Origin of the sequence: Bradyrhizobium sp. HKCCYLS3070 (assembly GCF_051167575.1) — a bacterium.
Lineage (GTDB): Bacteria > Pseudomonadota > Alphaproteobacteria > Rhizobiales > Xanthobacteraceae > Bradyrhizobium.
The window spans coordinates 56,776-169,366 of sequence record NZ_JBNPTI010000007.1; the positions used below are offsets into that span (position 1 = coordinate 56,776).

The following is a 112,591-nucleotide window of genomic DNA, read 5'->3' on the forward strand; positions in this document are numbered from 1 at the left end:
TCTACTGGGATCGCGACGACAAGTCCCGCGCCTTCAGCGAGCGCTTCATGAAGCGCACCGGCCGGATGCCGAGCATGATCCACGCCGGCACCTATTCCGCGACATTGTCCTATCTGAAGGCGGTGAAGGCCGCCGGAACCAAGGACGCCGACGCGGTGGCGGCGAAGCTGAAGGAGCTGCCGGTCGACGACGCCTTCGCGCAGGGCAAGGTGCTCGCCAACGGTCGCATGGTCCACGACATGTACCTGTTCGAGGTCAAGAAGCCGTCGGAATCGAAGAAGCCGTGGGACTACTACAAGCAGCTCGCCACGGTGCCCGGCGACAAGGCGTTCTTCACCGCCAAGGAGAGCGGCTGCCCGCTGACGAAGTGATCGTCACACCATCGCTGTCGTCGCGGCGAAAGCCGGGACGACGGGCGATGGGTGCAGCAATCAGCCGTGCAGCATCCGCCACAGGATGGCGATCAGCGCGCCGGCGAGGAGTACGGATGCGGCGAGCGCCTGCACGCCGAAACCGGGGCCGCGCTTCTCCGCGGCCTTCGCATAGGACACCATGTACATCGCGCGGCCCGCGATCCAGACGAGGCCGATCAGGGCCGCGATCGGGTCGCTGATATAGATCGCGAACAGCCACAGCGCCGGCAGGAAGATCGGCATCCATTCAAGCGTGTTCACTTGCACGCGATAGGTGCGCTCGAAATCGAGATTGCCGGTGACGGCCGGCGCCTTGACGCCGAACCTGGCGCGCGCTTGCGCGACGCGGACCCCCATGTAGAAATACAGCATGAGCGCGAGCACGGTGACGAGTGCGGTGAAGTGATACATGCGCGGTTCCCCCCTGATGACGGCTTTTCAATATCCCGTCAGCTCGAGATAGCCCACCCCGGTGTGGCTGCCCTTGAAGCTGATCGGTCCCTCCCAATACGGCACGCGGGTGCCCATCCAGGCCTTGGAGTTGAGCGGCGCGGTATCGATGGCGATGCCGAGCGCTGATATCTCGACGCGCCAGCCGACCGGCAGCCTGCGCTCACCGATCGCAACGATATCCTTTGGCGTCATCACGATGCCCCCGGGGCCGAGCGCGCGCGAGACGCCGTCGGCCGTGATCCAGGTGCCGGACGTGTAGTCGCCATTGCCCTGCCGCATCCGGTACAGCATCAGCTTCTCGCCGCCGGAGAAATGCAGCGCGAACCAGTCCCAGCCGCTCTGGTCGGCGGCCAGCGGCTGGCTGCTCCATTCGCGGTCGAGCCAGGCCACGCCTGTCACCTCGACCGGCGTGTCGTCGAAATTGATCTGGCCGCGGGCGCGGTAGAACGGCTGGCTGTAATAGTAAGACGCCTGGCCGCGCTCGGATTTGCGGCTGTAGCCGCCGATGCCCTGCAGCACCACCGGACGGTGCGCCTCCAGATGCAGCGCGTAGGAGAAGTCCGGCCCGGCGGCGGTCATGTCGAGCGGCGCCAGCGATCGATCGTCGGTCGCGGCGGTGCCGCGCAGCTGCCAGTCATCGATCCAGGCCTGGAACGGCTTGGCCTCGACGCCGGCCTGGCCGACGCCGCCGCGCGCGAATTTCTCGGCGGAGCGATGGCTGTCCGCGCGCGTCACCGCGGCATGCGCCATCCAGAGCTGCTGATTGTCGAACCCCTCGGCTTGCAGTCCGGGCCGCGCCGCCGAGCGGAACAGCGTCCATTGCAGGCCATAGGCCTTGCCGCTGCTATCGTTGAGGTTTGCGGTGACGTACCACCACTCGATGCGGAAATCGTCGTGCGGCCCGTGATCCGCAGGGAAGCCGAACTCTCGTCCGGGCGTCACCGGTGCAAAGCCGTCGGCGCTGTCGCTCAGGCCCGCAAAGCCCTGTGCATGTGCGAGGCGCGGCAGTGCCAGCAGGCCGAGCCCGCCGATCAGGCCGCGCCGCGTGATCGTCGTTCTAGCGCTCAATGGTGAACGTCCTGACCAGATCGGCCGGCTGCATCCGGGCCAGCCGCAGCACCGGTAGCAACGAGGCGATCACCGCCGCGACCAGCGTGACGACCAGCAGCCGGATGAGCTGCAGCGGGAACACGTCGAACGGCAGCCGCCAGCCGAACGCTTTGACATTGACGATCGCGATCAGGCACCACGCCACGACGAGCCCGAGCGGCAGCGCGAGCAGCGCGGTCAGGCCGGCGAGCGACAGCGTCTTCAACAGCTCGACTTCGGCGAGCCGCCGCCGCGTCAGCCCGATGGCCCATAAGGGTGCGAGCTGCGGCAGCCGCGAGTTCGCCAAGGTCAGCAGGCTGGTCAGCAGCGCGATCGCGGCGACGCCCAGCGTGAAGGTGTTGAGCGCGCCGGTGACCGCGAAAGTGCGGTTGAAGATCTGCTTCGACTCCTGCTTCACGGTGGCTTGGTCGATGACGTTGCGGCCGTCCAGGCCGAATTTGTCGGTCAGCGCGCTGATCAGTCCCGGCACGTCGGCCGGCGCCGCGCGCACGGCCATGCGCGTGATGGGCGTCGCCGGGAAGCGGCGCGTCAGCGCGGCGACGTTGACCGTGATCTGGCCCTTGGGATTGCCGTAGTCGGCATAGATCCCGGCGATCGTGATGCGCCAGTCGCCGCCGGATGCGGGGAGGTCGATGCTGTCACCGACGGACAGATGGAGCCGGCGCGCCAACTGCTCGCTGACGAAGCCGGCGTCGCCGCGCACCAGCTGCTTCCAGGCGCTGTCGCCGGCCTGCAGCAGCGGCCAATGGTCGCGATAGGTGTCGTGATCGGGCAGGCCGAGAATGTCGATCGGCGCGCCCGCCAACTGCGTTTCGGCGCGTCCGCCCGGCAGCACGGCCTGGACATCGGGCCGCGCGCGCAGCCAGGTCTGGATGTCGCGCGCCTGCGCTTCATCCGCGGCGCTGACGTAGACGTCGGCGGCGAGCCGGCCATCGAGCCAGACCAGGAAGGTGCGGCTGAAGGTCTCGACCATCGTGGCGACGCCGACATTGACGGCGAGCGCGAGCAGCAGCGCCATCAGCGCCAGCGACAGGCCCGAGATCTGCTGGCGGCTGTCGGCCCAGAACCATTGCGCCAGCGCCGCGCGCGCGCCGCGCTCGCCGAGCCGCAGCACCAGCTCCAGGATCGCGGGCAGCAGCAGCGCCGCGCCGAGCATCATCGCCGCGAGCACGCCGAAGCCGGCCAGCAGCGACTGCCCGAGCCACAGCAGCAGGCCGGCGGCGACGAAGAAGGCGAGCGCGACCGCGCTCTGCAAGCGCAGCCAGCGCCGCTGTGCCTCCTGCCACGCATAGGGCTGCGCGGTGGAGAGGATCGGCAGCCGCATCGATTTGACCAGGCTGGTCGTCGCGGCTGCGAGCGCGCCGGCGATGCTGATGAGGAGGCCCGCAAACCACCATTCCGGCTGCAGGCTGAGCTCGCCCGGCACCTGCGCTCCATACAGGCCGCGCAGCGATGCCGCCACGTTCGGCAGCAGCGCGGCGGCGATGACGTAGCCGCACACCAGCCCGACGAGCCCTGCCACCAAGGCAAAGGCGATGAGCTCGCCGATCAGCACGCCGTTGAGCTGGCGCGCCGACACGCCGCAGGCGCGCAAGGTGCGCAGCACCGGCAGGCGCTGCTCGAAGGCGAGGCCGATGGCGGAATTGACGATGAACAGGCCGACGACGAAGGACAGCAGGCCGAAGGCGGTGAGGTTGAGGTGGAAGCTGTCGGTCAGTCGCTCCAGGTCGGTCTCGGCCTCCGGCTGCACGAGCTGTAGCCGGCCACCCGCGAACGACTGCAACGGCGGTCGTTGGACCGACGTCTTGCCGACCAGCAGCCGCGAAATCTGGCCGGGCCTGTCGAGCAGCCGCTGCGCGTCGCTGATATCGACCACGAGCACGCCGGGCGCGAGCTGCTGCTGCGCCATCAAGGGTGGCAGCAGGGCGTCGTTGCTGAGCCGCGGCGCCGTGCCGTCTTTCAGTCCGAGATCGGCCAGCGTCTCCGGCGAGATCAGCGTGCGATGTGGCGGTGTGAGAAAGGCCTCGAGCTCGCTGCGCCCGACCATCGGCGCATTGCCGACCTCCCGGGGGATGCTGAACGGCTCGATGCCGAGCAGCCGCACCGAGTGGCCGTCGATCTGCACGCGGCCTTCGAGCACCGGCGACACCGGCCAGCCGGCGCGGCGCAATTCCGCGAACACGCTCTGCGGCAGCATCTTGCCGTCGGTCGCGACCAGCATCGGCGTGCGCGCGCCGCCGAAGATCGCCGCGGCGCGATCATAGGAGCTGCGCGCCTGCTGGTTCAGCGCCTGCACGCCGCTCCACAGCGCGGTCGCCGAGATCAGCCCGATCAGCAAGGTCGCGAGCTGCATCGGATGCCGGCGCCAGTGGCTGAGCAGCACGGCGAGAATCCACAGCGCGCGCCTCATGCGATGCGCCCGCCATGCAGGTGGACGCGGCGGTCGAGCATCGCCGCGAGCCGCGCGCTGTGCGTCACCATCAGGAAGCCGCAGCCGGTGCGCGCGACGAGGTCGCGCGTCAGCGCCATCACCTCGTCGGCGGTGTCCTCGTCGAGATTGCCGGTCGGCTCGTCCGCGAGCAGCAGGGCCGGCTTGACCGCCAGCGCGCGGCCGATCGCGACGCGCTGCTGCTGTCCCCCCGACAGTTGCTCCGGATAGCGCTTGAGCAGCGACTTCAGCCCGAGCCGCTCGACAAGCTCGGTGTGCCACGCCGGATCATGCCGACCGGCCAGCCGCGCCTGGAAACTGAGATTGTCCTGAACCGACAGGCTCGGCACCAGATTGAACTGCTGGAACACGAGGCCGAGCCGCTCGCGCCGGACCGCCGCGCGTGCCGAATCGTCGAGCGCCCCGACCGAAACGCCGTCGAGCAGGATGTCGCCGCCGTCGGCGGCATCGAGCCCGGCGATGAGATGCAGCAGCGTGCTCTTGCCGGAGCCGGATTCACCGGTCAGCGCGACGCGCTCGCCGGAGGAGACGTCGAGGTCGACGCCACGCAGGACGTGGATCGGCTCGCCGCCGGATCGATAGGACTTGGTGAGATGACGGACGCTGAGCACGAGCATGATCGGGGTTGTTGCGTCACAACATAACAAGGGCCAACGCGAACATCACGCGCTCGTTCTTCGTGACGCCCCCGATGTGATGCCGGCCGCGCGCAATCAGGTTGCGAGGGTATCGCGATGCAGCCCAAGAGGGCGGATTCCCGCGTTGCAGCAATAACTTAGCGCGCCAGCCGGTTGCCTGCGAAGCCGCTTCGTGGGTAGCATCGTCAAAACGCCCGGACGACAGGGGCGGATCATGACAGAATGGGGAAGGACCATGGCCGCGCCAACGACGCTGAAGGGCACATCCCGCGCAAGCGCGACGCCGAAAGGCGCCTGGAAGATCACCTTCCTGCTGTTCCTGTTCATGCTGGTGAACTTCGCCGACAAGATCGTGGTCGGGCTCGCCGGCGTGCCGATCATGACCGAGCTCAATCTGAACGCCGAGCAGTTCGGCCTGCTTGGATCATCCTTCTTCTTCCTGTTCTCGATCTCGGCGATCGTCGTCGGCTTCGTCGTCAACAAGGTGCCGACGCGCTGGGTGCTGCTGGTGTTGGCGCTGATCTGGGCGCTCGCGCAATTCCCGATGGTGGGCACCGTCGGCTTCACCACGCTGCTGATCTGCCGCATCATTCTCGGCGCCGGCGAAGGCCCCGCGGCGTCCGTCGCCGTTCACGCGGTCTACAAATGGTTCCCCGATGAGAAGCGGGCGATGCCGACCGCGATCCTGTCACAGGGATCCGCCTTCGGCGTCATCCTCGCCGTGCCCGCGCTGAACTGGATCATCGTGAATCACGGCTGGCACTATGCCTTCGGCGCACTCGGCGTGGTCGGGCTGATGTGGAGCGTGGCGTGGCTGTGGCTGGGCAAGGAAGGGCCGCTGGCGGAGGTCGAGCTCGCCGGCTTGCGCGAGCGGCGCGTTCCCTATCTGCAACTGCTGACGTCGCGGACCTTCGTCGGCTGCGTCGCCGCGACCTTCGGCGCCTATTGGGCGCTGTCGCTCGGGCTGACCTGGTTCACGCCGTTCCTGGTGAAGGGCCTCGGCTTCTCGCAGCAGCAGGCCGGCTTCATCTCGATCCTGCCCTGGATCTTCGGCGCGTGCGTGGTGCTGACCACGGGCTTTGTGTCGCAGACGCTGATGGCGCGTGGCGTCTCCACGCGCATGGCCCGTGGCGTGGTCGGCGCGACGCCGCTCGTGATCGGCGGCGGGCTGATGGCGATGATGCCGCATGTCGACGTCGCTTCGGCAAAGATCGCACTGCTCGTGGTCGGATCGGGATTGTGCGGCTCGATCTACGTCGTCTGCCCGCCGATGATCGGCGAGTTCACCCCGGTCACGCAGCGCGGCGCCGCCATGGCGATCTACGGCGCGCTCTATACGCTCGCCGGCATCGTTGCGCCCCTCGTGATGGGCAAGATGATCCAGGCCTCTGGCAGCCTGCTCGAAGGCTACATGTCCGGCTTCACCATCAATGCTGTCATCATGGTGATCTCCGGCCTGCTGGGTCTGGCGCTGCTCTGGCCCAACAGCGAGCGTGCCCGCCTGCAGGCGCAGCAGGGTGTGGCGCCGGAATTTGCGTGATACAACCCCCGCCCGGGGTCATCAGGAGGCGGCCTCGCATTCACCCGCGTGAGGTCCCGCATGATGCGCCTGTTCTCTCATATGCTGCAGTACTGGCGCGGCGTGCGATGCCTGACGATCGAGGACTTCTCGGGCGCCATCTTCCACTTCAGCAAGGTGGTCCAGCTCAACCCGCGCAACCATTACGCTTACCACAATCGCGGCGTGGCGCTCCAGGGCATGGGCAGCTACGCCAGCTCGATCGAGGATTTTGGTCTCGCGCTCAAGCTCAAGCCCAACGCGCAGACCTACGGCGCCCGCGGCGTGTCACGCAAATTCCTCGGCGACTTCGACGGCGCCATTGACGATCAGACGCGTGCTCTCGCGCTCGAGCCCAGGCTCGCGGCGGCTCATGGCGAGCTCGCGTACCTTCATCATGTGAAGGGCGATCTGGATCGCGCGATCGCCCAGAGCACGACAGCAGTCGGCCTCGCGCCCAAAGACCCGGTCATGCATCGGGGACGTGGCTATATTCAGTTCTGCTGCGGCAGGTTCGAAGCCGCGGCAGCTGACATGGAACGATCGCTCGCGCTCCAGTTCGAGCCCTATGCGGCCCTGTTTCGTTACCTGTCGCTGGCTCGGTTGCCGGGGCGCGCCAAGCCAGATCTCGCTTCTTTCGCGGCGTACTGGGCGGCGGGGCAGTGGCCCTGGCCCGTGTTCGATCTTCTCATGGAGCGTTCGACGGCGCAGCAGCTGTTGAACGCGGCGGCAACGGCTCCAGAACAGGCTGAAGCCTATTTCTACATCGGTGAGTGGCATCTCCTGCACGGCCGCAAAGACGAGGCCGGCAGGGCACTCGAGATCGCGCTGCGCTCGTTGCCACCCTGGTTCAACGAGCATCCCGCCGCGCAAGCCGAGCTTGCAAGGCTTGCCGAGACAGTCGCCGCGGCCAGTTGACGTCTCAGCTCAGCTGGCGCGCACCCCTCACCAGCCGCCCGGGCCGTGCGCCGGTGGCTTCGCCATGCCGGCGTGTCACCACGCCCGATACGATCGTCGCCTCATAGCCGTCGACCTCCTGCATCAGGCGGCGGCCGCCGACCGGCAGGTCGTAGTGCACCTTCGGCGGATGCAGATGCAGCCGGTCGTAGTCGATGACGTTCACGTCGGCCTTGTAGCCTGGCGCGAGCAGGCCGCGATCGTCGAGGCCGACGGAGAGCGCGGTCTTGCGCGACTGCGCGGCGACGACGAACGGAATGGAGAGCTTGTCACCGCGCCTGCGGTCGCGGGTCCAGTGCGTCAGCAGATAGGTCGGGAAGCTGGCGTCGCAGATGATGCCGCAATGCGCGCCGCCGTCGCTGAGGCCGGGCACGCTGCGCGGGTCGCGCAGCATCTCGTAGGTGGCATCGAGATTGCCGTCGGAATAGTTGAGGAACGGCACGTAGAGCATGCCGCGCCCGCCATCCGTGAGCATCGCGTCATAGGCCAGTTCCTCGGGACGACAGCCGCGCGCGCGGGCCTGGGCGCCGAGTGACCGCGCCGGCGGCTGCTCATAGTCCGGCGGATCGCCGAGCAGATACATCTTGTCGTAGTTCGGCTTGAAGAACAGCGGGTCGTCGGTCGCGCTGGCCTGCTCGCCTAGGATGGCCGCGCGCAGCGCCGGATCGCGCATCCGCGCGACGCGCTCATCCAGCGGCAGATGCGCGATCGCCTGGTAGCTCGGATGCGTCTGCAGCGGGTTGCGCGACAACTCCAGCCCAAGCAGCAGCCCAACCGGGCGCGCCGCGATCTGCGCCGTCACCGACAGGCCGCGCGCGGCGGCGGCGTTGATTTCGGCCAGCGTCTGCCGCCAGCGTTGCGGCGCGCGGTCGTTCTGCGTCACCGAGAACGAGATCGGGCATTTCGTCGTGTCGGCGATGCGCAGCATCATCGGCAGGTCTTCGTGGATGGTGGAGATGTCGAGCACGAATTGCAGCACGCTGCGGCCGGCGCCGTGCATGGCCTGCGCGATCGTCGTCAACTCGTCCTCGCCCGCCTTGAGCGTCGGCGTGTAGTCACCGGTCGATGTCCGATGGTTGAGCGTGCGCGAGGTCGAGAAGCCGAGCGCGCCGGCCTTGACCGCATCGCGTGCCAGCGCCGCCATGGCGCGGTTGTCGTCGGCGGTGGCCGGATCGTGGCGCGCGCCGCGCTCGCCCATGACATAGACGCGCAGCGCTGCATGCGGCAGCTGCGCGCCGATGTCGAGATCGAATTCACGCTTGCCGAGCCACTCCATGTAATCCGGAAAGCTCTCCCATTCCCAGGGAATGCCGGCTTCGAGCACCGGTTCGGGGATGTCCTCGACGCCCTCCATCAACTGGATCAGCCGCTGATGATCGGCCGGCCGGCACGGCGCGAAGCCGACGCCGCAATTGCCCATGATCGCGGTGGTGACGCCGTTCTGCGACGACGGCGAGATGTCATGGCTCCAGGTCACCTGGCCGTCGTAATGGGTGTGGACGTCGACGAAGCCTGGTGTCACGAGTTTGCCGCGTGCGTCGATCTCCTCGCGGCCGGATGCGTTGACCTTGCCGACCTCGACGATGCAGCCGTCCGCAATCGCCACATCAGCTTCGTAGAGTTCGCCGCCCGAGCCATCGGCAATGGTTCCGCCGCGGATCACGAGATCTGGCTGCGTCATGGCGTGTCTTCCCCGGGTGTTGTTGTTGGCCGCATCATCGGCCAGGGAACGGTGATGTCAACACGCCGGAAGTGGGGGCAGCGTTGCGAGAGAAGCCACCGCCGCAGTCATGGGGACTGCGCTCATCTCCTGTGTCCGGGCGCTTTGACGATAAGCTTGATAGTTGCGACTAACAGCTACGCCTTGGCCTTCTTCGGCTCGGTGAAGAACGCGAGCACGATCGTCAGCAGCATGAACACGACGGAGGTGCCGAACACCCAGCGCGGCGCGTTCATGTCCATGATCCAGCCGAACAGCAGCGGGCTGACCACGCCGGCGAAGTTGAAGCCGGTCGACACGATGCCGAAGGCGCGGCCGGCGGCACCCGGAGGGGCGGCGTTGCGCACCAGCATGTCGCGCGACGGCGCGATCACGCCGCTCATGAAGCCCGCGACCAGCATGATCGCCGTGAGCAGCACGGTCGGCAGGTTGATGAAAGTGATCATCAGCACCAGCACGGCGTTGATCGCATAGGCGACGGCCGCGACCAGGTTGTGATGGCGGATGCGGTCGGCGAGCTGGCCGCCGGCGAGCACGCCGACGGCGCTGGCGCCGAGGAACGCGGTCAGTGCGATGTTGGCGGTCGAGAACGAGATGCCGTAGCCGTTCATGAGCGCGACAACGCCGAAGCTGGCGATGCCGGCGTTGGACAGGCTGAGCAGCATGAAGAACACGGTCAGCAGCATCAGCATCGGCGTCAGCAGGCTGGGCTGTTTGACCTTGCTGCCGTCGGCGCTGGTGTGATGCGGATGCGGCGGCACCTCGGGCACGTTGCCGACGAGCAGCAGCAGCGCGGCGAGCGGTCCGACCAGGCCGGCTGCGATCAGCGCGCCGGAGCCGCCGACGGTCGTGACCAGCGCCGCCATCACGGCGGGCGCGACGGCGCCGCCGAGATAGCCGGCGAAGGTATGCACACCGAACGCGCGGCCCATGCGCTTCTCTTCCATGTGTGCGGCCAGCAGCGCGTAGTCGGAAGGATGGTAGACCGCGTTGGCGAGGCCGAGCAGCACCGCCGAGACGACAAGGCTGGCATAGCTCAGGTAGACGCCGAGCATCGCCAGCGACAGGCCACCGAGCGTCAGGCCGATCAGCAGGATGCGGCGGGCACCGGCGCGGTCGACCAGATAGCCGACGGGCGCCTGGGTCAGGGCCGAGACGACCGCGAACACGGTGAGCGGAAAGCCGAGCTCGATGTAGCCGACGCCGAGCTTCTCCTTCAGGTAGGGAAACAGCATCGGCAGCACCAGCATGTGCAGATGGCTGACCCAGTGCGCCAGCGAGATCAGCGCCAATGTGCGCAGCGGCGAGGCGGCCCGGACCGGAGCATGTTGCGGTGCGGCGAGAACGTCAGCCATGGTCGATCCGTTGGCCCCCGGCGTCAGCGATGGAAAGGAGGGCGCGTTGCCGGCAAACCGCCGATGCTCCCGAAATCAGGGGCGCGCGCGACACAACGCCACACTATCGTAATGCGGTTCATTGTCCATGAACGCCCGCGCATGGCACCTGCGCGGGATGGCCGGCGGCCGAGGGGCGGCTTCCCTCCGCGGATGACGTTCCAGATGACGTGGGGCGGAGATGTAGGGTGGCAGCTCCAACACCGGTGTCGTCCCTGCGAACGCAGGGACCCATAACCACCGGCGGACGTTTGTTGCGCGACTCGTGCAACGGGCAGCCTGCCTCAAGTGAGATCACGCGGTATGGCCGGGTCGGCGCCCGCTGACGCTTCGCGTCAACGGGCTTGCCCAGGACGACAGCGAGAGAGCGTGACCTCCTACGGCACCACCGGCCCGCCGGCCTTTTTCCACGCGTCCAACCCGCCTTCAATATGCGCCGTATTCGCCAGCCCCGCCGCCTGTGCCGTCTGCACGGCCATTGCCGAGCGCTCGCCATAGGCGCAGAAGAACACAATGCGGCGGCCGGTGGCGGCGGCGACCTCGCGCAACATGCCGCCCGGCTTGAGATTGTCCTCGATCGCAGGATAGGGCGCGTGCAGTGCGCCGGACAGCGTGCCATGCTTGGCGCGCTCCGCGGCCTCGCGCAAATCGACCAGCAGCACGTCGGGGCGTCCCAGGCACTCGATCGCCTCGCGTGCCGACAGCGACAGGCCCCGCTTCGCCAACTCCTCCTGATGCAGCCCGACGCGCATGTTGGCGGGCACCGCGACATCCATCATCTTCGGGTTCGGCAACTTCAGATTTGCCATCAGCGCAACGTAGTCGTCGACCGACTTGACCTGCAGGCGCGGATTGTAGCGGCGCTCCTCGCCGATCGTGGAGACGGTGTCGCCCTTGTAGTCGTGTGCGGGATAGACCAGCGTGTCGTCGGGCAGCCGCAGCAGCTTGTTGAAGATGGAGTCGTACTGCTGTCGCGCATCGCCGTTCTGGAAATCGGTGCGGCCGGTCCCTCGGATCAGCAGCGTGTCGCCGGTGAAGACGCGGTCGCCCAGCGAGAAACTATAGGAATCGTCGGTGTGCCCGGGCGTGTACATCACGTCCAGGCTGATGCCCTCGATGGCAATCCGGTCGCCCTCGCTGACGCGCATCGCCACCACGTCGGCCTTGGTCTGCTCGCCCATGATGGTGACGCAATGGGTGCGGTCGCGCAAAGCGCCGAGGCCGGTGACGTGATCCGCATGCAGGTGGGTGTCGACGGCCTTCACCAGGCGCAAATCGAGCTCGCGCAAAAGCTGGCAGTAGCGCTCGACCTTCTCCAGCACCGGATCGATGATGACGGCCTCGCCGCCGCTGCGGCTGGCGAGGATGTAGCTGTAGGTGCCGGAGACGCTGTCGAACAATTGGCGGAAGATCATCAGCGCCTCCTTCCGATCTGGATCATCGTGGCATTAGCACGACCGGCCCGATGTCACCAATGCGGCGAACGCTCGGCAGGTCGGATTGCATCGCGCAATCCGCGGTCACGATTGCGATGCAAATCCGGGATTGCCGTCGACACCCGAGAGCGTGACCTTGTTCGTTCCGACCAGCACCAGTTGGCCGTTGCGCAGGTGGTTGGCCACCACGTCCCACACCGGCTTGCCGTCCTGCGCGTTCATCGAGGCCCAGCCGGCGACCTTGTAGCTCTTGCGGGCGTCCAGCGGCCGGCCATCGTCGAGCGTGAGATCGGAGATGCGGCGGCCGATCGGCTCGGCGGGCGCGCAGCGGTAGGATAGCCCTCCGGTTCGCACCATGTCGCCGCCCTGCTGCAGATAGGGGTCGGCGTTGAACAGGTTGTCGCAGACGTCCTCGAGCACGTCCTTGATCTCTGCGCCGGACATCCGCTGCACATAGGTCTCGGGATAGGTGATGGCGGTCTGCGCCAGCACGTCCTCGAGCAGGATGGACTGGTTCGCGAGCAAGGTCGGGCCCCAGCGGAATCCGGGCGACAGCGCGATCTCGGCATCGAGCTCGCGGCGCAGCGCCGCGCAGATCAGGTCGTCGGTCGCGCCTTCGAAATTGCCGCGCCGGTAAAGCAGCCGGTCGGACGTCGCGAGCTTCTCGCTCCAGGCCGCGACCTGCGGCTGCTGCGTCTGATCGATCAGCGCCTGCATCGCCGGGTCCGGCTTCAGCAGCTCCGAGTAGACGGGCAGCAGCCGGTAGCGCGCATCGGCGACGCGGCCCTTGCCGACGTCGAGATCGAGCACGGCGAGGAATTTGCCGTTGGAGCCGGCATTGGTGACGAGCGTTGCGCCCTTGGAATTGCTGACCGCGACCGGCTGCGGAACCGCGTCATGGGTATGGCCGCCGAGGATGACGTCGATGCCGGTGACGCGGCTCGCCAGCTTGAGGTCGACATCCATGCCGTTATGCGACAGCAGGATCACGGCATCGACCTTGTCGGCGCCGCGGAGGCCATCGACCAGCTTCTGCAGCTCCTCCTCGCGGATGCCGAACGTCCAGTCCGGCGTGAAGCGGCGCGGATGCGCGATCGGCACGTAGGGAAAGGCCTGGCCGATCACGGCAATGCGGGCGCCGCCGATCTCCTTGATGGTGGTCGGCTTGAACACGCGGCCGGAGCCGGGATCGAACGCCTTGGCGTCGTTGAACGCCGCCTCCTCCGTCAGGAACACGTTCTGCGCCAGGAATTCGCCCTTGAAGCGGGCGAGGTTGGTGCGCAGCGCCTCCTCGCCATAGGTGAACTCCCAATGCCCGGTCATGGCGTCGATGCCGAGCAGGTTGGCGGCGCTCACCATGTCGGCGCCGCGCATCGCATTGGCGAGCCCGGTGCCCTGCCAGAGGTCGCCGCCATCGAGCAGCACCGAGCGATGGTCGCCGGCATCGGCGCGCAGCTTGTCGACCAGGGTCTTCAGATGCGCGAATCCACCCATCCGGCCGAAGCGGACGGCGTACTTCTCGAACTCGAACGAGGTGAACGCATAGGCCTCGGCGCTGTCGGGCCGGATGCCGTAGCGGTCGAGGAAGGCGCGCTCGACCAGATGCGGCGGCCGTCCCCACATTTCGCCGATGCCGAGATTGACGCTGGGCTCGCGGAACAACAGCGGCCGCAACTGCGCGTGCGTGTCCGTGATGTGCAGGATGCGCGCGTTGCCGAACTTCTCGATGTCGTAAAGGCTGACGGTGTCAGCGGCGCGGGCGCTGCGCAGCAACGCCGGCGCGGCGAGCGTGGCGACAACTGATGCCTTCAGAAAGTCCCGGCGCCGAATCATGGCTCGCGTCCTAGATCATGATGCGATTCCACGGAATCGCATCATGATCCATCCCTTTGTTTGAGCATGATCTCCGCACAAACGCCTTCGGCGTTCGTCGCGAGGGAAAACCGGTTGCCACTTCTCCGGATCATGCTCTAGCGGATCTCCATGTCCTTCCAGCGCTGCTTCTCGCTGGTGGCCTGGACGACCGAGGCCTTAGCGAGCGCCTCGGCCTCCTGCGCCGACTTCAGCGCAGAATCGAAATTGCCGGAATCCGCTGCCTTCTTCGCAGCGGTGAGTGCGGCCTGGGTCACGGTCCATTGGTTGCGCAGACGTCCGGCTTCCTTGTTGGCGCTCTCGGCCGCCGCGACAGCCGCGAGATAGTCGGCCTCCGACGCGGCCCGCGCGGAGCCGGCGCCGACCGCTGATACCATCATGGCGAACACGATCTTTTTCATGACGCTTGCTGTCGTGACGTTTTTCATGGCCGTGCTCCAGGTCCTGAAACCGGCAGGCCGTTCGACACGTAGGACAGGTAATATTCGAGGTTGCGGTATTCGTCCGATTGCGGCTCCAGCGGCACGGCGCGTGTCTGGCTGTTGCAGGTGACGAAGCGCCGGCTGATCGTGCCCATGCCGCTCCATTCCGAGCGGTAGATCGGCATCGCGTTGAGGATGCCGAGCGCCGGCGCCAGGATCTCGGCGCGGATCCGCTCCCCCGGGCTCTGCACGTGGCAGCTCGCGCAGGAGAAGTTCAACTGGCCGCGGCGGGTGTAGAAATACTCCTTGCCCTTTTCGAAGGCCTCGAGCGCACGCGGGTCGTCGGGGATCTTGATGTCGAAGCGCTTGCCGCGCGACGTGTACGCCATGTAGGCGGTCAGCGATGCCATCTCGTCCTTGACGTAGGAGTAGGGCTGCTCGCCATTGGCCTCGCGGCAGCGGTTCAGCGCCAGCTCGAGGGTGATGACCTTGCCTTCCTTGTCGTCGAAAGTGGGATAGTTCTGGCGGATGCCGATGCCGCCGTTCGGGAAGCAGTCGGCATAGGTCTTGCCGTTCTTGAACGGCTTGGCGAACATCTCCTTGCCGGCATCGAGCGCGAACTCGTAGGGCGGAAACTGCTCCTTCTCCTCCCATTGCTTGCGCATGTCGGCGTTCATCGAATACGGCCCGTTGACGAAATCGTCGAACGCCACCTTCGGAAACTTCTTGACGAAGTAATCCTGGAACGCCTTGGCGTCGGCGGCCGGGTTCGGCTTGTCCGCGGCCGCAGCGCCGGAGGCGCCGAGAGCGAGCGCGGCCGCCACGGTCAGCGCGAGGCGCGGCACCCTCATTGGATCGTCGCCGTCAGGCTGTCGGTCGCGCCCTTGCTGTCGACCCAGCTCACCTTGAGCTCGTCGCCCTTGGCCGCGCCCTTGAAGGCGAACTTGACATAGGGGTCCTTCGACACCGCGGTGCCCCAATCGGCCAGGAACACCGTCTTGTCCTTGTGCACGAAGGTGACCTGCTGGATGTAGTGCGCCGGGATCACTTCGCCCTTGGCGTCCTTGACCAGGCCCGTATCCATCGGGTGCTGAATCAGTGTCTGGACCTCGGCGACGTCGCCATTCAGGACGGCGCGGACGCGGATGCTCGATGCCATGATGATCTCCTGACCTTAGCCGCCGCAGCCGCCGACGGTGACCTTGACCTCCTTGGTCGCGCTGTAGAGCTTGCCGCCGGATTCGACGAGCGCGATCACGTTGGAGGTCTTGGCCATCTTGAGCCGGTTCGCCACCGCGGGCACGGTGCCCTCGGGGATGTGGTACGACGCCGCCAGCGCGAACGGATTCTCGCTGACGATGAAGGCGATCGAGGTGACGTTCGGCAGCGACGTCGTCACCGCGATCGGCACCACGCCGCCGTTCTCGGCGATCTCCGGCGCGTCGAGCTTGATCTTGTCGGACGCTTCGTGGTCACGGCCGTACAGCGCCTTGACCGCATCGCCCGCATTCTTCTGCTTGAAGGCGTCTTCCGGATATTTGTTGTCATTGGTCGCGGCAAACACGGGGGTCGCGTGCAGCACGGCGTTGCCGAGGCCGATCAGCGCGACGAGGCCGGCGCCCTTCAGGAACAGGCGGCGGTGGGCCAACGGGCCGAACGAGGCAGTCATGGCGGTCTCCAAACGGAATCAGAGGGTCTGCAGGAAGTCGACGATGGCGCTGATTTCCTGCTCGGTCAGGATGCGGTTGCGGCCGAACGGCGGCATCACCGTCAGCGGATTGCGCCTGGTCTCGTCGTTGAGAATCGCGATCAGCTCGGCGCGGTCGTATCTCGCCTTGAGGTTCTCCAGCTTCGGGCCGATCGAGCCCGGCAGGTCGCCGCCCTTGATCTCGTGGCAGGTCAGGCAGTTGCCCTTGCCGCGGTCGAAGGCGAGCTTCTGGCCGTCGACGGCACCGGACTGGGCGTGAGCGGCCATGGACATGGCGAGCGAGAGCCCCATCGCCAGGGCGGTACGCAGGACAGGTGTGATCAAGGTGGAGTTCCGACGTCTCGGTGATCTCGGCAATATAGGCGCTGCAAAGCATAAAGACCATCGGCTGACAATGCAGCTATGGTGGCCGCCGCAACGCGGTTAACGAGGGCCGTCCATGGGGCGGCCGGGAGAATGGTCATGGCGGAATATGTCGTGGAGTTCGGCCGGGACGGTCGGCCGGTGGAACCGGACGGACGGCTGGACGCGGCCGCGTTCCACCGCAACCACCAGCCGATCTGGGCGGTGCTGGAACGGCTGCTGGCGGGCAAGACCGGCGACGTGCTGGAGGCCGGCAGCGGCACCGGCCAGCACGTCGTGCATTTCGCCTCGCAGCGCCCGGACCTGACGTGGTGGCCGAGCGATCTCAACGCCAACCACCTCGCCAGCATTGCGGCTTGGCGCAGCCATGCCGGGTTGTCCAACATCCGTGATGCCCAGCGCATCGACCTGTCAGATCCCGGCTGGCCGGCGGCGTTCCGCGCCGCGGGCGGGCCGTCGCAGCTCGCCGCGATCTTCTGCGCCAACGTGATTCACATCGCGCCGTGGTCGGTGGCGGAGGGATTGTTCGCCGGCGCCGGGCAGGCGCTGTCGGCGGACGGCGCACTGGTGCTCTACGGCCCGTTCAAGCGCGACGGCAAGCACACGGCGGTCAGCAACGCCGTGTTCGACACGTCGCTGCGCGAGCGCGATCCGGACTGGGGCGTGCGCGACATCGCCGACCTCGAGGCGCTCGCCGCGCGCCACGGGCTCGCCTTGCGCGAGACGATGGAAATGCCCGCCAACAACATGATCCTGGTGTTCGGTCGGACTTCGTAGGTTTGCGACGGCGCCTCGCCGATCTCCGTCATTGCGAGCGAAGCGAAGCAATCCAGGGTCGCGTTGGGACTCTGGATTGCTTCGTCGCTTCGCTCCTCGCAATGACGGAAGATGGGCCGCTCACTTCGCCTCCAGCCCGACATGCCGCGCCAGAAACCGCGTGCCCAGCGTGATGAAGCTGGCGCGCTCACGGTTGTCGGTGCCGTAGCCATGGCCGCCGGCGGCGGGTTCGTAGAACCAGGCGTCGTAGCCCATGGCCTGCAGCTTGGCGGTCATCTTGCGCGCGTGGCCGGGATGGACGCGATCGTCGCGCCGCGTGGTCGCGATCAGGATCGGCGGATAGGGCTGGCCGGGCGTTGCGGTGTGATAGGCCGAGTAGGTCGACATCCAGCTCCAATCCTGGTCGCTGTCGGGATCGCCATATTCGGCGATCCAGCTCGCGCCGGCGAGCAGCTTGGTGTAGCGGCGCATGTCGATCAGCGGGATGGTGCAGAACAAGGCGCCGAAGCGCTCGGGGTAGCGCACCAGCATGTTGGTGATCAGGATGCCGCCATTGGAGCCGCCTTGCGCCGCGATGCGCTTCGGCACCGTGACGCCGCGGCGGACGAGGTCGGCGGCGACCGCGGCGAAATCATCATGCGCGAGCCGCTTGCCCGCATAGCGGCCGGCATCGTGCCAGGCGGTGCCGAACTCGCCGCCGCCGCGGATGTTGGCCTCCACGAGCGTGCCGCCACGCTCGAGCCACAGCTTGCCCAGCGCCGCATTGTAGGCCGGACGGAGCGTGTGACCGAAGCCGCCATAGGCGCTCATGTGCACCGGCGCGTCGCCTGTCAGCTCGGCCGGCCCGGTCTGGGTGTAGGGAATACGCTCGCCATCCACCGAGATCGCCTCGTGTCGCGTGACGACGTGCCCCTCGGCGCTGAAGGTGCGAGGCGCCTGCTTCAGCACGATCGGCGCGGCCAAGCCCTCGATCAGTAGCAGCGACGGCGGCGTCAGCGGATCCTGGATGTTGGCGAGCAGGTCGCCGTTGCTTTCGGCCTCGTCGGTGTCGAGACGCCAGACGTCCACCGTCGCGATCTCCGGCAGGCCGGGAAGCCGCTCGCAGCGCCACTCCCCCGGTGACGGCGTCCACACCTCGAACCTTGCCCTGAGCTCGTCGAGGATCGACAGCACCAGCCGGTCGCCGGCCCAGGACAGACCCTGCAGCGCGCGTCGCGGCGCGGGCTCGAACACGCGGGTGAAATCGCGGCGCCCGGCAAGGAATGCCGAGAGCCGGAGACCGAGTACCACATCTGCGGGATGGGTGACCTCGCCGACGGTCCAGGGCTGGCGCAGCTTGATGGCCATCCAGTCGCCATGCGCTGACATCCAGCAGTCGGTCGGCAGGTCGAGCCTGGTCCGCGCCCCGCCGCCGTCACCGAGCCATAGATATTGGTTGAAGAAGTCGATGCCCTCGGCAAACCACACCCGCGCCGGCGCGACGCTGCGATCGACACCGACATGCACCCATGTCGACTGACTGCCTTCGGCGGCGAAGATCACCTCCGCCTGCTCGACCGGCTGGCCGCGCCGCCAGCGCCGCACCGTCCGCGCGTAGCCCGACGGCGTCGCCATGCCCGCGCCGAACGCGCTCGCCAGCAGCAGGGTGTCGGCATCGAGCCAGGCGGCGCCGCCCTTGGCCTCCGAGAGCGTGAAGCCGCCCGTCACGAAGCGCTTCGTCGCGAGGTCGAACTCGCGCAGCACCACGGCGTCGCTGCCGCCCCGCGACAGGCTCAGGATGGCGCGCTCATGCGCCGGCGGCAGGCTCGAGACCCCGTTCAGCGCCCAGTCCTCGCCTTCGTCGGCAGCGAGTCGGTCGATGTCGAGCAGGTCCTCCCATTGCGGTTGCGCCTTGCGGAACTCCGCCATCGTCGTGCGCCGCCACAAGCCGCGCGGATGCGCCGCGTCCTTCCATTGATTGTACAGCAGCCCGCCGCGGCGGCTGACGAACGGGATGTTGTCCGGCCGATCCAGGATGGCGGCCAGCGTGTCGCGGTCGCGTTCGAAGGCCGCATCGCCGAACGCGGCGAGCGTGCGCTGGTTCTGCGCCGCGACGAAGGCGAGCGCGCGCTCGCCGTCGATCTCCTCGAGCCACAGATACGGATCGTCATCAGGCGCCGCGATGGTCGGACGATCGTCGATTGACATGGCTCAAGCTCCGCGGGCGCCGTTGACGCGAGAATACAGCCGGCTTGATTAGCCGGGCAGGTCGGGAGTGTCGAATCACGCTCCGTGGCGCGTTCGCTGCCGCATGGCTTGTCTCCGTTCGCGCCCGTTGCCTCGGGCGCGCGCTTCCCGCAATAGTGCGGCTGAACCAGCAAGGCGGGAGCGTGCGTGCCACGCCTCCGGATACCTGAGATGATCGATCTGACCGTGAGCGAAGACACCTCCGATGATGCCCGCGCTCGCCGTAACGTGGCGCGGCTCGCGGCCGCCCAGGCGCTGACCGGCGCCAACTCGGCCGTGATCTTCGCCACCGGCGCGATCGTCGGTGTCACCATTGCCCCGAACATCGGGCTCGCGACGGTACCGATCTCGATGTACGTCGTTGGCCTCGCCGCCGGCACCTTGCCGACCGGCGCGATCTCGCGCCGCTATGGCCGCCGGGCGGCCTTCCTGATCGGTACCGGCTGCGGCGCCGTCACCGGCGTGCTCGGCTGCCTCGCCATCTTGCGCGGCTCGTTCGCACTGTTCTGCCTGGCGACGTTCCTCGGCGGCGTCTATGGCGCCGTCGCGCAATCCTATCGCTTCGCGGCGGCCGATGGCGCCAGCGCGACGTTCCGGCCCAAGGCGGTGTCGTGGGTGATGGCGGGCGGCATCTTCGCCGGTCTGCTCGGTCCACAGCTCGTGCAATGGACCATGGACGTCTGGCAACCCTATCTGTTCGCATTCAGCTATCTGGTCCAGGCGGCGGTCGCGCTGGTCGCGATGGGGATCGTCGCCGGCGTCGATCTGCCGAAGCCTGAAGCTGCCGATCTCCATGGCGGCCGGCCGCTGTCCGAGATCGTGCGCCAGCCGCGCTTCATCGCAGCTGCCCTGTGTGGCACCATCGCCTATCCGGTGATGAACCTGGTGATGACCTCGGCACCTTTGGCGATGCAGATGTGCGGGCTCACCGTGTCGGATTCCAATTTCGGCCTGCAATGGCACATCGTGGCGATGTACGGCCCGAGCTTCTTCACGGGATCGCTGATCGCGCGCTTTGGTGCGCCTGCCATCGTCGCGGTGGGCCTGGGGCTTGAAGCGGTCGCTGCCGTCATCGGCTTGTCGGGCCTGACCGCGATGCACTTCTGGGCCACCCTGGTCATGCTCGGCGTCGGCTGGAATTTCGGCTTCGTCGGCGCCTCCGCGCTGGTGCTGGAGACACATACATCCGCCGAGCGCAACAAGGTGCAGGCGTTCAACGATTTCCTGATCTTCGGCCTGATGGCGCTGGGCTCGTTCTCCTCGGGCCAACTGCTCGCCAATTTCGGCTGGTCGGCGGTGAACCTCGTGGTGTTCCCGCCGGTGCTGCTGGGATTGTGCGTGCTTGCACTGGTGTGGTCGTCGAAGCGGCGCGAGGCAGCGGCGGGCTGACTAAAACGGGCGTAGTAGTAACGAGGTCGCGCCGCACCCACGGTGCGCTCCCCTCCCCCTTGCGGGGAGGGGGCGGGGGTGGGGGTCCACGAACCGTGCTCTCTCAGATTACAAGGATCAAAGTCTCTCGCTCGGCCGAGCGGTGGATGCCCAGCCTTGAGAGCCGATAGCAGTGCAGATTGATAAGGTCGCACCTCACTTCGCGCAGCGCCCGGAGACCCCCACCCCCGACCCCTCCCCGCAAGGGGGAGGGGAGTGCACCGGCATCGTGGCGACAGCGGCGCATCGCAGCTCACGCGCTTCTCACTTCAACTCCGACACCTCGCCCTCCGGCAGGTCGAACTCGAACGCGTTCAGCGTCATCGACACCATCGTGTAGTAGCCGCACAGGCCGATGATCTCGACCAGGCCGCGTTCGCCGAGCAGCGCGATCGCTTCCTTGTAGAGCGCATCCGTCAGTCCATGGCCCTCATGCAGCGACTTGGCGACGTCGTAGATCATCTGTGCCTTGGGATCGGAGAATTCCGGCGTGCGACGGTCGCGGATGTCCTCGATGATCTCCAGGTCGAGCCCGCCGGCCAGCGCCAGACGCTTATGCGCGTACCATTCGTAATGCGCGGTCCAATGCCGCGCCGTCACCAGGATCGCGATCTCCGAGAGTGCTGCCGGAAACACCGTGTCGTAGCGCAGGAAGGCGCCGAGCCGCGTCGCGTGCCGCGCCATCTCCGGGCTGTTCAGCCAGGCCATCATCGGCGGCGGCGGCGAGCCGCGCTTGCTGGCGATCGACTCGTCATAGGTCTGGCGCTGGTCGGCGCTCATTTCGCCAGGCGAAAGAAGTTTCAGGCGCATGTTCGTTTCCTCGTATTTCACGCGGCGGCATCATGACCATAGAACGCCTGGCAAGGCGAGGGCGCCCGCGGCGACATCGATGTTGAATTCCCTGACGCGCTGAGGTTAGGTCGTTCCAAAGACAGCAATCATGGAAACGCGTGAGGACTTGGCATGGCCGATCTTGATACATTCCGCCGCGAAACCAGGGCCTGGCTGGAGGCCAATTGCCCGCCGGAGATGCGCCGGCCGATGACCTCCGAGGAGGACACGTTCTGGGGCGGCCGCAATGCGAAATTTTCCTCCGAGCCGCAGCGCGTCTGGTTCGAGCGCATGCGCGACAAGGGCTGGACCGTGCCGCATTGGCCCAAGGAATATGGCGGCGGCGGCCTCGACGGCGAGGAGGCCAAGATCGTGCGCCAGGAGATGGCGGCGATCGGCGCGCGCGCGCCGATCACCTCGTTCGGCATCTCGATGCTCGGGCCGGCGCTGCTGAAATACGGCACGGACGACCAGAAGCGCGAGCACCTGCCGAAGATCACCGCCGGCCTCATTCGCTGGTGCCAGGGCTATTCCGAGCCGAATGCCGGCTCCGATCTCGCCTCCTTGCAGACGCGGGCCGAAAGCGACGGCGACGACTACATCATCAACGGCCAGAAGATCTGGACCTCCTACGCCAACTACGCCGACTGGATCTTCTGCCTGGTGCGCACCGATCCGGCGGCGAAGAAGCATGACGGCATCAGCTTCATCCTGTTCGACATGACGTCGAAGGGCGTGTCGACCAAGCCGATTCTCCTGATCTCCGGCCGCTCGCCATTCTGCGAGACCTTCTTCGACAATGTCCGCGTGCCCAAGGCGAACGTGCTGGGCACCGTCAACCGTGGTTGGGACGTTGCGAAGTACCTTCTGCAACACGAGCGCGCGATGATTTCCGGCATGGGCGAGCGCGGCGGCAGCCGGCCGCTCGGCCAGGTCGCGGCAGATTCTGTCGGCAGCGATGCGCAGGGGCGGCTCGACGACGCGCTCTTACGTGCGGACATCGCGACCTTCGACGTCGACGAGGCCGCGCTTGCCGCCGCCGCCGAGCGCATGGTCGATCTCGCCAAGGCGGGACAGGGGCATCCGGCGTTCTCGTCGGCGATGAAGTACTACGGCACCGAGCTCAACAAGCGACGCCACGAGCTGCTGATGGCGGCCGGCGGCATCGACGCGCTCGAATGGGAGAGCGAGCGCTCCCATGAAGGCGCGCGTCCCCGCGCCTGGCTGCGCACCAAGGCCAACTCGATCGAAGGCGGCACCTCCGAGGTCATGCTCGGCATCGTCGCCAAGCGTATCCTCGATCTGCCGGGGGCGTAGTTCACCCCTCTCGCCGTCATTCCGGGGCGCCGCGAAGCGGCGAGCCCGGAATCCATAACCACGATCGTGAGTATGGATTCCGGGCCGGGCCCTTCGGGCCATCCGGAATGACGAGACCGAAATTGATTGCCATCGTTGCAACGGGATCTGCCATGCCTCTCCTCCTCACCGAAGAACAATCGATGCTGCGCGACAGCGCGCGCGGCCTGATCTCAGATCACGCGCCGGTGTCGCACCTGCGCAAGCTGCGCGACAGCCGCGACGAGACCGGCTTCTCCAAAGAGCTCTGGGCCACCTTCGCCGAGATGGGCTTTGCCGGACTGCTCGTGCCGGAAGAGCACGGCGGCTCCGGCCTCGGCGCGGTCGAAGCCGGCGTCGTGATGGAGGAAATCGGCCGCACCTTGATGCCGTCGCCGTTTCTGGCGACGTCGGTGCTGTCAGCCTCGGCGCTCGCCCGCGCCGGCTCGGCGGCGCAGAAGTCCGAGTATCTGCCGAAGATCGCCAGCGGCGCGCTGCTCGCCGCGCTGGCGCTCGACGAAGGCGCCAAGCATCGTCCTTTGCACACCGCCCTGCAGGCCGTGCGCTCCGGCAACGGCTTCAAACTGAACGGCGCCAAGGCGATGGTGGTCGACGGCCACGTCGCTGATCTCCTGCTCGTCGTCGCGCGCAGTGCGGGCTCGCCTGGCGATCGCGATGGCCTCACGCTGTTGCTGGTCGATCCCAAGGCCAAGGGCGTGGCGATCGAACGCACCATCATGGTCGACGCGCACAACGCCGCGCGGGTGACGCTCGACAACGTCGAGGTCACCGCGGATCACGTGCTCGGCGATGTCGATGGTGGCGCTGCCACGCTCAGCGCCGTACTCGATCTCGGCCGGGGCGCGGTGGCCTCCGAGATGGTGGGACTGAGCGAGGAGGTGTTCGGCCGCACCGTTGCCTATCTCAAGGAGCGCAAGCAGTTCGGCAAGGCCATCGGCGAATTCCAGGCGCTGCAGCACCGTGCCGCGCAGCTCTATATCGAGATCGAGATCACCCGCGCCGCGGTGCTGAAGGCGCTGCAGACGCTCGACGCCGATTCCGCCGGCGCGACGGCCGCCGTGGCCGTCGCCAAGGCCCGCGCGGGGGCGACCGCGACCCGCGCGGTGCAGGAGGGCGTGCAGATGCATGGCGGCATGGGCATGACCGACCAGTTCGACATCGGCTTCTTCATGAAGCGCGCCCGCGTCTGTGAGGAGCTGCTCGGCGATGCGAACTATCACGCAGCGCAGCTGGCTCAGCTCAGGGGGTACTAAGCAAGGCCGCTTGTCGGCACCCGCCGACTCCACACGCTCAGCTGTCATCGTCCGCGAAGGCGGACGATCCAGTACGCCGAGCGAGTTGTGATTGACCGACAAGCCCGCAGGGTACTGGGTACCCCGCCTTCGCGGCGTACCCAGTAACTATCGACGACAACAGCAGAGTTCGCAAAAAAAGAGCGCGCCATCACCGATGGCGCGCTCTCGTTCGATCAATGATGCATCGCGGTCTTGGCCGGTGGCAGCAGCACCTTGTCGATGACGTGGATGACGCCGTTCGAGGCCATGACGTCGGCCTGCACCACATGCGCGTCGTTGACCTGCACGCCGAAGAAGGTGCCGTCGACGGCCACCGGCTGGCCTTGCGCCGTTTTCACGCTCAGCTTCTTGCCGGCGACGTCGCCGGCCTTCACCGCGCCGGGGATCACGTGATACTTCAGGATCGCGGCGAGCTTGCCCTTGTTCTTCGGCTTAAGCAGATCCTCGACGGTGCCCGGCGGCAGCGCGGCGAACGCCGCGTCGGTCGGTGCGAATACGGTGAAGGGACCCTTGCTCTTCAGCACCGGCACGACACCTGCGGCCTTGGCGGCGGCGACGAGCGTCTTGAACTGACCGGCGCCGACGGCGGTGTCGACGATATCGGCGGCACGTGCCGCGGCTGCTGACATGGAGAGCGCGCCCAGCATCAACGCGCCGGCCACGAACGAACGGAATCCCAGCGTCATTCGAGTTTTTCCCTGTGAACTGAACTGATGAGTTGGCTGATGCGCAAAGGGATTTCGGTACCCCTTGTTCGCCCTGTTGTGCAGGGCCGCATCACCCGACCGGATTGGTCAGGCTCGTTACGATCGCTGCGATTGGCTGGATTTGAGGATGAGTTCACGAACTCGTGAGTGGCTCCCCGAACATCTAAGGCAGATCGCGCGAGAGCCATGGATCCGCGGGACTAATTGCTTTGCGGGAGCATCCGCAGTGCCCGTCGTGCCATTTTGTCGCAACCCGACGGGCGTTGTCTCGTCGGGCAAATCAGCCGCACATTCCCCGCCGTCACGGCCCGCAAGAGGGACGCTTCGCGATCGTTACGAAACGTGGGCCGGTGACGCGATGGACGCATCGGATCGCAGCGCGAGTGATCGCGCCGACGAACGATGGCGATGCGGACGTGAAAGCGCGTGGTCCTGGCGCCCCGATGCTGGCGTCAAGTCGACGGGTGATGATCCCGGGCGGCGACGGTGGCTAACAAGCCGGACACCGAGGAGAGCGCGCCATAAGCGTTAACACCGTCGCGCAGGGAAGGCCGGGTTGTCCCGGCTGAGCCTGTGGTTCTGCCGCCTGCATTTTTTTACGCAGGCGGGCCGCAGGTGCCAGTCGGCACCTGGCCTTCCCTGCGCCCTCGATTTTCGGAGGGTGGAGAATTTGGCAAAGCTCGGGCGCGGAAGACGTCGCGGGGATGATGATGTTTGTTCTGCTCTAAGCACCGGAAAATCAGCCCTCGCGGCGCATATGAATGCGCCCTCTCCCCTTGTGGGAGAGGGCTACACAGAAGCCAACTCCAAGCTTGCTTGGGTGAGGGGTTGGTGCGGAAAATGCAGGTCTGAGTTCGTGGCAACCCCTCACCCGGTTTCGATGCTGCGCATCGAAACGACCCTTTCCCACAAGGGGAGAGGGTGCACCGTTCGTGTCGCGAGAGGCGTGAGACCAGTCGAAGCGAAGCCGACAATTCCGACCGGCGTTCTACCTGATCGGCGGCGCGTACTGGACACCACCCGCGTTCCACAGCTGGTTCATGCCGCGCGGGATCTTCAGCTTCGACTCGCTGCCGACATTGCGCTCATAGACCTCGCCGTAATTGCCGACGTGACGGATCACGCGCGCGGCCCAGTCCTTGGTCAGGCCGAGGTCCTGGCCGTAGCTGCCCTCGTTGCCGACCAGCCGCATCACGTCCGGCTTCTTCGACTTCAGCGCCTCGTCGATGTTCTTGGAGGTGACGCCGAGTTCCTCGGCATTGATCATCGCGTACAGCGTCCACTTCACGATCATCATCCAGTCGTCGTCGCGCTGGCGCACCACGGGCGCGAGCGGCTCCTTGGAGATCAGGTCGGGCAGGATGTCGTGATCGCCGGGCTTCGACAGCGTCAGACGCAGCGCGTAGAGCTGCGAGACGTCGGCGGTGAAGGTGTCGCACTTGCCACTGTCATACGCCTTGATGACGTCGTCGAGCTTGGGATACTTCACCTCCTCGTACTTCATGTTGTTGGTGCGGAAATAGTCGCCGAGGTTGAGCGCGTTGGTGGTGGAATCCTGCACGCAGACCTTGCTGCCGTTGAGGTCGAGCGCCGTCTCCAGCTTGCGCGACCGCGGCACCATGAAGCCCTGGCCGTCGTAATAGGCGACCGCCGGGAAATACAGGTCGTAGTTCTGCTCGCGCGCCATCGACCAGGTGGTGTTGCGCGACAGGATGTCGACCTTGCGGCTCTGCAGCTCCTTGAAGCGCTCGTTGGCGTCGAGCGGCACGAACTTCGCCTTCTTCGGATCATCGAAGATCGCGGCCGCCACGGCGCGGCAGAAGTCGACGTCGAAGCCGCTCCAATTGCCCTTGTCGTCGGGAATCGAGAAGCCGGGCAGGCCGGCATTGACGCCGCACAACACCTCGCCGCGGCGGATGGTCCGCTTCAAGGTGCGGGTGTCGTACATCTCATAGGTGACGGCGAGCGCCGCGACGAGGACGGCGACGGCGAGCCCGATCAGCAGGCCGCCTCGGAAAGTGCGCATGGTGAATCTCTTTCAGAAAATGTCAGGACAAAGCGATGGCTGAATGTCCGGCGGCGGGCGCCGGCGTCACAGTTCCGGCTTCTGCCGCACCACGACCTTGGTGCCGACCGGGACGCGGTCGAACAGGTCGGCGACATCGGCATTCACCAGCCGGAAGCAGCCGGAGGAAATCTTGCTGCCGATCGTCCAGGGCTGGTTGGTGCCGTGGATGCGGTACACGGTGGTGCCCAGATACATCGCGCGCGCGCCCAAGGGATTGCCGGGGCCGCCGGCCATGAAGCGCGGCAGATAGGGCTGGCGCTGGATCATCTCCGGCGGCGGCGTCCAATCCGGCCACTCGGCCTTCTTGGTGATCGACAGCAGCCCCTGCCACTGGAAGCCGTCACGGCCGACGCCGATGCCGTAGCGGATGGCACGTCCGCCCGGCTGCACCAGATAGAGGTGGCGTTCGGCGGTGGACACGATGATGGTGCCCGGCGGCTCGGTGGTGCGGAAATAGACCACCTGCTTGCGCCATTCGGGATCGAGCTCGTAGCCGTCATCGGCGACGAGACCGGGCTGATCGCCGGGGTCCTCGGACTGGGCAAAACTATGCGATGTGGACAGCGCCAGCGCGATGATGGCGCTGGCCGCACAAAGCAGGCGACGGAAACTCGGCATTCAAAGCTCTCCTCAACGGACCCCTGCGAAGCTTGCCCGATCAAATCCACCCGTCAAATTTCAGGAGCATATTCGCAGCAAAGTCAAGGTGAGCGCAGGGCGCACCCGTTGTCATCCGAGCTTCATCCAGAGCCGCAGCAGGAAGGCCACCGCGCCGACGGTCGCCACGCCGGCGAGCCAGAGCGCAACGAACCAGGCGAGGCGCTTCGCGAGGGACGCGGGCTCGGGAGCGCGCATCAGTGATAGCCGCTGTCGTGCCCGACCTTGCCGCGAAACACCCAATAGGCCCAGCCGGTGTAGCCGAGGATCAGCGGCACCAGCACCAGCACGCCGGGCAGCATGATCAGTTGGCTGCGTTCGGGTGCTGCCGCCTGCCAGATCGTGATGCTCTGCGGCACGACGTAGGGATACATGCTGATGCCGAGGCCCGCGTAGGAGAGGAAGAACAGCGCGAGCGCGAGAAAGAACGGCCAGCTATCGTGCCTCTGGGCGAGGTTCTTCATCATCAGCACGGTGACGCCGACGACGGCGAGCGGCACCGGCGCGGTGAGAATGATCGCCGGCCACCTGAACCAGCGGTCCGAATATTGGATCGTGAGCAGCGGCGTCCACAGACTGACGGCGGCAATGGCGAGCAGCATCGCGAACAGCAGGACCCAGCTGATGCGATAGGCCTTGTCGCGCAGGTCCCCCTCTGTCTTCAGGATCAGCCAGGTTGCGCCGAGCAGCGCGTAGCCGACCACGAGCGAGACGCCGGTGAGGAGGCTGAACGGCGTCAGCCAGTCCCACCAGCCGCCAGCATAGTGCCGGCCCTCGACATGCACGCCCTGCAGGATGGCGCCGAGCGCGATGCCCTGCGCGAGCGCCGCGACCCATGACCCGCCGGCAAAGGCGATGTCCCACAGATTGCGTGTGGCGCGGGTGCGCCAGCGGAATTCGAAGGCGACGCCGCGGAAGATCAGGCCGACCAGCATCGCGATCAGCGGCGCATACAGCGCCGGCATCAGGATGGAATAAGCGAGCGGGAACGCGGCCATCAGGCCACCGCCGCCGAGCACCAGCCAGGTCTCGTTGCCGTCCCACACCGGCGCCACGGTGTTGGTGATGACGTCGCGGTCCTGCTTGCCTGGAAACAGCGGGAAGAGGATGCCGAGGCCGAGATCGAAGCCGTCCATCACGACGTAGATGAACACGGCGAGCGCGATGATGAAGGCCCAGAGGGTGGCGAGATCGATGGCGACGCTCATGATCCGACGGCTCCCTGCACGACGCCGGCGGCCGGCGTGATGCCGGCGGTGCGGACCGGCTGCTCGCTGCTCGGGCCCGGCTCGCCGGGATGCGGCGGCTCGGCCATCAGGCGCAGGATGTACAGCACGCCGGCAGCGAAGATGATGAAATACACGATGATGAAGGCGAGCAGCGAGGCACCCACGGCCGGGGCCGCGAGCGGCGAAACGGAATCGGTGGTGCGCAGCAGCCCGTATACGGTGAACGGCTGCCGGCCGGTCTCGGTGGTGATCCAGCCGGCCATGACGGCCATGAATCCCGCAGGTCCCATCGCAATCGCGAAGCGGTGCAGGCCGCGATTGATGTACAGCCGCCCGCGCCAGCGCTCCCACAGGCTGAACAGGCCGAGCGCCAGCATCAGCAGGCCCAGGCCGACCATGATGCGGAACGACCAGAAGGTGATCGGCACCGGCGGCCAGTCCTGCCGCGGCACGGTGTCGAGCCCGGCCATCGGCGCGTCGATCTGGTGCTTGAGGATCAGCGAGCCGAACTTGGGGATCCCGAGTGCCCATTTCAGTTCGCCCTTGGCCTGGTCGGGCCAGCCGAACAGGTATAGCGGCGCGCCGTCCTTGTGGCTCTGGAAATGGCCTTCCATGGCCATGATCTTCACCGGCTGGTGTTCGAGCGTGTTGAGGCCGTGCTGATCGCCGACCAGGATCTGCAGCGGCGCCACCAGCGCCGCCATCCACATCGCCATCGAGAACATCACGCGCGGGCCCGGCAGATGCGGATTGCGCAGCAGATGCCAGGCGCCGACCGCGCCGACCACGAGCGAGGTGGTGAGATAGGCCGCCAGCACCATGTGCACGAGGCGGTAGGGGAAGGACGGATTGAAGATGACTGCGAGCCAGTCGACCGAGACGAACTGGCCGTCGGCGTTGACGGCATAGCCCGCCGGCGTCTGCATCCAGGAATTGGCCGAGAGAATCCAGAATGCCGAGATCAGCGTGCCCACGGCGACCATCAGGGTGGCCAGGAAATGCAGCTTCGGGCCGACGCGCTTCAGGCCGAACAGCATGACGCCGAGAAAGCCGGCCTCGAGGAAGAACGCCGTCAGCACTTCATAGGCCATCAGCGGGCCGATCACCGGTCCGACCTTGTCGGAATAGACCGACCAGTTGGTGCCGAACTGGTAGGACATCACGATGCCGGAGACGACGCCCATGGCGAAGGTAATGGCGAAGATCTTGAGCCAGTAATTGAAGACGTTGAGATAGACGTCGCGGCCGGTCCACAGCCACAGCGCCTCGAGCACGGCGAGGTAGGACGCGAGCCCGATCGAGAAGGCGGGGAAGATGATGTGGAAGGTGACCGTGAAGGCGAACTGCGCGCGCGCCAGCTCAACCGCATCCAAACCGAACATCAGCACCGTCCGTCATTGCCGTGGGGCTTGTAGCACCGCCCCATGACGGAAGATTGCACCGGCAACGCGCGATATCAAATGGTCAAATCGCCCTATTGGCGGGGTGAGCGGTCCCAAACGACGAAGACCCGGCGGGGGCATCCGCCGGGTCTTCGGAGCAACCTTGGAAGGTGGAGGTATCCTTGAATTTGCTCGCTCCAAACCGAGATCAGCTGGGGGACTGAGGCTCGGCTGATGGATAACGTTCTAGCGGCGGAAATTTTCCAGGTGATTTCGCCGATTGTTTCAATTGTTTCGTTCGGCGATTTTGATGCGTCGTCGTCTTTGGAACCCGCCGGGACCGCAGCCCCGGCGAGAATGAAGCTTGGTCAGGCGGCGAGGCTGTGGACGCCGGCACAGCGCAGGAGCTCGGCCAGGTGCTTACGGGCATAGAACATGCGCGTCTTCACCGTGCTCTGCGGAATGCCGATGATCTGCCCGACCTCCTCCACCGACTTCTCATGGTAGTAGATCAGGGTGATGATCTCGCGATGCGCCGGCGACAGCTTGGCGACGCAGGCGCGCAGGATGGCGCTGGTGGTGGAGCGCTCGAGCGAGGTCTCCGGGGTGTCGGAGTCGTCGGCGATCTCGCGCACCTCGTCCTGGTCGATGTCCTCGAAGCGGCGCTGGCGCAGCGCGGTCAGCGCCTTGAAGCGGGCGATCGACAGCAGCCAGGTCGAGACCTGCGAGCGGCCCTCGAACTGCTTGGCGGTGCGCCAGACGTCCAGGAACACCTGGCTGACGAGGTCCTCGGCGATCGTGGTGTCGCGGACGATGCGCAGGATGAAGCGATAGACCCGCACATTGTGACGCGCATAAAGCGTGTGCATCGCGGTGCGATCGCCATCGGCAATGCTCTCCAGGAGCATGTCGTCCGTGGTCGCCTGGGCGGCGATGATGCCCTGGCTGGCTGCGGAATTGATGGCAACGACGTTCTGCATGGCACTCTCCCGTTCCGCCGCCCCCTTGCGGCGTTTCGACGGGATGGATTGTTAAGGAGTGCCCGTTTCGGGACGTCTGCACGAAAACAGGAAAATGGTTTCGTGCGCCTGCGGAAATGTTTCGTCGCGCCGCACATCGCGAAACACTCGTGGCGGAATTGTGCCCAATTCCAAGAAGCGGAACGGAATGCGGGTACAGGAGCTGCTTTCGCCGCCGCCGGCCGGCTGTCCTCAGGCCTTCTCGCCGGCCGGGGAGAACAGGTAGCCGCCGCCGCGAATGGTCCGGATCACGGCCGGTTTGGTCGGATCGGGCTCGATTTTGCGACGGATGCGCATGATTCTAAGATCCACGGCGCGATCGAACGCCTCCGCATCGCGGGCATTGGCGAGCTCCAGCAGCCGCTCGCGCGACAGCACCCGCTTCGGGTTGGCGGCGAACACTTTGAGCAGGCCGAACTCGGACGCCGTCAGCGGGTGCTCGTTGCCCTCGTCATCGCGCAACGCCTGGGCATCGAGATCCAGCCATTTGGTGCCGAACCGCACCAATTGCGGGTCCTTGGCCTGGGCCGGAGCGGTCTCCGTGACGGCCGCCGCAGCCTTGGCCGGTCCGCTGCGGCGCAACACGGAGCGGATCCGGGCCATCAATTCGCGCAATTCGCACGGCTTGGCGACGTAATCGTCGGCGCCAAGCTCAAGCCCGACCACGCGGTCGATCGGGCTGGCGGTGGCCGTCAGCATGATCACCGGGATGTTGGTGCGGCCCTTGAGATCGCGAATGATCGACAGGCCGTCTTCTTCGGGCATGTTGAGGTCGAGCACGACGAGATCTGCGGGGCCGGTCTCGATGGCGCTGCGCAGGCTCTTGCCGCCGTCGCACAGCGTCACGCTGAAGCCGTGCATCTTGAGGTAATCACCCACCATTTCGCGGGCAGGGGCCTCGTCGTCGACGATGATGATGTGCTGGCTCTGACTCATGACAATTCGGCCGCCGGCAGTGTGATGGTGAAGGTCGATCCGGATCCCGGCCCTTCGCTCCTGGCCGTCACCTCGCCACCATGCATGTCGACGATGCGTTTGACAATCGACAGGCCGAGCCCGGTCGAGCTCTCGCCCGCGGTCGGTTTGGCCGACAGCCGCTGGAACCGCCCGAACAGGCGGCCGAGATCCTCCGGCGACAGCCCGGCGCCCTGGTCGGTGACGGCGATGATGGTGTTGTCGCCGTCATCGGCGGCGTTCACGGTGATCCTGCCGCCGATCGGGCTGTACTTGATCGCGTTGCTCAAGAGATTGTCGATCGCCTCGCGGATCCGGTCGATGTCGCACATGGTCGACAGCAGCGTCGGCGCCGAGACCTCGATGACCTGCTGCTTGTTGAGGGCGAGCGGCTGGTTGGCCTCGACCACCTCGTGGATCAGGGCCGTGATGTCGACCGGCTCGCGGCGGATGGTGATGTCGAAGGCGTCGGCCATCGCATCCGAGATCAGATGGTCGACCATCGAGGTCAGCCGCTTGGCGGCATCGCGGATATGTCCGACCTGGCTGGTGATCCCCTCTGCGGAGGCGCCGGTCGCGATCAACTCGGTCAGCATTTCCGTGCGGCCGAGGATGACGCCCAGCGGATTCTTCAGGTCATGGGCAACGGTGCCGAGAATCTCGTTCTTGAAGCCGTTGGCGCGCTGCAGCCGCAGCCATTGCGCCGACAGCCGCCGGTTGGCCTGCATCAGCGCGCGGGTGCGCTGGGCGACGCGGTCCTCGAGCTGGGTGTTGGCCTCATGCAGCTGCTGATACAGGATCACGTTGTCGAAGGCGATCGACAGCCGGCTGGAGAAGATCTCGACCAGCGAACGGTCGGTCTCGGACAGCGGCCGCTCCGCCTGCAGCAGCACCACGACTTCGCGCCCCGAGCCGGTGCGGACATAGAGCACGGTGCGGTGGTCTGCGAATTCGTTGCTGCGCTGCCTGAAGGCGGCCTCGACCATGTCGCGCAGATCCGGATCGAGCGAGCGCGAGGTGACGGCGCCGGAGAAGCGGCTGTAGCAGCCGGAGCCGGCCAGCACCGAAAAATCGTCGGTCTGGCTGCCGTCGTCGCGCAGCACCAGGATCCCCGCGCAATCCACGTTCAGCAGCGACGCGATCTGGGTCAGCACGCCCTCGGCCAGCCGCTGCATCGACTTGAAATCATACAGCGTCGAGGCGGCGTCGATGATGATCTCGAGGCCGCGCCGGGTCTGCACCATGCGCTCGAGCTGCTGGTAGCTGCGCAGCGCCGCCGTCAGCGAGGTGAACAGCTTGTCGGCGGTGAGCTCGGTCTTGGCCTTGTAGTCGTTGATGTCGTACTGGACGATGACGCGCCGCTCCGGCGCCTGGCCCGGCTGCCCGGTCCGCAGGATGATGCGGACGGTCTCGTTCTTGATCTCGTTGCGGATGTATTCGACGAGCTCGAGCCCGGCGACGTCGGTCTCCATGATGACGTCGAGCAGCACGGCCGCGATGTCGGTGTGCTCCCGCATCAGCGCGCGGCCTTCGGCCGCCGAATAGGCGGACAGGATTTCGAGCCCCTGGCCGTTCAGGCTGTAATCCGACAGCGCAAAGCGGGTGCCCTCGTGCACGGCATGGTCGTCGTCGATGACGGCGATCTTCCATTTCCGGGCCGAACCGTCGTCCTCGTCGAAACCGGTATCCTCGATCAGTTGGAGGACATCGTCCTGTTCGGCCATTGCGTCGTTCCGTCACCCATTGCTGTCTCGGCGCCGCCCTTGGCGACCCGCGGCATGATAATCCGAAAGGTGGTGCCTTGTCCCTCGCGGGATTCCAGCATCATGCGGCCACCGAGCTGCTGCGTCACCAGATTGTAGACGATATGCAGCCCGAGCCCCGTTCCCCCTTCGTTGCGGCGTGTCGTGAAGAACGGATCGAAGGCCTGGCGCTGCACGTCGGGGGGCATGCCTGCCCCGTTATCGGCGAAAATGATCTCGATGTCATCCGTGCCGCGCGGCCGCGCCGTGATCGAGATGGTGCCCGCGCGGCCGTCGGCAAAGGCGTGGTTGACGGCGTTGAGGAACAGGTTGGTGAGAATCTGACCGTAGAACCCGGGATAGCCGTCGATGAAAAGCCCCTCGGGGACATCGACCGCCAGCGTGATCGGCGCGCGCTTGAGCACCGGCTTGAGGCTGGTGATGATCTGATCGGTCGCCTCGCTCAGGACGAAGGTCCGTCGCTCCGCATGGGAGCGGTCGACCGCGACCTGCTTGAACGACTGGATCAACTCGCCGGCGCGCTGCAGGTTGGCGACCAGTTGCTCGGACGCATCGCGCGACGAACGCACGAACTCCTCCAGTTGCGACCGGCGCAGGCCGCCTTCGGGCGACCGCAGCGCCGCCTCGAACATCTCGACGCGGCGCGCGAAGCTGGAGGCCACCGTCAGGCTGATGCCGATCGGATTGTTCACCTCATGGGCGACGCCGGCGACCAGCCCGCCCAGGGCCGCCAGCCGCTCGGCGTCGATCAGGTTGCGCTGCGCGGCGTTGAGCTCGAGCAGCGCGCTCTCGGCCTTTTCCTTCGCGGTGCGCAACTCGTCCTCGGTCTTGCGCTTGGCGATCGCGTTCTCGCGGAAGGTCTCGACGGCGCGGGCCATCGCGCCGACCTCGTCGCGCGCCTCGGTGCCCTGGACCTCGCGGTCGTAGTCGCCCAGCATGATTGCGCGCATCGAGGCCATGATCTGCTGCAGCGGCAGCCGGATCGACAAGGCGATCAGCACGCCCGCGGACAGGATGACTCCCAGGAAGATCACCGCGATCGAAAGGACGCGGCGGGAGATGTCCTTCAATGTCCGATCGAACGTCGCCTGCGCCTTCTGCTCGTGCTGGCGCATCTTCACCGACAGGCCGTCGATGGCGCCGATGGTTTCGGCCTGGCTGGCATCGATGGTGTTGCGCAGCAGTTCGGTGCGGTTGGTGAGCTGATCGGTGAGCTTGGAGAATCCCGCGCGCAGCGCCGCGGTCCGGGCCGACAGCCGCTGCAGCGCCAGCCGCTGCAGATCATTGTCCGCAAGGCTCGACATCACCGGAATGGTCTTCTCGATCGTCTCCGTGTTGCGGCGCGCGTCCTCGGCGGAGGCGGGCGCGAGCGACAGGTAGTAGGAATTGGCCGCGACCAGCATGGCGGTGAAGGCCTCGCGCGACTTGCCGAGCGAGGGCCAGATCTGCGCGTCGCGATGGCCGGTCGCGCCTTCGATCACCGAATAGAGCCCGGCGATGTCGCGGGCGGGGCCGAGAACCTCTTCCTCATAGGTCTTGGAGATCGTCGCCTGCAGACTTCGCAGCTCGCCGAAGCCGTCCAGGAAACGCACGGTGACGCGCTCCAGCTCCTCGACCGACCCCGACAGCATCGGGTCGGTCGAGGCGCGCGTCGTCAGCGTCCCGAGCACGGCCTCGCGCAGCAGCAGGATCTCGGCGAACAGCTCCGGGCTCGGCTGATTGATGTAGCGATGAATGAGGTTCTGCAGCCGGCTCGTCTCGCTTTCGAGCAGGGCCAGCACCTTGTCGGATTCCCGGACCTGGCGAACGTCGTCCCAGGCCGTGCCCAGCACCGTCGCGCCGTTCCAGATCAGCGCCGCCAGCACGATCACGACAGCCGAGTTGAGCGCGGCGATCGAGAGGATGCGCCAGCGGATCGGAACCGCCCGCAGCGCGCGAACGATCCGTGCCCGCCCCAGGACCGCCAGACCGAGCGGCCGCGCGACGGATTTCCGCTGCTCGGATCGCGCCACGATCGCTACCTCGGGCCGGGCGTGCGGAGCCTGCCTGCGTCCGCTCTGCCGCGCGCAGCCGGGCCTGTATGCTGCGGCGCAGCCAGTCGCGCCGCCGAGCATGATGGGCGTGAAAGGGACGAGCGGTACCGCGCGCCCGCCTCAGCGCGCATCAGCACCGGCGTGACGTCCACTCTCGAGATCGACGAAAGATGGGCGCGGTACACAGGCAACACTTTTCCCCCTGATGATGAGGTCGGCCCGGACATGAAAAGGTTCAATGCACTCCCGAACAGGTGCTATAAGGCCATTCTGACGTCAAAGCGATACACGTCAATGGTTTGCTGATAGTTTGTTGCAGCCTTGGGTTGCTGGACCTGATTTTTCGGTCCGATTGCGATCTCAGCCCGAGCCTATTCATTCATCGAATTGGAGTTGCCTCCTGGTGACGGTCCTTCTGCGTTCTGTTTCGTTTGCAATCCTGCTCTGGACGGTTGTTGGCGCAAGCACGGCCAAGGCCGCGACCGAGATCGTGTGGTGGCATGCGATGTCGGGCGAGCTCGGCAGGCAGGTCGACAGGCTGGCGGCCGACTTCAACGCGTCGCAGTCCGACTACCGCATCGTGCCGAGCTACAAGGGCAGCTATACGGAGACCGTGACGGCGGCCATCTTCGCGTTCCGCTCGCGCAGCCAGCCGGCGATCGTGCAGGTCAATGAGATCGCGACCGCGACGATGACGGCGGCCAAGGGCGCGATCTATCCCGTTTACGAATTGATGCGCGACGAGCAGGAGAGCTTTTCGCCGTCGGCCTATCTGCCCGCGATCGCCGGCACCTATGCCGACGCCGACGGCAACATGCTGTCGTTTCCGTTCAACGCCTCCACGCCCATCCTCTACTACAACAAGGATCAGTTTCGCGCGGCCGGGCTCGATCCGGGCATGGCGCCGAAGACCTGGTCCGAGCTCGGCAAGGCTGCCCGGCGGCTGCGCGACAACGGTGTCGCCTGCGGCTTCACGACGTCGTGGCCGGCCTGGATCAACGTGGAGAATTTCTCGGCCTTCCACAATCTGCCGATCGCCACGCGGGCCAACGGCTTTGCCGGACTGGACGCCGTGCTGACGTTCAACAATCCGCAGGTCACGCGGCACATCGCCCAGCTCGCGGAATGGCAGAAGAGCAAGGTCTTCGACTATGGCGGCCGCGGTCAGGCTGCCGAGCCGCGTTTCCAGAAGGGCGAGTGCGGCATCTTCATCGGCTCCTCGGCAACGCGCGCCGACATCAAGGCGAATTCGAAGTTCGAGGTCGGCTACGGCATGATGCCGTACTGGCCTGACGTTGCGGCCGCGCCGCAGAATTCGATCATCGGCGGCGCGACGTTGTGGGTGCTCCGCGACCGTCCCGCGGCCGAGTACAAGGGCGTGGCCAAGTTCTTCGCCTATCTGTCGCGGCCCGATGTTCAGGCCGCTTGGCACCAGAATACGGGCTATTTGCCGATCACCCAGGCGGCCTTCGATCTGACGCGCGCGCAGGGCTTCTACGACCGCAATCCAGGAGCCGCGATCTCGATCGAGCAGGTGACGCTCAACCCACCCACGGAGAATTCGCGCGGACTGCGGCTCGGCTCGTTCGTGCTGATCCGTGATGCCATCGAGGACGAGATGGAGCAGGCCTTCAGCGGCCGCAAACCGGCGCAGGCGGCGCTCGATGCCGCCGTCGACCGCGGCAATCGTCTGCTGCGCCAGTTCGAGCGCGCGAGCCCGGATCGCTGAAAATGACGTTGCCACCGGTCGCCGATGGCGCGCAGCTCCGGCGCCTCCGTGCCGACGTGACGCGCTGGCTGCCGGCTGCACGCGATATTGCGCGCGGCCATGGCTACGACGACGCGCGGCTGGTTCCGTTCGCGGCGGGCACCAATCTGGTCCTCGCGCTGAACGACGGACTGATCCTGAAGGTCTTCCCGCCGTTTCATCGCGGCAAGTTTCAGTCCGAGCGGGCGGCCTTGCGCGTGCTCGCCGGTGGCGTCGGCGACGTCCGTACCCCCGACCTGCGACACGAAGGGGAGCGCGACGGCTGGTGCTATCTGATCATGACCAGGCTCGGCGGCATGCCTGCTTCGGATGTGTGGCGGCAACTCCCGGAGCGGGACAAGCAGCTCTTGCTCAGGCAGGTCGGTCGTCTGATCGCCGCCGTGCAGCGGGTCCCGCCTGGCGAGCTGCTGGCGCTCGGTCCGCGCTGGTCGGATTTTTTGCGGATGCAGATGGCCGGATGTCATGCACGCCATCAGCGGCTCGGCTTGCCGCCGACGCTTCTCGCCGGGCTGGACGATCTCCTGCGCGAGGCCGCAGCACTGCTGCCGCAGGATCCGCCGCCGGTCATCCTGACCGGTGAATACATTCCGGAGAACTTACTCGTCACGCGCAGCGGTGATGGCTGGCAGCTGAGCGGGCTGTTCGACTTCGGCGACGTCATGACCGGTTTTGGCGAGTATGATCTGCTCGGGCCGAGCGCCTTCATGGCAGCGGGTCATCCCGGGCGCGTGCGTGCCTTGTTCGACGGCTACGGATTTGCGCTGGAGGACATCGACCGGCAGCTGAAGCGACGGCTGCTGGTCCTGCTGTTGCTGCACCAGTACAGCGATCCGCTCCGCCACATCTGCATTCCGGATTGGCCGGCCAAGGTCCGCGACTTCGACGAGCTGCAGGCGCTGATCTGGCCGGAGTGATCCCAACCGGGGCGGCGGTCCAACAGGTGTTGCGTAAATCTGTCGCAGGCTAGCTGAGGTGATTATAAACTCAGCAAATATGCAGCTTTGTATGCAATTGGGGGCGCTGAGCTGTGCCGCTCGGTGAAGACCCCTCGATATTTCAATAGCTTAGTTTTCAGCCGGGCTTGGCACAAAGCTTGCGACCACTGTTCCCGACAGTCGTTATCCTCGGGAGCATTTGATGAAGCGTCGCGATTTTCTGAAATCCGTGTCCGGTCTGGCTGCGGGGGCCGCGCTGCCAATGGCGCCGGCCATCATGTCTTCCGCCAAGGCCGACGCGCGGTCCGAGACGCTGCTGATCGTGTCCGAAGGCGGTCCCAACAACCTCGACATCCACGGCGTCGGCACCAACGTGCCGGGCTACGAGGTGTCCTGGAACTGCTATGACCGCCTGATCAGCCACGAGATGAAGAGCGGCCCGGGCGGGGTGCCGTACTACGACCGCGACAAGTTCAAGCCCGAACTCGCCGAGGACATGACCATCGGCGACATGTCCGCCACCTTCAAGCTGCGCAAGAACGCCAAATTCCACGACGGCACGCCGGTCACGGCCAAGGACGTGAAGTGGTCGCTCGATCGCGCCGTCAGCGTCGGGGGCTTCCCGACCTTCCAGATGAGCGCCGGCTCGCTGACCAAGACCGAGCAGTTCGTCATCGTCGATGACCACACCGTGCGCGTCGACTTTCTGAAGAAGGACCGGCTGACGATCCCCGATCTCGCCGTCATCGTCCCCTGCGTGGTCAACTCGGAGCTCGTGAAGAAGAACGCGACCGACAAAGACCCATGGGGGCTCGAATATACCAAGCAGCAGACCGCTGGTTCCGGCGCCTACAAGGTGACGAAGTGGACCGCCGGTACCGAAGTGATCATGGAGCGCAACGACGACTGGGCGTGCGGTCCGCTGCCGAAGATCAAGCGTGTGATCTGGCGCATGGTGCCGCAGGCCGGCAACCGGCGCGCGCTGCTCGAGCGCGGGGATGCCGACATCTCCTATGAGCTGCCGAACAAGGACTTCCAGGAGATGAAGTCGAACGGCAAGCATACCGTGATCTCGCTGCCGATCTCGAACGGCATCCAGTATATCGGCATGAACGTCACCAAGCCGCCGTTCGACAATCCCAAGGTCCGGCAGGCGCTCGCCTATGCAATGCCCTATCAGAAGATCATCGATGCCGTGATGTTCGGCCTTGCCAATCCGATGTTCGGCGCGCCGGCGGATAAGGCGACCGAGGTGGCGTGGCCGCAGCCGACCAAGTACTTCACCGACATGGAGAAGGCAAAAGCGCTGCTGGCGGAAGCCGGCTACCCCAACGGCTTCGAAACCACGATCTCCTTCGACCTCAATTTCGCACAGGTCAACGAGCCCTTGTGCGTGTTGGTGCAGGAGAGCCTCGCCCAGCTCGGCATCAAGACCACGATCAACAAGGTGCCCGGCGCCAACTGGCGCACCGAGCTGAACAAGAAGGAGATGCCGCTCTTCACCAACATCTTCTCGGGTTGGCTCGATTACCCCGAATACTTCTTCTACTGGTGCTATCACGGCAACAATTCCGTATTCAACACGATGAGCTACAAGTCGCCCGAGATGGACAAGCTCATCAACGGCGCGCGCGAGGCCGCCGCGACCGGGGACAAGGCGACGTATGATGCCGACGTGAAGGGCTTCGTCGATCTCGCCTTCGCCGAGGTGCCACGCATTCCGCTGTATCAGCCGTTCGTCAACGTCGCGATGCAGAAGAACATCTCCGGCTATCAGTACTGGTTCCACCGTAGGCTCGACTATCGGGCTCTGGTGAAGGGGTGAGACGGTGATGGGGGGATGTAATATGGGCCGAGCTCTCTCATTCCCTCCCCCCTTGTGGGGGAGGGGCAGGGAGGGGGGTAGCCACACCCACTGCCGTCTGGGTCCACCCCCCTCCCCAGCCCTCCCCCACAAAGGGGGAGGGAGCCGAGTGCGCAGCGCGGACAGATCTGGGCCAACTCGGGCAGGGGGCTGCTCATGCTGAGCCTCATCGCCAAGCGCCTCGCTTTCGCGATCCCGTCGCTGATCGGCGTCGTGATCGTCACCTTCCTGCTCACGCGCGCCTTGCCCGGCGATCCCGCGGCGTATTTTGCCGGCCCCGCCGCCACCAAGGAGGCGGTGGAGCAGATCCGCAAGAAGCTCGGCTTCGACAAGCCGCTGGTCGAGCAGTTCTTCCGCTACACCGTCGATCTCGCCCATGGCGATCTCGGCAGTTCGCTGACCACGGGCCAGCCGGTCGCCAGCGAGATTCGCAACCGACTGCCGGCCTCGGCCGAGCTGACCTTGCTCGGTCTGTTGGTATCCGTCGCGATCGCGCTGCCATTCGGCGTGCTCGCGGCGACGCGGCCGGGGTCGTGGATCGACCATACCTGCCGTATCGTCACGACCGCGGGCGTCTCGCTGCCGGTGTTCTTCACCGGGCTGGTGCTGGTGTATGTGTTCTACTTCCGGCTCGGCTGGTCACCGGCGCCGCTCGGCCGGCTCGACGTGTTTTATAGCGCGCCGGACCCCGTGACCGGCTTCTACCTCATCGATACGCTGATCGCGCGTGACGGCGAGGCGTTCCGCTCGGCGCTGAGCCAGTTGATCCTGCCCGCCGCGACGCTGGCGATCTTCTCGCTGGCTCCGATCGCGCGCATGACGCGGGCCTCGATGCTGTCGGTGCTGTCGTCGGAATTCGTCCGCACGGCGCGCGCCTCGGGCCTGTCGCCCGCGACGGTCACCGTGACCTATGCGTTCCGCAACGCCATGCTCCCGGTCATCACCACGCTATCGATGGTGTTCTCCTTCCTGCTCGGCGCCAACGTGCTGGTGGAGAAGGTGTTCGCCTGGCCCGGCATCGGCTCCTATGCGGTCGAGGCGCTGATCGCCTCCGACTTCGCGCCGGTGCAGGGCTTCGTGCTGACGATGGCCGTGATGTACGTCGTCCTGAACCTCGTCATCGACATTCTCTATGGCGTCATCGATCCCCGCGTGAGGCTGGAAGGATGAGCACTGTCGCGCCGACCATCGAGCCTGCCGCCGTTCCCTCGCGGACGTCGGGACTGACAGCCCTGATCGGCCACACGCGCTATGTCCTGGCCGAGAACAAGGTGACGGGCTTCGCCTTCGGCCTCCTGGTCGTGATCCTGTTTGCAGCCATCTTCGGCCCGTGGATCGTGCCCTATGATCCGCTGGCCAGCGACACCGCGTCCGCGCTGAAGCCGCCGTCGGCGGCGCATTGGTTCGGCACCGATCAGCTCGGCCGCGACATCTTCAGCCGCGTTGTGGTCGCGACCCGGCTCGACACCTTCATCGCGATCGCCTCGGTCGCGCTCGTGTTCTTCCTGGGCGGTCTCGCCGGCGTCGCCGCCGGCTTCTTCGGCGGCTGGATCGACCGCATCGTCGGCCGCATTGCCGACACGATCATGGCGTTCCCGCTGTTCGTGCTGGCGATGGGCATCGTCGCCGCGCTCGGCAACACCGTGCAGAACATCATCATCGCCACCGCGATCGTGAATTTCCCGCTCTATGCGCGCGTGGCACGCGCCGAGGCCAATGTCCGCCGCAACGCCGGCTTCGTGCAGGCGGCACGGCTGTCGGGCAACAGCGAGCTGCGCATCCTGCTCGGCCACATCCTGCCGAACATCATGCCGATCATGATCGTGCAGATGTCGCTGACCATGGGCTACGCCATCCTCAATGCCGCAGGCCTGTCGTTCATCGGCCTCGGCGTGCGGCCGCCGACGGCGGAATGGGGCATCATGGTTGCCGAGGGCGCCTCGTTCATGGTGTCGGGCGAATGGTGGATCGCGCTGTTCCCGGGTCTCGCGCTGATGATCGCGGTGTTCTGCTTCAACCTGCTCGGCGATGGCCTGCGCGACATCGTCGACCCGCAGCGCAGGACGTAAGGCGATGAGCGCACCACAAAACGACTCCGTCATTGCCGGGCTTGACCCGGCAATCCATCCCTTCAAGAACACCTTCGTCAGTGTGATGGATGCGCGGGCCTTCGCCGCGCCGAAGGGGCTTCGGCCCCGCAGGCGGGTCAAGCCCGCGCATGACGGTCGTAACAAGCGGAGCCACGGATGACCGCCCAGCCGCTGCTCGACGTTCGCGATCTCACGGTCGAATTCTCCACCCGCCGCGGTATCGTCAAGGCGGTGCAGCATGTCGACATCTCCGTCGCCAAGGGCGAGACGCTCGCGATCGTCGGCGAATCCGGCTCGGGCAAGTCGGTGACGTCCTATGCGGTGATGCGCATCCTCGACCGCGCCGGCCGCATCGCCGAGGGATCGGTGATGTTCTCCGGCGTGGACGTCAGGGCGGCCGAGGAAAGCGCGATGCGCGATCTGCGCGGCCGCGAGATCTCGATGATCTTCCAGAACCCGCGCGCGGCGCTCAATCCGATCCGGAAAGTGGGCCAGCAGATCGAGGATGTGCTGAAGCAGCACGTCCAGGCGGCCGCGACCGATCGCGCCGAGAAGGCGATCGCCGCGCTCGAGCAGGTCAAGATCGCGCGTCCGCGCGAGCGCTACCACGCCTATCCGTTCGAATTGTCCGGCGGCATGTGCCAGCGCGTCGTCATCGCGCTGGCGCTGGCCTGCAACCCGCAGCTCCTGATCGCCGACGAGCCGACCACCGGTCTCGACGTCACCACGCAGAAGGCGGTGATGGACCTCGTCGTCGAGCTGACCAAGAGCCGGGGCATGTCGACGATCCTGATCACGCATGATCTGGGTCTCGCCGCTGCCTATTGCGATCGCGTCGTGGTGATGGAGAAGGGCCGGGTGGTCGAGACCGCCAGGGCCGCCGACGTCTTCGCCAACCCGCAGCATCCCTATACACGCAAGCTGATGCGCGCGACGCCGCGCCTCGGCGTGTCCTTGCGCGATCTGCTGCCGGAGGAGGATGTGGCAGCCCCACCACACACAGCCTCCGTCATGGCCGGGCTTGACCCGGCCATCCATCCATCTTCGCAAGAGTCGCTCCAGGTGATGGACCCCCGGGTCAAGCCCGGGGGTGACGAGCGGAGTGCGGAGGGCGAGCGGAGTGCGAGCAGCGCCAAGCCGCTTCTCCTCGTCGACAAGCTGGTCAAGGAATATCCGCGCCAGGGCGCTTCGGCCACGTTGTCGAAACTGTTCGGACGGAGGCCGGCGGTCGAGCCGGAGATGTTCCGCGCCGTCGACGGCATCAGCTTCACGGTCGGTCATGGCGAGAGCGTTGGCCTAGTCGGCGAATCCGGCTGCGGCAAGTCGACGACGTCGATGATGGTGATGCGGCTGCTCGACCAGACCTCGGGGCGCATCAGCTTCGATGGCGAGGAGATCGGCAACATCCTGCCGCAGGCCTTTGCCCGGCTTCCGCTGCGCAGCCGCATCCAGATGGTGTTCCAGGATCCGACCGACAGCCTCAATCCGCGCTTCACCGCGGCGCGTGCCATCGCCGACCCGATCCTGCAGCTCGGCGACATCAAGGGCCGCGACGCGCTTCGTGCCCGCTGCGAGGAGCTCGCCACCATGGTCGGCCTGCCGCTCAATCTGCTCGATCGCTTTCCGCACCAATTGTCGGGCGGCCAGAAGGCGCGCGTCGGTATCGCGCGCGCCATCGCACTGCACCCGAAGCTCGTCATCCTCGACGAGCCCACCGCGGCGCTCGACGTCTCCGTGCAGGCGGTCGTGCTCAATCTGCTGCAGGACCTCAAGCGGCAGTTAGGTATGAGCTATCTGTTCGTCTCCCATGATTTGAATGTCGTGCGGCTGTTGTGCGATCGTGTGATCGTGATGCGGTCGGGTCGAATCGTCGAGGAAGGCACCTCCGAACGTGTGCTAGGTCATCCGCAGGATGACTATACGCGGGAGTTGCTGACGGCGATTCCGCACCCGCCATTGCCGGCGCATTGAGCGTGAAAGCTTGAGGAGAAAAGCTGATGGCGGAGCCATTGGACGATTACATCGACGCCGTCGGGCGTGCATTGGCTCTGCCGATCGAGGACACTTGGCGCCCGGCCATCCGCGCCAATCTCGAGGTCTCGCTGAAGATGGCGAAGCTGGTCGACGAATTCTCCCTGCCTGATGAAGCCGAGCCTGCCAGTGTCTTCACCGCTTAGTTCTCCCGAGATGACCGCGAGCGCCATCGCCGCCGCGGTCGCCGCCGGCAAGCTCTCGGCCGTCGACGCCACTGACGCCGCGCTGGCGCGGATTGCGGTCCGCGATGGTGTGCTCAACTCGTTCACGGACGTGACCGCCGAGCGGGCGCGTGCGAAGGCGCGTGCGGTGGATGCCGACATCGCGGCGGGCAAGCCCATCGGCCCGCTCGCCGGCGTGCCGTTGGCGGTGAAGAACCTGTTCGACGTCGCGGGGCTGCCGACCCGCGCCGGCTCCAAGATCAACCGTGATCGAGCGCCCGCGACGCGCGACGCGACGCTGATCGAGCGCATGGAGGCGGCCGGCGCCGTCCTCGTCGGTGCGCTCAACATGGGCGAATACGCCTACGACTTCACCGGCGAAAACGTGCACGACGGCCCGTCGCGCAATCCGCATGATCCGACGCGGATGAGCGGCGGCTCGTCGGGCGGCTCGGGCAGCGCCGTCGGCGGCGGCCTGGTGCCGATCGCGCTGGGCTCCGACACCAACGGCTCGATCCGTGTGCCGTCGTCGTTCTGCGGCATCTTCGGCCTCAAGCCGACCTATGGCCGGCTGTCGCGGGCGCGCTCGTTTCCGTTCGTCATGAGCCTGGATCATCTCGGTCCGTTCGCACGCTCGGTCGAGGATCTCGCGCTTGCCTACGACGTGATGCAGGGGCCCGATGCCGACGATGCCGCGTGCACCACGCGTGCGCCGGAGCCGGTCTCAGCTTCGCTGTCGCAAGGGCTCGATGGCCTGCGCATCGCCATTGCCGGCGGCCACTTTCAGAAGAACCTGTTTCCGGAGGCCGCCGAGGCGGTCAGCCGCGTGGCGACCGCGCTCAAGGCGACCGACGTCGTCGAGGTGCCCGAAGCCGCGCGTGCTCGCGCCGCGGCCTATGTCATCAGCACGACCGAAGGCGCCTCGCTGCATCTCGACCGCTTGCGCAAGCAGCCGCAGGATTTCGATCCGGCGGTGCGCGATCGGCTGATTGCGGGGGCGATGATTCCGGCACCGATGGTCGACCGCGCGCAGAAGTTTCGCCGCTGGTACCGCGCTCGGGTGCTCGAGCTGTTCAAGTCCGTCGACGTGCTGATCGCCCCCGCCACGCCCTGCGTTGCACCCAAGCTCGGGCAGGCGACCTTCGTGCTCGACGGCGTCGAGCTGCCGGTGCGTGCCAATATCGGCATTCATACCCAGCCGATCTCGTTCATTGGGCTTCCCGTCGTCGCCGTTCCGATTCCGCTCGCGCCGATGCCCATCGGCGTGCAGATCATCGCGGCGCCCTGGTGCGAACATGTCGCATTGCGTGTGGCCCACGCCTTGCAACAGCTTGGCGTCGCCGCTGCGCCGGCCCCGCGAGGAGTTCTGGAGAATGGAAGTCGATCTGCCTGACGTCGTCGCGGAAGTCACCGCGCAGTTCCAGCGCTACGAACAGGCGCTGGTCGGCAACGACGTTGCCGTGCTCGACGAGCTGTTCAAGCAGGACTCCCGTACGCTGCGCTACGGCATCGGCGAGAACCTCTATGGCTACGGCGAGATCGCTGCATTTCGCGCCGCGCGCTCGCCGGCTGGACTGATGCGGCGGACCGCGCGCACCGTGATCACCACTTACGGCCGTGACGCCGCGGTCGCCTCGACGCTGTTCTATCGCGACACCGCGCCCGGCAAGGTCGGACGCCAGATGCAGACCTGGGTCCGGTTTCCTGAAGGCTGGAGAATCGTTGCTGCCCATGTCAGCATCATCGATGAAGCAAAGGGCGGCTGAGGATGAGCCTGGACGATCTACCGCCGCGAACGCGCCAGCGGTCCGCCCGCGACTCGGAGATCAAGCGCATCGACCGCGCGCCGCCTGCCGTCGCGAAAATCACGCGCGCCGAGGAGCTGCGCCTGCAGCTGGCCGACGAGATCGTGCGCGGCGCGCTGGCGCCGGGCGCGCCGCTGGACGAGACCGAGATCGCCAAGCGCTTCAACGTCTCGCGCACGCCGGTGCGCGAAGCGCTGCGTCAATTGGCGACTTCCGGGCTGATCGAGGCGCGTGCACATCGCGGCGCCGTGGTGGCGCGACCGTCGGCCGACCGTCTCACCGGCATGTTCGAGGCGATGGCCGAGCTCGAGGGCCTGTGCGCCGGTCTCGCGGCGCAGCGCATGACGCCGGTCGAGCGGCAGCGGCTGGAAGCCATCCACGAGGAGCTGCGCAATCTCAGCCACGCCGGCAACCCCGAGCGCTTCCACGAGGTGAACGAGCGCTTCCACAACGCGATCTATGCCGGCGCGCACAATGCCTACATCGCCGAGATCACCTTGGCGACGCGGGTGCGCGTGCAGCCGTTCCGCCGCGCCCAGTTCCGCAATCTCGGCCGCCTCGCCAAGTCGCATGCCGAGCACGACCGCGTCGTCGTGGCCATCCTGCGCGGCGACAAGGCCGGCGCGGCGAGTGCCATGAAGGCGCACATCGAGCTGGTGCGCGGCGAATACGAGATCTACGCGGTGTCGGTATAGCTAAGCTCGCCGTCTGCCGGGTTGCCGTCATTGCCCGCGCAGCAATCCAGAGGCCTGACCGCAGCTCTGGGATTGCTTCGCTGCGCTCGCAGTGACGAAGTCGCGAGGCGATCAGCTTTTCTGCGCCATATACGCGCGCCAGCCGCCGAACTCCGAGATGTCGCGCGCGCCGTCGAGGGCGGCAGGCTCGACAAGGAAGCCCTTGGCGCTGCGGCCGTTGGCGAGCCGGATGGTGCCGATCGACAATGGCGGCGGGATGAGGTTGACGAATTTGCCGAAGCTCGCGGCCGACAGCGCCCAGAGCTCGACGGCCATTGCCGTGCCCTGGCCGTCGTCGATCCGCAGCATGCCGGGCTTGGGCGGCGTGGTCGACAGCGCGTAGAGCTTGTAGTCAGGCGCGGTGGTCGTCGCCTCGAGCAGACGTCCGCCGAGGCTCGTCAGCTCGTGATTCAATGCCATCCCTGAGAGATGCGCGCCGACGACGACGACGGCGATCTCGTCGCCATGCAGTGCCGGCGACACGGGAGCGAGCGGCGGCAGCGGGACCGGCTTGGCGCCGACCGGCAGCGCCGTGTCGGCATGGAAGGCGCGCCCGAGACTGGCGAGCGCCGCATCGCGTCCGGCCGGCGCGAGCAGCGTGATGCCGAACGGGACGCCGTCGCTGCGCATCGCAGCCGGCACCGCAAGCCCGCAGAGATCGAGCAGGTTGACGAAGTTGGTGTAGGTGCCGAGCCGGCTGTTGAGCTCGATCGGATTGGCAAGAACATCCGCGGTGGTGTAGGCGGTCGGCGCCGTCGGCAGCACCAGCGCGTCGATATCGGCGAAGGTACGCTCGGCCACCTTGCGCAGCGCCTGCAGACGATAAAGCGCGGCAAAGGTGTCGGCCGCGCTGCCGCGCGCGCCGCCGATGGTGATCTCGCGCGTCACGGGGTGGATCGCATCGGGATCGGAGGCGAGCAGATCGCGGATCACGAGATAGCGCTCGGCGACCCAGGGGCCTTCATAGAGCAGCCGCGCGGTCTCGTAGAACGGCTCGAGGTCGAACGCGACGAGCTCGGCGCCAAGCTTGACGAAGCGCGCGGCGGCAGCGCTATAGGCGGCGTCCGCCGCCTTGTCGCCGAAGAAGATCAACTGCCCGGGGCGGGGAATGCCGAGCTTCACGCCCTCGGGAAATGCCGTCACGGCCCCAAGCGGCCGGTCGCGCGAGAACGGATCGAGCGGATCCGGCGCCGCCAGCACCGAGAGCGCCGCGACGGCGTCGTCGACCGTCAGCGAGAACACCGAAATGCAGTCGAGCGTGCGGCAGGCCGGCACCAGGCCGGAGGTCGAGATCATGCCGAGGCTCGGCTTCAGGCCGACGATGTTGTTGAGCATTGCCGGCACGCGGCCGGAGCCCGCAGTATCCGTCCCGAGTGCGAGCGGCACGAGACCCGCGGAGACGGCGACCGCCGAGCCCGAGCTCGATCCGCCCGGAACGAGATCGGCGCGCACCGGATTTTTCGGAATGCCATAGGGCGAGCGCACGCCAACGAGGCCGGTGGCGAACTGGTCGAGATTGGTCTTGCCGATGATGATCGCGCCGGCCGCGCGCAGCCGCGCCACCGCGGTGGAATCGCGAGATGGCGTGTAGGCGAAGGCGGGGCAGGCGGCGGTGGTCGGCAGGCCCGCCACGTCGATATTGTCTTTCACCGCGACGGGCACGCCGTAGAGCGGCAGCGATCTGTCCCGGTCGGCGAGGGTTTCGGCCTCCGCGAGCGCGTCCTTCTCGCCGCGCAGGCTGATGAAGATGGCGGGGTCGTTGTGCGCGCGGATCCGGGCGTAGCAGCGCGCGATCGTGTCGCTTGGCGTTGTCAGGCCGGCGCGATGGGCGGCGACGATCTCGGCAATGGTCTCGGTCACGCGGCGCTCCGCGTCTCGTCCGAGCCCAAACTCTGGCCTGCCATTTCCTTGCGCTCCGCTTCGCCAATCCGGCTGCGAACGTAGCAAGCCATGTGCCATTGTGTACACGGCGAGGATGCGAGCCTGATAGAGAAAAATCTTGAGAGTCAGTGGGTTGCCGTGCCGTCCGAGAGGCCGTCGGGCGGTCGGATGTGGTTGCCGAAGGCGATTCGCCTAATTTGTGAGCAGGTCGGGCGCCGCAGCCGCCTAGTACCCGCGCCGATCGGCATCCCCGCCCGTGATGCGCGCAAGTCGTGCCTCGGTGGCCGAGCCGGCGCCACGGGCTGTCCGGAACGACGCAGACGTCGGGCGGCTCACCGTGGCTCCCGACGACGGCGCGTCGTCAGCCCCGCTGGGGAAGAACAGCAGCGCAACGCTGAGGCCGAGATTGACCAGGGCGCCCACCCACGTGCCGTGGTGCGATGATGTCGCCGCGTATTCGGGAAATCGGCCGGCGATCACGTAGTCCAGCACCATGACGGCGATCCAGGCCGGGATCACACAGACCGGGTCCCAGCCGATGTCGCGAAAGCGCATCGCCTGCAGCATCAGGTTCGCCACCAGGCACAGGCCGATCAGCACCACGATCGGCAGGCTCACCGTCAGCTCCGACGTCTGCGGGGCGAGGGCGGCAAGACCGACGGCCACAACCACGATCAGGACCACCGAAACCAGCGCAAGACCGAGCGAGGCGAGAAAATATTGCAGACGGCCGAGACGCGCATTGAAACCGAAAATGAACCCCAACATCCGCCTCTCCCCGCAGGCCGCGCCGCAATCGGGAGCGCAGCCGACACGGCATATCAGGGCGAAATTGCCGCGCGCCTTCGCCGATAGTTAGAATTTGAAGGATCGAGTGCGACGGCGCTTTCGCGCTGCGGGACCTCATGCGGTCGAAAATATATCGTTGCTAAAGCAACTAATCTGTGGAACGATCGACCCGATCAGCAATGGAGGCGCGGGATGATCCGCGTCTCGAAGAAGGGACGGGAACGTCATGCGCAGCCTGCTCGCCGCAGGCGCGGCCGCTTGCGCGCGCGCCAACAGATTGCCGCAGCGGACGGGTCAGCCGTTCGGCGGCTCCTGCCGGAGCGGCTCAGCTCGCGCCCGTGACGGCGTCGAGATTGTCGTGGATTCGGCGCAGCAGGGTGATCAGGACTTCCCGCTCATCCTTGTCGAGACAGGCAAGCAGGCGCCGCTCGCGTTCCAGCGCGGCGACGATGACCTTGTCGTGCGTCGCGCGGCCCTTGGCCGTCAGCGAAATCGAATGGCTGCGGCCGTCCTCCGGGTCGTTGCGGATCGCGATCAGGCCGCGACTCTTCATCAGCGCCAGGGTGCGGCTGACCGGCCCCTTGTCGAAGCCGATCACGCTGCAGATGCGCGAGGCCGGGATGCCCGGCTCGATCGCCAGCAGCGACATGATCCGCCATTCGGTGACGTTGACGCCGAAATTGCGCTGATAGAACGCGGTGGCGCTGTTCGACAGCTTGTTGGCGATGAAGGTGATGAAGGCCGGCACATAGCGGTCGAGATCGAGCGTGAGGCCGTGCCCCTCAGCTTCGCGCGGCTGCGCCTTGCGCGGCGTCCCGGATTTCTCGCTCATGATCCCCAGCGTCCATGCATCGCCACTCATACGGATACGAAAAGCCGCATGACAAGGCCAAACTTCGGGAGCTCCGCATGAACCCAACAGGTCTTTCCCCCGCTGCCGGCGTGGCGCCGGTCATCCCGCACCTCGCCATCGACCCGTTCTCGTATGAATTCTTCGACGATCCCTATCCAGCGCATCAGGAGATGCGCGAGGCCGGCCCCGTCATCCATCTGGACGCGTGGAACGTCTACGGCGTCGCCCGCTACGCCGAGGTCTATGCCGTCCTCAACGATCCCCAGACGTTCTGCTCCAGCCGCGGCGTGGGCTTGAGCGACTTCGCCAAGGAGAAGCCGTGGCGGCCGCCGAGCCTGATCCTTGAGGCGGATCCGCCGGCGCATACGCGCACCCGCGCCGTGCTGAGCAAGGTGCTGTCGCCCGCCGTCATGAAGCGGCTGCGCGACGGCTTCATGGTGGCGGCCGAGGCCAAGATCGACGAGCTTGTAGGCCGGGGCTCGTTCGATGCCATCCCCGATCTCGCCGAGGCCTATCCGCTGTCGGTGTTTCCCGATGCGCTCGGGCTGAAGCCGGAGGGGCGCGAGCATCTCATTCCCTATGCGAGCCTGGTGTTCAACGCGTTCGGTCCGCCGAATGAGCTGCGCCAGCAGGCGATCGAGCGCTCGGCGCCGCACCAGGCCTATGTCACGGAGCAGTGCCAGCGCGACAATCTCACGCCCGGCGGCTTCGGTTCCTGCATCCACGCCTTCAGCGACAGCGGCGAGATCACGCTGGCCGAGGCGCCGTTGCTGGTGCGCTCGCTGCTGTCGGCCGGCCTCGACACCACCGTCTACGGCATCGGCGCCGCGGTGTATTGCCTGGCGCGCTTCCCCGATCAATGGGCGCGGCTGCGCGCCGATCCGTCGCTGGCGCGCAACGCGTTCGAGGAGGCCGTGCGGTTCGAAAGCCCGGTGCAGACCTTCTTCCGAACCACCACGCGTGACGTCGAACTCGGCGGCGTCACGATTCCCGAGGGCGAGAAGGTGCTGATGTTCTTAGGTAGCGCCAATCGCGACCCGCGCCGCTGGGAGCAGCCGGACAGCTACGACATCACCCGAAAAGTATCCGGCCATGTCGGCTTCGGCTCGGGCATCCACATGTGCGTCGGCCAGCTCGTCGCGCGGCTCGAAGGCGAGGCGGTGCTGACGGCGCTCGCCCGCAAGGTCGGGAGCGTCACGATGAGCGGCGAGCCGAAGCGCCGCTACAACAACACGCTGCGCGGGCTGGAGAGCCTGCCGGTCACCTTTACTCCAGCCTGAGCTGTACCATGACCACGATCACCTTCATCCATCCCGACAACCGCAGCGAAAGCGTGGAGGCCGAGGACGGCGCCAGCGTCATGCTGGCGGCGCTGACCCACGGCATCGACGGTATCGTCGCCGAATGCGGCGGCAACGCCGTCTGCGCCACCTGCCACGTCTATGTCGACGACGCCTGGACCGGGAAGCTCGATCCCGTGTCCGACGATGAGGATGCGCTGCTGGACGGCACCGCAGCCGAACGGCGGCCGAACAGCCGGCTGTCCTGCCAGATCAAGGTGCAGCCGGCGCTGGCCGGACTGGTGGTGCGCATTCCGGATCGGCAGAGCTGATTTCGCAACTGGAGACGACCTCCAGCCGCAACGACAACAATCAAACAAGCAACACACGGGGAAGGACATCATGAAGCAGCTGAATTCGTGCGCGCTGGCGCTGGTCGCAATAGTCTGCCTTGCAGGCGCGGCGCGGGCCGGCGAGATCTCGGACAATGTCGTACGCGTCGGCGTGCTCAACGACATCTCCGGCATCTTCCAGGACACCAACGGCATGGGCTCGGTCGAGGCCGCGCGCATGGCGGCGGAGGATTTCAACGGCGGCGGTAAAGGCATCAAGGTCGAGATCGTCTATGCCGATCACCAGAACAAGGCCGATGTCGGCTCGGCGATCACGCGCAAATGGCTCGATGTCGACAAGGTCGATGCCGTCGTCGACGTGCCCAACTCGGCCGTGGGCCTCACCGTCAACGAGCTCTTGCGCAACAGCCGGATGACGTTCCTGGCGTCGTCGACCGCGAGCTCCGATCTCACCGGCAAGGCCTGCTCGCCGAACACCATCCAGTGGGTCAACGACGCCTGGGCGACCGGCAACACCACGGCGGCTGCGATGATGGGCCGCGGCGGCAAGGACTGGTACTTCATCACGGTCAACTATGCGCTCGGCCAGGGCATCGAGGCGGAGGCCACCAACTACATCGAGAAGCACGGCGGCAAGGTGCTGGGCTCGGCGAAGCATCCGCTCGGCACGACGGACTTCGCCTCGTTCCTGCTTCAGGCGCAGGGCTCGAAGGCCAAGGTGATCGGCCTGGCGAATGCCGGCGGCGACACCATCAATGCGGTCAAGCAGGCGTCCGAGTTCGGCATCCAGCAGGGCGGCCAGTCGCTGGTCGCGTTCCTGCTGTTCATCAACGACATCCATGGCATGGGCCTGAAGGCGGCGCAGGGCCTGCAACTGCTCGAGGCCTTCTACTGGGACATGGACGACGACACCCGCGCCTTCGCCAAGCGCTTCGCAGCGCGCCCCGGCATGAACGGCAAGATGCCGAGCGGCAACCAGGCGGGCGTCTATGCCTCGACGCTTGCCTATCTCAACGCGGTCGCTGCCACCGGCAGCGATGATGCCAAGGACGTCGTGCCGCAGATGAAGACGGTGAAGGGCAAGGACAAGCTATTCGGCGATGTGACGATCCGGGCCGACGGCCGCGTCGTGCACCCGATGTATCTGTTCGAGGTGAAGAAGCCGGAGGAGTCGAAATATCCGTACGACTACTATCGTCTGGTCTCGACGATTCCAGCCGAGCAGGCGTTCCGCCCGATCGCCGATGGCAGGTGTGCGCTGGTGAAGTGATGCGTTCGTGGGGTAGCGAGCAAGTGATATCCACGAGTGACATCTAGAAGTAGATGCCGCGAGAGCCGCTGCTCTTCAGTTGCTCCGTCATGCCCGGGCTTGTCCCGGGCATCCACGTCGAGCGGCGACTATCGAGCCGCGTGGATGGCCGGGACAGGCCCGGCCATGACGGCGCGGGGAAGGCGACTTCCTCTCATGACCTTCTTCCCGACCCTGCCGTCTGCTGTGCCGCAGTATCCTTAACACGCACTATAGTTCTTGCCTTTGCCCGTTTCCGGGAATTATGGTGCATGGATCGATGGCGCGCAGGATCAGCACCGCGCGACGAATGCTGCGGCGGAACGCCGCCGCTGGTCGTGCTGCTGCGTGGCGGCGACAAAACAACGATAAGAACGATTTGTTTGAGGGGAGGGAGACCATGAAGAGCTTTTGGCTGGCGAGCGCCGCGGCGCTGCTGTTTTCGAGCGCCGCCTTTGCCGGCGACACCATCAAGATCGGCTTCGTCTCGACGTTCAGCGGCCCGACCGCCGTGATCGGCAACGACATGCGCAACTCGTTCGAGCTCGCGCTCGACCATCTCGGCCGCAAGATCGACGGCAAGCCGGTCGAGGTGATCTACGAGGACGACCAGCAGAAGCCTGACGTCGGCAAGCAGAAAACCGAGAAGCTGGTGCAGTCCGACAAGGTCGATTTCATCGTCGGCTACATCTGGTCGAACGTGCTGCTGGCCTCGCTCAAGACCGCGGTGGATTCCCAGACCTTCCTGATCTCAGCCAATGCCGGCCCGTCGCAGCTCGCCGGCGAATTGTGCTCGCCCTACGTGTTCTCGACCTCCTGGCAGAACGACCAGACGCCCGCCGCGATGGGCCTCTACATGAACCAGAAGGGCGTCAAGTCGGTGTTCCTGATCGGGCCGAACTATGCGGCCGGCAAGGACATGCTGGCCGGCGTGAAGAGCACCTTCAAGGGCCAGGTCGTCGGCGAGGAATACACGGTGTGGCCGAGCCAGCTCGACTTCTCCGCCGAGCTCTCCAAGGCGCGCGCCTCGGGCGCCGAATCCATCTTCGTGTTCTATCCCGGCGCTGCCGGCGTGCAATTCCTCAATCAATATTCGCAGGCCGGCCTCAAGGAGAAGATGCCGCTCTACACCGCCTTCACCGTCGACGAATTGTCGCTGCCGCTGCAGAAGGACAATGCGATCGGCGTGCCCGGCGCCCAGGAATGGGTCAACGACCTGCCCAACGAGCAGAACAAGAAGTTCGTCGCCGACTACCGCAAGAAATACACCGGCCTGCGTCCGACCTATTACGGCGCCCAGGCCTACGATGCGGCCCAGCTGATCAACAGCGCCGTGGTTGCGGTCAAGGGCGACACGTCCAAGAAGGACGCGATGAAGGCCGAGATGGAGAAGGCCAACTTCAAGTCGCTGCGCGGCTCCTTCAAGTTCGGCAACAATCACATCCCGATCCAGAACTTCTACCTGCAGGACGTGGTCAAGGACACCGAGGGCCAGCTCTCGCTGAAGACGGTCGCCACCATCGTCGAGAACGACCAGGACCGCTTCCACGACAAGTGCCCGATGAAGTGAGCGAAAAGAATTCCGAGCCAGGGACGAAACAGGCCTGGAATTTGCTTGAAGCTTAAAACATCTCCGGCCTAAGATCGGGACGGACATGGCGGCAGCGCCTGGAACGGGTTCTGCCGCCGTCTTTTTGAGCGTGAAGTGAGGGGCATGCTTCTCGTCGTCGAACAATTCCTGAACGGGCTGCAGTTCGGACTGCTGCTGTTCCTGCTGGCCGCCGGCCTGACGCTGGTTTTCGGCATCATGGACTTCGTGAACCTGGCCCACGGCTCGCTCTACATGATGGGCGCCTATTTCGCGGCGACCTTCGTAGCCTGGACCGGCAGCTTCGTGCTCGGCGCCGTCATGGCACTGGGAGCCACGCTTCTGCTCGGCATCGTGCTCGAATTCACGGCACTGCGCCATCTCTATGGGCGCGACCATCTCGACCACGTGCTCGCGACGTTCGGTCTGATCCTGTTCTTCAACGAGGCGGTCCGGCTGATCTGGGGCCCGGCGGGACTGGCGCTGCCGCTGCCGTCCTGGCTCGCCTTCCCGGTCATGATCCTGCCCGGCATCCAATATCCCGCCTATCGCCTCGCGATTATCGTCGTGGCGCTGCTGGTGGCGCTGCTGCTCTATCTCGGCGTGATGCGGACGCGAATCGGCATGCTGATCCGGGCCGGCGCCTCCAACCGCGAGATGATCGGTGCGCTCGGAATCAACATCAAGCTGCTCTATACGCTGGTGTTCGGCCTCGGCGCCGCGCTCGCTGGCCTGGCCGGGCTGATGCAGGCGCCGATCCTCACGGTGCAGATCGGCATGGGCGAGAACATCCTGATCCTCGCCTTCGTCGTCATCGTGATCGGCGGCATCGGTTCGATCCGCGGCGCCTTTATCGCGGCGATCATGATCGGCCTGATCGATACCATGGGCCGCGCCTTCCTGCCCAATCTGCTGCGCCAGGTGCTGAACTCGGCAGCAGCTTCCACTGCGGCGCCGGCGATGTCGTCGATGCTGATCTACCTCCTGATGGCGATCGTGCTGGTGGCGCGGCCTGAAGGTCTGTTTCCGGCCAACCGCAGATGAAATCCTCGCTCAACGTTTCGACCATCGTGGCCATCATCGTCGTGGCCGGCCTGGTGCTGCTGCCGGTCTATTCGAACCTCTCCGGCAACGTCTTCATCCTCACGCTGTTCACCCGCATCGTGATCCTGGCGCTGGCGGCCGTCAGCCTCAACCTGATCATGGGCTACGGCGGCATGATGAGCTTCGGCCATGCCGCCTATCTCGGCATCGGCGGCTACGCCGTCGGCATCCTGGCGCAGGAGGGCATCGGCTCCGGCTATGCCCAGTTCGCGGTCGCCATCGCGGTTTCGGCGCTCTATGCGCTGGTCATAGGCGCGCTCTCCTTGCGTACCCGCGGCGTCTATTTCATCATGATCACGCTGGCCTTTGCGCAAATGGCCTACTACGTCGCGTCCGGCCTCGCCCGTTACGGCGGGGATGACGGGCTCACCGTCTACAAGCGCAGCGATTTCGGCGGCCTGATCAATCTCGGCAACCGCGTGCAGTTCTATTATCTCTGCCTGTTCTGCCTGCTTGCCGTCGTGGTCCTGATCTGGCGGATCGTCAATTCGCGCTTCGGCCTCGTGCTGCAGGGCCTGCGCTCCAACGAGCAGCGCATGCAGGCGATCGGCTTCCCGTCGAAGCGCTACAAGCTGGCGTGCTTCGTCATCGCCGGCATGCTCTGTGGCCTGTCCGGCGCGCTGCTTGCCAACAACACCGATTTCGTCAGCCCTGCCGTGATGTACTGGACCCGCTCCGGCGACCTCATGGTGATGGTCATCCTCGGCGGCATGGGCACCCTGATGGGGCCGGTCGTCGGCTCGGTCGTGTTCCTGGTGCTGGAAGAGGTGCTGTCGCAGATCACCGAATATTGGGCGCTGATCATGGGGCCGCTGCTGCTCCTGATCGTGCTGTTCGGCCGCGGCGGCATCATGGGCATGCTCGGGAGGTTGAACCGTGGCTGAACCTCTGCTTCGCGTCGACAATCTCGTGCGCCGGTTCGGCGGCATCGTCGCGACTGATCACGTCTGTCTCGACGTTGCCAAGGGCGAGATCCACGCCATCATCGGGCCGAACGGCGCCGGCAAGACCACGCTGATCAGCCAGCTCACCGGCCACCTGGCGCCGCATGCGGGTCGCATTTTCCTAGGGGGGCGCGACATCTCGCATTTCCCCGCCTATAAGCGCAGCGCGCTGGGGCTGGCGCGTTCGTTCCAGATCACCTCGTTGCTGACCGACTTCACCGCGGCCGACAATGTCGCGCTTGCGGCGCAAGCCCATGACGGCAAGCACTCGTTCCGTTTCTTCGCCGCCGCGCGCAAGGACAAGCCGCTGCGTGCCGCCGCGCAGGCCGCGCTGGAGCGCGTCGGTCTCGGCCATCGCGCCGACGTGCTGGTGTCGAAGCTCAGCCATGGCGAGCAGCGCGAGCTGGAGCTCGCCGTCGCGCTCGCGACCAAGCCGCAGCTCCTGCTGCTCGACGAGCCGATGGCCGGCCTGGGGGTGACCGAGTCACAGCGCATGGTGAAGCTGCTGAACGAGCTGCGCAAGGAAGTGTCGATCGTGCTGGTCGAGCATGACATGGAGGCGGTGTTCGCGCTCGCCGACCGCATCTCGGTCCTCGTCTATGGCCGCATCATCGCCTCGGGCAGACCGGACGAGATCCGGCAGAACGAGGAGGTCAAGCGCGCCTATCTCGGCGATCAGCATGTGGTGGTCGGCCATGGTTGATCTGGGGACAAGCGCCATGCTGCTCGAGGTCGACGGCATCGAGACCTGTTACGGCCTGAGCCAGGTCTTGTTCGGCCTGTCGTTGGCGATCCGTCCCGGCGAGATGGTCTCGCTGATGGGCCGCAACGGCATGGGCAAGACCACCACGATCCGCTCGATCATGGGTCTGACCCAGGCGCGCGCCGGCCTGATCCGCTTCAGCGGTCAGGAGACACGAAAGCTGCCGTCCTACAGGATTGCTCAGCTCGGCATCGGCCTGGTGCCGGAGGGACGGCAGATCTTTCCGAATCTGACCGTCACCGAGAATCTCGTGGCGGCCTCGGCCAACCGGCTCGGCGCGTCCGATCCTTGGACGCTCAACAAGATCCACGCCTTGTTTCCGCGGCTCGCCGAACGCGGCAGCAACATGGGCAACCAGCTCTCCGGCGGTGAGCAGCAGATGCTGGCGATCGGCCGGGCGCTGATGACCAACCCGAAACTCCTCATTCTCGACGAGGCGACCGAGGGTCTGGCGCCGTTGATCCGAGAGGAGATCTGGAACTGCCTGTCGCTGCTGAAATCGCGCGGGCAGTCGATCCTGGTGATCGACAAGAATGTCGAGCATCTGACCCGCATCTGCGACCGCCACTACATCATCGAGCGTGGCCGCACCGTGTGGCATGGCACGTCGGAGCAACTGATGGCCGAGCCGGAGCTGCAGCACCGCTATCTGGGTATCTAGGGCGGCGCACTGCCGCCATCACGACCTGCAAGCGGATTGACTCAAATCAAGATTGCGTCGGGCGTTGGGGCGTAGATTTTGACCGCTGCCCCGGCATGCGCTGATTTTTCGCATTGAGGCGCGGCTTGGACGGGATTAATTTTCCAGGGTAGTAGTTTGTTTTTCCTTTTATCAGAGGTTGAACAAATGCGTGCACCTCGTATCCGAATCGAATCACCACAGAAGGCCGTGGCCGGCTTGCGCGGCTTCTGGTCTGGTCATTCCGACCTTGAGACGGGGCTGTGTCTCGCCTTCATGCTGATCGTCGGAGTCATCGTGAAAATGACACCGCCACTCTAGACCTCAGCGATGGAACGGGATGTACTTCTGGTACTCCTTCGGCACCCGGCTGCGATAGCGCGACGGCACCGTGCCGCTGCGCAGGGAGTCCTCGACTTCCTTGCGCGTGCTGGTCCTCGTCCGCTTCTTCTTCGGCGCGGCCGCCTCGCTGGCCGGCTTGGCGTCGCCAGGTTTCTCGGCCGAGGCGGCTGGTGACGGAGTAGCTGTCGGGGTGGGGCTCGCGGCGGGAGCAGGTTGCGCCGGCGTATCGGGGGTGGGCGCGCTCTGCGCGAAGGCTGCCTCGGCGGCGAGGCTGAGAGCCAGAATGGTTGCCAATGCGATCCCGGAAGACCTGATCATATCAACGAGACTCCAAGCCACTGCGACTGACGGGCCTGCCTGATGATGTCGCCCCCGTGCACCGGACGGTTCATGCTGTCGTTGCATGGCCCGGCGTCGGCTGACGCGCCACCTCGCCCAAGAAGAATTCTGAGTGCCGAATTTTTGAGCACAGCGTGCCGCTGGTTCCGTTGAATCGCAAGCATTTTTCCCTGGCACGCGGATTGCTCCCCTCGTTGCTTAGAGTTGGCAGCTAGGGTTCCGGTTCTCCATCGAGAATGCTGGTCCGAGAGCAGCCGCCAGGGGAGAGCCCTGGTGCACGGCGGGATAAAAACCCGGGAGACCTCAGTGGCCGCGCTTGGCAGGCACGAGGTTCTTCATGCCAGTCCGCGGTCAGAAAACCGATGAGGGACTGGACATGGGAAAAGCGCGAAATCTGTTTGTTGCACTGCTCGCTGCATCGACGCTGGCGACCGCATCGCTGTCATCAGCGGCAGCTGAGAAGAAGAAGGAATTCAACATCGCCTGGACGATCTATGTCGGCTGGATGCCGTGGCCCTATGCGGCCGAGTCCGGCATCGTCAAGAAGTGGGCGGACAAATACGGCATCTCGATCAAGGTCACCCAGATCAACGACTACGTCGAGTCGATCAACCAGTACACCGCCGGCAAGTTCGACGGCGTCACCGTCACCAACATGGATGCGCTGACCATCCCCGCTGCCGGCGGCGTCGACACGTCGGCCATCATCATGGGCGACTACTCCAACGGCAATGACGGTGTCGTGCTGAAGAAGGGCAAGACCATGGCCGACATCAAGGGCCAGAAGGTCAACCTCGTCGAGCTCTCGGTGTCGCACTATCTGCTGGCGCGCGGCCTCGAGACCGCGAAACTGTCCGAGAAGAACATCAAGACTGTCAACACCTCCGACGCCGACATCGTCGCCGCCGCGAAGTCGCCGGACACGACGGCCGTGGTCACCTGGAATCCGCAACTGCTGGAGGTGAAGGCCGAGCCGGGGGCAACGCTGGTGTTCGATTCCAGCAAGATCCCCGGCGAGATCGAGGATCTCCTGGTCGTCAACAGCGCGACGCTCAAGGACAATCCGGAGCTCGGCAAGGCGCTGGTCGGCATCTGGTACGAGACCATCGCGCTGATGAAGGATCAGAGCGAGAAGGGCAAGGCCGCGCGCGAGGCGATGGCCAAGCTGTCGGGCACCGATCTCGCCGGCTTCGAGACCCAGCTCAAGACGACGTTCATGTACTACGAGCCGAAGGACGCGCTCGCCTTCGTGACCGGACCGGAATTGCCGAAGATCATGGATCTCGTGCGCACCTTCTGCTTCGATCACAACCTGCTCGGCGAGAACGTGAAGTCGAAGGACGCGGTCGGCATCTCCACGCCAACGAAGGCGCTGGGTGCGGCCAGCAATGTCAAGCTGCGCTTCGATCCGACCTTCATGAAGATGGCGGCCGAAGGGAAGCTCTGATCCGCTTCCTGGACCGCCGCCGGTGCCACCCCTCATCCTGAAGAGCTTGCGCGAGCGCAAGCATCTCGAAGGATGAGGCCCACATCGGGGGCCTCATGGTTCGAGACGGCGCTGACGCGCCCCTCACCATGAGGACTGAGGGAGCCTGTTGATGCCGCGTGCCATGAACGTCGTTCCGAACCGGGGCAGCCGGCTGTTGCTGGCCCTGTTGCCGTTCCTGCTGATCGCGCTGATCTACGTGGTCGGATCGGCGCAGCGGCGCGCGGACAATCCCGACGACAAGCTGCTGCCGCCGGTCTCCGAGATGGTCGCGACCTCCAAGCGGCTCGCGACCGAGCCGGATCGCCGCTCCGGCGACTACGTGCTGTGGTCCGACACGTCGGCGAGCCTGCAGCGCCTCGCGCTCGGCCTCGGCATTTCCGCCGCCATCGGTCTCGTGCTCGGACTCGCCATCGGATTGCTGCCGGTGGCCGGCGCCGGCTTCGGCACGCTGATTGCGGTGCTGTCGATGATCCCGCCGATGGCGGTGCTGCCGGTTCTGTTCATCGTGTTCGGCCTCGGTGAGCTGTCCAAGGTGGTGCTGATCATCATCGGCGTCACGCCGACCCTGGTGCGCGATCTCTCGCTCGAGGTGCAGAACATGCCGCGGGAGCAGCTGATCAAGGCGCAGACCCTGGGCGCCTCGACCTGGCAGGTCGCGATCCGCGTGGTGCTGCCGCAGATCATGCCACGCCTGATCCAGGGGTTGCGGCTCATGATCGGGCCCGCCTTCCTGTTCCTGATCTCGGCCGAGGCGATCGCCTCCGATGTCGGGCTCGGCTACCGCATCTTCCTGGTCCGGCGCTATCTCTCGATGGATGTGATCCTGCCCTACGTCGTCTGGATCACGTTGCTTGCCTACATCCTCGACTACGCGCTGGTCTGGTTCGGACGGCACGCCTTTCCCTGGGCATATGCGCGAGGGAGCCGCTGATGAGCACGCTCTCCTTCCGCAACGTCTGGGTCGAATACGGCAACCAGGTCGTGCTCGAGCGCATCAATCTCGAGATCACCTCCGGCACGTTCCTGTCGATCGTCGGCCCGTCCGGCGCAGGCAAGAGCACCTTGCTGCGCCTGATCCTCGGCCAGGAGAGGCCGAGCCAGGGCGCGGTGCTGCTCGATAGCCGGCCGTTTCCGGCCGAGCCCGGACCGGACCGCGGCATCGTGTTCCAGCGCTACTCGGTGTTCCCGCATCTGACCGTGCTCGGCAACGTGCTGCTCGGCTACGAGCTTGCCGGCAGCCCGTTCACGGCGCGGCTGTTCGGATCGGCGCGCAAGGCGGCGATGGAGAAGAGCCTCGCGCTGATCGAGGCCGTCGGCCTGGCCGAGCATCGCGACAAATATCCAAGCGCGTTGTCCGGCGGCATGCAGCAGCGCCTGGCGATCGCGCAGGCACTGGCGAAGCAGCCGCGCGTGCTGCTGCTCGATGAGCCCTTCGGCGCGCTCGATCCCGGCACCCGCGCCCAGATGCATGCGCTGATCAAGCCGCTGTGGCGCCAGCACAACATGACCATCGTGATGGTCACCCACGACATCAAGGAGGCGTTCGGCCTCGCCACGCGGCTGATCGCGCTCGACCGCCCGCGCAAGGATCCGCAGGCGCCGGAGCGGTTCGGCGCGCGCATCACCTACGATCTCGATCTCACCCGCGACAGCGCCGTGCCCGTGCTCGGATTCATCCGCGCCAGCCTGCAGGCGACGCAATAGTCAGTTCAAGAAACGTCGAAAGAAACGAAGGAGAGTCTCCATGTCATTCCCATTCATGCGCCGGTCGCGCCGCGCCGGATTGCACTCGCAGCGCCGGAGGATGCGCTGTCACCATCCGGACTTCGACAAGATGGCCACGCAAGGCTGGCAGGCACTGGAGGCCGAGGGCAAGCTGCCGACCAACGGCTGGCGCAAGGAGCGGCAATGGGCGCTCGACATGGGCCTGCCCGGCGCCGACACGCTGACGGACCGCGACATCCCGACCTTCGCCCGCGGCGAGCTGCCGCATTTCGCCGGCATCAACACCTTCATGAAGGCGCCGTATGTCGAGAACGTCCGCGACGTCGGCAAATACGACGCCGCGGTGATCGGCATCCCCTTCGATTCCGGCACCACCTATCGGCCCGGCACCCGTTTCGGGCCGCAGGGTATCCGCCGCATCTCCGCGCTCTACACGCCCTACAACTACGAGCTCGGCGTCGACCTGCGCGAGCAGATGACCTTGTGCGATGCCGGCGACGTCTTCACGATTCCCGCCAATCTGGAAAAGAGCTTTGACCAGATCAGCCGCGGCGTCGCGCATGTGTTCTCGTCCGGCGCGCTGCCGATCATGCTCGGCGGCGATCACTCGATCGGCTTTCCCTGCGTGCGCGGCATCGCGCAGTGCACCGACAAGAAGATCGGCATCATCCATTTCGACCGCCACATCGACATCCAGGAGAAAGATCTCGACGAGCGCATGCACACCACGCCATGGTATTGGGCGACCAACCTGCCGAACGTGTCGCCGACCAATCTGGTGCAGCTCGGCATCGGCGGCTGGCAGGTGCCGCGCGAGGGCGTCGAGGTCGCGCGCAAGCGCAACACCAACGTGCTGACCATCGCCGACATCGAGAAGATCGGCCTTGAGAAGACCGCCGAGATCGCGCTCGAGCTGGCCTGGAAGGATGCCGACGCGGTCTACATCTCGTTCGACGTCGACTCCATCGATTGCGGCTTCGTGCCCGGCACCGGCTGGCCGGAGCCCGGCGGCTTCCTGCCGCGCGAGGCGCTCAAGCTGCTCGGCCTCGTCGCCGCCGAGGGCCTGTGCGGGCTCGAAGTGGTCGAGGTCTCGCCGCCCTACGACACCTCGGACATCACCGCGCTGATCGGCGTCCGTGTCGTCGTCGAGGCGCTCGGCTCGATGGTCGCCCATGGCAAGCTCGGCAGCCACAAGTCCATCATCAACAAGCCGGTCAGCTATTGAGGCCTGCGATGCGACATCATCACCACCACCACGGCGATCACCACCATGATCATGGCCATCCGCATGATCACAACCATCATCATGACCATCCGCCGCACGGCCCCGGGCACAACCATCCGCACGGGCGCACACCGGTGCAGTGGCAGACGCCGCACCAGCCCGAGGGCGCCAAGCCGGCCGCCATCGTCGAGCCCGACCTCGACAAGGTCGAGGCCGCCTTCGTCGACGGTTTCATCGCCGCCCCCGATCCGACCAGCTTCCTGCGGCTGGCGCGCGTCCCGTTCGAGATCCTGCGCGACGGCGCCAGCCTCAAGCTGCTGCGGGTGGAGATCGACGCGCTGACCGATGTCGGCAGCCTGACCCCGCATCTCGGCGGCGCCACCTTCCGCTACGATCCGTTGCCGTCGAACTTCATCTCACGCCGCCGCCGGCTGCGCTTTGTCTATTTCGACGGCACCGGCCTGTTGCCGCTGACCTATGCGGAGCTGCGGGAGATCGAGTGACCAGCTCAGAACTCAAGGCAGCGGCGTTCGCTTGAGCGCCGCTGCAAGCGCCTCGAAGCGACCGGTGACTTCCGGCAGCACGAATGCGCGCACGGTCGAGGCCGCCGCGACGCCGATCACCAGCACGATGACATATTGGGCGGCGAGCAGCAGCGTGACGCGCCGGAGCCAGTGCGATCGCGGGCGCTCGGCGGCGCGCGCCGCGACCGGCGGCGGCGCATCGGAGGCGATCAGCCAGTCGTCGTGCTCTTGCGAGGATTCGGACATTGCTCAGTGCCCCGAGAGCAATTGCTCAAGGCGCGATTTGAGCTGCCTGTTGGCGCGCTCCTGCAGGCGCAAGGCGCGCGCCGTTTCGAGATCGATCACCTCGCCATCGTCGTGAAGGAAGGCGAGGCCGGCGCCCGCGCCGTCGCGCCACACCATCTGCGCCGGTCGTGACCATCCGCGCCGTTCGATGCTGATCTCGACGCGGTCCGGCAGCAGCACGCTGCCCTCGAGCTCGACCTTGACGCCGCGGTGGTTGAAATTGCGCACGACGCAGGCCAGCGTCGAGCAGCCTGAATTGAAGGTCAGCACGCCGCCATAGTAGACGCGCTGGCGAGCCTCGCGACGACGATTTTGCATCCCACGTCCTCCAGTGACTTAACGATTGATTAATCAATCGGAGGGTGTGTGGCGAGTCTCGCCGGTATTGAAATGTGGGTGGTGGTTAATGCGTACCGGACGCTTGCGGCGCGATCGAAGTCGCACGACGTCTCACGCCCGCGCGAACATCCGGGCGTCGCCAGTCAGCACCGGCTTCACGGCTTCGCCCAGCCGTGCGGCCGCCGCTTCGACCGACAGTCCCGCCGTATCGACCACCGCATTGGCCCTCGCGTAGAGCGGCTCGCGGCTCGCCAGGATGTTGCGCAGCTCGGCCATCGCCGAGCGGTCGTCGGCCATCGGGCGGAGGTCGCCCTGCTTACGCACGCGCCCCATGTGCTCCTCCGGCTCGGCCTTGAGCCAGATCGTGTAGAACGAGGTCAGGATCAGGTCGAAGGTGACCGGCTCGGAGACGATGCCGCCGCCGGTCGCCAGCACCATCGGCTCCTTGCGCGCGAGCAGTTGCACCAGGGCGGCCTGCTCCATGCGGCGAAAGCCTTCCTGGCCGTAGAGCGCGATGATCTCGGCAACCGAAAGCCCGTTCTGCCGCTCGATCTCCTTGTTCAGCTCGACGAAGCTCCAGCCGATCCGCTCCGCCAGCATCTTGCCGAGCGTCGACTTGCCGGCACCGCGCAGGCCGATCAGCGCAATGCCTGAGAACGAACGCCGCAGCGGCGCCGATGCGCCCCCGGCAAGCAGCTCCTTGACCTCGGCGATCTGGCTCGGGCTCGCCTTCTTCAGGAGATCGCGAATGACCGGCCAGTCCGGCGATGGCTCGCCGCCGGGGATGATGTCGTCGAGCGGCGCGTTGATCGCGTTGGCGATGCGGCGCAGCAGCACGATCGAGACATTGCCCTTGCCGCTCTCGAGCTGGGCGATGTAGCGCTCGGAAATCCCGGAGACCTCGGCCAGCACCTTGCGCGACATGCCGGCGAGGCCGCGCATCCGCCGCACCCGCTGGCCCAGCTGGTCGAGGAAATCGCTCTCGGCCGCGGACTGGCCGTCGTCGCGCGGGGCATCGCTGTGTGGCGTCATATCCCTGAGGCACTCTTTTGAGTAGGAAACATAATGCCGGGGAGGATTGACAGCAAGCGATGTTGGTGGCCTTGTATGAATTATAATTCAAAAATCCGGGGAGAATGCCGTGAAGTCGTACAATGCGGTATCGTGGCTGCTTGACCGCAATGTCGAGGCGGGGCGCGGCGACAAGCTCGCCTACACGGACACGGTCTCGGAGCTGACCTATCGCGGTCTGCAACAGCAGACCTGCCGCGTCGCCAACATGCTGCGCCGCCTTGGCGTCCGCCGCGAGGAGCGCGTGGCGATGATCATGCTCGATACGGTGGATTTCCCCGCGGTGTTTCTTGGCGCCATGCGCGCGGGCGTCGTCCCGGTGCCGCTCAACACGCTGCTGACCTCTGACCAATACGCGTATGTGCTCGCCGACTGCCGCGCCCGCGTGCTGTTCGTGTCCGAGGCGCTGTATCCGGTGGTGAAGGACATTGTCGGCCGGATGCCGGATCTCGATTGCGTCGTCGTGTCCGGCGCCAATGCCTTCGGCCACAAGCTGCTCACCGAGGAGCTCGCGCGCGAGAGCGATCAGTTCGACACGGTCGCGACCCACGAGGATGAGCCTGCGTTCTGGCTGTATTCATCCGGTTCGACCGGCATGCCCAAGGGCGTGCGCCATCTGCACGGCAATCTCGCCGCAACGGCCGAGACCTATGCCAGCCAAGTGCTCGGCATCCGCGAGAGCGATGTCTGTCTGTCAGCCGCAAAGCTGTTCTTCGCCTATGGCCTCGGCAATGCGCTGACCTTCCCGCTGTCGGTCGGCGCAACCACGATCCTCAACTCCGAGCGCCCGACGCCCGCGCTGATGTTCAAGCTCCTCAACCGCTACAATCCGACCATCTTCTACGGCGTGCCGACCTTGTTCGCCGCGATGCTGCACGATGAGTCGCTGCGCCATGAGAAGGCCGGCAGCGCGCTGCGCATCTGCACCTCGGCCGGCGAGGCGCTGCCGGAATCGGTCGGCAATGCCTGGAAGGCGCGGTTCGGCGTCGACATTCTCGATGGTGTCGGCTCGACCGAGCTGCTGCACATCTTCCTGTCCAACGTCCCCGGGGACATCAAATACGGCTCATCGGGGCGCCCCGTGCCGGGCTATCAGGTTCGTCTTGTCAACGAGGCCGGCCAGGACGTGCCGGACGGCGAGGTCGGCGAGATGCTGGTGCATGCACCGTCCGCCGGTGAGGGCTACTGGAATCAGCGCCACAAGACCCGCTCGACGTTCGAGGGCTATTGGACGCGCACCGGCGACAAATATGTCCGCGACGCCGACGGGCGCTATACCTTCTGCGGCCGCTCCGACGACATGTTCAAGGTCTCCGGCATCTGGGTGTCGCCGTTCGAGGTCGAGAGCGCGCTGATCACGCATCCCGCGGTGCTCGAGGCTGCCGTGGTGCCGGAAGCCGATCCGGAGGGGCTGTTGAAGCCGAAGGCCTATGTCGTGCTGCGCCCGAGCGTCGATCGCTCGACCCTGCACGAGGCACTGAAGGAACACGTCAAGCAGAAGATCGGCCCGTGGAAATATCCGCGCTGGATCGAGGTGGTGGACAGCCTGCCGAAAACCGCGACCGGCAAGATCCAGCGCTTCAAGCTGCGTGAGGGAGCGGGTCAGTAGTTGGCCCCCACTCTCGGGAGTGGTCCTGCTCTTGGTTGTCGTCATGGCCGGGCTTGACCCGGCCATCCATTCCGCCTCGACAAGAAAGACGTGGATGCCCGGGTCAAGCCCGGGCATGACGAAGGAGAGAGTGACCCGTGCAGCTTTCATCGAACGGCTTCCTCACCATCGATTCCGCCGATCTCGAATATCGCCTGATCGGTGCACGGCCCTCTGACGCTCCGTGCATCATGCTGCTGCATGAAGGGCTCGGCTCGGTCGGGCTGTGGGGCGACTTTCCCGACAAGCTCCAGCAAGCCACCGGCGTTTCCGTGTTCGTCTATTCGCGCGCCGGCTACGGCGCCTCCAGCCCGGTGTCTCTGCCGCGGCCGCTCGACTACATGCAGCGCGAGGCGCGCGACGTGCTGCCGAAGCTACTCGATCAGATCGGCTTTCAGCGCGGTCTTCTCGTCGGCCATTCCGATGGTGCGTCGATCGCGGCGATCTACGCGGGCAGCCACGCCGACCATCGCCTCGATGGCATCGTGCTGATCGCGCCGCACGTGGTCGTTGAGGACATCTCTGTGTCGTCGATCGCCGCGATCAAGACCACTTACGAAACCACGGAGCTGCGCGCCAAGCTGTCGCGCTGGCACAAGGACGTCGACAACGCGTTTTACGGCTGGAATGGCGCCTGGCTCGATCCGGCATTCCGGGCCTGGGATATCACCGGCGACCTCGCCTACATCCGCGTTCCCGTGGCCGTGATCCAGGGCGTCGACGACCAGTACGGCACCATCCGCCAGGTCGAGATCATCCAGGAGGAGTGCTACTGCCCGGTCGAAGTGACGATGCTGCCCAACACCGGCCATTCCCCGCATCGCGAGGCGCCGGACGCCACCTTGCGGGTCATTGCCGAGTTCGCGGCCGCGACCTTGCCGGCCCCGGCATCACGAACATGAAACAAAGTGCATGTTTCGGCTTTTTGTCGTAGACGCCAGCCATAACATGAATTATTGTGCATCTCAACGATAAGCACTCCAACGAAGGGTGACACATGGCCGGGGAAGACCGCGTGCTCGCGGGAGGCAAGACGTTCATCGATTTTCAGACCGATCCCTCCCGCTACAAACATTGGAAGCTCTCGATCGATGGCGAGGTGGCGACGCTCGCCATGGACGTCGACGAGAATGGCGGCCTGTTCGAGGGCTACCAGCTCAAGCTCAATTCCTATGATCTCGGCGTCGACATCGAGCTCGCCGATGCCGTGCAGCGGCTGCGTTTCGAGCACCCGCAAGTGAAGGTCGTGGTGCTGCGCTCGGCCAAGCCGCGCGTGTTCTGCGCCGGCGCCAACATCCGCATGCTCGCGGGCGCGACCCACGCCCACAAGGTGAACTTCTGCAAGTTCACCAACGAGACCCGCAATGGCTTCGAGGATTCATCCGAGAATTCCGGCCAGCGCTTCATCACCGTGGTGAACGGCACCGCGGCCGGCGGCGGCTATGAGCTCGCGCTCGCCACCGATCACATCATCCTCGCCGACGACGGATCGTCTTCGGTGTCGCTGCCGGAGGTGCCTCTGCTCGCGGTGCTGCCCGGCACCGGCGGCCTGACGCGCGTCGTCGACAAGCGCAAGGTGCGCCGCGACCGTGCGGACGCGTTCTGCACGACGGAAGAGGGCGTCAAGGGCAAGCGCGCCGTGCAATGGCGCCTCGTCGACGAGATCGCGCCGAACTCCAAGGTCGACGCCAAGGTCGCTGAGCGCGCCAGGGAGTTCGCGGCGGCCTCCAAGCGCAACGGCAGCGGCAAGGGTGTCGCGCTCACGCCGCTGAAGCGCATCATTGACGCGAGCAGCGTGCGTTACGGCTTCGTCAATGTCGACATCGACCGCGCCGCCCGCATCGCCACGATCACGATCACGGCTCCCGAAGCTGCGCCGCCGGCCGACATCGACGGTATGATCGCGCAGGGAGCCTCCTTCTGGCCGCTGCAGGTCGCGCGCGAGCTCGACGATGCCATCCTGCATCTGCGCATCAACGAGCTCGGCATCGCCATGCTGGTGTTCAAGTCGCATGGCGATCGCGACAAGGTGCTCGTGCATGACGCGTTCCTTGAGGCCAACAAGGCGCACTGGCTGGTCAACGAGGTCAGGCATTACTGGAAGCGGGTGCTGAAGCGCATCGACGTCACCTCGCGCACGCTGGTCACGCTGGTCGAGCCCGGTTCCTGCTTCGCCGGAACGCTCGCCGAGCTGGTGTTCGCTTCCGACCGCTCCTACATGCTGATCGGCACCATCCAGGGCGACAACCGCCCGGCGCCGGCGATCGAACTGTCAGCGATGAATTTCGGTCCCTATCCGATGAGTCACGGCCTGACCCGGCTGGAGTCGCGCTTCCTCGCCGATCCCACCGATCTCGCGCGTGTGCGTGAGCAGGTCGGCAAGCCGCTCGAAGCCGATGAGGCCGAGGAGCTCGGCCTCGTGACCTTCGCGCTGGATGACATCGATTGGGAGGACGAGATCCGCGTCTTCCTCGAGGAGCGCGCCAGCTTCTCGCCGGACAGCCTCACCGGTCTCGAAGCCAATCTGCGCTTCGCCGGGCCTGAGACGATGGAATCGAAGATCTTCGCTCGCCTCACCGCCTGGCAGAACTGGATCTTCCAGCGGCCCAACGCGGTCGGCGAGGAGGGCGCACTCCGGCGCTACGGCACCGGCGAGCGGCCGCAATACGATATGACGAGAGTCTGAGAGAGCAGAGAAGAGCGAATAGGGAGTAGCGAATAGGGAATAGGGGTGTTGCGAGTTGGGGCGGTGCTCGATTCGCTACTTGCTATTCGCTATTCGCCGGCCAAGGAGCACGGCGATGAATATGAATATCATGAACGTCGACTACAGCACGAAAATCCCGAACAACGTGAATCTCGCCGAGGACCGCCAGGTCCTCAAGGCCCTGGAAGGCTGGCATCCCGGCTACGTCGATTGGTGGAACGACATGGGCCCCGAGGGCTTCCAGCAGTCGCTGGTGTACTTGCGCACGGCCTATTCGGTCGATCCGCGCGGCTGGGCGAAGTTCGATTACGTCAAGATGCCAGACTATCGCTGGGGCATCCTGCTGGCTCCGCAGGAAGAGGATCGCAAGATCCCGTTCGGCGAGCACTATGGCGAGCCGGCTTGGCAGGAGGTTCCCGGCGAATATCGCGCGCTGATGCGCCGCCTGATCGTGATCCAGGGCGACACCGAGCCGGCCTCGGTCGAGCAGCAGCGCCATCTCGGCAAGACGGCGCCGTCGCTCTACGACATGCGCAACCTGTTCCAGGTCAACGTCGAGGAGGGCCGTCACCTCTGGGCGATGGTCTACCTGCTGCAGAAATATTTCGGCCGCGACGGCCGCGAGGAGGCCGACGAGCTGCTGCGCCGCCGCTCGGGCGACGCGGACAGCCCGCGCATGCTCGGCGCCTTCAACGAGAAGACGCCGGACTGGCTGTCGTTCTTCATGTTCACCTACTTCACCGACCGCGACGGCAAGATGCAGCTGCACTCACTCGCGCAGTCCGGCTTCGATCCGCTGTCGCGCACCTGCCGCTTCATGCTGACGGAGGAGGCGCATCACATGTTCGTCGGCGAGACCGGCGTCGGCCGCGTCATCCAGCGCACGGTGGAGGCGATGCGCGCCGCCGGCATCGACGATCCCACCGATATCGCCAAGGTCCGCGCGCTGGGCGTGATCGACCTGCCGACCATCCAGAAGAAGTTGAACCTGCACTACACGCTGTCGCTCGACCTGTTCGGCTCGGAGGTCTCGACCAACGCGGCCAATGCCTTCAATGCCGGCATCAAGGGCCGCTATCACGAGACCCAGATCCAGGACGATCACCAGCTCAAGAACTCGACCTATCCGGTGCTCAAGCTGGTCGACGGCGAGATCAAGCGGGTCGACGAGCCGGCGCTGACCGCGCTCAACATGCGCCTGCGCGACGACTACTCGCAGGACTGCGTCAAGGGCCTGCTGCGCTGGAACAAGATCATCACGACCGCAGGCTACGACTTCCAGCTCAAGCTGCCGCATACCGCCTTCCACCGCGCCATCGGCGAGTTCAAGGACGTCCATGCGACGCCCGACGGCATCCTGATCGACGAGGGCACGTGGGCGAAGCGCAAGGGCGACTGGCTGCCGTCGGCCGACGACGGCGCCTACATCTCCTCGCTGATGAAGCCGGTCACCGAGATCGGCGAATACGCCTCGTGGATCGCGCCCCCGAAGGTCGGGATCGACAACAAGCCGGGTGACTTCGAGTACGTGAAGATCGAGACTTGATGAGAGGCGAATAGCGAGTTGCGAGTAGCGAATAGGGGAAGTAGCCTATTCGCTATTCGCTATTCGCTATTCGCTATTCGCTATTCGCTATTCGCTATTCGCTATTCGCTATTCGCTATTCGCCCTTCTCAGCTGTCCCATCCCGCACCCGGAATGCCCGGGTTCGCGTAGACGATGCCGCCGTCGACGGCGATCGTATTGCCGACCACGTAGTCGCCCGCGCGCGAGGCGAGGAAGATCGCGGTGCCAGCCATGTCCTCGTCGGTGCCGATGCGCCCAGCGGGCACGCGCGAGGCGACCTCGTCGGCGTTGTCGCGCGCGGCCTTGTTCATGTCGGACTTGAACGGTCCGGGCGCGATCGCGGTCACCACGATGTGGTCCTTGATCAGCTTGGCCGCCATGCGCCGCGTCAGATGGATCAGGCCGGATTTGCTCGCCGCATAGGAATAGGTCTCGAGCGGGTTGACGAAGATGCCGTCGATCGAGGCGATGTTGATGACCTTTGCCGGCCGTTCGGCGCTGGCCGCCGCACGCAAGGGAGCTGCGAGCGCCTTGGTCAAGAAGAACGGCGTCTTGAGGTTGAGGTTCATCACCTTGTCCCAGCCGCTCTCCGGGAATTCGTCGAAGTCGGCGCCCCACGCCGCGCCCGCATTGTTGACGAGGATGTCGAGCTTGGGCTCGCGCTTCTTGATCTCGCCCGCGAGCGTCTCGACGCCGGCCATCGTCGAAATGTCGATCGGCAGCGCGACGCATTCGCCGCCATATTCCGTCGTCAGTGCCTTGGCGGTCGCCTCGCAGGGCCCGGCCTTGCGCGCGGTGATGTAGACCCTCGCCGCGCCATGCGCGAGCAGGCCGGATGCGATCATCTTGCCGATGCCGCGCGAGCCGCCGGTGACGAGCGCGACGCGTCCTTCGAGTGAGAACAAGTTCCTGAGCATGAAGCCTCCCTTTCCTTATGTCATGCGCGCTTGTGAGCGGGACGCGCCAGCACGTCAAGTGAGACGCAGTCGCACGAATTCGCCGCAATTCAATCGGAGGGCAACGTTACGGCGGGGCCTATGCCGCGTCGATGCGGCGGAAGCCGTTCCACATCGCGGTCGCCGCGCCCGAGGTCAGCACCGGCAGCACGCGGGCGTCCTGGTAATGGCCGTTCAGCGAGACGCGCGACAGGGCCGTGAGATGATCGGCGCTTTCCGCGAAGATCATGCCGGGCCGGGTGGTGACGGCGGTCTTGTAGCCGCTCGCGGCCGCCAGCACGAATTCGCGCTGGGAAGCGGCGGCGCGGTCGCCGTAGGGGTAGGCCATGTGCAGCACCGGCCGCTGCAACTCGTTCTCGATCCGAGCACGGCTGTCGGCGATCTCGATGCGCGCCGTCTCCTCGGTCTGCTTGGCGAGATTGCAGTGACTGATCGAATGCGCGCCGATCGAGATCAACGGCTCAGTCGACAGCGCCCGGAGCTCGTCCCAGGACAGGCAGAGCTCACGGCAGATCGAGGCCTCGTCGACGTCGTAGCGCGCGCACAGCGCGCTGATCTCACGCCGGACGTCGTGCTCGCCCGGCAGTGCGCGCAGCCAGTCGTGCAGGCGCTGGAACGTCACGCATTTGGCTGCCGGCGTCGATGCATCGAGCTGCAGCGACAGCCCGCCGATCTCGATGTCGATCGCGTCAGTCTTCGCGACCAGCCGCTCCAGCGTCACCCACCAGAGCCGACCCAGTCCCGATGCGAAATCGCTCGTCACATAGATGGTGAACGGCGCATCGAACTCGCGCATGACGGGCAGCGCGAAATCGCGATTGTCGCGATAGCCGTCGTCGAAGGTGAAGCAGGCGAAGCGGCGCGAAAAGTCTTTCGCCACCAGCCGGCTGTGCAACTCGTCGAGGGTGATGATCTCGATGTCGTGGTCGCGCAGGTGCGACAACATCTCGCGCAGGAAATCCGGAGTGACCTCGAGGTGACAATTGGGCTGGAAATCGGCGTCGCGGTGCGGCCGCACATGATGCAGCGTATAGATCGCACCCACGCCCGAGAAGATCGGGCGCAGCCAGACATGCGCGCCGCTCAGATACAGCGCTTCCAGGCCGGCACGGATAAAGGTTTTGCGAAATCGCCTCATCTGAAATATGCGGCCCGGTGAGTGTCGGGACAAGGTTACCGACGAATGATTGAAGAAAACCTTAGCCTGCGGTCACAACGTACCGTGCGGCGCTCCTCATTTCCGGTTTGACAGGCATGCAAGGGTTTGTTTTCTCTCTGCTTCCTCGATGCGACGGATGACGAATGCGCGGACTTTTCAGGTGGAGCGGGAAATGGTGGCCTGGCGTCATTCCGCTGATCGTGCTTTGGGGCCTCGCGGCCTGGACCAGCACCGTTCCCCTGGAGAATGATCTCGCCGGACGCAGTTCGGCCGTCCTGACGGGGGCGGTGCTCGACAGGACCAGCATCACGGTGGACGGCCGCGATGTCTCGCTGCGCGCCAATGCGTTTTCCGAGGCCGGACGCCGCGATGCGGTTGCTGCGGTCGACGGCGTGGCCGGCGTGCGGCTCGTCAACGACGAGACGCGGCTGGTCCCCGAGGCCAAGCCCTTCGTCTGGTCGGCCGAGCGCGACGTCGTCCGGGTGACGCTGGGCGGCAGCGCGCCGCTGCCCGCCTTGAAGGGCAAGCTGATGGACGCGACCCGGGCGGCGTTGCCGGGCGTGGAGGTCGCGGATCAGATGGGCCTGGCGCGCGGCGCGCCGGCGCGCTTCGAGGATGTGGCGCTGCTGCTGATCGGCCAGATCGCCAAGCTGAAGGACGGCAAGTTCACGATCTCCGACGGCGACGTCACATTGTCCGGCATGGCGCGCGAGCTCGGCGGCCGCGAGGCGATCGCGGCCGCGCTCGGAAAGCTGCCGGACGGCTTCAAGGTCGCCAGCAACGAGGTCAAGGCGCCGCCCTATGTCTTCCAGGCCTACAAGGACCCGGTCGCGGTCACCGTGACGCTTGCAGGCAACGTTCCCGACGAGAACATCCACGCCGTCGTCGTCGGCTCTTCATCGCGCAAATTCTTCAGCGAGAAGGTCGTCGACAATCTCAAGAACAGCCTCGGCGCGCCAACCAATTTCGTGAATGCGGTGGTGCCGGCGTTGGGCGCCTTGTCACGGCTGTCGACCGGCACGCTGGTGGTGTCCGACCGTGACATCAAGATTTCCGGTGATGCGCTTTACGACGCCGCAGCGGCCCAGATCCGGACCGGGCTCGCCAAAGATGTCCCACAGGGCTGGCAGGTGAAGGCCGACATCACGGTGAAGCCGGCAGCCGCCCCGGTCGATCCCACGGTGTGCCAGCAGCTGTTCTCCGACCTGCTCGGCAAGGCCAAGATCCGGTTCGAGACCGGCCGCAGCGACCTCGACAGGGATTCCACCGGTCTGCTCGACCGCCTCGTCGAGATCGCGTTCCGCTGTCCCTCCGCCAATGTCGAGATCATCGGGCACACCGATGCCGACGGCGACTCTGCCGCCAATCAGGTGCTGTCGCAGAAGCGCGCCCAGGCGGTGGTCGATTATCTGGTCAAGGCCGGACTGCCGGCCGACCGTTTCAGCGCGATCGGCTATGGCAGCACCCAGCCGGTCGCCGCCAACGACACCGCCGACGGCCGGGCGCAGAACCGGCGCATCGAATTCGTGGTGAGGTAACGTCATGGCCTATCTCGTTGCCTTTCACTGGGGCTGGCTGGCCGGCGCATTCGCCATCGGGCTGGCGATGGGCTGGGTCGCCGTGGTGCATCGCGCCCCGCGCGTGTCGGGCTGGCTGACCTGGCTGCTGGCGGCGCTGGCCGCCGGCCTGGTCGCGACGGCCGTGGCCTGCCTGATTCCCGGCCGGGCCGGCTACTGGCTCGAGCTGCTGCTGATCATGTTCGTGCCCTACCTCGTCGGCTGCGCCATCGGCACCTGGCTGCGGGCGCTGGTGGTGATCCGCAGCATGCGGACGAAATCGGCGGCCTGAAACCGCCGCCCCGGACTGCACCCGACGCCATCTGCCGAGACTGCGGCGGCGCGCCCGCCGTCCGCGTGCCCGGGTCATCGCAACTGCGAGACACGAAGGTTTGACGAGGCGCGAACCTGTCAAACGCGCGGCTCGCGCTTATCGTTGAGCCATGCTGACCCGCCGAACCGCTGGGCGCCCCGGAAGCCCTGGAGATTCGCGTTCCTCACCAAAGTTTAACCTGGGGTTTGCAGGCTGGCGGGGGCGTGCGCCGCCCCGCCGTCCTGCATGATGCCTTGTCCGATGCCTTTGCCTGATGTCTTGCCTCATGTGCGGCAAAACGGTGCATCGCATTTCGGTAAAGCCTGCTAAGTATATCCATGTGTACGCTTTTGTTCGCACGCTCCGTGTTCCCCAATGCGTCGAAACGCGCTACGAGGGCGTTGTATGCGCACATGATGCTGCGGCCTCCGGGGCGCGGTGTCCCCGGCCGTCGTGATCGGATCACGGTGAGAGGTGTAGATGCTTGAAGCCATACGCAGAGCGGCCACGTTCCTGCGCGAGAAGCAAGTCCTGCACAAGCTCGGCGTGCTGATCAGCATCGCTGTGATCGCGGTCGCCTGCTACGTCCTCTACCACATGCTGCGCGGCATCGACACCTACGAGGTGCTCGAGGCCATCAAGAGCACGGAGCCGCATCAGATCGCGCTCGCCGCGCTGTTCGTCGCCGCCGGCTATTTCACGCTGACCTTCTACGATCTGTTCGCGGTGCGCGCGATTGGCCACGACCACGTGCCCTACCGCGTCAACGCGCTGGCCGCCTTCACCAGCTATTCGATCGGCCACAATGTCGGCGCCAGCGTCTTCACCGGCGGTGCCGTGCGCTACCGCGTCTATTCGGCCCATGGGCTGAACGCCATCGACGTCGCCAAGATCTGCTTCCTTGCCGGCCTGACGTTCTGGCTCGGCAATGCGGCCGTGCTCGGGCTCGGCATCAGCTATCATCCGGAGGCAGCCGCCTCGATCGACCAGCTGCCGCCCTGGGTCAACCGCATGGCGGCGATCGCGATCCTGGTCGGTCTGTTGGGGTATGTCGCCTGGGTATGGACCAAGCCGCGCGTGGTCGGCCGCGGGCCGTGGACCGTGGTGCTGCCGAGCGGCCCGCTGACCCTGTTGCAGATCGCGATCGGCATCATCGACCTCGGTTTCTGCGCGCTGGCGATGTATGTGCTGGTGCCGGACGAGCCCAATCTCGGCTTCGTCGTGGTGGCCGTGATCTTCGTCTCGGCGACCCTGCTCGGCTTCGCCAGCCATTCCCCCGGCGGGCTCGGCGTGTTCGACGCCGCGATGCTGGTCGGGCTGTGGCAGATGGACCGCGAGGAGCTGCTGGCCGGAATGCTCCTGTTCCGGATGCTGTATTATTTGGCGCCGTTCCTCATTTCTGTAATCTTGCTGACGTTTCGCGAGGTTATCATCAGCACGCGGTCGAAACGGCTGCGGCAGGCCGCGCTCAGCCTCGATCCGGCCCCCCCGCCGGAAGCCGCTTTTGTGAGGAAACGCAGCGATTCCGGTGTCTGACGCCAGCTCAAGGGAACAGTAGGACGAGATGGCCCTCGACGCTCCCTCCGACACGCCGCTCTCGATCTTCACCCCCTGGCCGGACCGGCTGCGCCATTCCGCGATCATCCTGCTCGCTGCGGCGCTCGCGCTTGCCGGGCTCGTGCTGCTGGACGAGCTGCTGCCGCTGCGGGCCCTGGCGGTATTCCTGTGTATTTCCGCCGCCGCCCTTGTGCCGTGGCGGCTGCATGGCGCGGTCGCCAAGCGTGAGGAGGAGCGCCACGCCAATCCGGTCGAGGCGCCGGCCGTGAGCGCGGTGGTCGAGGGCATCCCCGATCCCGCCGTGCTGCTCGACCGCGCCGGCCGCGTCATCCACCTCAATGCCGCTGCCGCGCAGCTCGCGCCGGCCCTGCGCAAGGGCGAGCTCGCCCAGTTCGCGCTGCGCACGCCGGAGATCATCACTGCGCTGCGCGAGGCGATCGCCACCACCGAGATCCGCCGCGCCACCTATCACGATCACGTTCCGGTCGATCGCTGGATGGAGCTGATCATCACGCCGGTGCCGGTGCCGACGGCGTTCGGCGGCACGGACAAATGCATGCTGATGACGTTCCACGATCTGACCCCGCTGCGCCGGGTCGAGGAAATGCGCGCCGACTTCGTCGCCAATGCGAGCCACGAGCTGCGTACGCCGCTGGCGGCGCTCTCGGGCTTCATCGATACGCTGCAGGGGCCGGCCAAGGACGATCCGAAGGCGCGCGAGCGCTTCCTCGGCATCATGCACATCCAGGCAACGCGCATGGCGCGGCTGATCGACGATCTGCTGTCGCTGTCGCGGGTGGAGCTGTCGGCGCATGTCCAGCCCCACGCCATGGTCGACGTCGTCCCCATCATCCGCCAGGTCACCGACGGGCTGGAGTCGCTGGCGCGCGAGCGCCAGGTGGTGATCGAGACTAGCCTGCCGGACGCGCCGGTGACGATCGCCGGCGACCGCGAGGAGCTGCTGCGCGTGTTCGAGAACCTGATCGAGAACGCGCTGAAATACGGCGCCTCGGGCGGGCGCGTGATCGTCTCGCTGGAGCAGGCCGTCTCCGCCGAGAACGCGCCGGAGATCCGGGTCAAGGTGCGCGATTTCGGCCCCGGCATCGCGCCCGAGCATCTGCCGCGCCTGACCGAGCGCTTCTATCGCGTCGATGTCGGCGACAGCCGCGCGCAAGGCGGCACCGGGCTCGGCCTCTCCCTGGTGAAGCACATCCTCAACCGCCATCGCGGCCGGCTGCTGATCGAAAGCGTGCCGCGCAACGGTGCCGCCTTCACGGCGTGCTTTCCGCAGTCGAAGCCGGCGCGGGGCGCCTGATCGCCCGTCGCATCTGCGGCCCGGCGCGGGCCGGGCTCACGTCCATGGTCGTTGTGAGTTGAGGCCGCCGGAGATCCCAGGGCGATGCGGAGCATCCTCATCGCCCGTCGCGGCCAACTTCCTCAGCGCGTGGTCGACTTCGCCGGCTGGCGGCGGCGGTCGGCCGCGGGCTGATAGGCGACGCGCGAATGCTGCGCGCAATAGGGCAGACCGGAAAGCGCCTTGCCGCCGCAGAAGAAGAAATCCGCGCTTGAGGGATCGCCGACCGGCCAGTGGCAGGTCGCCTCGTTGAGCTCCAGCAGCGACAGCCGCTGGTTCATCGGCACGACGTTGTCGAATGCAACCGGATCGGGCTCCGCCTCAACCTCGAAAACCTGTGCGAGCGCCGTGTTGCCGCGCGCCACCGGGCGCGCCACCCGCATCATCGGCTGTGCCGGGCGGGCCGCCTTGCGCTGGCGCGGTGCCGCGGTGGCCGGGCTCTTGGCGCGGCCGGACAGGCCCAGCCGGTGCACCTTGCCAATCACGGCGTTGCGCGTCACGTTTCCGAGTTCCGCGGCGATCTGGCTGGCCGACAGTCCGGCTTCCCAGAGTTTTTTCAGTTGCTCGACGCGATCGTCGGACCAGGTCAATACGGTCATCGAACCTTTCCCTTCGCGTTGCGCCGGCCAATTCCGGGACGGCGCTGCGATGCTGTCTCAAGAAAATCCCTGGCGGCAGAATCCCTTGTCCCTCGCCGGGCACGCGCAAGGCACCCGGACGTTACGCAAACTCAGAGAACTTCGAGAGGGATCAGAACTGCCGCACGAGATGTCGTACTCGACGTTGAAAACGCTACAATATGGCGTGACTCCCGCGCAAGAGTCGGCGGCCGCAGTCCACACATTCCGTGGTTCCCTGTGGCGTGTCTCGAGGCGTGTCAGGCGTCCGGAATCTCACGGGCCGGCCCCCCATGCATCAGCTGACGCGTAGTTGACTCCCACCGCTGCCCGCATACAATAGATGCACGTGCCGCCTTGAAAAGGCGGCACATTTTGTTTTCTAGGGTGGGGTCCCTGATGCGCGATGGCGCCGCGTGGCGCGTGTCTCGGCCGGCCCGTCAGCTCATGTGATCCGCCATGACCAGTGTTGCCGCTACGCATCTCCTCCCCGTATTCGCCCGGGTCGATCTTTCGTTCGAGCGCGGCGAAGGCGCGTGGCTGATCGCGACCAATGGCGACCGTTATCTCGATTTCACCTCGGGCGTCGCAGTCAATTCGCTCGGCCATGCGCATCCGCATCTGGTCAAGGCGCTGCAGGAGCAGGCGGCCAAGCTCTGGCACATGTCGAACCTGTTCAAGAGCCCGGATGGCGAACGTCTCGCCGCACGGCTGTGCGAGCAGAGCTTTGCCGACTACGTATTCTTCGCCAATTCGGGCGCGGAGGCGATGGAAGGCGCGATCAAGATCACGCGCAAATATCACGCCGCCAAGGGACATCCCGAACGCTATCGTATCATTACGTTCGAAGGCGCGTTCCACGGCCGCACGCTCGCCACGCTCGCCGCGACAGGTTCGGCCAAATATCTCGACGGCTTCGGTCCGCCGATGGACGGCTTCGATCAGGTTCCGTTCGGCGACATCGAAGCCGTGAAGAAGGCGATCGGTCCGCACACCGCCGGCATCCTGGTCGAGCCGGTGCAGGGCGAGGGCGGCGTGCGCACCGCGCCGCTGCCGTTCTACAAGGCGCTGCGCCAGCTCTGCGACGACAACGGTTTGTTGCTGGTCATCGACGAGGTCCAGACCGGCATGGGCCGCACCGGCGATCTGTTCGCGCATCGCTGGCTCGGCGTCACGCCGGACGTGATGTCGCTGGCCAAGGCGCTCGGCGGCGGCTTTCCCATCGGCGCCGTGCTTGCGACGGCCGAGGCCGCGTCGGGCATGACGCCGGGCTCGCATGGCTCGACCTTCGGCGGCAATCCGCTGGCGGTCGCCGCGGCCAACGCCGTGCTCGACGTGATGCTGGCGCCCGGCTTCTTCGATCACGTCCGCAAGATGTCGTTGCTGTTGAAGCAGAAGCTCGCCGCCGTTCTCGATCGTCATCCCGACATCATCTCCGAGATCCGCGGCGAGGGCCTTCTCATCGGCGTCAAGGCGGTGGTGCCGTCGGGCGATCTGGTCACGGCGCTGCGCGATCAGAAGCTGCTCACCGTCGGCGCGGGCGACAACGTCGTGCGCTTCCTGCCGCCGCTGATCGTCAACGAATCCGAAATCGAACAATCGGTCGAGATGCTCGATCGCGCCTGTGCGGCGCTGTCGGGCGGGCCTGCCAAGCAGGCGGCCGCATCATGAGCAAGACCATGGGCAATACGCCGCGTCATTTCCTCGATCTCACCGAGATGCCGGTGGAGGAGCTGCGCAACGTGCTGGCGCTGTCCAGCGCGATGAAGAAGACCTTGAAGGCGCGCGAGCCGGCGAAGAAGCCGCTCGAGGGCAAGGTGCTGGCGATGATCTTCGACAAGCCGTCGACGCGCACGCGCGTGTCGTTCGACGTCGGCATGCGCCAGCTCGGCGGTGAGGCGATCATGCTGACCGGCACCGAGATGCAGCTCGGCCGCGGCGAGACCATCGCAGACACCGCGCGCGTGCTGTCGCGCTATGTCGACGCCATCATGATCCGCATCCTCAGCCACGAGGCGCTGCTCGAGCTTGCCGCGCATGCCACCGTGCCCGTGATCAACGGCCTGACCCGGCGCTCGCATCCCTGCCAGGTGATGGCCGACGTGATGACCTTCGAGGAGCATCGCGGCTCCATCGAGGGCCGCACCGTGGCCTGGACCGGCGACGACAACAACGTGCTGGCCTCCTGGGCCCATGCCGCCGAGCGCTTCAAGTTCCGGCTCAACGTCGCCACCCCGCCGCAGCTGTCGCCCGGCAAGCCGATGAAGGATTTCATCCGCGCCACCCGGGCCGACATCCATCTCGGCCACGATCCGGAAGTCGCTGTCGCCGGCGCCGACTGCGTCGTCACCGACACCTGGGTGTCGATGGGCGACAAGGATGGCGAGCATCGGCACAATTTGCTCAAGCCCTATCAGGTCAATTCCAAGTTGATGTCGCTGGCGAAGCCCGAGGCGCTGTTCATGCACTGCCTGCCGGCCCACCGCGGCGAGGAGGTCACCGACGAGGTGATCGACGGCCCGCAGTCGGTGGTGTTCGACGAAGCCGAGAACCGCCTGCATGCGCAGAAGGGCATCTTGGCCTGGTGCTTCGGCGAGCGGGCTTAGGGTTCGACGGCGCAATTTCACCGGTGTCGTCCCGGCCTTGAGCCGGGACCCATACCGCGTGATCGAACTGATTTGCAGCTGTGGCCGTTGCTCGGCGTAGTTGGAGCGATCGTGGTTCGTCGGTTACGGCTTAGCGTCGGCGACTACCACCGGCGTTCCTCGATAGCATCCGCGGTATGAGTCCCGGCTCAAGGCCGGGACGACAGCCGGGGATGCCCTTCCATTCGTTTCAATCATCCCCAAATACGCCCCATGACAACCAATCCCCCCGACACCGACATCAACCTCGATACCAGCCGCGCCCCCTCGGCGGTGCCGGTCGACGACGCCGTGCTGCCGTTCGAGGTCGCGGCGCTCGATCTGCGCGGGCGACTGACCCGCATGGGCCCGGCGCTCGACGACATTCTCACCAAGCACGCTTATCCCGCGCCCGTGGGCAAGCTGCTCGGCGAGGCCATCGTGCTGACGACCTTGCTCGGCTCCGCGCTGAAATTCGACGGCCGCTTCATCCTGCAGACCCAGACCGACGGCCCGGTGTCGTTCCTGGTGGTCGACTTCCAGGCACCCGACCGCCTGCGTGCCTATGCCCGCTTCGACGAAGCCCGGCTGGCGGAGGCCAAGGATTCCGGCGGCCTGCTCGGCAAGGGGCATCTGGCGATGACCATCGACCAGGGCGCCGACATGAGCCGCTACCAGGGGCTGGTCGCGCTCACCGGCGGCAGCCTGGAGGAGGCCGCTCATGAATACTTCCTGCGCTCCGAGCAGATCCCGACCCGCGTGCGCCTCGCCGTCGGCGAGGAGTGGAGCGGCGGCAAGCACCGCTGGCGTGCCGGCGGCCTCCTGACGCAATTTTTGCCGCAGGCGCCGGAGCGCTTGCGCCAAGCCGACCTGCATCCCGGCGATGCGCCCGAAGGCACCGAGCTGCATGCGATCGAGGAGGACGAGGCCTGGGTCGAGGGCCAGTCGCTGGTCGCGACCGTCGAGGATATCGAGCTGATCGATCCCGCGCTGTCGGGCGAGCGGCTGCTGTATCGCCTGTTCCATGAGCGCGGCGTGCGCGTGTTCGACCTCGTGCCGCTGCAGGCGCGCTGTTCCTGCTCGCGCGATGCGGTTGCCAACATGCTGAAGAGCTTCTCGCCCCAGGACCGCGCCGACATGGTCAAGGACGACAAGGTCGTCGTCACCTGCGAGTTCTGCTCCTCGGTCTATCACTTCACCCCGCACGAAGCCGGCGTGACGGAGAACTGACTCTGTTGCGCTCGCTCCGCGCGTCGTACCGATCGTGGTCGAGCGACAACCCTCCGTACGTCATCGCGAGCGCAGCGACGCGATCCGCAGTCGCTTCGACAGTTCTGGATCGCGTCGTCGCTTCGCTCCTCGCGACGACGCTTGATAGGCTGCGTCGCACGGCATCGGAGAAAACGTCGGGAGTTCGTGTGCGCCGGCGATCTCGATTAGTTCGTTGTTGAAAATCGGCTTTCTCGCTGATCGACGCCACATCCATGCCCGTCGCGTTGATTGGTCGCAGCAACAAACCGCTTGTGCCGTCGGGCAAATCACTGGCACATTTCCGTGCGTCTTGCTGCCGCACGAGGGGCGTTTCGCGACCGTCACGGACCGTTGGCAGCGGGATGCGATGGGCGTGCATGGCCGCAGCGTAGTCAGTCTGCGCGGACGAACGGCGATGCACGTACGGTCAAGTCGCGCGGTCCTGATATCCCGATGCTGATATCAACTCACGCTGAAGCTCCGCTTCGCGTTGAGGATGGTGGCCAACAAGCCCGGCGCACCAGGGAGAACGCGAAGCAGCCGTTAAAACCGTCGCGCAGGGAGGGCCGGGTCGTTCCGGCTGGACCTGTGGTACCTGCCGCCTGCATTTTTTTCTGCAGGCGGGCCGCAGGCCTCAGCCGAGGCCCGGCCTTCCCTGCGCCCTCTATTTGCAGAGGGCGGGTGAATGGACAAGGCTCGGGCGCGGGATGCGTCGCGAGAACGATTTCGTGCGGCGCGGGTGCAGGATCTGTCGTATTGCAGCACAAGAGACAGCGAGCAGACGAGACTTGGGGCAGTCGGACTGCATGCCTTCTCAGCTAGTTCAACACCCGCTTGCCCTCGGGGCTGTCGAGCGAGAAGGCCGGCACGGCGATGTCGAAGTGCTCGCCGCTCTCGCTCTCCATCTGATAGGAGCCGGCCATGAAGCCGGACGCGGTGGTGAGCGGGACACCGGAGGTGTATTCGAAGCGCTCGCCCGGCGCGAGCACCGGCTGCTCGCCGACCACGCCCTCGCCGCGGACCTCCTGCTGCCGGCCGATCCCATCGGTGATGATCCAGTGCCGGCTGCGCAGCCGCACCGTCTCCTCCCCGCTGTTGGTGATGACGACGGTATAGGACCAGAACCAGCGGCCATCGGCCACCGACGACTTCTCAGGCAGGAAGTTCGGTTCGACGGTCACTTCGATGTGGCGAGTCACGGCGCGATACATGGTGGCATTGTAGCGGAAACCCGCGCCGGAACCAATCGCGACGCCATCGTGCTTTCAACACAGTTCCGCATTATGGCACAAGAATCGCGGACTTTGTCGGCCGTACGCGCGATCCGTTCCTTGGACTCGGATCGCGCGCGGCAGGCAGCACCCTGGGGGCGATCGACCTGTCCTGCGTCGTGCGATCGCCCACCAACCGTCCGCCAAGGTCGAAAAACTGGGCACGGCCCAGCTGATAAGTCCTTCATCGCTTGCGTAAAATCTGCGCAGCCCTACATTTCCCCTGCCGGGCCTCGAAGGCTGGCAGCCTTGACGCGGTGCCTGATGACGTCGATTGTCGATCGCCCTGCCGGACCGTCCGCCCCCGCCGCCAGCGCCGCACCCGCGCCGGCTGCGGAGACTGCCGCCTCGGCGAGCGCGGCTGCATCTGCATCTGCATCTGCATCTGCCGTCGCGGCGGCGCCGGCCGTCACCGCTGCACCCGCCACCACCGCTGCTCCTGCGATCACCTTCCCGGCGGTCGGCGAGCGCGAGCTGCGGCTCGACCTGTTTCGCGGGCTGGCGCTCTGGCTGATCTTCATCGACCACCTGCCGCCGAACCTGCTGACCTGGTTCACGATCCGCAACTACGGCTTCTCCGACGCCACCGAGATCTTCATCTTCATCTCCGGCTACACGGCGGCATTCGTCTATGGCCGGGCGATGCAGGATGCCGGCTTCATCGTCGCCACCGCGCGCATCCTGCGCCGCGTCTGGCAGATCTACGTCGCCCACGTCTTCCTGTTCACGATCTTCCTTGCCGAGATCTCCTACGTCGCGACCAGCTTCGAGAACCCGCTCTACACCGAAGAGATGGGGATCATGGATTTTCTCAAGCAGCCGGACGTGACGATCGTGCAGGCGCTGATCCTGCGCTTCCGCCCCGTCAACATGGACGTGCTGCCGCTCTACATCGTGCTGATGCTGTTCCTGCCGCTGATCCTGTGGCTGATGCGCTGGCGTCCTGACGTCACGCTCGGGCTCTCGGTCGTTCTCTACGCACTTACCTGGGAGCTCGATCTCTATCTGACGGCCTATCCGAACGGCTTCTGGGCGTTCAACCCGTTCGCCTGGCAGCTCCTGTTCGTGTTCGGGGCCTGGTGCGCGCTCGGGGGCGCCCAGCGCATGTCGCGCATCATCAACTCACCGATCACGCTCGGGCTCTGCGTCGCCTATCTGGTCGCGGCCTTCTGCGTGACCCTGACCTGGTACATTCCGCAGCTCGGCCATCTGATGCCGCGCCGAATCGAGCAGTGGATGTATCCGATCGACAAGACCGACCTTGACGTGTTGCGTTTCGCGCATTTTCTCGCACTCGCAGCACTCACCGTGCACTATTTGCGCAAGGATTGGCCGCTCTTGAAGTCGCCGTGGCTGCGTCCGCTGATTGTTTGTGGGCAACACTCGCTCGAGATCTTCTGTCTTGGCGTGTTTCTGGCGTTTGCGGGCCACTTCGTCCTTGCCGAAGTGTCCGGCGGCGCCATGATGCACGCGGTGATCAGCCTTTGCGGCATCCTCATCATGTGGGGGGTGGCGTCGTTGATTTCGTGGTACAAGCGTGAGGCCGATAAGGGGGCCGCGCGAAAAGGTGCGCGCAGCAACGCCGATCTGGCGGGAGGGGGCTGATGAAGTCCGTCTCGTGGTTAAGGTTGGGTATCGCAGCGCTGGCTGTTTCGCTGGCGGCCTCTGCGCGCGCGGAAGACGCGCCGCAGAACTGCGAGGTGCCGGCCTACCTGCTGACAACCGAGAGCCCGCTCCCGAAGGTTGCAGACGCCGTCAAGAATGGCCGCACGCTGGATATTCTCGTCGTCGGAAGCCGCTCATCCTCCATTGTCAGCACCTCCGACGCAAATGCCTACCCCGCCCGTCTGCAGGCGGCGCTGAAGGACAAGCTGCCGGCCGTCACCGTCAATCTCAGCGTCGAGCTGCAGCCCAAGAAGACGGCCGAGGAGGTCGCGGGCAATCTCGTTAAACTGGTGGAAGGAAAACGGCCTAATTTGGTCATCTGGCAGACCGGCACGGTCGACGCCATGCGGTCGATCGATCCTGATGAGTTCCGGCAGGCGGTCGACGACGGTGTGGCGACGCTGCAGAAGGCGGGAGCTGACGTCGTCTTGATGAACCTGCAATACAGTCCGCGGACGGAAACATTGATCTCCGTGCCGCCCTATGTCGACAACATGCGTGTGGTGGCGCAGCAGCGCGACATCCCGCTGTTCGATCGGTTTGCCATCATGCGGCAGTGGAACGAGCAGGGCGATTTCGACCTGTTCAATCCGACGCACGGGGTCGAGCTGGCCAGGCAGGTTCATGACTGCATCGGCCGGGCGCTGTCGAAGTTCATCATCGACGCGGCGCATATCGGGCCGGCGCAGCAGAACTAGGATTATGTCGTTCATGACGTCGAATGAGTGTCACCGCGTATCCGGGACATGGGAGAAGCTTTCGGCCGTTGCGGTCATTGCCATCGCCCTCGCGCTGAGCCCGCAGAAGGTACGGGCGCAGAGCGCAGCGCCGGCTGCACCCGCCGCGCTTTCCGATGTGAAGAGCTCCGGTCCGAAGCCTCCGTTGATCAGCGAGCTGCGACCGAGCATCGGTCACATCACATTGGCGCAGGCGAACGATCAGATGCGCGGGCCGATCGCCGCGGTGCGCCCGGCGGCCACGACCTCGCCGCCCGCGGCGACGACCGCGCCGGCCATGACCGATGCACAGCCGCCGGCTGCAGCCGGGCAGGCCGTCGCGGCCACGCCGCCGCAATCGCGCAGCATCACCGAGCGGGCGATCGACAAGGTCAAGCAGGTCGCCAAATCGGCCACCGACATCTTCAACCGCGTGCCGTGCCTGCCGCCGAAGGGTGTCGCCAAGAAGAACTTCATTTCGCTGCCGCACGTCGCCAACAAGCTCGCCTCCGGCCTGCCGGTCGTGATCGTCGCCTTCGGCTCATCGTCGACGCAGGGCTTTGGCGCGAGCGCGCCGGACTACACCTATCCGAATCGGCTCGCCGCGCAGTTGCGCCGGCAATATCCCATGGTCGACATCAGCGTCATCAATGCCGGCGTCGGCGGCGAGGATGCGCCGGAGATGATGAAGCGACTGGAGACGTCGGTGATCGACCGGCGTCCGGATCTCGTGATCTGGCAGGTCGGCACCAATGCCGTGCTGCGCGATCTCGATCCGGCCGAGACCGCCAGGCTGGTCGAGGATGGCGTCGCCAAGATCCAGGCGGCAGCCTCCGATGTCGTGCTGGTCGACCTGCAATATTCGCCGCGCGTCAACGAGCGCTCGGAGAACGCCAGCCGCATGAACAAGCTGCTCGGGCGTATTGCCGAGCTGCATCACGCCGGCATCTTCCCGCGCTTCGAGGTGATGCGCGACTGGCACGAGCGCCAGGCGATCCCGATCAACGAGTTCGTGATCTCGGACGGCCTGCACATGAGCGATTGGGGCTATGCCTGCTTCGCCCAGTTGCTCGGCGACGACATCATCCGCTCGGTCGGCCAGGTCAAGCTCGGCATCAACGCACCGGCCGAGGTGCCGACCTATCGGCCGATGTGATCAGAAGCGAGTAGGGAATGGCGAGTAGCGAATAGGGAAGAGATCCACTACTCGCTACTCCCTATTCGCCATTCGCTACGCCGCCCGCAGGGCGGCGTCCAGATCCTCGATCAGATCGTCGGCATGCTCGAGTCCGGCGGAGAAGCGGATGAAGCCCTCGCTGATGCCGAGCTCGGCGCGCGCCTCCGGCGTCAGCCGCTGATGCGTCGTCGTCGCCGGGTGCGTGACCAGCGTCTTGGCGTCGCCGAGATTGTTGGAGATGCGCGCGAGCTTCAGGCCGTTGAGCGTACGGAACGCAGCCGCCTTGCCGCCCTTGACCTCGAAGCCGACCAAGGTCGAGCCGGCGCGCATCTGCTTGCGCACGGTCGCCGCCTGCGGGTGGTCCGCGCGGCCCGGATAGATCAGCCGCGAGATCTTCGGATGCGCGGCGAGGAAGTCAGCCACTTTCGCCGCCGTCTCGGTCTGCGCGCGCACGCGCACCGCCAGGGTCTCCAGACCCTTGAGCAGAACCCAGGCGTTGAACGGCGAGATCGACGGGCCGGTCTGGCGCATGAAATTGTGGATGTGCTCGGCGATGAACGCCTCCGACGACAGGATCACACCGCCGAGGCAGCGGCCTTGGCCGTCGATGTGCTTGGTCGCGGAATACACCACGACGTCAGCGCCGAGCGCGAGCGGGCTCTGCCAGATCGGGGTGGCGAACACGTTGTCGACGATCAGCCGCGCGCCATGGGCGTGCGCGATCTCGGCGATGGCGGGGATGTCCATCACGTCGAGCGTCGGATTGGTCGGGCTCTCCAGGAAGAACGATTTGGTGTTGGGTCTGACCGCCTTCTGCCACTGGGCGAGGTCGAGCCCATCGACCAGGGTCGACTCGATGCCGTAGCGCGGCAAGAGATCCTCGACCACGTAGCGGCACGAGCCGAACAGCGCCTTGGCCGCGACGACGTGGTCGCCGGCACGGAGGGGAGCCAGGATTGCCGTGGTGACCGCGGCCATTCCGGTTGCGGCCGAGCGGCAGGCCTCGGCGCCCTCGAGCTCGATCATGCGGCGCTCGAACATCGCCGTGGTGGGATTGGAGAAGCGCGAATAGATGAAGCCGGGATCCTCGCCCTTGAAGCGCGCCTCGCATTCCTCGGCGGTGGCGTAGACGAACCCTTGGGTGAGATAGAGCGCCTCGGCGGTCTCGCCGAATTCGGAGCGCAAGGTGCCGGAATGCACCAGCCTCGTTTCGGGACGATAGTGGGCGAACGACGCCGGCGCCTTCGCGGGGGACTTCGACATGTGACCTCCATCGTGGCCACCGCCTTGAGCGATGGGCACAAAAAAACCGGCCTGGGACAAAACCTCAAGGCCGGGATCACATTCGTCCCCGGCCTGTTTAGCGACTTATTTTACGTGGCTGCAAGCCGGCCGGCTCAAATCACCACGGGATAAGTCGTGCTCATAGTCGCAACCGGCCTTTCCGTCAAGCCAGCCATCGGATAACCGGTCAAAAGACCCTATATTGGCTCCATAAGCCGCCGTTCCGGCGCCTGCAAAGGATCAGGTCTTGCCGTTTTCGCTCAGCCCCGACGCCCACGGCATCCTCCCCGATCGCATGATCGTGGCGATGACGGAGGCTGGCCTGATCATCCCCGAATATGATTTCGTCGAGAGCCAGATCCAGCCGGCGAGCCTCGATCTGCGGCTCGGCGACGTCGCCTATCGCGTGCGTGCGAGCTTCCTGCCCGGGCCGGGCGCGACGGTCGCCGAGCGCATCGACGAGCTCAAGCTGCACGAATTCGCACTTGCCGACGGCGCGGTGCTGGAGACCAACTGCGTCTACATCGTGCCGCTGTTGGAGAGCCTGGCGCTGCCCAAGGACATCGTCGCGGCCGCCAATCCGAAAAGCTCGACCGGGCGGCTCGACGTGTTCACCCGCGTGATCGCCGACGGCACGCGACGCTTCGACATGATCGGCGCGGGCTATCACGGCCCGCTCTATGCCGAGATCAGCCCGAAGACGTTCCCGGTCCTGCTGCGCGAGGGCTCGCGCCTGTCCCAGGTTCGCTTCCGCTATCGCGACGCGGTCCTGTCGGAGGACGAACTGATCGCGCTGCACCAGGCCGAGCGACTGGTGGATCGCGACGATGCCGATCTCACCGGCGGCGTCGCGCTTTCCGTCGACCTGTCCGGCAGCAATGCGAACGGATATGTGGGCTATCGCGCCAAGCGCCACACCGGCGTCGTCGACGTCGACCGCCGCGCCGGCTATCCGGTCGAGGAGTTCTGGGAGCCGATCAAGGCACGTACCGACGGCAGCCTCATTCTCGATCCCGGCGAGTTCTACATCCTGGCCTCCAAGGAGGCCGTGCAGGTGCCGCCGGACTACGCCGCGGAGATGGTGCCGTTCGATCCGCTGGTCGGCGAATTCCGCGTCCACTATGCCGGCTTCTTCGATCCCGGCTTCGGCTATGCCGGCGCCGGCGGGCAGGGCTCGCGCGCGGTGCTCGAGGTGCGCTCGCGCGAGGTGCCGTTCATCCTCGAGCACGGCCAGATCGTCGGCCGTCTCGTCTACGAGAAGATGCTGGCGCGGCCGAATGCGATGTATGGCAGCCGCATCGGCTCCAACTACCAGGCCCAGGGCCTGAAGCTCTCCAAGCATTTCCGTCTCTGAGCGCGGCTGCGTCTGCCGCGCACCCCCAATGCGCCTGCCGCACAGGGCGCGCGCCAGCGCCGTGCTAGGAAAGCGAGAGCAATCGAACGATAACACGGCCGCGGCCTGCGCGGCCGAGCGGGGAGCTGAGATGTCCGAGATCGGCCTGGCCGACAATCCGGTCGGCGAGGGGCGTGCGTTGCCGCCCCCCGAGAAGCCGGTCCGGAATAAGCTCGTCGACGGACCCATCCTGCGCACCCTGCTGTCGCTGGCCTGGCCCAACATCATCGCGAACACGGCCGGCACCTGCGTCGTCATCGCCGAGACCTCCTATATCGGCCGGCTCGGTATCGAGGCGCTGGCGGCGATGGCGCTGGTGTTTCCGCTGGTGATCCTGACCATGACGATGTCCGGCGGCGCGATGGGCGGCGGCGTGGCCTCGGCGATCGCGCGCGCGCTCGGCGCCGGCGACGCCGAGCGGGCCTCGACGCTCGCCACGCACGCGCTGCTGATCGCGCTATTGTTCGGCGCGACCTTCATGATCGGCATGCTGGCGTTCGGCCCTGCCTTGCTGGAGGTGCTCGGCGGCCGCGGCGCGGTGCTGAGCCATGCCACGGCCTATCTGCAGATCTTCTTCGGCGGCGCGATCCTGCCCTGGCTGATGAACTCGATGGCCGGCATCCTGCGCGGCACCGGCAACATGAAGCTGCCGTCGTTCATGATCCTCAGTTCGGCGCTGCTGCAGATCGTGTTGGGCGGCACGCTCAGCCTGGTCCTCGGGCTCGGCATGCGCGGCGTCGCCGCCGGCGCGCTGCTGGCGTTCTGCGTCAGCATCTCGGTGATGGGCTGGTACCTGTTCTCCGGCCGCGCGCGCGTGCGGCCGAAGCTGCGGGGTCTGAAGATCAGCGGCGCGATGTTCGCCGACATTCTCAAGGTCGGCGCCGTCGCCTGCTTCTCGCCGCTGCAATCCGTGCTGTCGATCGCGATCTTCACGCATATGCTGGCGTCGTTCGGCACCGCCGTGCTCGCCGGCTACGGCATCGGCGCGCGGCTCGAGTTCATGATGACCACGGTCGCATTCTCCGTCGGCATGGCCTCGGTGCCGATGGTCGGCATGGCGATCGGTGCGGAGAGAATCGCGCGCGCCCGCCGCATCGCCTGGACGGCGGGACTGGTGTCGTTCGCGTCGGTGGGCGCGCTGTCGACGCTGATCGCGATCGTCCCGCAATTGTGGGTCGACATCTTCACCCAGGACGAGAGCGCGCGCAGCGCGGGCCAGCACTATCTCCAGGTCGCGGCGCCGATGTATGCCTTCATCGGCCTGGCGATCTCGATGTATTTCTCCTCGCAGGGCGCCGCCAGGGTGCTCGGTCCGGTGCTGGCACAGACGGTGCGGCTGGTGTTCATCGCTGCGGGTGGCAGCTATCTGCTGAGCCGTGCCGCGACCGAGGGCGACTTCTTCATGCTGGCGGCGTCCTCGATGGTCCTGCTCGGGGTGCTGACGCTCGCCAGCGTCATGCTCACCCGCTGGGGCCCGAAGCCGGCCGCAGCGCTGGAGCTGCGCCCGGCCGTGCTGACGGCCGGATGCGGCCTTGACTCGCGCGGGCCGCCGCCGGCGCGTATCGGCTGAGCCGCTATCCGCGCAGCCTGCCCAACGTGTCCTGCATCGCGCGCGCGCCGAGCTCCATCTGCTGATCGATATAGGGTGCGATCTCGTGCGGCAGCACGTCGGTGGTCCAGATCACCCGGCAGCGCACCTCGCCTTCCGGGATGATCTGAAACGACGCACTGTGCTGGCTGATGCGTTCGTTCTTGATGGCATAGACGAGGCGCCGGCGTTGATCGTTGCAATCGACCAGCTGCTCGCGCGCCACGCTGCCGTTGGCGAAGCTGACAATGCGGACGTCGCCGTCGAGCGTGGTGCCGGTGACGAAGCCGGGCGCCACCCTGGTATGAACAGCGCCGAAATCCCGCACTGCGTCCCACACTGCACCCGCCGGGGCTGCGATCGGAATGTCCTTCTGGATGGATGCCATGGGCTTGACCTCACGGACACACGGCTTCGATGTTGTTGCCGTCGGGATCGATCAGGAAGGCGGCGTAGTAGGTCGGACTGTAGTCCGCGCGCGGCCCGGCGCCGCCATTGTCGCTGCCGCCGGCCTTCAGCCCCTCGCTGTGGAATCTGGCGACGGCCGCGTGGTCCTGGGCGCGGAACGCGATATGGGCGGCGCCCTTGCTGGCGCCCTTGTCGACATACAGCCACAGCGCCGGCTCCCCCTTCGGGCCGATGCCCGCCGACGCCTCGTCCTTGGAGCAGAGGATGTGGCCGAGCGGCGCCAGCGCCGATGTGTAGAAGCGGACGCTGGCGTCCAGATTGCCGACCTTGAGGCCGATATGATCGTACATCGATGATCTCCATGCTTCGCATGCGGCTGCCGCACGCGCTGGGATCATCCAATCAATGGCGGCTCAGATGGTCTTGGAGAATCTTGCGCTCGCCGCGCGAGACCTTGCGAAACTTCGCCGGCGACACGCCGGCAGCGCGCGCGAAGGTGCGGGTGAAATTCGACAGATCGGCAAAGCCCGAATCATAGGCGATGGTGGTGACCGGCGTGTCCTCCTCGCTGAGACGCCGCGCGGCGCGCCGCAAGCGGGAGCGGATCAGATATTGATGCGGCGTCACGCCGATCGTCGCCGCGAACAGCCGCAGGAAATGGAACGGGCTGACGCCGGCTTCGTGCGCCGCAGCCGCCAGGTCGATGTCGCGCTCCGCATTGTCGTCGATCCACAATGCGCTCTCCACCGCGCGCCGGCGATCGCGCAGGCTCGGCGTCGCCGCCCGTTCCTGCCGGCCCGTGGCGGTCGCGACGAAGCGGCTGGCGATGATCTGTCCAACCTCGTCCAGACCGAGGTCCTGCTCGCGCGCGGCGACGGCCTGCGCGAGCTCACCGAGGACCATGAGCTCCGGCAGCGGCGGCATCGCGCCAGCCCGCCAGGCCTGGCTGTCGCAGCCGATCTCGTCGATGAGCGCATCATCGAAGAAGAATGACAGGCATTCGTCGCCGCAGACGTGATCGTGCGTGCACATGAACTCATCGCCGGGATGGCCCACCAGCAGCGAGCCGGTGACCAGTTCGAAGAAGCGGCCGCGGTGCCGGCAGCCGAAGCTTCCCTTGCGCACATAGGACAGCGAGTAGCCGGCATACTGCTCGACATAGGGACGCTCGCCAGGGACCGCTGCACAGCGGAACTCGGACACGGTGACGTCGCGGCTTTCGAACAGGATGGTGGTGGTCATCCTGTAAATCTAGCGCATTGCGGCGGAAAGAGGAGGGCGTCGTGCGAGATAATATCGCGCGACGCGCGAAGGCGGGCTTACAATGCGCGCGGCCTGTCGATGGCGAGAAACGCGTCGAACAACGTCAGGCCCGCATGAGGCTTTGCGCCTTCGAGCGACAGCAGCCGACGCTTGGAGACGATGCCGCTGTTGGGCGACGGCTTGTCGAGTCCGTTGCCGATGTCACGCACGCGGTGACAGGGAACGATCAGCACGAGCGCATTCCTACTCAGCGCCTGCGCGATCGAATTCAGCGCCTTGGGAACGTGCAGTTCGTCTGCGATCGCGTCGGCGGTGCGCGTCTCGCCGCGCGGAATGGCGCGAATGCAATCATAGACGCGCTGGTTGAAGGGCGTGACGCCGTCGAGGTCGAGCGCAACGTCGGAGAAGTCGACGTCCTGCCCGCGCAGCATGGCCGCGATGCCTTCGATGGCGAGTTCAGTATTCGAACACGGGCGCTGCTCCCGTGCGTCGGGAAACTGGCGAAACAGGCGCCGCCGCGTCTCGATTTCCCGTGCTTCCGGCAATTGTACGCCGGTGATTCCGACGTCGCTCCACGCAATGCCGCAACGGCCGAGGGCCGTATCAAAGATCGTATACCCACGCCCCATGACGCCACCCCAACCCCACACCACATCATATCACTGTCATGCTCGGCCGCATCAACTTTGTTTACAAAGTGTTAACAGCACGGCGTGACCGGGGCGGGTTTGCCCTGATTTGGGCCATGGTTGTCAAGCGTTGCGTTGCGATCCCGCGTCTGCGATCTCTGTCATCGCAACGCGATCGCGGGAGGAGGCGCTGCGCGCGGGCGACGCGCGATCGGCCAAGCCGCTACGGCCGGCTCACCAATGCAGGGCCATCGCCAGCAAAATCAGGATCATGCGCGAGCCACAGTTCGAGCAGGCTCAGGAAGGTCACGGCGATCCCGATGGCGATGCTGACATGCATCGCCGACGTATGCACGAACCCGAGCAGCCAGGGCGCTGCTATCAGCCACACGCCAAGCGCGACCTTCAGCCACTCCTCCCAATCGGCAAACGCCAGCAGGCCGCCGAGCGAGAGCACGACGAGGGCGGCCCCCGCCAACTCGGCATCGATCCGGCCGGCGCTGCCGACGAAGCCGAACAGCCACGGCGCGACGGCCAGGAACAGACCGCAGCCGAGGGTGTAGAGGTCGAGCGCCGACGGGCCCGACATGACGGCGAAGGCTTTCGAGGTTGCGGTCTGAGACGCGGGGCGGTGGCTCTGCATGCTGTGAGCTCCCAGGACCTTGACGGCAACGGACAAATGCGCGATCGGCCCGATCCGTTCCGGAGCCTGCGGTTGCGGCCGATCACGATCGGGAGATCAGGCCGGTGGTAGAACTCTTGCGTCCGCCCCCCGCGGCCTTGGCGGTCTCGCGGCAACAAGCCGCTTGGCGAAACGCATGGTCTCGGCTAAGCATTGGCGAGCGCGGGCGTAGTTCAATGGTAGAACGGCAGCTTCCCAAGCTGCATACGAGGGTTCGATTCCCTTCGCCCGCTCCAATGCCGCAATGTCCTGCTGCGGTGCCCTGCAAGATCAGCTTCGTACGATAGCCGACGGCCGCGAAGCTGACGGGCGTTTTGCATAGATCGCCTCGATTTCCTTCGCAAAGCTCCGCTCGATCGCCGGACGCTTGTTCTTCAACGTCGGCGTGATCAGGCCTTCCTGCACGGTCCACGGCTCCAAGGTCCAATGCACCGCCTTCGGCGTCGCGTAGGACGGATAGGCCTTCACGGCTCGCGCAATGTGGCGCAGCAGAGAGGCCGCTTCGGCCTCGGTGCCGCGCTGGCCGTGCGCCGCGAGCCTCGCCTGCTGCTCAGCCCAGCCGTTGGCGTTGAGCACGACGATCGCGGTCAGGAACGGCCGGTTCTCGCCGATCACGATGGCCTGCTCGAACAGCGGATCGGTCAGGATCGCGGTTTCCAGATCGGCGGGCGCAATCTTCTCGCCGGTCGAGGTGACGAGGATGTCCTTGATCCGACCGGTGATGGTGATGCGTCCGCTGTCGATGCGGGCCTGGTCGCCGGTGTGCAGCCAGCCGTCGGCTTCCCTGGTGCGCGCGGTCTCCTCCGGCCGGTGCCAATAGCCGAGCATCACGTTCGGGCCGCGCACCATCAACTCGTCATTGTCGCCGATGCGCACCTCGATGCCCGGCAGAGCGCGGCCGACGGTGCGCGGGTCGTTGTCGTCAGGCGTGTTGACGCTGACGACGGGCGATGTCTCGGTCATGCCATAGCCCTGCAGCACCTCGAGCCCGAGCGCCAGGAACAGCCGCACCACCGGCTCGGCGATCGGGGCGCCGCCGCTGACGGCGACGTGCAGCCGTCCGCCGAATCGAGCCAGTACCTTGGCGGCGACCAAGCGTTGCAGCAGCGGCCACGCGATTCGGTCGAATGCCGAGAGTCTCGTCCCGCGCCCATGCTGCGCATCGAAGCGACGGCCGCCGATCGCGATGGTCAGGTCGAGCAGCACCCGTTCCAGCGGGTTTGCGATCGCGCGGTGATGCATGATGACCGAATAGATGCGCTCATAGATGCGCGGCACGGAGATCAGGATGGTCGGACGGACCTCCACCAGATCTTCGGACAGCTGCTTCACCGAGCGCGCATAGGCGACGCAGGCGCCGATGGCGATCGGGTAGTAGTAGCCCGCGGTGCGCTCGAACGTGTGTGACAGCGGCAGGAACGACAGGAATACGTCGTCGGTATCGGCCGCCAGCCGCTGATGAATGGCCTTGAGGTTGGAAACGACGTTGTCGTGCGACAGCATCACACCCTTGGGCCGGCCCGTCGTGCCCGAGGTGTAGACGATGGCGGCGAGGTCGTGCGGCGCGATGGCGATCCGGGTGCCGGGAGGCGTGGCATCGCCGGCCGCCTTCAACCACGCCTCCAGATCGACGAGGCGCGGATCGCCGGTCGGCGGGGTCGTTTGCCGGTCGGCGCAGACGATCCGCCCCAGGTCGGGCAGGGCCTCGCCGACCGCTGCGATCTCATCCCAGCGTGTGTCCGAATCGACCAGCAGCAGCCGGGCACCGGAATCGGCGAGGATGTAGGCGATGCTGTCGGCATTATCGACGGCATGCATCGGCACCGGCACCAGGCCGAGCGAGAGCGCGGCCTGGTCAATGGCGAGATGCGCGATCCCGTTCGGCATCAGGATGGCGACACGCTCCCCCTGGGCGAAGCCCTCGGCCGCGAGCGCTCGCCGCCATCGCTCGACGACGAGATCGATCTCGCGCCAGCAGAAGCTCACCCATCGGCCGCTTCCTGCGTCGAAATGTCGGTAGGCCTGCTTGTCCGGGCTCCGTTCGACGCGCCAGCGCCAGAGTTCGGGCAAGGTGGTGATACCGGCCAGCGTGTCGGCTGCCATGGCGTGATCATCGATGGGATTTGAGTGCTGCACGCCCGTCTCCGGCGATCCTGAACTCCGTCGCGAAGCAGAAGCTCTGCAGCGGCGGATCGGGTCCGACGTTGACGTAGCGCAATCACCACGAGACAGATCGTGCGTCTGCGCATGGGAGCCCGGCAATCGCGGCAGGCCGACCCCGCTGTGGGAGGTCGGGCGGATCGGGGCGTCCGTCAGGCGCCCTGCGGGACCTTGTCGAGAAACCCGGTGACGCGCCGGATGCGGCCGTCGGCCAGCTCGACGAAATCCGTGCCCTGGATCGGGGCTTCCGCATTCTCGGGGCCGAGCTCCCAGGAAAAGCGGAGATGACGACCGTGGCCGTCCGCGGAGCCGATCAGGCGAAAGCGGAAGTCGGGAAAGCGCTGCTGCACGCCCGCGACCAGGCCGTCCACGGCATCGCGTCCTTCGCCGCGCATCAGCGGGTCGACATAGAGCGCATCCGCGGTCCAGTGACGTGCGAGCAATGCGCCGCGCTGCGCGGCATCGCGTTCGTTCCACAGCGCGATGTAGCTCTCGGCGATCTCGGTCGGGTTGGTCATCGGTGCTCTCCATGTTGTGAACGATGAGGAGCCCATCGTCGCGCCCGGCGCGCAGCGAATCGATTACGTCGAAGGTCATCTCATCCGGAATGACAGAACTGTAAGTTGCCGCCCGTTTGCGCGAGGGCTACGCCACGCGCAGAGGCGGTGCGGGGAATGCGTCTCATGATGTCCGACACTTGGAAGTGGATTGCCGTCGCAATTTGTCTGGTGCTGTTCACGGCGGATACCGTGCTCAAGCCGCAGGACAAGCCCAATCGCATGGTGTTCTTCGAGCTGCATCGCGGCGGGAGCCCGACGATGATCGGCATGATGCGCGACGACCTCGTCAAGCTGCCGGGACGCGGCGCCAGCCGCATCCGCGATGCGCTCGCGCGCGGCGAGACGTTAACGGTCTGGCAATATGAATTAAGAAAGATTGAAGACGGCAGCTATCAGGAGGTGCCGGAGCGGCAGATCCAGCTCGGCGCCGCCGATGCGCCGCTCGTCACCTTTGGTGCACGGATTCGGCTGCCCGATAATTAGTTCGGTCCAGACGGCGAAAGCATCGGGAGGCAGATCGTCTCCCCGGCTGCCAGCGCGATATCGGCCCGACCTCGCTCCATCTCCCGATCCAGACGGCGCGGTGCGAGGAGAGACCCTGCCGCGCCCGCTTGCGGCGCGGGGGCTCGGCCGAACGGTCCAACCTTGTGATTGCATCCGTCGCATCTCCGGATTTCGGCCATGCCGTCGGGGCTGGCGGAAGCCCGCACCCGCGATCGTGATCGCACGAGCACCCCTGGGCCGGCGATGAGCGGGCGAGCGTCCCGCCGTCACTGGGCAGCGGGGCGCGTGTCGCGCGGAAGCTCGGCCCCGGGTTTCTCCGGAGTGTCGTTTGTGCCGCCGTGACGCCGCTGCCGCGCCGATGGGCGAATCATGCCGGGCCTCTGCCTTGCTCGTGGCGCCACCGCCATGTCCGGAACCAGCGTTGGTCCATTTTCGGTGGTAGCGACTCATTGGTGCAGCGGGCTTGCAACACTCGCGGTGAATTTGGCTTTCGCAGCTGCGCTCTCCTGGACAAAAACACGATCTCGAAACACGCTGCATTTGCGATTTGGATTTGGCTTTCGCGTTCCGGTTCTGCGGATGGGGTCGTGATTGCAAGGTCCACCGCAGTCCAAGCATCACAAGAAGCGCATCACACGAAGCGTGCCAAAGTCGGTCAGATCGGTTTTCGCCGGGTTGCACTGGGGCTCGACATGAAATTCTGGACGGGATTGCTTGCGGTCGTTCTGTTGCTGTCGGGGGTCGGCGCCAGCCAGGCCGTGGTCCGGATCGCCGATGACCGCGGTGGCCGGATCGGAACCTATGTCGACAAGTACCAGGGCCTGCGATCCTCCGGTGAGTATGTGATCATCGACGGGCTCTGCGCATCGGCCTGCACCATCGTGCTTGGGGCGATCCCGCACGAGAAGATCTGTGTCACCTCGCATGCCAATCTCGGCTTCCACGCCGCCTGGGATTTCGGCGCCAACGGCCGCGCCGTCACCAATCCCGAGGCGACCCAGATGCTGTACTCGATGTACCCTTCGCCGATCCGCCGCTGGATCACCCAGCGCGGCGGCCTGACGCCCCGGATGATCTTCCTGAAGGGCAGGGAGCTGCAGGCAATGTACAAGCCCTGCTATATGGATGCCCAGGCGTCCTCTCCGGCCTCCTCGCACGTCGTGCCCAATGCACCGACCATCTCGCCGGCTGCCGCCAAGGCCTCTGCCTCCCATTGATCACACTGAGGCACTAGTCGCTTCGGGTGATCGCGGCCCGACTGCGGCGCTTGCCTGGACCGGCTGCGGGGCTTATCTGGAGCGAGAGGGGTGGGCCGCTTGGCCGGCTCCGGCCGATGAGTACGCCATCATGCAGCCTCTTTCAGCGCCCCAAGAGATACCGTCCGCATCGCGAGCCCGGCGTCCGGCCTCTGCTCCGGCCCTCGCGGCGGGGATCGCGGCGATCGGGCTCGTCGTCGGCGCCGTGACGATGTGGGTGCAGTACGGGACCGCGGTGTTCTTCGAGACCATCGCGGCCGGCTGGCAGGCCTGCTTCTGAGAGACAGTGAAGGAGCGCGCAATGCCGTCCAATGTCACCCGTCCGCTGGTGATCGTCGGAGCCTTCGCCGCCAGCCTGGTGGTCGGGTTGTCGCTGATGTTCCTTGTCATGGGCGGCGGCCGCAACATCGCGGCGCCGGCCGCGATCGGCGGCCCGTTTCAGTTGACCGACCAGAGCGGTGCCGTCGTCACCGAGAAGAGCCTGGAAGGGCGGCCGACGCTGATCTTCTTCGGCTTTACCCATTGCCCGGACGTCTGTCCGACCTCGCTGTTCGAGATCTCCGAGGTGCTGCGCGCGATGGGCAAGGACGCCGACAGCGTCAACGCCTATTTCGTCTCGGTCGACCCCGAGCGCGACAATCCGGCCGCGATGAAGGACTACCTCTCCAGCTTCGACCCGCATCTCAAGGGCCTGACCGGCGATCCCGAGGTGCTGGCGAAGGTTCTCACCGAGTACCGGGTCTATGCCAAGAAGGTCCCGCTGAAGGACGGCGATTACACCATGGACCACACCGCTTTGGTGTATCTGATGGACCGCAACGGCCGGTTCGTCGCACCGTTCAACCTGAAGCGGACGCCCGAGGAAGCCGCGGCGGATCTCAAGAAATACCTCTGAGCGCGTTAACGCTCCAGCCGGGCGGCCGCCTCCGGGCCGAATCCAGCCTCGAATTTGCGCATGGATGGTCTATAAGGCGCTGACCATCGGGACCGCTGATGCCGACCGTCTTGTCAAAGCCCGTGAAATCCGCGCCTGCGGCCCGCGCCGCCATTGCCGGCGCGCTGCTGTGCTTCGGCCTGGCCGCCGCCGGCTCGGAGGCGCGCGCCCAGGCGCCGGTGAGGCCCGCCGTCGAGGCGGCGCCGCAGGCCGTCCCTGGGTTCTGGGACCCGCGACGCCGGCCGGAGCGGCCCGATCTGTCGCGCCTCACGGTGATTCGGTTCCTGACCGAGACCGACTATCCTCCGTTCAACTTCACCGGCCCGGACGGCAATCCGGCCGGCTTCAACGTCGATCTTGCCAGGGCGATCTGCGACGAGATCAAGGTGACCTGCACCGTCCAGATGCGCCGGTTCGAAACCCTGCTCGACGCGCTGTCCTCGAACCGGGGCGATGCGATCATCGCCTCGATCGCGGTGACGCCGCAGATGCGGGCGCGGGCCGATTTCTCCGATCCGTATTACCGGGCGCCCGCCCGCTTCGTGTCCCGCCGCGACGCCGTCATGACCGAGATCCGCCCCGAATTTCTCGAGGGCAAGAAGATCGGCGCCGTCGCCGGCACCGCGCACGAGGCTTACCTCAAGGCGATGTTCACCGACGCCGAGATCAAGACCTATCCGAACGACGAGGCGCTGCGGCAGGCGCTGCGCCGGGCCGAGGTCGACCTGATCTTCGGCGACGGCATTTCGCTGGCGTTCTGGGTCAATGGCACCGATTCCGGCGATTGCTGCGCCTTTTCCGGTGGACCTTTCGTCGAAAGCCGCTATTTCGGCGAGGGCGTCGGCATCGCCGTGCGCAAGGGCAACGACCTCTTGCGCCAGGCGCTGAACTGGGCGCTGTTCCGGGTCTGGGAAAAAGGCCGCTACACCGACCTGTGGCTGCGCTACTTCTCGATCAGCCCGTTCTAACGCTTGCCGTCGTTCCGGGGCGCGTCGAAGACGCGAACCCGGAACCTCGAGATTCCAGGTTCGATGCTTCGCATCGCCCCGGAATGACGGGTATCATGACCTCTGTTTTGCACTGACGTCTTCGGAGAAGTCTTTTTCACGATGTCCACGATCGATCTCGTCCCAACCAGCCCGAGCGACCTGCGCGCGCTTGCCGAAAACTCCAACGCCTGGCCGTTCGAGCAGGCGAAGGCGATCGTCAACCGGCTGAAGAAGAATCCGAAGGACGAGGTGCTGTTCGAGACCGGCTACGGTCCGTCCGGCCTGCCGCATATCGGCACCTTCGGCGAGGTCGCGCGCACCACCATGGTGCGCCACGCCTTCCGCGTGCTGACCGAGGACAAGATCAAGACCCGCCTGATCGCCTTCTCCGACGACATGGACGGCCTGCGCAAGGTGCCGGACAACGTGCCGAACAAGGAGATGCTGGCCACCCACCTCGGCAAGCCGCTGTCGCGAATCCCCGACCCGTTCTCCAACGAATATCCCTCGTTCGCCGCGCACAACAATGCGCGGCTGCGCGCCTTCCTCGACCGGTTCGGCTTCGACTACGAGTTTGCCTCGTCGACCGAGTACTACACCTCCGGCAAGTTCGACGCGGCGCTGCTGCGGATGCTGGAGCGGCTCGAGAAGGTGATGGCGATCATGCTGCCGTCCTTGCGCGAGGAGCGCGCGGCGAGCTACTCGCCGTTCCTGCCGATCTGCCCGCGCACCGGCCTCGTGCTGTACGTGCCGATCGTCGAGCACGACGCCAAGGCCGGCACCATCTCCTATGACGATCCCGAAACCAGGGAGCGCATGACCGTTCCGGTCACCGGCGGCCATTGCAAGCTGCAATGGAAGCCGGACTGGGCGATGCGCTGGCATGCGCTGGGCGTCGACTATGAAATGGCCGGCAAGGACCTGATCGACTCGGTGAAGCTGTCGGGCAAGATCTGCGCGGCGCTCGGCGGCACGCCGCCGGAGGGCTTCAACTATGAGCTGTTCCTCGATGAGAAGGGCCAGAAGATCTCGAAGTCGAAGGGCAACGGCCTGACCATCGACGAATGGCTGCGCTACGCCTCGCCGGAATCGCTGTCGCTGTTCATGTATCGCGAGCCCAAGGCGGCGAAGCGGCTGTATTTCGACGTCATCCCGCGGATGGTCGACGACTACCAGCAGTTCCTCGAAGGTTTTCCCAAGCAGGACGCCAAGCAGCAGCTCGGCAATCCGGTCTGGCACATCCATTCCGGCAAGCCGCCGAAGGCCGACATGCCCGTCACCTTCCAGCTGCTGCTGACCCTGGTGTCGTCGTCGAACGCGGAGAATGCCGAGACGCTGTGGGGGTTCATCGGCCGCTACCGGCCCGGCGTGACGCCGCAGACCCATCCCAAGCTCGACGCGATGGTCGGCTACGCCATCAACTACTATCGCGACTTCGTGGCGCCGACCAAGACCTTCCGCGAGCCGACCGAGGGTGAGCGCGTGGCGCTGCAGGACCTGCGCGATGCGCTGTCGAACCTGCCGGCTGACGCGACGGCCGAGGACATTCAGAACGTGGTCTACGAGATCGGCCGCCGCGAGCCGTTCCTCGACCACGCCAAGAAGGGCAAGGACGGCCGCCCCGGTGTCTCGCTCGACTGGTTCAACATGCTCTACCAGGTGCTGCTCGGCCAGGAGAAGGGCCCGCGCTTTGGGTCCTTCGTCGCGGTCTACGGCGTCAACAATGCGGTGGCGATGATCGACGGGGCATTGGCACGCAGCGCGTGATTGCCAAGCTCATCGCGCCACCAAAGGTGTCGTCCCGGCCTTGCGCCGGGACCCATAGCCACCGGACACAATTTGGCGGAGGGTCTCCGCCACCTTCCAAAACAATCCAGCTTCCGCGGTATGGGTCCCCGCCTTCGCGGGGACGACAGCGGAGTTTGTGGCGGCCGCTTCAGCTCGAAGCCGCCGGAGCCGAATGAACTACACCCCCTGCAGCACGAAGCGGCGGTCGAGCTTCTGCACCGGGCGCGCGTTCATCGGATACAGCTTGGCGAATTTCGCCACGTCCGCTTCCGCGACCGAGACCGGCTCGCTCAACAGCAGCCATTCGACCACCTCCGAGCAGGGCGGCGTCGTCAGCGAGCCGGCATAGCGATAATAGGAGCGGCGTGCCGGCAGCATCATGTTGGGGTTGATGCGCGGATCGGCCTTGACCGCGGGACCCTCCTTGTCCGGCATCGTCGCGACGATCTGCGCGAAGGCGGGGTTGGGACGCCCGGTGGTCATGAGCACACCGACGACGGCGAGGCCGCCGGAGGCGGCGCGGTGCACGAAATGCGCCTCCATCGGATAGTTCTTGCCGCCGATCTGGTGCTCGCTCGGACGATGGAAATGCACCTGCAGCAGCTTGTAGGTGGTGCCCTCGAGCTTCATGGTGCTGCTGCCGTCGGCGAAGTTGAGCTGGATGGTGTGACCATTGTTGACGATGGTGTCGGCGGTCCTGGCCCAGCTCAGTCGGAAATCGGGAAGCTGGGCCCGGGTCGAGTGCTCGATGTCGATGGGCGATTGCTGGGTGCCGACGCCGCAGACCTTGTTGGCCGCGTCGAGATCGCCCCATTTGGCCGGCCCGGTCGCGCCCTCATAGCTCCAATGCGGGGCGCCTTCGGCGGCAAAGCCCGGGGTGGCGCAGACGGGGCAGAGGGCGAGCCCCGCAAGGGCCTTCAAGACGTGGCGGCGGTCCATGACAATCTCCAAAGGTTCAAGCGTGGGCATGATCGGTTGCGAATCGCGCGCAACAGGAAAGCCGAATCGGGTTAACTCTTGCTGAGGAACCGGTTGCATCCCCGCGAATTCGCAGTCACTCGGATACAACCTGAGCGGGTCGGCCGCCGGACTGTCCCGGGCAAACGATGCTTGAGTTCGCTGCCCCCTGCCGATACGGTCGGCCGCTCCCGAAAACATCAGCAAACTCAAGCTCAAGCCAGGACCGCGCAAAGGTGCCCAAAATCTACAAAATCTGCTCAGCTTCGGCCTGGCGCGAGGCGGAGCGGCTGGGCGTCTACCGCGGCAGCGCGGACGATCTGCGCGACGGGTTCATCCATTTTTCGACCGCCTCCCAGGTGCCGGAGACGGCGCGGAAGCACTTTTCGGGGCAGAGCGCGCTGTTCCTGGTTGAGGTCGAGGCGGATGCGCTCGGCCATGCGCTGCGTTGGGAGCGTTCGCGCAACGACGAGCTGTTCCCGCATCTGTATGGCGAGCTCGATCTCGGCGCCGTGACCGGCGTTCACCAGATGCACAGCCGTGCCGATGGCGGCCACGACATTCCGGACCTGAAGCCGTGATTCGCGCCTTCGACCAGCTTTCGCTGCCGCTGCTCCGCTGGCTCGACGCTGAGGACGCGCACCGGCTCGCCATCCAGGGCCTGAAGCTGCTGCCGGCGATCAAGCCGCGACCGGATGATGCCAAGCTCGCGGTGCGCGCCTTCGGCCTGAACTTCCCGAATCCGGTCGGCATGGCCGCCGGCTTCGACAAGAACGCCGAGGTGCCGGACGCGCTGCTGCGGCTCGGCTTCGGCTTCGTCGAGATCGGTTCGGTGACCCCGCGGCCGCAGAGCGGCAATCCGCGCCCGCGGCTGTTCCGGCTGGAGCGCGACGAGGCAGTCATCAACCGCATGGGTTTCAACAATGACGGCGCCGAGATCGTGCTGCGGCGCCTGGCCGGGCGCGCCCACCAGGGCGGCATCGTCGGCGTCAATGTCGGGGCCAACAAGGATTCGGTCGATCGTGTCGCCGACTACGTCCGGCTGATCGAGACCTTCGCGCCGGTGGCGAGCTATTTCACCGTCAACATCTCCTCGCCCAACACGCCGGGCCTGCGCAACCTGCAGCAGGCGTCTCAGCTCGACGAGCTGCTGTCCAAGGTGCTGGAGGCGCGCGACCGCGTGCGGCGGAAAGCCGGCGATACGCCGGTCCTGCTCAAGATCGCACCCGATCTCAGCCTCGCCGAGCTCGACGACGTCGTCCATGTCGCCCGCTCGCGCGGAGTCGACGGCATGATCGTGTCGAACACCACGCTCGCCCGGCCCAGCTCGCTGCGCGAGCAGTTGCGCGCCAAGGAGCAGGGCGGCCTGTCCGGGCGGCCGCTGTTCCGGCTATCGACCCGCATGGTGGCCGAGACCTTCGTGCGCGTCGAAGGTGCGTTCCCGCTGATCGGCGTCGGCGGCATCGACACCGGCGGCGCCGCGCTCACCAAGATCCGCGCCGGCGCCAGCCTGATCCAGCTGTATTCCTCGCTGGTCTACAAGGGCCTCGGCCTGGTCGAGAGCATCAAGGCCGACCTGACCTCGACCCTGCTGCGCACGGGACGCGATTCGCTGTCGGAGATCGTTGGTGCGGACGCCGCGACGATCACCGCCGAGGACTGGCCGGTTTAGATGCGCTTGATCTTCGGCGAAGAGTGTAGGGCGAGCGGGGTCGCAAAGCGCGCTGCGCGATACAGCGCCCCCTACAAACTCTCTTTGTTGCCGAACGACGCCCGCAGCAGCGCCGGATAGCGTGCGGCCTGGAAGCCGCCGCGCGCCGCGTAGAAGCTGAGCATCGCGATCCACAGGCCCGTATTGCCGAAGCCGCGCAGCGCCAGCCAGGTGCCGAGGAAGACGACCAGCGCCGCCACCATGAGGTTGCGCATGTCGCGCGCCCAGGTGGCGCCGATATAGACGCCGTCGAATGCGAAGGCGAATACCGACAGCAGCGGCGACGCCACCACGAACGGCAGATAGTCGCGCGCCGCGCGGCGCACCGCATCGCTTGCCGTCATCACGTCGATCAGCACCGGCCCGAACAGCGCGAAGATCGCGGCCACCGCGAGCGCGAAGCCGAAGCCCCAGGCAAGCACCAGCCTTGTGGCGCCGGAAAAGGCGCCGCGGTTGCGCGCGCCGAACGCATAGCCGCAGAGCTGCTCGGCGGCGTTGGCGAGGCCGTCGAGGAAGAACGCGGCCACCAGCAGGAAATTGTTCAGCACCGCGTTGGCGGCCAGCGTCGTGTCGCCGGCGCGCGCGCCCTGTGAGGTGAAGAACAGGAAGGCGACGATCATCGCCGCAGTGCGGATCATGATGTCGCGGTTGACGGCCATCATGTGCATTAGCTTGGCGCGGTCGAGCAGCGCCGCGCGCGACATCCGGGCGTCGGCCTTGACCAATCGGCGCGCCAGCACGAGGCCGATCGCGACACCGACCGTCTCCGCGATGACGGCGGCAATCGCCGCGCCGGCGATGCCGGCCTGCAGCACCTGGACGAACAGGATGGTCGCGGCCATGTTGATCAGGTTGATCGCGACCTGAATGGCCAGCGCCAGCCGTGCGCGCGCCAATCCGACGAGCCAGCCGAGCAGCACGTAGTTGGCGAGCGCCAGCGGCGCCGACCAGATCCGGACCATGAAGTAGGTGCGGGCCGCGCCGAGCACGGCGTCGCTGCCGCCCATGAGGTCGAAGATGATTGCCCCCAGCGGCAGTTGCAGCGCGATCAGGCTGACGCCGATCAGCGCGGCCAGCGCCAGGCCGCGGATCAGGACCATCAGGATCTCGTCGGTCTCGCCGGCGCCGAGCGATTGCGCGGTGAAGGCGAGCGTGCTGGCGCGCAGGAATGCGAACAGCCAGAACAGGCAGTCGAAGATCACCGAGGCCATGGCGACGCCGCCGAGCATGGCCGCTTCGCCGAGCCGGCCGATCGCCGTGGTCGAGACGATGCCGATCAGCGGCGTCGTCAGGTTGGCGATCATCGCGGGACCCGCGATGTCGAACACCTGCGCGGTCGTGACTTTGGCTGAAGCGGTCAAGAATGGCCCGTTGATTGGCGGAGCGCGCGGCACGCGCGTTCCTGCCGTTCTTAGCGGCCTTTCGCGCCTCCCGGCTAGAGGTCGATGCTCATGCCGTCATGCGCGGCCACATGGCCGATGCGGTCCAGCCGGCCCAGCATGTCGTCGCTCATATGGGTGAGCACCAGCCGCTTCGGCCGGATAGCATCGAGATGCGCCTCCAGCACCGCGAGGCTGAGGTGGTTCTTCACCGCCTTGTCGTAGGTGTAGGCCTCGGCGATCAACAGGTCGGCGTTGCGGCCGAGCGGGATCAGGCTCTCCGTCCATTCGGTGTCCGCGGTGTAGGCGACGACCTTGCCCTCCGCCTCGATCCGGTAGCCGAGAAACGGCCCGCCCGAACTGCCGTGGACGACTGGAAACGGCGTCACGCAGACCTCGCCGAAGCGCGTCGTCTGCTCCGGTTCAAGCTCGATCACGGACAGCTCGAATTTCCGCGGCGTGCGCGACGAATGCTCGAACAGCGCTTCCATCACCTGCGTCAGCCGCGCCGTGATGCCGGCGGGGCCGGCGATCACCAGCGGCAGCGTCCGCTTCGAAAACTGCGCGTCGAGCAGCAGGAAGGGAAGCCCGGCGAAATGATCGCCATGGAAATGCGTGATCAGGATCAGTTCGATGGCGTTGCTGGCGATGCCGAGCCGCTTCAGCGCCGGCAGCGACGAGGCGCCGCAGTCGATCAGAAGGTTCGTCTGCGCGCCGGTCAGATGGAAGCAGGTGTTGGAGTTGCCGCCCGAGCCGAACGCGTCACCGCAGCCGACGAAGCGGAGCTGCATCGGCTGTGGCTCTCTATCGGCCGCGCGGGGCGAACAGCCGCGACAGGAGCCAGACCGGGATCACGATCACCGCGCCGAGCAGGAAGTAGCGCCACAGCCAGTTGAAGGCGTCGAAGCCGAGCTCGTAGAGCCGGATGAACAGCAGCCGGATGCTGTGCAGGATGTTCAGCGGATCGAAGCCGATCGCCGACAGCACGACGCCGACCAGGATCGACAGCAGCACCAGCCGGAACGCCACCGACAGCGGCGAGCCGCCGAGAAAACGGTACAGGCCATCCGAGCTGCGGGCGCGGGCCGGATAGTCCCTGACGTCGTTCGACATGGCATCGTCTCCAGGCGGGTTCGTCGGATTCGCGATCCCGATTATAAGGCACGGCAGGGCAGGTGGGGAACCCGGCTCAGCGCCGCAAGCCTGTTACCGGCAATTAATGTTCCCGGCGCTGTCACGCCGGCGCCTCGCTCTTCAACATCCGCTCCAGGGTCTCCAGCCGGTCGGCCTCGCGCGGCGGCTTGTCCCAGCGCAGCCGGCTGATGCGCGGAAAGCGCATCGCGATGCCGGATTTGTGCCGCGGCGAGCGCTGCAGGCCCTCGAACGCCACTTCGAGCACGAGCCCCTGCTCGGGCTCGTGCACGACATGCCGAACGGGACCGAACTTCTCGGTGGTGTTGCGGCGGACGAAGCGGTCGATCTGCAAGAGCTCCTCGTCGGTGAAGCCGAAATAGGCTTTGCCGACCGGCACGAGCTGATCGCCGCCGTCTCCCGCCGTCCAGACACCGAACGTGTAGTCGGAGTAATAGGAGGAACGCTTGCCGTGGCCGCGCTGAGCATACATCAGCACGGCATCGATGATGTGCGGATCGTGCTTCCACTTCCACCATTGTCCCTTGGGCCGGCCGGGCAGATACAGCGCGTCGCGCCGCTTCAGCATCACGCCTTCCACCGCTTCGGCATCGTCTCCTGCGCCGGCAGATGCGGGATTGGCGCGCGCGGCCTTCAGCTCGTCCCAGGTGGAAAACGCGATGGTCGGCGACAAGTCGACACGCGGTTCGTCGAGTCGCTTGATGAAAGCCTCGAGCCGTTCACGCCGCTCGGCGAACGGCAGCTCACGCAGATCGTTCTCCTCGTCGCCGAGCAGGTCGTAGGCGCGCAGGTGGATCGGGTACTCCTTCATCAGCTTCGGCGACACCGTCTTGCGGTTCAGCCGCTGCTGCAGCACGTTGAAGCTCTGCACGCGCTGATCGCGCACCACCAGCAGCTCGCCGTCGAGCGCGCCCGGCAGGTGCAGCGACGGCAAAAGGTCGGGAAAACCAGCGGTGATGTCCTCGCCGCTGCGCGAATACAGCCGCGTGACGATGCGGCCATCGGTCTCGCGGCCGCTCACCGCCTGCACGCGGATGCCGTCCCACTTCCATTCCGCGATGTAGTCGGCCGCGTTCATGCCGGCGAAGTCGTCGTCCTCGACGGCATGCGCCAGCATCACCGGCCGGAACGGCGCGGGATCGCGATTGACCGGCTTGTCGCCGCGGCCTTCCAGCCAGGCGAACAGGTCGAGATAGGGCGGCGACAGCCCCGGCCATATCAGCTCGACCTCGTGCGGGTCCTTGTCGCCGAGCGCGGCCGCTGCGGTCTTGGCCAGGCGCGCGGAGATGCCGATGCGCAAAGCGCCGGTGACCAGCTTCAGCAGTGCCCAGCGCCCGGTCTCGTCGAGCTCATCCAGCCATTGCGCGAGTTGCCGCGGCATCTCGGTCTTGCCGAGGGTGCGCAAGGTGGTGACAACCTCGGTCAGCGTCGGCGGTGGCGGGTCGTTGTGGCCGGGTGTGGGGTCCCTCGTGAGACCGCCCGTGGGGTGCCCCCCTCCCTGCCCCTCCCCCACAAGGGGGGAGGGAACGGAGAGAGCGGCTGTGGGGGACGAGAGACGTGAAGGGGGAGCGATGCTCGATGTAGACCGAGACAGCAACTCCGAACGCGTCAGCGCTCCCTCCCCCCTTGTGGGGGAGGGGTGGGGAGGGGGGTACCCAGGAACGAGCTGCTGATGATGCGCCCTGTCCTTCGGCCACATCAGCGCGACGGTTTCCGAGAGATCCCCCACATAATCATACGACAGCGCGAACAGCACCGGATCGGTGCGCGCGGCGATCAGGTCGCGGATCAGCGCCGGCTTGGCGTGCTTGAACGACAGCGCGCCGGTGAGCGCGCCCAGTGCGTAGCCGCGATCGGGATCCTCGACCTCGCGGAAGTACGACGTCAGCAGCCGCAGCTTGTTGTTGCGGCCGGGCTCATAGGCGAGGCGGTCGAGCAACTCGGCGAAGCGGTTCATGCCTCGGCGTCCTCCGTGGCCACCACCTCGCTTTCCTCCTCGTCGCCGTAGCCGACCAGATCGAGCGGCCGGGCCGCGAGCCCCTTGGCTTGGCACCAATGCACCAGCGCGTCCTCCTGCCCATGGGTGACCCACACCTCGCTTGCGCCGGTCGCGGCGATGGTGGTGGTGAGCCCGTCCCAGTCGGCATGATCCGAGATCACCAGCGGCAGCTCGATGCCGCGCTGCCGGGCCCGGGCGCGCACCCGCATCCAGCCCGAGGCGAAGGCGGTGACGGGATCGGGAAAGCGGCGGGTCCACAGATCGGAGGTCGCACTCGGCGGCGCCAGGGTGATGGTGCCGGCAAGCTCGGCCTTCTTGACGCCCTTCACGGGCCGGAGCTCGCCGAGCGCGATTCCCTTGTCTTGATAGTAGCGCGTGATCTTGTCCATCGCGCCATGCAGGTAGATCGGCCGATCATAGCCGGCCTCGCGGATCAGCGCGATGACACGCTGCGCCTTGCCGAGTGAGTACGCGCCGACCAGGTGCGCGCGCTCGGGAAACAGCACCACCGAGGCCAGCAGCTTGTTCACCTCCAGCGCCGCGTCGCCGTGACGGAACACGGGCAGGCCGAACGTCGCCTCGGTGATGAAGACGTCGCATTGCACCAGCTCGAACGGTGCGCAGGTCGGATCGCGCGCATCCTTGTAGTCGCCGGAGGCGACGATGCAGGTGCCGCCGCAGGACACCTTGATCTGCGCCGAGCCCAGCACATGGCCCGCAGGGTGGAAACTGACGGTGACGTCACCCAGCCCGATCCGCTCGCCATAGCCGATCGCCTGCGTGGAGCCTGCAAAGTTGTCGCCATAGCGCAGCCGCATGATGTCGAGCGTTTCCTGGGTCGCCAGCACCGCGCCGTGGCCGGCGCGGGCGTGGTCGGAATGGCCATGGGTGATCAGCGCCCGCTCGACCGGGCGCACGGGATCGATGTGAAAGCCGCCGGCCTTGCAGCAGAGGCCGGACGGAACGGGCAGCAGAATGTCTTGCGGACGCATGTGGGTCATATAGGTCATGCAAGACGCGTTTTCAGGCCGTGCCAGTTTCCATCTCGTCATGCGCGGGCTTGACCCGCGCATCCATCTCCTCGATGAGAAGTTCGCATTGACGACGATGGTTCCCATGCCCCACCGCCTGTTCCTGTCCTCCGGCGATCTGATCGCCGACCGCCGCTACGAGTTCGCCCGCGACCTGCAATTGAAGGGCGACCTGGTCGCGGCCGCCGAGGTGATGGAGCAGGCCATCGAGGTCGCCCCCAACTTCGCCTCGGCCTGGTTCGAGCTCGGCAAGATCCGTCTCGGTCTGGGCGAAACCGACAAGGCGATCTCGGCCTTCCAGAACGCCTGTGCCGCC

At 66.1% G+C, this 112,591-nt stretch carries 106 protein-coding genes, 1 tRNA gene and 2 riboswitches (2 of these 109 running past the window's edge); of the genes, 57 read left to right on the forward strand and 50 right to left on the reverse strand.

Translation table 11 applies throughout. From position 1 onward, the window contains the following. Positions 1-371, forward strand: the final stretch of a protein-coding gene (locus tag ACQR03_RS21630; RefSeq protein ID WP_316193469.1) for an ABC transporter substrate-binding protein. 817 nt of this gene lie to the left of the window's left edge; 371 of the gene's 1,188 nt are visible here — the last part of the coding sequence; its start codon lies off the left edge, out of view; the stop codon is at positions 369-371. 60 nt (positions 372-431) lie between these two features. Here ACQR03_RS21630 and ACQR03_RS21635 read toward each other — a convergent pair whose 3' ends face one another. Genes ACQR03_RS21635 through ACQR03_RS21650 form a run of 4 tightly spaced genes read right to left on the reverse strand, consistent with a single transcriptional unit; the run spans position 432 to position 5,042 of the window. Further along, the gene (locus ACQR03_RS21635) at positions 432-824 is read right to left on the reverse strand and encodes an MAPEG family protein (protein WP_315827924.1); all 393 of its coding nucleotides are present in this window, start codon (positions 822-824) and stop codon (positions 432-434) included. 27 nt (positions 825-851) lie between these two features. After that, complete coding sequence (locus tag ACQR03_RS21640) at positions 852-1,934, reverse strand: lipocalin-like domain-containing protein (protein WP_434841864.1); 1,083 nt, start codon at positions 1,932-1,934, stop codon at positions 852-854. Continuing rightward, positions 1,924-4,386: an FtsX-like permease family protein gene (locus tag ACQR03_RS21645; RefSeq protein ID WP_434841865.1), complete on the reverse strand. Its 2,463-nt coding sequence runs from the start codon at positions 4,384-4,386 to the stop codon at positions 1,924-1,926. Before ACQR03_RS21645 ends, ACQR03_RS21640 begins: the two co-directional genes overlap by 11 nt. Next, positions 4,383-5,042 (reverse strand): ABC transporter ATP-binding protein, encoded by a 660-nt coding sequence (locus tag ACQR03_RS21650; RefSeq protein ID WP_315717075.1) that lies wholly within the window; start codon positions 5,040-5,042, stop codon positions 4,383-4,385. The genes ACQR03_RS21645 and ACQR03_RS21650 overlap by 4 nt, the downstream gene beginning before the upstream one ends. Positions 5,043-5,298: 256 nt before the next feature. Here ACQR03_RS21650 and ACQR03_RS21655 point away from each other — a divergent pair, with 256 nt between their 5' ends. After that, on the forward strand, positions 5,299-6,603 hold the full coding sequence (locus ACQR03_RS21655; protein ID WP_434841866.1) for an MFS transporter: 1,305 nt from the start codon (positions 5,299-5,301) through the stop codon (positions 6,601-6,603). Positions 6,604-6,663: 60 nt separating this feature from the next. Continuing rightward, complete coding sequence (locus tag ACQR03_RS21660) at positions 6,664-7,539, forward strand: tetratricopeptide repeat protein (RefSeq protein WP_315827927.1); 876 nt, start codon at positions 6,664-6,666, stop codon at positions 7,537-7,539. Positions 7,540-7,543: 4 nt separating this feature from the next. Here ACQR03_RS21660 and ACQR03_RS21665 read toward each other — a convergent pair whose 3' ends face one another. The 9 genes from ACQR03_RS21665 to soxX form a co-directional block, all read right to left on the reverse strand. Next, positions 7,544-9,259 carry an N-acyl-D-amino-acid deacylase family protein gene (locus ACQR03_RS21665; RefSeq protein ID WP_434841867.1) on the reverse strand — a complete coding sequence of 572 codons (1,716 nt, stop codon included), beginning with the start codon at positions 9,257-9,259 and terminating at the stop codon, positions 7,544-7,546. A 176-nt stretch (positions 9,260-9,435) separates the two neighbouring features. Further along, positions 9,436-10,653, reverse strand: a complete 1,218-nt coding sequence (locus ACQR03_RS21670; protein ID WP_316171984.1) for an MFS transporter — start codon at positions 10,651-10,653, stop codon at positions 9,436-9,438. A 416-nt stretch (positions 10,654-11,069) separates the two neighbouring features. Next, complete coding sequence (locus tag ACQR03_RS21675; RefSeq protein ID WP_315827930.1) at positions 11,070-12,107, reverse strand: MBL fold metallo-hydrolase; 1,038 nt, start codon at positions 12,105-12,107, stop codon at positions 11,070-11,072. Between the two features lie 105 nt (positions 12,108-12,212). Next, positions 12,213-13,961 (reverse strand): thiosulfohydrolase SoxB, encoded by a 1,749-nt coding sequence (soxB, locus tag ACQR03_RS21680; RefSeq protein WP_434841868.1) that lies wholly within the window; start codon positions 13,959-13,961, stop codon positions 12,213-12,215. A 137-nt stretch (positions 13,962-14,098) separates the two neighbouring features. Then, on the reverse strand, positions 14,099-14,401 hold the full coding sequence (locus ACQR03_RS21685) for a hypothetical protein (protein ID WP_409977916.1): 303 nt from the start codon (positions 14,399-14,401) through the stop codon (positions 14,099-14,101). A 23-nt stretch (positions 14,402-14,424) separates the two neighbouring features. Next, positions 14,425-15,273, reverse strand: a complete 849-nt coding sequence (gene soxA, locus ACQR03_RS21690) for a sulfur oxidation c-type cytochrome SoxA (RefSeq protein WP_315827932.1) — start codon at positions 15,271-15,273, stop codon at positions 14,425-14,427. Further along, a complete protein-coding gene (gene soxZ, locus ACQR03_RS21695) occupies positions 15,270-15,581 on the reverse strand; it encodes a thiosulfate oxidation carrier complex protein SoxZ (protein ID WP_315827933.1) in 312 nt (103 codons plus the stop codon). The genes soxA and soxZ overlap by 4 nt, the downstream gene beginning before the upstream one ends. A 15-nt stretch (positions 15,582-15,596) precedes the next feature. Next, positions 15,597-16,091 carry a thiosulfate oxidation carrier protein SoxY gene (gene soxY / locus ACQR03_RS21700; protein ID WP_315717085.1) on the reverse strand — a complete coding sequence of 165 codons (495 nt, stop codon included), beginning with the start codon at positions 16,089-16,091 and terminating at the stop codon, positions 15,597-15,599. An 18-nt stretch (positions 16,092-16,109) separates the two neighbouring features. Then, on the reverse strand, positions 16,110-16,403 hold the full coding sequence (gene soxX, locus ACQR03_RS21705) for a sulfur oxidation c-type cytochrome SoxX (RefSeq protein WP_315717170.1): 294 nt from the start codon (positions 16,401-16,403) through the stop codon (positions 16,110-16,112). Positions 16,404-16,592: 189 nt separating this feature from the next. On the opposite strand from soxX, the gene ACQR03_RS21710 reads away from it, so the two are divergent. After that, positions 16,593-17,270 carry a DUF938 domain-containing protein gene (locus ACQR03_RS21710; RefSeq protein ID WP_315827934.1) on the forward strand — a complete coding sequence of 226 codons (678 nt, stop codon included), beginning with the start codon at positions 16,593-16,595 and terminating at the stop codon, positions 17,268-17,270. 120 nt (positions 17,271-17,390) lie between these two features. Here the strand turns inward: ACQR03_RS21710 and ACQR03_RS21715 are convergent, their stop codons facing one another. Continuing rightward, entirely contained in the window at positions 17,391-19,457 is a 2,067-nt protein-coding gene (locus ACQR03_RS21715) for a prolyl oligopeptidase family serine peptidase (protein ID WP_434841869.1), read from the reverse strand. Between the two features lie 210 nt (positions 19,458-19,667). Between ACQR03_RS21715 and ACQR03_RS21720 the strand changes: the two genes are divergently transcribed. Then, a complete protein-coding gene (locus ACQR03_RS21720) occupies positions 19,668-20,885 on the forward strand; it encodes an MFS transporter (protein ID WP_315751172.1) in 1,218 nt (405 codons plus the stop codon). A gap of 303 nt (positions 20,886-21,188) precedes the next feature. Here ACQR03_RS21720 and ACQR03_RS21725 read toward each other — a convergent pair whose 3' ends face one another. Then, the gene (locus ACQR03_RS21725) at positions 21,189-21,734 is read right to left on the reverse strand and encodes a carboxymuconolactone decarboxylase family protein (protein ID WP_315751173.1); all 546 of its coding nucleotides are present in this window, start codon (positions 21,732-21,734) and stop codon (positions 21,189-21,191) included. Between the two features lie 153 nt (positions 21,735-21,887). On the opposite strand from ACQR03_RS21725, the gene ACQR03_RS21730 reads away from it, so the two are divergent. Both ACQR03_RS21730 and ACQR03_RS21735 read left to right on the forward strand, forming a co-directional pair. After that, positions 21,888-23,072, forward strand: a complete 1,185-nt coding sequence (locus ACQR03_RS21730) for an acyl-CoA dehydrogenase family protein (protein WP_315751174.1) — start codon at positions 21,888-21,890, stop codon at positions 23,070-23,072. A 152-nt stretch (positions 23,073-23,224) separates the two neighbouring features. After that, positions 23,225-24,364: an acyl-CoA dehydrogenase family protein gene (locus ACQR03_RS21735; protein WP_315751175.1), complete on the forward strand. Its 1,140-nt coding sequence runs from the start codon at positions 23,225-23,227 to the stop codon at positions 24,362-24,364. 215 nt (positions 24,365-24,579) lie between these two features. On the opposite strand, the gene ACQR03_RS21740 is transcribed toward ACQR03_RS21735, so the two are convergent. From ACQR03_RS21740 to ACQR03_RS21785, 10 genes are all read right to left on the reverse strand, one after another. Further along, complete coding sequence (locus ACQR03_RS21740; protein ID WP_315717171.1) at positions 24,580-25,035, reverse strand: fasciclin domain-containing protein; 456 nt, start codon at positions 25,033-25,035, stop codon at positions 24,580-24,582. Positions 25,036-26,101: 1,066 nt separating this feature from the next. Further along, positions 26,102-27,139 carry an amino acid ABC transporter substrate-binding protein gene (locus tag ACQR03_RS21745; protein WP_315751176.1) on the reverse strand — a complete coding sequence of 346 codons (1,038 nt, stop codon included), beginning with the start codon at positions 27,137-27,139 and terminating at the stop codon, positions 26,102-26,104. A gap of 66 nt (positions 27,140-27,205) precedes the next feature. Then, a complete protein-coding gene (locus ACQR03_RS21750) occupies positions 27,206-27,799 on the reverse strand; it encodes a L,D-transpeptidase (protein WP_315717095.1) in 594 nt (197 codons plus the stop codon). Between the two features lie 111 nt (positions 27,800-27,910). Then, positions 27,911-28,036 (reverse strand): DUF2474 family protein, encoded by a 126-nt coding sequence (locus ACQR03_RS21755; RefSeq protein WP_315717096.1) that lies wholly within the window; start codon positions 28,034-28,036, stop codon positions 27,911-27,913. Continuing rightward, positions 28,036-29,046 (reverse strand): cytochrome d ubiquinol oxidase subunit II, encoded by a 1,011-nt coding sequence (cydB, locus tag ACQR03_RS21760; protein WP_315751177.1) that lies wholly within the window; start codon positions 29,044-29,046, stop codon positions 28,036-28,038. The genes ACQR03_RS21755 and cydB overlap by 1 nt, the downstream gene beginning before the upstream one ends. Beyond that, entirely contained in the window at positions 29,043-30,449 is a 1,407-nt protein-coding gene (locus tag ACQR03_RS21765) for a cytochrome ubiquinol oxidase subunit I (protein WP_315751178.1), read from the reverse strand. Before ACQR03_RS21765 ends, cydB begins: the two co-directional genes overlap by 4 nt. A 368-nt stretch (positions 30,450-30,817) precedes the next feature. Then, a complete protein-coding gene (locus tag ACQR03_RS21770; protein ID WP_315751179.1) occupies positions 30,818-31,429 on the reverse strand; it encodes a sigma-70 family RNA polymerase sigma factor in 612 nt (203 codons plus the stop codon). A gap of 231 nt (positions 31,430-31,660) precedes the next feature. Further along, positions 31,661-32,404, reverse strand: a complete 744-nt coding sequence (locus ACQR03_RS21775; protein ID WP_315717100.1) for a response regulator — start codon at positions 32,402-32,404, stop codon at positions 31,661-31,663. Further along, entirely contained in the window at positions 32,401-34,146 is a 1,746-nt protein-coding gene (locus ACQR03_RS21780) for an ATP-binding response regulator (RefSeq protein WP_315751180.1), read from the reverse strand. The genes ACQR03_RS21775 and ACQR03_RS21780 overlap by 4 nt, the downstream gene beginning before the upstream one ends. Next, complete coding sequence (locus tag ACQR03_RS21785) at positions 34,116-36,101, reverse strand: sensor histidine kinase (RefSeq protein WP_409998644.1); 1,986 nt, start codon at positions 36,099-36,101, stop codon at positions 34,116-34,118. The genes ACQR03_RS21780 and ACQR03_RS21785 overlap by 31 nt, the downstream gene beginning before the upstream one ends. 520 nt (positions 36,102-36,621) lie before the next feature. Between ACQR03_RS21785 and ugpB the strand changes: the two genes are divergently transcribed. The 11 genes from ugpB (at position 36,622) to ACQR03_RS21840 (ending at position 47,570) form a co-directional block, all read left to right on the forward strand. Next, positions 36,622-37,947, forward strand: coding sequence for a sn-glycerol-3-phosphate ABC transporter substrate-binding protein UgpB (gene ugpB, locus ACQR03_RS21790; protein ID WP_315751181.1), 1,326 nt, complete (start codon positions 36,622-36,624; stop codon positions 37,945-37,947). A gap of 2 nt (positions 37,948-37,949) precedes the next feature. Further along, positions 37,950-38,900: a phosphotransferase family protein gene (locus tag ACQR03_RS21795; protein WP_315751182.1), complete on the forward strand. Its 951-nt coding sequence runs from the start codon at positions 37,950-37,952 to the stop codon at positions 38,898-38,900. A gap of 223 nt (positions 38,901-39,123) precedes the next feature. After that, positions 39,124-40,746, forward strand: a complete 1,623-nt coding sequence (locus ACQR03_RS21800) for an ABC transporter substrate-binding protein (RefSeq protein ID WP_315751183.1) — start codon at positions 39,124-39,126, stop codon at positions 40,744-40,746. A 195-nt stretch (positions 40,747-40,941) separates the two neighbouring features. Next, a complete protein-coding gene (locus ACQR03_RS21805) occupies positions 40,942-41,955 on the forward strand; it encodes an ABC transporter permease (RefSeq protein WP_315751185.1) in 1,014 nt (337 codons plus the stop codon). Continuing rightward, positions 41,952-42,854: an ABC transporter permease gene (locus ACQR03_RS21810; protein ID WP_315751187.1), complete on the forward strand. Its 903-nt coding sequence runs from the start codon at positions 41,952-41,954 to the stop codon at positions 42,852-42,854. Before ACQR03_RS21805 ends, ACQR03_RS21810 begins: the two co-directional genes overlap by 4 nt. Before the next feature lie 4 nt (positions 42,855-42,858). Then, on the forward strand, positions 42,859-43,035 hold the full coding sequence (locus ACQR03_RS21815) for a hypothetical protein (RefSeq protein ID WP_315751188.1): 177 nt from the start codon (positions 42,859-42,861) through the stop codon (positions 43,033-43,035). Next, positions 43,032-44,846, forward strand: coding sequence for an ABC transporter ATP-binding protein (locus ACQR03_RS21820; protein ID WP_316165617.1), 1,815 nt, complete (start codon positions 43,032-43,034; stop codon positions 44,844-44,846). Before ACQR03_RS21815 ends, ACQR03_RS21820 begins: the two co-directional genes overlap by 4 nt. A 26-nt stretch (positions 44,847-44,872) precedes the next feature. Beyond that, complete coding sequence (locus ACQR03_RS21825) at positions 44,873-45,052, forward strand: DUF4089 domain-containing protein (protein WP_434841870.1); 180 nt, start codon at positions 44,873-44,875, stop codon at positions 45,050-45,052. Between the two features lie 10 nt (positions 45,053-45,062). Then, positions 45,063-46,463: an AtzE family amidohydrolase gene (locus tag ACQR03_RS21830; RefSeq protein WP_434841871.1), complete on the forward strand. Its 1,401-nt coding sequence runs from the start codon at positions 45,063-45,065 to the stop codon at positions 46,461-46,463. Next, positions 46,444-46,836, forward strand: coding sequence for an oxalurate catabolism protein HpxZ (gene hpxZ / locus ACQR03_RS21835; protein WP_315717110.1), 393 nt, complete (start codon positions 46,444-46,446; stop codon positions 46,834-46,836). The genes ACQR03_RS21830 and hpxZ overlap by 20 nt, the downstream gene beginning before the upstream one ends. 2 nt (positions 46,837-46,838) lie before the next feature. After that, entirely contained in the window at positions 46,839-47,570 is a 732-nt protein-coding gene (locus tag ACQR03_RS21840) for a GntR family transcriptional regulator (RefSeq protein ID WP_315717111.1), read from the forward strand. Between the two features lie 111 nt (positions 47,571-47,681). Here the strand turns inward: ACQR03_RS21840 and atzF are convergent, their stop codons facing one another. From atzF to ACQR03_RS21855, 3 genes are all read right to left on the reverse strand, one after another. Continuing rightward, on the reverse strand, positions 47,682-49,469 hold the full coding sequence (gene atzF, locus ACQR03_RS21845) for an allophanate hydrolase (RefSeq protein ID WP_316173231.1): 1,788 nt from the start codon (positions 49,467-49,469) through the stop codon (positions 47,682-47,684). 246 nt (positions 49,470-49,715) lie between these two features. Next, complete coding sequence (locus ACQR03_RS21850; RefSeq protein ID WP_410052678.1) at positions 49,716-50,255, reverse strand: DUF805 domain-containing protein; 540 nt, start codon at positions 50,253-50,255, stop codon at positions 49,716-49,718. Positions 50,256-50,604: 349 nt separating this feature from the next. Continuing rightward, complete coding sequence (locus ACQR03_RS21855; protein WP_315717116.1) at positions 50,605-51,111, reverse strand: MarR family winged helix-turn-helix transcriptional regulator; 507 nt, start codon at positions 51,109-51,111, stop codon at positions 50,605-50,607. Positions 51,112-51,188: 77 nt separating this feature from the next. Here ACQR03_RS21855 and ACQR03_RS21860 point away from each other — a divergent pair, with 77 nt between their 5' ends. From ACQR03_RS21860 to ACQR03_RS21895, 8 genes are all read left to right on the forward strand, one after another. Further along, entirely contained in the window at positions 51,189-52,412 is a 1,224-nt protein-coding gene (locus tag ACQR03_RS21860) for a cytochrome P450 (RefSeq protein WP_434841872.1), read from the forward strand. 8 nt (positions 52,413-52,420) lie between these two features. After that, entirely contained in the window at positions 52,421-52,744 is a 324-nt protein-coding gene (locus ACQR03_RS21865; RefSeq protein ID WP_315717118.1) for a 2Fe-2S iron-sulfur cluster-binding protein, read from the forward strand. Between the two features lie 70 nt (positions 52,745-52,814). Then, positions 52,815-54,035, forward strand: a complete 1,221-nt coding sequence (locus ACQR03_RS21870) for an ABC transporter substrate-binding protein (protein ID WP_316173229.1) — start codon at positions 52,815-52,817, stop codon at positions 54,033-54,035. A gap of 418 nt (positions 54,036-54,453) precedes the next feature. Then, the gene (locus tag ACQR03_RS21875; protein WP_316173228.1) at positions 54,454-55,623 is read left to right on the forward strand and encodes an ABC transporter substrate-binding protein; all 1,170 of its coding nucleotides are present in this window, start codon (positions 54,454-54,456) and stop codon (positions 55,621-55,623) included. Between the two features lie 144 nt (positions 55,624-55,767). Beyond that, positions 55,768-56,685, forward strand: a complete 918-nt coding sequence (locus ACQR03_RS21880; RefSeq protein WP_316173227.1) for a branched-chain amino acid ABC transporter permease — start codon at positions 55,768-55,770, stop codon at positions 56,683-56,685. Next, the gene (locus ACQR03_RS21885; protein WP_316165614.1) at positions 56,682-57,629 is read left to right on the forward strand and encodes a branched-chain amino acid ABC transporter permease; all 948 of its coding nucleotides are present in this window, start codon (positions 56,682-56,684) and stop codon (positions 57,627-57,629) included. The genes ACQR03_RS21880 and ACQR03_RS21885 overlap by 4 nt, the downstream gene beginning before the upstream one ends. After that, complete coding sequence (locus tag ACQR03_RS21890) at positions 57,622-58,392, forward strand: ABC transporter ATP-binding protein (protein ID WP_315717123.1); 771 nt, start codon at positions 57,622-57,624, stop codon at positions 58,390-58,392. Before ACQR03_RS21885 ends, ACQR03_RS21890 begins: the two co-directional genes overlap by 8 nt. Before the next feature lie 16 nt (positions 58,393-58,408). Beyond that, positions 58,409-59,113 (forward strand): ABC transporter ATP-binding protein, encoded by a 705-nt coding sequence (locus tag ACQR03_RS21895; protein ID WP_316173636.1) that lies wholly within the window; start codon positions 58,409-58,411, stop codon positions 59,111-59,113. Between the two features lie 342 nt (positions 59,114-59,455). Here ACQR03_RS21895 and ACQR03_RS21900 read toward each other — a convergent pair whose 3' ends face one another. Further along, a complete protein-coding gene (locus ACQR03_RS21900) occupies positions 59,456-59,791 on the reverse strand; it encodes a hypothetical protein (RefSeq protein ID WP_316173226.1) in 336 nt (111 codons plus the stop codon). Between the two features lie 221 nt (positions 59,792-60,012). Then, a riboswitch (guanidine-I (ykkC/yxkD leader) is annotated at positions 60,013-60,114 on the forward strand. 74 nt (positions 60,115-60,188) lie between these two features. On the opposite strand from ACQR03_RS21900, the gene ACQR03_RS21905 reads away from it, so the two are divergent. The 5 genes from ACQR03_RS21905 (at position 60,189) to ACQR03_RS21925 (ending at position 64,754) form a co-directional block, all read left to right on the forward strand. Then, complete coding sequence (locus tag ACQR03_RS21905) at positions 60,189-61,259, forward strand: putative urea ABC transporter substrate-binding protein (RefSeq protein ID WP_316173225.1); 1,071 nt, start codon at positions 60,189-60,191, stop codon at positions 61,257-61,259. A gap of 151 nt (positions 61,260-61,410) precedes the next feature. Beyond that, the gene (locus tag ACQR03_RS21910) at positions 61,411-62,232 is read left to right on the forward strand and encodes an ABC transporter permease (protein WP_315717126.1); all 822 of its coding nucleotides are present in this window, start codon (positions 61,411-61,413) and stop codon (positions 62,230-62,232) included. Beyond that, positions 62,232-63,005 carry an ABC transporter ATP-binding protein gene (locus tag ACQR03_RS21915; RefSeq protein ID WP_434841873.1) on the forward strand — a complete coding sequence of 258 codons (774 nt, stop codon included), beginning with the start codon at positions 62,232-62,234 and terminating at the stop codon, positions 63,003-63,005. The genes ACQR03_RS21910 and ACQR03_RS21915 overlap by 1 nt, the downstream gene beginning before the upstream one ends. 40 nt (positions 63,006-63,045) lie before the next feature. Next, complete coding sequence (locus ACQR03_RS21920) at positions 63,046-64,251, forward strand: agmatinase family protein (protein ID WP_434841874.1); 1,206 nt, start codon at positions 63,046-63,048, stop codon at positions 64,249-64,251. A 134-nt stretch (positions 64,252-64,385) separates the two neighbouring features. Further along, positions 64,386-64,754: a hypothetical protein gene (locus tag ACQR03_RS21925; RefSeq protein ID WP_434841903.1), complete on the forward strand. Its 369-nt coding sequence runs from the start codon at positions 64,386-64,388 to the stop codon at positions 64,752-64,754. Between the two features lie 12 nt (positions 64,755-64,766). Here the strand turns inward: ACQR03_RS21925 and ACQR03_RS21930 are convergent, their stop codons facing one another. From ACQR03_RS21930 to ACQR03_RS21940, 3 genes are all read right to left on the reverse strand, one after another. Beyond that, a complete protein-coding gene (locus ACQR03_RS21930) occupies positions 64,767-65,021 on the reverse strand; it encodes a hypothetical protein (protein ID WP_316173223.1) in 255 nt (84 codons plus the stop codon). Positions 65,022-65,024: 3 nt separating this feature from the next. Continuing rightward, a complete protein-coding gene (locus tag ACQR03_RS21935; protein ID WP_315717130.1) occupies positions 65,025-65,378 on the reverse strand; it encodes a PilZ domain-containing protein in 354 nt (117 codons plus the stop codon). Positions 65,379-65,510: 132 nt separating this feature from the next. Continuing rightward, positions 65,511-66,431: a helix-turn-helix transcriptional regulator gene (locus tag ACQR03_RS21940; protein WP_434841875.1), complete on the reverse strand. Its 921-nt coding sequence runs from the start codon at positions 66,429-66,431 to the stop codon at positions 65,511-65,513. Between the two features lie 109 nt (positions 66,432-66,540). Between ACQR03_RS21940 and ACQR03_RS21945 the strand changes: the two genes are divergently transcribed. From ACQR03_RS21945 to boxB, 4 genes are all read left to right on the forward strand, one after another. Beyond that, positions 66,541-68,079, forward strand: coding sequence for a benzoate-CoA ligase family protein (locus ACQR03_RS21945; RefSeq protein WP_434841876.1), 1,539 nt, complete (start codon positions 66,541-66,543; stop codon positions 68,077-68,079). Positions 68,080-68,216: 137 nt separating this feature from the next. After that, a complete protein-coding gene (locus ACQR03_RS21950) occupies positions 68,217-69,020 on the forward strand; it encodes an alpha/beta fold hydrolase (RefSeq protein ID WP_434841877.1) in 804 nt (267 codons plus the stop codon). 95 nt (positions 69,021-69,115) lie between these two features. Beyond that, positions 69,116-70,804, forward strand: coding sequence for a 2,3-epoxybenzoyl-CoA dihydrolase (boxC, locus tag ACQR03_RS21955; RefSeq protein WP_434841878.1), 1,689 nt, complete (start codon positions 69,116-69,118; stop codon positions 70,802-70,804). Positions 70,805-70,919: 115 nt separating this feature from the next. After that, positions 70,920-72,371 carry a benzoyl-CoA 2,3-epoxidase subunit BoxB gene (boxB, locus tag ACQR03_RS21960; protein WP_316187878.1) on the forward strand — a complete coding sequence of 484 codons (1,452 nt, stop codon included), beginning with the start codon at positions 70,920-70,922 and terminating at the stop codon, positions 72,369-72,371. Positions 72,372-72,499: 128 nt separating this feature from the next. Here boxB and ACQR03_RS21965 read toward each other — a convergent pair whose 3' ends face one another. Further along, positions 72,500-73,309 (reverse strand): SDR family oxidoreductase, encoded by an 810-nt coding sequence (locus ACQR03_RS21965; RefSeq protein ID WP_434841879.1) that lies wholly within the window; start codon positions 73,307-73,309, stop codon positions 72,500-72,502. 118 nt (positions 73,310-73,427) lie between these two features. Then, entirely contained in the window at positions 73,428-74,486 is a 1,059-nt protein-coding gene (locus ACQR03_RS21970; RefSeq protein ID WP_316165606.1) for a polysaccharide deacetylase family protein, read from the reverse strand. Between the two features lie 164 nt (positions 74,487-74,650). On the opposite strand from ACQR03_RS21970, the gene ACQR03_RS21975 reads away from it, so the two are divergent. The 4 genes from ACQR03_RS21975 to ACQR03_RS21990 all read left to right on the forward strand — a co-directional run bounded on the left by ACQR03_RS21975 (position 74,651) and on the right by ACQR03_RS21990 (position 79,248). Next, complete coding sequence (locus ACQR03_RS21975; RefSeq protein ID WP_316165605.1) at positions 74,651-76,045, forward strand: OmpA family protein; 1,395 nt, start codon at positions 74,651-74,653, stop codon at positions 76,043-76,045. 4 nt (positions 76,046-76,049) lie between these two features. Next, the gene (locus ACQR03_RS21980; protein WP_315717139.1) at positions 76,050-76,355 is read left to right on the forward strand and encodes a hypothetical protein; all 306 of its coding nucleotides are present in this window, start codon (positions 76,050-76,052) and stop codon (positions 76,353-76,355) included. A gap of 501 nt (positions 76,356-76,856) precedes the next feature. Next, complete coding sequence (locus ACQR03_RS21985; protein WP_316165603.1) at positions 76,857-77,912, forward strand: lysylphosphatidylglycerol synthase domain-containing protein; 1,056 nt, start codon at positions 76,857-76,859, stop codon at positions 77,910-77,912. Between the two features lie 28 nt (positions 77,913-77,940). After that, positions 77,941-79,248, forward strand: coding sequence for an ATP-binding protein (locus tag ACQR03_RS21990; protein ID WP_316165602.1), 1,308 nt, complete (start codon positions 77,941-77,943; stop codon positions 79,246-79,248). A gap of 122 nt (positions 79,249-79,370) precedes the next feature. Here the strand turns inward: ACQR03_RS21990 and ACQR03_RS21995 are convergent, their stop codons facing one another. Further along, positions 79,371-79,886, reverse strand: coding sequence for a GcrA family cell cycle regulator (locus ACQR03_RS21995; RefSeq protein WP_315717142.1), 516 nt, complete (start codon positions 79,884-79,886; stop codon positions 79,371-79,373). Positions 79,887-80,363: 477 nt separating this feature from the next. On the opposite strand from ACQR03_RS21995, the gene ACQR03_RS22000 reads away from it, so the two are divergent. The 3 genes from ACQR03_RS22000 to ACQR03_RS22010 all read left to right on the forward strand — a co-directional run bounded on the left by ACQR03_RS22000 (position 80,364) and on the right by ACQR03_RS22010 (position 83,758). Further along, positions 80,364-81,575, forward strand: a complete 1,212-nt coding sequence (locus tag ACQR03_RS22000; protein WP_315717143.1) for an aspartate aminotransferase family protein — start codon at positions 80,364-80,366, stop codon at positions 81,573-81,575. Between the two features lie 8 nt (positions 81,576-81,583). Next, positions 81,584-82,510, forward strand: coding sequence for an ornithine carbamoyltransferase (gene argF / locus ACQR03_RS22005; protein ID WP_315717175.1), 927 nt, complete (start codon positions 81,584-81,586; stop codon positions 82,508-82,510). Between the two features lie 252 nt (positions 82,511-82,762). Further along, complete coding sequence (locus ACQR03_RS22010) at positions 82,763-83,758, forward strand: Hsp33 family molecular chaperone (protein WP_315717144.1); 996 nt, start codon at positions 82,763-82,765, stop codon at positions 83,756-83,758. Between the two features lie 839 nt (positions 83,759-84,597). Here ACQR03_RS22010 and apaG read toward each other — a convergent pair. Next, a complete protein-coding gene (apaG, locus tag ACQR03_RS22015; RefSeq protein ID WP_315717145.1) occupies positions 84,598-84,990 on the reverse strand; it encodes a Co2+/Mg2+ efflux protein ApaG in 393 nt (130 codons plus the stop codon). A 324-nt stretch (positions 84,991-85,314) separates the two neighbouring features. Here apaG and ACQR03_RS22020 point away from each other — a divergent pair, with 324 nt between their 5' ends. From ACQR03_RS22020 to ACQR03_RS22030, 3 genes are read left to right on the forward strand one after another with little or no spacing between them, the layout of a single operon-like run. Continuing rightward, a complete protein-coding gene (locus ACQR03_RS22020; RefSeq protein WP_434841880.1) occupies positions 85,315-86,655 on the forward strand; it encodes an OpgC domain-containing protein in 1,341 nt (446 codons plus the stop codon). Continuing rightward, positions 86,655-87,413 (forward strand): SGNH/GDSL hydrolase family protein, encoded by a 759-nt coding sequence (locus ACQR03_RS22025; RefSeq protein ID WP_315717147.1) that lies wholly within the window; start codon positions 86,655-86,657, stop codon positions 87,411-87,413. The genes ACQR03_RS22020 and ACQR03_RS22025 overlap by 1 nt, the downstream gene beginning before the upstream one ends. A gap of 13 nt (positions 87,414-87,426) precedes the next feature. Further along, a complete protein-coding gene (locus tag ACQR03_RS22030) occupies positions 87,427-88,587 on the forward strand; it encodes a GDSL-type esterase/lipase family protein (RefSeq protein ID WP_315751241.1) in 1,161 nt (386 codons plus the stop codon). A 75-nt stretch (positions 88,588-88,662) separates the two neighbouring features. Here ACQR03_RS22030 and ACQR03_RS22035 read toward each other — a convergent pair whose 3' ends face one another. Continuing rightward, the gene (locus ACQR03_RS22035; RefSeq protein ID WP_434841881.1) at positions 88,663-89,871 is read right to left on the reverse strand and encodes an O-succinylhomoserine sulfhydrylase; all 1,209 of its coding nucleotides are present in this window, start codon (positions 89,869-89,871) and stop codon (positions 88,663-88,665) included. A 76-nt stretch (positions 89,872-89,947) separates the two neighbouring features. Next, positions 89,948-90,027, reverse strand: a riboswitch (SAM riboswitch). Between the two features lie 112 nt (positions 90,028-90,139). Between ACQR03_RS22035 and ACQR03_RS22040 the strand changes: the two genes are divergently transcribed. Further along, positions 90,140-91,246: a 2'-deoxycytidine 5'-triphosphate deaminase gene (locus ACQR03_RS22040; RefSeq protein WP_315751243.1), complete on the forward strand. Its 1,107-nt coding sequence runs from the start codon at positions 90,140-90,142 to the stop codon at positions 91,244-91,246. A 130-nt stretch (positions 91,247-91,376) separates the two neighbouring features. Next, the gene (locus ACQR03_RS22045; RefSeq protein WP_434841882.1) at positions 91,377-92,855 is read left to right on the forward strand and encodes an MATE family efflux transporter; all 1,479 of its coding nucleotides are present in this window, start codon (positions 91,377-91,379) and stop codon (positions 92,853-92,855) included. Between the two features lie 4 nt (positions 92,856-92,859). Here ACQR03_RS22045 and ACQR03_RS22050 read toward each other — a convergent pair whose 3' ends face one another. From ACQR03_RS22050 to ACQR03_RS22070, 5 genes are all read right to left on the reverse strand, one after another. Further along, entirely contained in the window at positions 92,860-93,261 is a 402-nt protein-coding gene (locus tag ACQR03_RS22050) for an SRPBCC family protein (RefSeq protein WP_315751245.1), read from the reverse strand. A gap of 10 nt (positions 93,262-93,271) precedes the next feature. Further along, positions 93,272-93,631 (reverse strand): VOC family protein, encoded by a 360-nt coding sequence (locus ACQR03_RS22055; protein WP_315751247.1) that lies wholly within the window; start codon positions 93,629-93,631, stop codon positions 93,272-93,274. Between the two features lie 52 nt (positions 93,632-93,683). After that, on the reverse strand, positions 93,684-94,523 hold the full coding sequence (locus tag ACQR03_RS22060; protein WP_315751249.1) for a helix-turn-helix transcriptional regulator: 840 nt from the start codon (positions 94,521-94,523) through the stop codon (positions 93,684-93,686). Positions 94,524-94,600: 77 nt separating this feature from the next. Then, on the reverse strand, positions 94,601-95,173 hold the full coding sequence (locus ACQR03_RS22065) for a methylated-DNA--[protein]-cysteine S-methyltransferase (RefSeq protein WP_315827965.1): 573 nt from the start codon (positions 95,171-95,173) through the stop codon (positions 94,601-94,603). Positions 95,174-95,396: 223 nt separating this feature from the next. Further along, positions 95,397-95,816, reverse strand: coding sequence for an SPW repeat protein (locus tag ACQR03_RS22070; protein WP_316201982.1), 420 nt, complete (start codon positions 95,814-95,816; stop codon positions 95,397-95,399). 201 nt (positions 95,817-96,017) lie between these two features. On the opposite strand from ACQR03_RS22070, the gene ACQR03_RS22075 reads away from it, so the two are divergent. Then, a tRNA-Gly gene (locus ACQR03_RS22075) sits at positions 96,018-96,091 on the forward strand. Between the two features lie 34 nt (positions 96,092-96,125). Here the strand turns inward: ACQR03_RS22075 and ACQR03_RS22080 are convergent. After that, positions 96,126-97,958, reverse strand: a complete 1,833-nt coding sequence (locus tag ACQR03_RS22080; protein WP_315827967.1) for an AMP-dependent synthetase/ligase — start codon at positions 97,956-97,958, stop codon at positions 96,126-96,128. A 209-nt stretch (positions 97,959-98,167) separates the two neighbouring features. After that, positions 98,168-98,533: a nuclear transport factor 2 family protein gene (locus tag ACQR03_RS22085; protein WP_316201983.1), complete on the reverse strand. Its 366-nt coding sequence runs from the start codon at positions 98,531-98,533 to the stop codon at positions 98,168-98,170. Positions 98,534-98,698: 165 nt separating this feature from the next. Between ACQR03_RS22085 and ACQR03_RS22090 the strand changes: the two genes are divergently transcribed. From ACQR03_RS22090 to ACQR03_RS22115, 6 genes are all read left to right on the forward strand, one after another. Then, positions 98,699-99,058 (forward strand): hypothetical protein, encoded by a 360-nt coding sequence (locus tag ACQR03_RS22090; RefSeq protein ID WP_315751253.1) that lies wholly within the window; start codon positions 98,699-98,701, stop codon positions 99,056-99,058. Between the two features lie 713 nt (positions 99,059-99,771). Beyond that, positions 99,772-100,296 carry a hypothetical protein gene (locus ACQR03_RS22095; RefSeq protein WP_315751255.1) on the forward strand — a complete coding sequence of 175 codons (525 nt, stop codon included), beginning with the start codon at positions 99,772-99,774 and terminating at the stop codon, positions 100,294-100,296. A 130-nt stretch (positions 100,297-100,426) separates the two neighbouring features. Further along, positions 100,427-100,615: a hypothetical protein gene (locus tag ACQR03_RS22100; protein ID WP_315751257.1), complete on the forward strand. Its 189-nt coding sequence runs from the start codon at positions 100,427-100,429 to the stop codon at positions 100,613-100,615. Positions 100,616-100,636: 21 nt separating this feature from the next. Continuing rightward, on the forward strand, positions 100,637-101,230 hold the full coding sequence (locus ACQR03_RS22105) for an SCO family protein (RefSeq protein WP_315717162.1): 594 nt from the start codon (positions 100,637-100,639) through the stop codon (positions 101,228-101,230). A 98-nt stretch (positions 101,231-101,328) separates the two neighbouring features. Further along, a complete protein-coding gene (locus tag ACQR03_RS22110; protein WP_315827968.1) occupies positions 101,329-102,237 on the forward strand; it encodes a transporter substrate-binding domain-containing protein in 909 nt (302 codons plus the stop codon). 141 nt (positions 102,238-102,378) lie between these two features. Then, complete coding sequence (locus tag ACQR03_RS22115; RefSeq protein WP_316201984.1) at positions 102,379-104,025, forward strand: lysine--tRNA ligase; 1,647 nt, start codon at positions 102,379-102,381, stop codon at positions 104,023-104,025. Between the two features lie 198 nt (positions 104,026-104,223). Here ACQR03_RS22115 and ACQR03_RS22120 read toward each other — a convergent pair whose 3' ends face one another. Then, on the reverse strand, positions 104,224-104,985 hold the full coding sequence (locus tag ACQR03_RS22120; RefSeq protein WP_316165591.1) for a carbonic anhydrase: 762 nt from the start codon (positions 104,983-104,985) through the stop codon (positions 104,224-104,226). A 254-nt stretch (positions 104,986-105,239) separates the two neighbouring features. Between ACQR03_RS22120 and ACQR03_RS22125 the strand changes: the two genes are divergently transcribed. Further along, the gene (locus ACQR03_RS22125) at positions 105,240-105,584 is read left to right on the forward strand and encodes a DUF952 domain-containing protein (RefSeq protein ID WP_315717953.1); all 345 of its coding nucleotides are present in this window, start codon (positions 105,240-105,242) and stop codon (positions 105,582-105,584) included. Then, positions 105,581-106,675, forward strand: a complete 1,095-nt coding sequence (locus ACQR03_RS22130; RefSeq protein WP_315717952.1) for a quinone-dependent dihydroorotate dehydrogenase — start codon at positions 105,581-105,583, stop codon at positions 106,673-106,675. The genes ACQR03_RS22125 and ACQR03_RS22130 overlap by 4 nt, the downstream gene beginning before the upstream one ends. 71 nt (positions 106,676-106,746) lie before the next feature. Here ACQR03_RS22130 and ACQR03_RS22135 read toward each other — a convergent pair whose 3' ends face one another. From ACQR03_RS22135 to ACQR03_RS22155, 5 genes are all read right to left on the reverse strand, one after another. Then, positions 106,747-108,042 carry an MATE family efflux transporter gene (locus ACQR03_RS22135; RefSeq protein WP_434841904.1) on the reverse strand — a complete coding sequence of 432 codons (1,296 nt, stop codon included), beginning with the start codon at positions 108,040-108,042 and terminating at the stop codon, positions 106,747-106,749. Between the two features lie 107 nt (positions 108,043-108,149). Further along, positions 108,150-108,884 (reverse strand): MBL fold metallo-hydrolase, encoded by a 735-nt coding sequence (locus tag ACQR03_RS22140; protein ID WP_315751264.1) that lies wholly within the window; start codon positions 108,882-108,884, stop codon positions 108,150-108,152. Between the two features lie 13 nt (positions 108,885-108,897). Continuing rightward, positions 108,898-109,206 carry a DUF6460 domain-containing protein gene (locus ACQR03_RS22145; protein WP_315717950.1) on the reverse strand — a complete coding sequence of 103 codons (309 nt, stop codon included), beginning with the start codon at positions 109,204-109,206 and terminating at the stop codon, positions 108,898-108,900. 121 nt (positions 109,207-109,327) lie between these two features. Further along, positions 109,328-111,202, reverse strand: a complete 1,875-nt coding sequence (locus ACQR03_RS22150; RefSeq protein WP_434841883.1) for an ATP-dependent DNA ligase — start codon at positions 111,200-111,202, stop codon at positions 109,328-109,330. Next, a complete protein-coding gene (locus ACQR03_RS22155) occupies positions 111,199-112,245 on the reverse strand; it encodes a ligase-associated DNA damage response exonuclease (protein ID WP_434841905.1) in 1,047 nt (348 codons plus the stop codon). The genes ACQR03_RS22150 and ACQR03_RS22155 overlap by 4 nt, the downstream gene beginning before the upstream one ends. A 115-nt stretch (positions 112,246-112,360) precedes the next feature. Here ACQR03_RS22155 and ACQR03_RS22160 point away from each other — a divergent pair, with 115 nt between their 5' ends. Beyond that, a protein-coding gene (locus tag ACQR03_RS22160; RefSeq protein ID WP_316187871.1) for a class I SAM-dependent DNA methyltransferase crosses the window boundary here: on the forward strand, positions 112,361-112,591 show its start. It continues 696 nt past the right edge of the window; the window shows 231 of its 927 coding nt (coding positions 1-231); it begins with the start codon at positions 112,361-112,363; its stop codon lies off the right edge, out of view.

Bases quoted from the DNA above. Each gene is read 5' to 3' on its own strand.
- ACQR03_RS21635 (WP_315827924.1), bottom strand. From the start codon at position 824: ATGTATCACTTCACCGCACTCGTCACCGTGCTCGCGCTCATGCTGTAT.
- ACQR03_RS21645 (WP_434841865.1), bottom strand. From the start codon at position 4,386: ATGAGGCGCGCGCTGTGGATTCTCGCCGTGCTGCTCAGCCACTGGCGC.
- ACQR03_RS21650 (WP_315717075.1), bottom strand. From the start codon at position 5,042: ATGCTCGTGCTCAGCGTCCGTCATCTCACCAAGTCCTATCGATCCGGC.
- ACQR03_RS21655 (WP_434841866.1), top strand. From the start codon at position 5,299: ATGGCCGCGCCAACGACGCTGAAGGGCACATCCCGCGCAAGCGCGACG.
- ACQR03_RS21660 (WP_315827927.1), top strand. From the start codon at position 6,664: ATGATGCGCCTGTTCTCTCATATGCTGCAGTACTGGCGCGGCGTGCGA.
- ACQR03_RS21665 (WP_434841867.1), bottom strand. From the start codon at position 9,259: ATGACGCAGCCAGATCTCGTGATCCGCGGCGGAACCATTGCCGATGGC.
- ACQR03_RS21670 (WP_316171984.1), bottom strand. From the start codon at position 10,653: ATGGCTGACGTTCTCGCCGCACCGCAACATGCTCCGGTCCGGGCCGCC.
- ACQR03_RS21675 (WP_315827930.1), bottom strand. From the start codon at position 12,107: ATGATCTTCCGCCAATTGTTCGACAGCGTCTCCGGCACCTACAGCTAC.
- soxB (WP_434841868.1), bottom strand. From the start codon at position 13,961: ATGATTCGGCGCCGGGACTTTCTGAAGGCATCAGTTGTCGCCACGCTC.
- ACQR03_RS21685 (WP_409977916.1), bottom strand. From the start codon at position 14,401: ATGAAAAAGATCGTGTTCGCCATGATGGTATCAGCGGTCGGCGCCGGC.
- soxA (WP_315827932.1), bottom strand. From the start codon at position 15,273: ATGAGGGTGCCGCGCCTCGCGCTGACCGTGGCGGCCGCGCTCGCTCTC.
- soxZ (WP_315827933.1), bottom strand. From the start codon at position 15,581: ATGGCATCGAGCATCCGCGTCCGCGCCGTCCTGAATGGCGACGTCGCC.
- soxY (WP_315717085.1), bottom strand. From the start codon at position 16,091: ATGACTGCCTCGTTCGGCCCGTTGGCCCACCGCCGCCTGTTCCTGAAG.
- soxX (WP_315717170.1), bottom strand. From the start codon at position 16,403: ATGTCCATGGCCGCTCACGCCCAGTCCGGTGCCGTCGACGGCCAGAAG.
- ACQR03_RS21710 (WP_315827934.1), top strand. From the start codon at position 16,593: ATGGCGGAATATGTCGTGGAGTTCGGCCGGGACGGTCGGCCGGTGGAA.
- ACQR03_RS21715 (WP_434841869.1), bottom strand. From the start codon at position 19,457: ATGTCAATCGACGATCGTCCGACCATCGCGGCGCCTGATGACGATCCG.
- ACQR03_RS21720 (WP_315751172.1), top strand. From the start codon at position 19,668: ATGATCGATCTGACCGTGAGCGAAGACACCTCCGATGATGCCCGCGCT.
- ACQR03_RS21725 (WP_315751173.1), bottom strand. From the start codon at position 21,734: ATGCGCCTGAAACTTCTTTCGCCTGGCGAAATGAGCGCCGACCAGCGC.
- ACQR03_RS21730 (WP_315751174.1), top strand. From the start codon at position 21,888: ATGGCCGATCTTGATACATTCCGCCGCGAAACCAGGGCCTGGCTGGAG.
- ACQR03_RS21735 (WP_315751175.1), top strand. From the start codon at position 23,225: ATGCCTCTCCTCCTCACCGAAGAACAATCGATGCTGCGCGACAGCGCG.
- ACQR03_RS21740 (WP_315717171.1), bottom strand. From the start codon at position 25,035: ATGTCAGCAGCCGCGGCACGTGCCGCCGATATCGTCGACACCGCCGTC.
- ACQR03_RS21745 (WP_315751176.1), bottom strand. From the start codon at position 27,139: ATGCGCACTTTCCGAGGCGGCCTGCTGATCGGGCTCGCCGTCGCCGTC.
- ACQR03_RS21750 (WP_315717095.1), bottom strand. From the start codon at position 27,799: ATGCCGAGTTTCCGTCGCCTGCTTTGTGCGGCCAGCGCCATCATCGCG.
- ACQR03_RS21755 (WP_315717096.1), bottom strand. From the start codon at position 28,036: ATGCGCGCTCCCGAGCCCGCGTCCCTCGCGAAGCGCCTCGCCTGGTTC.
- cydB (WP_315751177.1), bottom strand. From the start codon at position 29,046: ATGAGCGTCGCCATCGATCTCGCCACCCTCTGGGCCTTCATCATCGCG.
- ACQR03_RS21765 (WP_315751178.1), bottom strand. From the start codon at position 30,449: ATGTTCGGTTTGGATGCGGTTGAGCTGGCGCGCGCGCAGTTCGCCTTC.
- ACQR03_RS21770 (WP_315751179.1), bottom strand. From the start codon at position 31,429: ATGCAGAACGTCGTTGCCATCAATTCCGCAGCCAGCCAGGGCATCATC.
- ACQR03_RS21775 (WP_315717100.1), bottom strand. From the start codon at position 32,404: ATGAGTCAGAGCCAGCACATCATCATCGTCGACGACGAGGCCCCTGCC.
- ACQR03_RS21780 (WP_315751180.1), bottom strand. From the start codon at position 34,146: ATGGCCGAACAGGACGATGTCCTCCAACTGATCGAGGATACCGGTTTC.
- ACQR03_RS21795 (WP_315751182.1), top strand. From the start codon at position 37,950: ATGACGTTGCCACCGGTCGCCGATGGCGCGCAGCTCCGGCGCCTCCGT.
- ACQR03_RS21800 (WP_315751183.1), top strand. From the start codon at position 39,124: ATGAAGCGTCGCGATTTTCTGAAATCCGTGTCCGGTCTGGCTGCGGGG.
- ACQR03_RS21805 (WP_315751185.1), top strand. From the start codon at position 40,942: ATGCTGAGCCTCATCGCCAAGCGCCTCGCTTTCGCGATCCCGTCGCTG.
- ACQR03_RS21810 (WP_315751187.1), top strand. From the start codon at position 41,952: ATGAGCACTGTCGCGCCGACCATCGAGCCTGCCGCCGTTCCCTCGCGG.
- ACQR03_RS21815 (WP_315751188.1), top strand. From the start codon at position 42,859: ATGAGCGCACCACAAAACGACTCCGTCATTGCCGGGCTTGACCCGGCA.
- ACQR03_RS21820 (WP_316165617.1), top strand. From the start codon at position 43,032: ATGACCGCCCAGCCGCTGCTCGACGTTCGCGATCTCACGGTCGAATTC.
- ACQR03_RS21825 (WP_434841870.1), top strand. From the start codon at position 44,873: ATGGCGGAGCCATTGGACGATTACATCGACGCCGTCGGGCGTGCATTG.
- ACQR03_RS21830 (WP_434841871.1), top strand. From the start codon at position 45,063: ATGACCGCGAGCGCCATCGCCGCCGCGGTCGCCGCCGGCAAGCTCTCG.
- hpxZ (WP_315717110.1), top strand. From the start codon at position 46,444: ATGGAAGTCGATCTGCCTGACGTCGTCGCGGAAGTCACCGCGCAGTTC.
- ACQR03_RS21840 (WP_315717111.1), top strand. From the start codon at position 46,839: ATGAGCCTGGACGATCTACCGCCGCGAACGCGCCAGCGGTCCGCCCGC.
- ACQR03_RS21855 (WP_315717116.1), bottom strand. From the start codon at position 51,111: ATGAGCGAGAAATCCGGGACGCCGCGCAAGGCGCAGCCGCGCGAAGCT.
- ACQR03_RS21860 (WP_434841872.1), top strand. From the start codon at position 51,189: ATGAACCCAACAGGTCTTTCCCCCGCTGCCGGCGTGGCGCCGGTCATC.
- ACQR03_RS21865 (WP_315717118.1), top strand. From the start codon at position 52,421: ATGACCACGATCACCTTCATCCATCCCGACAACCGCAGCGAAAGCGTG.
- ACQR03_RS21870 (WP_316173229.1), top strand. From the start codon at position 52,815: ATGAAGCAGCTGAATTCGTGCGCGCTGGCGCTGGTCGCAATAGTCTGC.
- ACQR03_RS21875 (WP_316173228.1), top strand. From the start codon at position 54,454: ATGAAGAGCTTTTGGCTGGCGAGCGCCGCGGCGCTGCTGTTTTCGAGC.
- ACQR03_RS21880 (WP_316173227.1), top strand. From the start codon at position 55,768: ATGCTTCTCGTCGTCGAACAATTCCTGAACGGGCTGCAGTTCGGACTG.
- ACQR03_RS21885 (WP_316165614.1), top strand. From the start codon at position 56,682: ATGAAATCCTCGCTCAACGTTTCGACCATCGTGGCCATCATCGTCGTG.
- ACQR03_RS21895 (WP_316173636.1), top strand. From the start codon at position 58,409: ATGCTGCTCGAGGTCGACGGCATCGAGACCTGTTACGGCCTGAGCCAG.
- ACQR03_RS21900 (WP_316173226.1), bottom strand. From the start codon at position 59,791: ATGATCAGGTCTTCCGGGATCGCATTGGCAACCATTCTGGCTCTCAGC.
- ACQR03_RS21905 (WP_316173225.1), top strand. From the start codon at position 60,189: ATGGGAAAAGCGCGAAATCTGTTTGTTGCACTGCTCGCTGCATCGACG.
- ACQR03_RS21910 (WP_315717126.1), top strand. From the start codon at position 61,411: ATGCCGCGTGCCATGAACGTCGTTCCGAACCGGGGCAGCCGGCTGTTG.
- ACQR03_RS21915 (WP_434841873.1), top strand. From the start codon at position 62,232: ATGAGCACGCTCTCCTTCCGCAACGTCTGGGTCGAATACGGCAACCAG.
- ACQR03_RS21920 (WP_434841874.1), top strand. From the start codon at position 63,046: ATGTCATTCCCATTCATGCGCCGGTCGCGCCGCGCCGGATTGCACTCG.
- ACQR03_RS21930 (WP_316173223.1), bottom strand. From the start codon at position 65,021: ATGTCCGAATCCTCGCAAGAGCACGACGACTGGCTGATCGCCTCCGAT.
- ACQR03_RS21935 (WP_315717130.1), bottom strand. From the start codon at position 65,378: ATGCAAAATCGTCGTCGCGAGGCTCGCCAGCGCGTCTACTATGGCGGC.
- ACQR03_RS21940 (WP_434841875.1), bottom strand. From the start codon at position 66,431: ATGACGCCACACAGCGATGCCCCGCGCGACGACGGCCAGTCCGCGGCC.
- boxC (WP_434841878.1), top strand. From the start codon at position 69,116: ATGGCCGGGGAAGACCGCGTGCTCGCGGGAGGCAAGACGTTCATCGAT.
- boxB (WP_316187878.1), top strand. From the start codon at position 70,920: ATGAATATGAATATCATGAACGTCGACTACAGCACGAAAATCCCGAAC.
- ACQR03_RS21965 (WP_434841879.1), bottom strand. From the start codon at position 73,309: ATGCTCAGGAACTTGTTCTCACTCGAAGGACGCGTCGCGCTCGTCACC.
- ACQR03_RS21970 (WP_316165606.1), bottom strand. From the start codon at position 74,486: ATGAGGCGATTTCGCAAAACCTTTATCCGTGCCGGCCTGGAAGCGCTG.
- ACQR03_RS21975 (WP_316165605.1), top strand. From the start codon at position 74,651: ATGCGCGGACTTTTCAGGTGGAGCGGGAAATGGTGGCCTGGCGTCATT.
- ACQR03_RS21980 (WP_315717139.1), top strand. From the start codon at position 76,050: ATGGCCTATCTCGTTGCCTTTCACTGGGGCTGGCTGGCCGGCGCATTC.
- ACQR03_RS21985 (WP_316165603.1), top strand. From the start codon at position 76,857: ATGCTTGAAGCCATACGCAGAGCGGCCACGTTCCTGCGCGAGAAGCAA.
- ACQR03_RS21990 (WP_316165602.1), top strand. From the start codon at position 77,941: ATGGCCCTCGACGCTCCCTCCGACACGCCGCTCTCGATCTTCACCCCC.
- ACQR03_RS21995 (WP_315717142.1), bottom strand. From the start codon at position 79,886: ATGACCGTATTGACCTGGTCCGACGATCGCGTCGAGCAACTGAAAAAA.
- ACQR03_RS22000 (WP_315717143.1), top strand. From the start codon at position 80,364: ATGACCAGTGTTGCCGCTACGCATCTCCTCCCCGTATTCGCCCGGGTC.
- argF (WP_315717175.1), top strand. From the start codon at position 81,584: ATGGGCAATACGCCGCGTCATTTCCTCGATCTCACCGAGATGCCGGTG.
- ACQR03_RS22010 (WP_315717144.1), top strand. From the start codon at position 82,763: ATGACAACCAATCCCCCCGACACCGACATCAACCTCGATACCAGCCGC.
- apaG (WP_315717145.1), bottom strand. From the start codon at position 84,990: ATGTATCGCGCCGTGACTCGCCACATCGAAGTGACCGTCGAACCGAAC.
- ACQR03_RS22020 (WP_434841880.1), top strand. From the start codon at position 85,315: ATGACGTCGATTGTCGATCGCCCTGCCGGACCGTCCGCCCCCGCCGCC.
- ACQR03_RS22025 (WP_315717147.1), top strand. From the start codon at position 86,655: ATGAAGTCCGTCTCGTGGTTAAGGTTGGGTATCGCAGCGCTGGCTGTT.
- ACQR03_RS22030 (WP_315751241.1), top strand. From the start codon at position 87,427: ATGACGTCGAATGAGTGTCACCGCGTATCCGGGACATGGGAGAAGCTT.
- ACQR03_RS22035 (WP_434841881.1), bottom strand. From the start codon at position 89,871: ATGTCGAAGTCCCCCGCGAAGGCGCCGGCGTCGTTCGCCCACTATCGT.
- ACQR03_RS22045 (WP_434841882.1), top strand. From the start codon at position 91,377: ATGTCCGAGATCGGCCTGGCCGACAATCCGGTCGGCGAGGGGCGTGCG.
- ACQR03_RS22050 (WP_315751245.1), bottom strand. From the start codon at position 93,261: ATGGCATCCATCCAGAAGGACATTCCGATCGCAGCCCCGGCGGGTGCA.
- ACQR03_RS22055 (WP_315751247.1), bottom strand. From the start codon at position 93,631: ATGTACGATCATATCGGCCTCAAGGTCGGCAATCTGGACGCCAGCGTC.
- ACQR03_RS22060 (WP_315751249.1), bottom strand. From the start codon at position 94,523: ATGACCACCACCATCCTGTTCGAAAGCCGCGACGTCACCGTGTCCGAG.
- ACQR03_RS22065 (WP_315827965.1), bottom strand. From the start codon at position 95,173: ATGGGGCGTGGGTATACGATCTTTGATACGGCCCTCGGCCGTTGCGGC.
- ACQR03_RS22070 (WP_316201982.1), bottom strand. From the start codon at position 95,816: ATGCAGAGCCACCGCCCCGCGTCTCAGACCGCAACCTCGAAAGCCTTC.
- ACQR03_RS22080 (WP_315827967.1), bottom strand. From the start codon at position 97,958: ATGGCAGCCGACACGCTGGCCGGTATCACCACCTTGCCCGAACTCTGG.
- ACQR03_RS22085 (WP_316201983.1), bottom strand. From the start codon at position 98,533: ATGACCAACCCGACCGAGATCGCCGAGAGCTACATCGCGCTGTGGAAC.
- ACQR03_RS22090 (WP_315751253.1), top strand. From the start codon at position 98,699: ATGATGTCCGACACTTGGAAGTGGATTGCCGTCGCAATTTGTCTGGTG.
- ACQR03_RS22095 (WP_315751255.1), top strand. From the start codon at position 99,772: ATGAAATTCTGGACGGGATTGCTTGCGGTCGTTCTGTTGCTGTCGGGG.
- ACQR03_RS22100 (WP_315751257.1), top strand. From the start codon at position 100,427: ATGCAGCCTCTTTCAGCGCCCCAAGAGATACCGTCCGCATCGCGAGCC.
- ACQR03_RS22105 (WP_315717162.1), top strand. From the start codon at position 100,637: ATGCCGTCCAATGTCACCCGTCCGCTGGTGATCGTCGGAGCCTTCGCC.
- ACQR03_RS22110 (WP_315827968.1), top strand. From the start codon at position 101,329: ATGCCGACCGTCTTGTCAAAGCCCGTGAAATCCGCGCCTGCGGCCCGC.
- ACQR03_RS22115 (WP_316201984.1), top strand. From the start codon at position 102,379: ATGTCCACGATCGATCTCGTCCCAACCAGCCCGAGCGACCTGCGCGCG.
- ACQR03_RS22120 (WP_316165591.1), bottom strand. From the start codon at position 104,985: ATGGACCGCCGCCACGTCTTGAAGGCCCTTGCGGGGCTCGCCCTCTGC.
- ACQR03_RS22140 (WP_315751264.1), bottom strand. From the start codon at position 108,884: ATGCAGCTCCGCTTCGTCGGCTGCGGTGACGCGTTCGGCTCGGGCGGC.
- ACQR03_RS22145 (WP_315717950.1), bottom strand. From the start codon at position 109,206: ATGTCGAACGACGTCAGGGACTATCCGGCCCGCGCCCGCAGCTCGGAT.
- ACQR03_RS22150 (WP_434841883.1), bottom strand. From the start codon at position 111,202: ATGAACCGCTTCGCCGAGTTGCTCGACCGCCTCGCCTATGAGCCCGGC.
- ACQR03_RS22155 (WP_434841905.1), bottom strand. From the start codon at position 112,245: ATGACCCACATGCGTCCGCAAGACATTCTGCTGCCCGTTCCGTCCGGC.